Annotated in this window: 111 protein-coding genes, 1 pseudogene and 1 riboswitch (2 of these 113 only partly in view); of the genes and pseudogenes, 43 read left to right on the top strand and 69 right to left on the bottom strand. The window is 73.6% G+C overall.

Annotated features, from left to right (window positions below; genetic code table 11):
• Nucleotides 1–226, top strand: the 3' portion of a protein-coding gene (locus ACIG47_RS07940; protein WP_397430340.1) for a UTP--glucose-1-phosphate uridylyltransferase. The gene continues 1,202 nt to the left of window position 1, outside the view; the window shows 226 of its 1,428 coding nt (coding positions 1,203–1,428); its start codon lies beyond the left edge, outside the window; the stop codon is at nt 224–226.
• A gap of 37 nt (nt 227–263) precedes the next feature.
• Here the strand turns inward: ACIG47_RS07940 and ACIG47_RS07935 are convergent, their stop codons facing one another.
• From ACIG47_RS07935 to ACIG47_RS07910, 6 genes are all read right to left on the bottom strand, one after another.
• Nucleotides 264–2,774, bottom strand: coding sequence for an alpha-N-acetylglucosaminidase TIM-barrel domain-containing protein (locus tag ACIG47_RS07935; protein WP_397430339.1), 2,511 nt, complete (start codon nt 2,772–2,774; stop codon nt 264–266).
• Entirely contained in the window at nt 2,771–4,177 is a 1,407-nt protein-coding gene (locus tag ACIG47_RS07930) for a Gfo/Idh/MocA family protein (protein ID WP_397430338.1), read from the bottom strand. The genes ACIG47_RS07935 and ACIG47_RS07930 overlap by 4 nt, the downstream gene beginning before the upstream one ends.
• Nucleotides 4,174–5,022 carry a carbohydrate ABC transporter permease gene (locus tag ACIG47_RS07925; protein WP_397430337.1) on the bottom strand — a complete coding sequence of 283 codons (849 nt, stop codon included), beginning with the start codon at nt 5,020–5,022 and terminating at the stop codon, nt 4,174–4,176. The genes ACIG47_RS07930 and ACIG47_RS07925 overlap by 4 nt, the downstream gene beginning before the upstream one ends.
• A gap of 34 nt (nt 5,023–5,056) precedes the next feature.
• Entirely contained in the window at nt 5,057–5,977 is a 921-nt protein-coding gene (locus ACIG47_RS07920) for a carbohydrate ABC transporter permease (RefSeq protein WP_397417513.1), read from the bottom strand.
• Entirely contained in the window at nt 5,974–7,368 is a 1,395-nt protein-coding gene (locus tag ACIG47_RS07915) for an ABC transporter substrate-binding protein (protein WP_397430336.1), read from the bottom strand. Before ACIG47_RS07915 ends, ACIG47_RS07920 begins: the two co-directional genes overlap by 4 nt.
• 67 nt (nt 7,369–7,435) lie before the next feature.
• The gene (locus ACIG47_RS07910; RefSeq protein ID WP_397430335.1) at nt 7,436–8,116 is read right to left on the bottom strand and encodes an IMPACT family protein; all 681 of its coding nucleotides are present in this window, start codon (nt 8,114–8,116) and stop codon (nt 7,436–7,438) included.
• Between the two features lie 59 nt (nt 8,117–8,175).
• On the opposite strand from ACIG47_RS07910, the gene ACIG47_RS07905 reads away from it, so the two are divergent.
• Complete coding sequence (locus ACIG47_RS07905; protein WP_397430334.1) at nt 8,176–8,784, top strand: tyrosine-type recombinase/integrase; 609 nt, start codon at nt 8,176–8,178, stop codon at nt 8,782–8,784.
• A gap of 48 nt (nt 8,785–8,832) precedes the next feature.
• Here the strand turns inward: ACIG47_RS07905 and ACIG47_RS07900 are convergent, their stop codons facing one another.
• A complete protein-coding gene (locus tag ACIG47_RS07900; RefSeq protein WP_397430333.1) occupies nt 8,833–9,465 on the bottom strand; it encodes a GNAT family N-acetyltransferase in 633 nt (210 codons plus the stop codon).
• 225 nt (nt 9,466–9,690) lie between these two features.
• Here ACIG47_RS07900 and ectA point away from each other — a divergent pair, with 225 nt between their 5' ends.
• From ectA to thpD, 4 genes are all read left to right on the top strand, one after another.
• Complete coding sequence (gene ectA / locus ACIG47_RS07895; RefSeq protein ID WP_397417503.1) at nt 9,691–10,209, top strand: diaminobutyrate acetyltransferase; 519 nt, start codon at nt 9,691–9,693, stop codon at nt 10,207–10,209.
• Between the two features lie 137 nt (nt 10,210–10,346).
• Nucleotides 10,347–11,732: a diaminobutyrate--2-oxoglutarate transaminase gene (ectB, locus tag ACIG47_RS07890; protein WP_397430359.1), complete on the top strand. Its 1,386-nt coding sequence runs from the start codon at nt 10,347–10,349 to the stop codon at nt 11,730–11,732.
• A complete protein-coding gene (locus ACIG47_RS07885; protein ID WP_397417501.1) occupies nt 11,729–12,148 on the top strand; it encodes an ectoine synthase in 420 nt (139 codons plus the stop codon). The genes ectB and ACIG47_RS07885 overlap by 4 nt, the downstream gene beginning before the upstream one ends.
• Entirely contained in the window at nt 12,145–13,047 is a 903-nt protein-coding gene (thpD, locus tag ACIG47_RS07880) for an ectoine hydroxylase (RefSeq protein ID WP_397430332.1), read from the top strand. Before ACIG47_RS07885 ends, thpD begins: the two co-directional genes overlap by 4 nt.
• A 66-nt stretch (nt 13,048–13,113) precedes the next feature.
• On the opposite strand, the gene ACIG47_RS07875 is transcribed toward thpD, so the two are convergent.
• Genes ACIG47_RS07875 through ACIG47_RS07845 form a run of 7 tightly spaced genes read right to left on the bottom strand, consistent with a single transcriptional unit; the run spans nt 13,114 to nt 19,144 of the window.
• Nucleotides 13,114–13,623 carry a Dps family protein gene (locus ACIG47_RS07875; protein WP_397417497.1) on the bottom strand — a complete coding sequence of 170 codons (510 nt, stop codon included), beginning with the start codon at nt 13,621–13,623 and terminating at the stop codon, nt 13,114–13,116.
• A gap of 19 nt (nt 13,624–13,642) precedes the next feature.
• Nucleotides 13,643–14,263, bottom strand: coding sequence for a hypothetical protein (locus ACIG47_RS07870; RefSeq protein WP_397430331.1), 621 nt, complete (start codon nt 14,261–14,263; stop codon nt 13,643–13,645).
• Nucleotides 14,260–15,654, bottom strand: a complete 1,395-nt coding sequence (locus ACIG47_RS07865; protein WP_397430330.1) for a DUF58 domain-containing protein — start codon at nt 15,652–15,654, stop codon at nt 14,260–14,262. Before ACIG47_RS07865 ends, ACIG47_RS07870 begins: the two co-directional genes overlap by 4 nt.
• On the bottom strand, nt 15,651–16,667 hold the full coding sequence (locus tag ACIG47_RS07860; protein WP_397430329.1) for an AAA family ATPase: 1,017 nt from the start codon (nt 16,665–16,667) through the stop codon (nt 15,651–15,653). Before ACIG47_RS07860 ends, ACIG47_RS07865 begins: the two co-directional genes overlap by 4 nt.
• Nucleotides 16,660–17,214 carry a hypothetical protein gene (locus ACIG47_RS07855; RefSeq protein ID WP_397430328.1) on the bottom strand — a complete coding sequence of 185 codons (555 nt, stop codon included), beginning with the start codon at nt 17,212–17,214 and terminating at the stop codon, nt 16,660–16,662. The genes ACIG47_RS07860 and ACIG47_RS07855 overlap by 8 nt, the downstream gene beginning before the upstream one ends.
• The gene (locus ACIG47_RS07850) at nt 17,211–17,966 is read right to left on the bottom strand and encodes a DUF4129 domain-containing protein (RefSeq protein WP_397430327.1); all 756 of its coding nucleotides are present in this window, start codon (nt 17,964–17,966) and stop codon (nt 17,211–17,213) included. The genes ACIG47_RS07855 and ACIG47_RS07850 overlap by 4 nt, the downstream gene beginning before the upstream one ends.
• The gene (locus ACIG47_RS07845; protein ID WP_397430326.1) at nt 17,963–19,144 is read right to left on the bottom strand and encodes a DUF3866 family protein; all 1,182 of its coding nucleotides are present in this window, start codon (nt 19,142–19,144) and stop codon (nt 17,963–17,965) included. The genes ACIG47_RS07850 and ACIG47_RS07845 overlap by 4 nt, the downstream gene beginning before the upstream one ends.
• A 24-nt stretch (nt 19,145–19,168) precedes the next feature.
• Between ACIG47_RS07845 and ACIG47_RS07840 the strand changes: the two genes are divergently transcribed.
• The 8 genes from ACIG47_RS07840 (at nt 19,169) to lnt (ending at nt 29,332) form a co-directional block, all read left to right on the top strand.
• Nucleotides 19,169–20,251 (top strand): helix-turn-helix transcriptional regulator, encoded by a 1,083-nt coding sequence (locus ACIG47_RS07840; protein ID WP_397430325.1) that lies wholly within the window; start codon nt 19,169–19,171, stop codon nt 20,249–20,251.
• Complete coding sequence (locus ACIG47_RS07835) at nt 20,244–21,230, top strand: helix-turn-helix transcriptional regulator (RefSeq protein WP_397430324.1); 987 nt, start codon at nt 20,244–20,246, stop codon at nt 21,228–21,230. The genes ACIG47_RS07840 and ACIG47_RS07835 overlap by 8 nt, the downstream gene beginning before the upstream one ends.
• A gap of 11 nt (nt 21,231–21,241) precedes the next feature.
• On the top strand, nt 21,242–21,574 hold the full coding sequence (locus ACIG47_RS07830; RefSeq protein WP_397417477.1) for a hypothetical protein: 333 nt from the start codon (nt 21,242–21,244) through the stop codon (nt 21,572–21,574).
• A 111-nt stretch (nt 21,575–21,685) separates the two neighbouring features.
• Complete coding sequence (gene tatA, locus ACIG47_RS07825) at nt 21,686–21,982, top strand: Sec-independent protein translocase subunit TatA (protein WP_397430323.1); 297 nt, start codon at nt 21,686–21,688, stop codon at nt 21,980–21,982.
• Nucleotides 21,983–22,018: 36 nt separating this feature from the next.
• Nucleotides 22,019–22,759: a twin-arginine translocase subunit TatC gene (tatC, locus tag ACIG47_RS07820; RefSeq protein WP_397417473.1), complete on the top strand. Its 741-nt coding sequence runs from the start codon at nt 22,019–22,021 to the stop codon at nt 22,757–22,759.
• Between the two features lie 81 nt (nt 22,760–22,840).
• On the top strand, nt 22,841–25,762 hold the full coding sequence (locus ACIG47_RS07815) for a DEAD/DEAH box helicase (RefSeq protein WP_397430322.1): 2,922 nt from the start codon (nt 22,841–22,843) through the stop codon (nt 25,760–25,762).
• A gap of 64 nt (nt 25,763–25,826) precedes the next feature.
• On the top strand, nt 25,827–27,608 hold the full coding sequence (locus tag ACIG47_RS07810; RefSeq protein ID WP_397430321.1) for an amidohydrolase: 1,782 nt from the start codon (nt 25,827–25,829) through the stop codon (nt 27,606–27,608).
• A 35-nt stretch (nt 27,609–27,643) separates the two neighbouring features.
• Complete coding sequence (gene lnt / locus ACIG47_RS07805; RefSeq protein WP_397430320.1) at nt 27,644–29,332, top strand: apolipoprotein N-acyltransferase; 1,689 nt, start codon at nt 27,644–27,646, stop codon at nt 29,330–29,332.
• A gap of 89 nt (nt 29,333–29,421) precedes the next feature.
• Here lnt and ACIG47_RS07800 read toward each other — a convergent pair whose 3' ends face one another.
• Nucleotides 29,422–29,766, bottom strand: coding sequence for an RNA polymerase-binding protein RbpA (locus ACIG47_RS07800; RefSeq protein WP_397417464.1), 345 nt, complete (start codon nt 29,764–29,766; stop codon nt 29,422–29,424).
• Nucleotides 29,767–30,095: 329 nt separating this feature from the next.
• Between ACIG47_RS07800 and ACIG47_RS07795 the strand changes: the two genes are divergently transcribed.
• The 6 genes from ACIG47_RS07795 (at nt 30,096) to ACIG47_RS07770 (ending at nt 35,708) form a co-directional block, all read left to right on the top strand.
• On the top strand, nt 30,096–31,253 hold the full coding sequence (locus ACIG47_RS07795) for an LLM class flavin-dependent oxidoreductase (protein ID WP_397430319.1): 1,158 nt from the start codon (nt 30,096–30,098) through the stop codon (nt 31,251–31,253).
• On the top strand, nt 31,250–31,915 hold the full coding sequence (locus ACIG47_RS07790; protein WP_397430318.1) for an FMN reductase: 666 nt from the start codon (nt 31,250–31,252) through the stop codon (nt 31,913–31,915). Before ACIG47_RS07795 ends, ACIG47_RS07790 begins: the two co-directional genes overlap by 4 nt.
• 93 nt (nt 31,916–32,008) lie before the next feature.
• Nucleotides 32,009–32,626, top strand: a complete 618-nt coding sequence (locus ACIG47_RS07785; RefSeq protein WP_397430317.1) for a hypothetical protein — start codon at nt 32,009–32,011, stop codon at nt 32,624–32,626.
• A gap of 283 nt (nt 32,627–32,909) precedes the next feature.
• A complete protein-coding gene (locus ACIG47_RS07780) occupies nt 32,910–33,467 on the top strand; it encodes a hypothetical protein (RefSeq protein WP_397417456.1) in 558 nt (185 codons plus the stop codon).
• 34 nt (nt 33,468–33,501) lie between these two features.
• Nucleotides 33,502–34,332 (top strand): ChbG/HpnK family deacetylase, encoded by an 831-nt coding sequence (locus tag ACIG47_RS07775; RefSeq protein WP_397430316.1) that lies wholly within the window; start codon nt 33,502–33,504, stop codon nt 34,330–34,332.
• Between the two features lie 14 nt (nt 34,333–34,346).
• Nucleotides 34,347–35,708 carry an MFS transporter gene (locus ACIG47_RS07770; RefSeq protein WP_397430315.1) on the top strand — a complete coding sequence of 454 codons (1,362 nt, stop codon included), beginning with the start codon at nt 34,347–34,349 and terminating at the stop codon, nt 35,706–35,708.
• Here the strand turns inward: ACIG47_RS07770 and ACIG47_RS07765 are convergent.
• On the bottom strand, nt 35,698–37,008 hold the full coding sequence (locus ACIG47_RS07765; RefSeq protein WP_397430314.1) for a CehA/McbA family metallohydrolase: 1,311 nt from the start codon (nt 37,006–37,008) through the stop codon (nt 35,698–35,700). The genes ACIG47_RS07770 and ACIG47_RS07765 overlap by 11 nt on opposite strands.
• 171 nt (nt 37,009–37,179) lie before the next feature.
• On the opposite strand from ACIG47_RS07765, the gene ACIG47_RS07760 reads away from it, so the two are divergent.
• Nucleotides 37,180–38,073: a virginiamycin B lyase gene (locus ACIG47_RS07760; protein ID WP_397430313.1), complete on the top strand. Its 894-nt coding sequence runs from the start codon at nt 37,180–37,182 to the stop codon at nt 38,071–38,073.
• On the opposite strand, the gene ACIG47_RS07755 is transcribed toward ACIG47_RS07760, so the two are convergent.
• Complete coding sequence (locus ACIG47_RS07755; protein WP_397430312.1) at nt 38,074–38,988, bottom strand: DNA-binding protein; 915 nt, start codon at nt 38,986–38,988, stop codon at nt 38,074–38,076.
• Between the two features lie 305 nt (nt 38,989–39,293).
• The gene (locus tag ACIG47_RS07750; protein WP_397430311.1) at nt 39,294–40,514 is read right to left on the bottom strand and encodes an erythromycin esterase family protein; all 1,221 of its coding nucleotides are present in this window, start codon (nt 40,512–40,514) and stop codon (nt 39,294–39,296) included.
• A gap of 58 nt (nt 40,515–40,572) precedes the next feature.
• Here ACIG47_RS07750 and ACIG47_RS07745 point away from each other — a divergent pair, with 58 nt between their 5' ends.
• Nucleotides 40,573–41,346: a MerR family transcriptional regulator gene (locus ACIG47_RS07745; protein WP_397430310.1), complete on the top strand. Its 774-nt coding sequence runs from the start codon at nt 40,573–40,575 to the stop codon at nt 41,344–41,346.
• On the opposite strand, the gene ACIG47_RS07740 is transcribed toward ACIG47_RS07745, so the two are convergent.
• The 4 genes from ACIG47_RS07740 to ACIG47_RS07725 form a co-directional block, all read right to left on the bottom strand.
• Nucleotides 41,312–42,481 (bottom strand): RNA polymerase sigma factor, encoded by a 1,170-nt coding sequence (locus tag ACIG47_RS07740; RefSeq protein ID WP_397430309.1) that lies wholly within the window; start codon nt 42,479–42,481, stop codon nt 41,312–41,314. The genes ACIG47_RS07745 and ACIG47_RS07740 overlap by 35 nt on opposite strands.
• A 39-nt stretch (nt 42,482–42,520) precedes the next feature.
• Complete coding sequence (locus ACIG47_RS07735; RefSeq protein WP_119145476.1) at nt 42,521–42,937, bottom strand: YciI family protein; 417 nt, start codon at nt 42,935–42,937, stop codon at nt 42,521–42,523.
• A gap of 166 nt (nt 42,938–43,103) precedes the next feature.
• Nucleotides 43,104–44,555 (bottom strand): tyrosine-type recombinase/integrase, encoded by a 1,452-nt coding sequence (locus ACIG47_RS07730; RefSeq protein ID WP_397430308.1) that lies wholly within the window; start codon nt 44,553–44,555, stop codon nt 43,104–43,106.
• 90 nt (nt 44,556–44,645) lie between these two features.
• Complete coding sequence (locus ACIG47_RS07725) at nt 44,646–45,068, bottom strand: LysE family translocator (RefSeq protein ID WP_397430307.1); 423 nt, start codon at nt 45,066–45,068, stop codon at nt 44,646–44,648.
• On the opposite strand from ACIG47_RS07725, the gene galE reads away from it, so the two are divergent.
• Complete coding sequence (gene galE / locus ACIG47_RS07720; RefSeq protein ID WP_397430306.1) at nt 45,067–46,089, top strand: UDP-glucose 4-epimerase GalE; 1,023 nt, start codon at nt 45,067–45,069, stop codon at nt 46,087–46,089. The genes ACIG47_RS07725 and galE overlap by 2 nt on opposite strands.
• 24 nt (nt 46,090–46,113) lie before the next feature.
• Here the strand turns inward: galE and ACIG47_RS07715 are convergent, their stop codons facing one another.
• Nucleotides 46,114–47,403, bottom strand: a complete 1,290-nt coding sequence (locus ACIG47_RS07715) for a hypothetical protein (RefSeq protein ID WP_397430305.1) — start codon at nt 47,401–47,403, stop codon at nt 46,114–46,116.
• Between the two features lie 205 nt (nt 47,404–47,608).
• Here ACIG47_RS07715 and ACIG47_RS07710 point away from each other — a divergent pair, with 205 nt between their 5' ends.
• Nucleotides 47,609–47,947, top strand: coding sequence for a hypothetical protein (locus ACIG47_RS07710; RefSeq protein WP_397417427.1), 339 nt, complete (start codon nt 47,609–47,611; stop codon nt 47,945–47,947).
• Nucleotides 47,948–48,025: 78 nt separating this feature from the next.
• Nucleotides 48,026–48,982, top strand: coding sequence for a ribonuclease Z (locus tag ACIG47_RS07705; protein WP_397430304.1), 957 nt, complete (start codon nt 48,026–48,028; stop codon nt 48,980–48,982).
• 125 nt (nt 48,983–49,107) lie between these two features.
• Here ACIG47_RS07705 and ACIG47_RS07700 read toward each other — a convergent pair whose 3' ends face one another.
• Nucleotides 49,108–49,866 carry a hypothetical protein gene (locus ACIG47_RS07700; protein WP_397430303.1) on the bottom strand — a complete coding sequence of 253 codons (759 nt, stop codon included), beginning with the start codon at nt 49,864–49,866 and terminating at the stop codon, nt 49,108–49,110.
• A gap of 193 nt (nt 49,867–50,059) precedes the next feature.
• Here ACIG47_RS07700 and ACIG47_RS07695 point away from each other — a divergent pair, with 193 nt between their 5' ends.
• Nucleotides 50,060–50,812, top strand: coding sequence for a tyrosine-protein phosphatase (locus ACIG47_RS07695; RefSeq protein ID WP_397430302.1), 753 nt, complete (start codon nt 50,060–50,062; stop codon nt 50,810–50,812).
• Here the strand turns inward: ACIG47_RS07695 and ACIG47_RS07690 are convergent.
• A complete protein-coding gene (locus ACIG47_RS07690; RefSeq protein ID WP_397430301.1) occupies nt 50,784–51,296 on the bottom strand; it encodes a GNAT family N-acetyltransferase in 513 nt (170 codons plus the stop codon). The two genes, ACIG47_RS07695 and ACIG47_RS07690, sit on opposite strands and share 29 nt — an antisense overlap.
• Before the next feature lie 151 nt (nt 51,297–51,447).
• Here ACIG47_RS07690 and ACIG47_RS07685 point away from each other — a divergent pair, with 151 nt between their 5' ends.
• Entirely contained in the window at nt 51,448–52,854 is a 1,407-nt protein-coding gene (locus ACIG47_RS07685; RefSeq protein WP_397430300.1) for an NAD-dependent malic enzyme, read from the top strand.
• A 9-nt stretch (nt 52,855–52,863) separates the two neighbouring features.
• Here ACIG47_RS07685 and ACIG47_RS07680 read toward each other — a convergent pair whose 3' ends face one another.
• Nucleotides 52,864–53,061: a hypothetical protein gene (locus ACIG47_RS07680; protein WP_397430299.1), complete on the bottom strand. Its 198-nt coding sequence runs from the start codon at nt 53,059–53,061 to the stop codon at nt 52,864–52,866.
• A gap of 111 nt (nt 53,062–53,172) precedes the next feature.
• On the opposite strand from ACIG47_RS07680, the gene ACIG47_RS07675 reads away from it, so the two are divergent.
• Nucleotides 53,173–54,195, top strand: a complete 1,023-nt coding sequence (locus ACIG47_RS07675) for an LLM class flavin-dependent oxidoreductase (RefSeq protein WP_397430358.1) — start codon at nt 53,173–53,175, stop codon at nt 54,193–54,195.
• 95 nt (nt 54,196–54,290) lie between these two features.
• Nucleotides 54,291–54,875 carry a carboxymuconolactone decarboxylase family protein gene (locus ACIG47_RS07670; RefSeq protein WP_397430298.1) on the top strand — a complete coding sequence of 195 codons (585 nt, stop codon included), beginning with the start codon at nt 54,291–54,293 and terminating at the stop codon, nt 54,873–54,875.
• Here the strand turns inward: ACIG47_RS07670 and ACIG47_RS07665 are convergent.
• Nucleotides 54,872–55,582 (bottom strand): AAA family ATPase, encoded by a 711-nt coding sequence (locus ACIG47_RS07665; protein ID WP_397430297.1) that lies wholly within the window; start codon nt 55,580–55,582, stop codon nt 54,872–54,874. The genes ACIG47_RS07670 and ACIG47_RS07665 overlap by 4 nt on opposite strands.
• A gap of 324 nt (nt 55,583–55,906) precedes the next feature.
• Here ACIG47_RS07665 and ACIG47_RS07660 point away from each other — a divergent pair, with 324 nt between their 5' ends.
• Genes ACIG47_RS07660 through ACIG47_RS07650 form a run of 3 tightly spaced genes read left to right on the top strand, consistent with a single transcriptional unit; the run spans nt 55,907 to nt 59,212 of the window.
• Complete coding sequence (locus ACIG47_RS07660) at nt 55,907–56,287, top strand: helix-turn-helix transcriptional regulator (RefSeq protein ID WP_397417544.1); 381 nt, start codon at nt 55,907–55,909, stop codon at nt 56,285–56,287.
• 20 nt (nt 56,288–56,307) lie between these two features.
• Complete coding sequence (locus tag ACIG47_RS07655) at nt 56,308–56,724, top strand: VOC family protein (protein WP_397430296.1); 417 nt, start codon at nt 56,308–56,310, stop codon at nt 56,722–56,724.
• A gap of 52 nt (nt 56,725–56,776) precedes the next feature.
• A complete protein-coding gene (locus ACIG47_RS07650) occupies nt 56,777–59,212 on the top strand; it encodes an ATP-binding cassette domain-containing protein (RefSeq protein ID WP_397430295.1) in 2,436 nt (811 codons plus the stop codon).
• Nucleotides 59,213–59,220: 8 nt separating this feature from the next.
• Here the strand turns inward: ACIG47_RS07650 and ACIG47_RS07645 are convergent, their stop codons facing one another.
• Complete coding sequence (locus tag ACIG47_RS07645; protein WP_397417402.1) at nt 59,221–59,901, bottom strand: response regulator; 681 nt, start codon at nt 59,899–59,901, stop codon at nt 59,221–59,223.
• Between the two features lie 80 nt (nt 59,902–59,981).
• On the opposite strand from ACIG47_RS07645, the gene ACIG47_RS07640 reads away from it, so the two are divergent.
• Together ACIG47_RS07640 and ACIG47_RS07635 are read left to right on the top strand one after the other, a co-directional pair.
• Nucleotides 59,982–61,292: a sensor histidine kinase gene (locus ACIG47_RS07640; protein ID WP_397417399.1), complete on the top strand. Its 1,311-nt coding sequence runs from the start codon at nt 59,982–59,984 to the stop codon at nt 61,290–61,292.
• 61 nt (nt 61,293–61,353) lie between these two features.
• Nucleotides 61,354–62,439 carry a fatty acid desaturase family protein gene (locus tag ACIG47_RS07635; protein ID WP_397430294.1) on the top strand — a complete coding sequence of 362 codons (1,086 nt, stop codon included), beginning with the start codon at nt 61,354–61,356 and terminating at the stop codon, nt 62,437–62,439.
• 106 nt (nt 62,440–62,545) lie between these two features.
• Here ACIG47_RS07635 and ACIG47_RS07630 read toward each other — a convergent pair whose 3' ends face one another.
• Complete coding sequence (locus ACIG47_RS07630; RefSeq protein WP_397417394.1) at nt 62,546–63,505, bottom strand: oxidoreductase; 960 nt, start codon at nt 63,503–63,505, stop codon at nt 62,546–62,548.
• Between the two features lie 96 nt (nt 63,506–63,601).
• Here ACIG47_RS07630 and ACIG47_RS07625 point away from each other — a divergent pair, with 96 nt between their 5' ends.
• From ACIG47_RS07625 to ACIG47_RS07610, 4 genes and pseudogenes are all read left to right on the top strand, one after another.
• Nucleotides 63,602–64,261, top strand: a complete 660-nt coding sequence (locus ACIG47_RS07625) for a DNA-binding response regulator (protein WP_397417391.1) — start codon at nt 63,602–63,604, stop codon at nt 64,259–64,261.
• 111 nt (nt 64,262–64,372) lie between these two features.
• Entirely contained in the window at nt 64,373–64,756 is a 384-nt protein-coding gene (locus ACIG47_RS07620; protein WP_397430293.1) for an MmcQ/YjbR family DNA-binding protein, read from the top strand.
• A gap of 13 nt (nt 64,757–64,769) precedes the next feature.
• Nucleotides 64,770–65,165, top strand: coding sequence for a YybH family protein (locus ACIG47_RS07615; RefSeq protein ID WP_397430292.1), 396 nt, complete (start codon nt 64,770–64,772; stop codon nt 65,163–65,165).
• Between the two features lie 740 nt (nt 65,166–65,905).
• A pseudogene (locus ACIG47_RS07610) lies at nt 65,906–66,076 on the top strand (TOPRIM nucleotidyl transferase/hydrolase domain-containing protein); the annotation flags it as partial.
• Nucleotides 66,077–66,678: 602 nt separating this feature from the next.
• On the opposite strand, the gene ACIG47_RS07605 reads toward ACIG47_RS07610, so the two are convergent.
• A complete protein-coding gene (locus ACIG47_RS07605) occupies nt 66,679–67,725 on the bottom strand; it encodes an alcohol dehydrogenase catalytic domain-containing protein (protein WP_397430291.1) in 1,047 nt (348 codons plus the stop codon).
• Between the two features lie 245 nt (nt 67,726–67,970).
• On the opposite strand from ACIG47_RS07605, the gene ACIG47_RS07600 reads away from it, so the two are divergent.
• Entirely contained in the window at nt 67,971–69,002 is a 1,032-nt protein-coding gene (locus ACIG47_RS07600) for a tyrosine-type recombinase/integrase (protein WP_397430290.1), read from the top strand.
• Between the two features lie 9 nt (nt 69,003–69,011).
• Here ACIG47_RS07600 and ACIG47_RS07595 read toward each other — a convergent pair whose 3' ends face one another.
• The 5 genes from ACIG47_RS07595 to ACIG47_RS07575 all read right to left on the bottom strand — a co-directional run bounded on the left by ACIG47_RS07595 (nt 69,012) and on the right by ACIG47_RS07575 (nt 74,907).
• Nucleotides 69,012–70,328, bottom strand: coding sequence for a sensor histidine kinase (locus ACIG47_RS07595; protein WP_397430289.1), 1,317 nt, complete (start codon nt 70,326–70,328; stop codon nt 69,012–69,014).
• Between the two features lie 121 nt (nt 70,329–70,449).
• Nucleotides 70,450–70,992, bottom strand: coding sequence for a hypothetical protein (locus ACIG47_RS07590; protein WP_397430288.1), 543 nt, complete (start codon nt 70,990–70,992; stop codon nt 70,450–70,452).
• Nucleotides 70,982–71,524, bottom strand: coding sequence for a pyruvoyl-dependent arginine decarboxylase (locus tag ACIG47_RS07585; RefSeq protein WP_397430287.1), 543 nt, complete (start codon nt 71,522–71,524; stop codon nt 70,982–70,984). The genes ACIG47_RS07590 and ACIG47_RS07585 overlap by 11 nt, the downstream gene beginning before the upstream one ends.
• The gene (locus tag ACIG47_RS07580) at nt 71,521–74,430 is read right to left on the bottom strand and encodes a response regulator (protein WP_397430286.1); all 2,910 of its coding nucleotides are present in this window, start codon (nt 74,428–74,430) and stop codon (nt 71,521–71,523) included. The genes ACIG47_RS07585 and ACIG47_RS07580 overlap by 4 nt, the downstream gene beginning before the upstream one ends.
• Before the next feature lie 102 nt (nt 74,431–74,532).
• Nucleotides 74,533–74,907 carry a response regulator gene (locus ACIG47_RS07575; RefSeq protein WP_397417370.1) on the bottom strand — a complete coding sequence of 125 codons (375 nt, stop codon included), beginning with the start codon at nt 74,905–74,907 and terminating at the stop codon, nt 74,533–74,535.
• A gap of 165 nt (nt 74,908–75,072) precedes the next feature.
• Between ACIG47_RS07575 and ACIG47_RS07570 the strand changes: the two genes are divergently transcribed.
• Nucleotides 75,073–76,362: a phosphatidylserine/phosphatidylglycerophosphate/cardiolipin synthase family protein gene (locus ACIG47_RS07570; protein ID WP_397430285.1), complete on the top strand. Its 1,290-nt coding sequence runs from the start codon at nt 75,073–75,075 to the stop codon at nt 76,360–76,362.
• Between the two features lie 42 nt (nt 76,363–76,404).
• Here the strand turns inward: ACIG47_RS07570 and ACIG47_RS07565 are convergent, their stop codons facing one another.
• From ACIG47_RS07565 to ACIG47_RS07525, 9 genes are all read right to left on the bottom strand, one after another.
• Nucleotides 76,405–77,079, bottom strand: a complete 675-nt coding sequence (locus tag ACIG47_RS07565; RefSeq protein ID WP_397430284.1) for an MBL fold metallo-hydrolase — start codon at nt 77,077–77,079, stop codon at nt 76,405–76,407.
• Between the two features lie 35 nt (nt 77,080–77,114).
• Entirely contained in the window at nt 77,115–77,702 is a 588-nt protein-coding gene (locus ACIG47_RS07560; RefSeq protein WP_119145523.1) for a MerR family transcriptional regulator, read from the bottom strand.
• 111 nt (nt 77,703–77,813) lie between these two features.
• Nucleotides 77,814–78,320 carry a bifunctional nuclease family protein gene (locus ACIG47_RS07555; protein WP_397417541.1) on the bottom strand — a complete coding sequence of 169 codons (507 nt, stop codon included), beginning with the start codon at nt 78,318–78,320 and terminating at the stop codon, nt 77,814–77,816.
• Nucleotides 78,321–78,443: 123 nt separating this feature from the next.
• The gene (locus tag ACIG47_RS07550) at nt 78,444–79,214 is read right to left on the bottom strand and encodes a MerR family transcriptional regulator (protein ID WP_397430283.1); all 771 of its coding nucleotides are present in this window, start codon (nt 79,212–79,214) and stop codon (nt 78,444–78,446) included.
• The gene (locus tag ACIG47_RS07545) at nt 79,211–79,684 is read right to left on the bottom strand and encodes an FHA domain-containing protein (RefSeq protein WP_397417362.1); all 474 of its coding nucleotides are present in this window, start codon (nt 79,682–79,684) and stop codon (nt 79,211–79,213) included. Before ACIG47_RS07545 ends, ACIG47_RS07550 begins: the two co-directional genes overlap by 4 nt.
• A gap of 223 nt (nt 79,685–79,907) precedes the next feature.
• On the bottom strand, nt 79,908–80,960 hold the full coding sequence (locus ACIG47_RS07540) for a DUF881 domain-containing protein (RefSeq protein ID WP_397430282.1): 1,053 nt from the start codon (nt 80,958–80,960) through the stop codon (nt 79,908–79,910).
• On the bottom strand, nt 80,957–81,289 hold the full coding sequence (locus ACIG47_RS07535) for a small basic family protein (RefSeq protein ID WP_397417357.1): 333 nt from the start codon (nt 81,287–81,289) through the stop codon (nt 80,957–80,959). The genes ACIG47_RS07540 and ACIG47_RS07535 overlap by 4 nt, the downstream gene beginning before the upstream one ends.
• A complete protein-coding gene (locus ACIG47_RS07530; RefSeq protein ID WP_397430281.1) occupies nt 81,286–82,221 on the bottom strand; it encodes a DUF881 domain-containing protein in 936 nt (311 codons plus the stop codon). The genes ACIG47_RS07535 and ACIG47_RS07530 overlap by 4 nt, the downstream gene beginning before the upstream one ends.
• On the bottom strand, nt 82,218–82,772 hold the full coding sequence (locus ACIG47_RS07525) for a CDP-alcohol phosphatidyltransferase family protein (protein WP_397417353.1): 555 nt from the start codon (nt 82,770–82,772) through the stop codon (nt 82,218–82,220). Before ACIG47_RS07525 ends, ACIG47_RS07530 begins: the two co-directional genes overlap by 4 nt.
• Nucleotides 82,773–83,127: 355 nt before the next feature.
• Here ACIG47_RS07525 and ACIG47_RS07520 point away from each other — a divergent pair, with 355 nt between their 5' ends.
• Nucleotides 83,128–85,068: a DEAD/DEAH box helicase gene (locus ACIG47_RS07520; protein ID WP_397430280.1), complete on the top strand. Its 1,941-nt coding sequence runs from the start codon at nt 83,128–83,130 to the stop codon at nt 85,066–85,068.
• Between the two features lie 85 nt (nt 85,069–85,153).
• Here ACIG47_RS07520 and ACIG47_RS07515 read toward each other — a convergent pair whose 3' ends face one another.
• The 9 genes from ACIG47_RS07515 to rpe form a co-directional block, all read right to left on the bottom strand.
• Complete coding sequence (locus tag ACIG47_RS07515; RefSeq protein WP_397430279.1) at nt 85,154–85,642, bottom strand: PH domain-containing protein; 489 nt, start codon at nt 85,640–85,642, stop codon at nt 85,154–85,156.
• Between the two features lie 5 nt (nt 85,643–85,647).
• Nucleotides 85,648–86,511, bottom strand: a complete 864-nt coding sequence (gene hisG, locus ACIG47_RS07510; protein ID WP_397417345.1) for an ATP phosphoribosyltransferase — start codon at nt 86,509–86,511, stop codon at nt 85,648–85,650.
• 92 nt (nt 86,512–86,603) lie between these two features.
• The gene (locus ACIG47_RS07505) at nt 86,604–86,867 is read right to left on the bottom strand and encodes a phosphoribosyl-ATP diphosphatase (RefSeq protein WP_397430278.1); all 264 of its coding nucleotides are present in this window, start codon (nt 86,865–86,867) and stop codon (nt 86,604–86,606) included.
• A 66-nt stretch (nt 86,868–86,933) separates the two neighbouring features.
• Entirely contained in the window at nt 86,934–87,416 is a 483-nt protein-coding gene (locus ACIG47_RS07500; protein ID WP_397430277.1) for a hypothetical protein, read from the bottom strand.
• A gap of 300 nt (nt 87,417–87,716) precedes the next feature.
• Nucleotides 87,717–88,199, bottom strand: a complete 483-nt coding sequence (ribH, locus tag ACIG47_RS07495; RefSeq protein ID WP_397430276.1) for a 6,7-dimethyl-8-ribityllumazine synthase — start codon at nt 88,197–88,199, stop codon at nt 87,717–87,719.
• Nucleotides 88,196–89,572: a 3,4-dihydroxy-2-butanone-4-phosphate synthase gene (gene ribB / locus ACIG47_RS07490; RefSeq protein ID WP_397430275.1), complete on the bottom strand. Its 1,377-nt coding sequence runs from the start codon at nt 89,570–89,572 to the stop codon at nt 88,196–88,198. Before ribB ends, ribH begins: the two co-directional genes overlap by 4 nt.
• Nucleotides 89,569–90,267 (bottom strand): riboflavin synthase, encoded by a 699-nt coding sequence (locus tag ACIG47_RS07485; protein ID WP_397418198.1) that lies wholly within the window; start codon nt 90,265–90,267, stop codon nt 89,569–89,571. Before ACIG47_RS07485 ends, ribB begins: the two co-directional genes overlap by 4 nt.
• Complete coding sequence (gene ribD, locus ACIG47_RS07480) at nt 90,267–91,439, bottom strand: bifunctional diaminohydroxyphosphoribosylaminopyrimidine deaminase/5-amino-6-(5-phosphoribosylamino)uracil reductase RibD (RefSeq protein ID WP_397430274.1); 1,173 nt, start codon at nt 91,437–91,439, stop codon at nt 90,267–90,269. Before ribD ends, ACIG47_RS07485 begins: the two co-directional genes overlap by 1 nt.
• A 121-nt stretch (nt 91,440–91,560) precedes the next feature.
• Nucleotides 91,561–91,698, bottom strand: a riboswitch (FMN riboswitch).
• A gap of 191 nt (nt 91,699–91,889) precedes the next feature.
• Nucleotides 91,890–92,552 carry a ribulose-phosphate 3-epimerase gene (gene rpe / locus ACIG47_RS07475; protein WP_397418202.1) on the bottom strand — a complete coding sequence of 221 codons (663 nt, stop codon included), beginning with the start codon at nt 92,550–92,552 and terminating at the stop codon, nt 91,890–91,892.
• A 67-nt stretch (nt 92,553–92,619) separates the two neighbouring features.
• Here rpe and ACIG47_RS07470 point away from each other — a divergent pair, with 67 nt between their 5' ends.
• Nucleotides 92,620–93,048, top strand: coding sequence for a DUF1761 domain-containing protein (locus tag ACIG47_RS07470; RefSeq protein WP_397418204.1), 429 nt, complete (start codon nt 92,620–92,622; stop codon nt 93,046–93,048).
• 47 nt (nt 93,049–93,095) lie between these two features.
• Here the strand turns inward: ACIG47_RS07470 and ACIG47_RS07465 are convergent, their stop codons facing one another.
• Entirely contained in the window at nt 93,096–94,685 is a 1,590-nt protein-coding gene (locus ACIG47_RS07465; RefSeq protein WP_397430273.1) for an RsmB/NOP family class I SAM-dependent RNA methyltransferase, read from the bottom strand.
• Nucleotides 94,682–95,695: a methionyl-tRNA formyltransferase gene (fmt, locus tag ACIG47_RS07460; RefSeq protein ID WP_397430272.1), complete on the bottom strand. Its 1,014-nt coding sequence runs from the start codon at nt 95,693–95,695 to the stop codon at nt 94,682–94,684. The genes ACIG47_RS07465 and fmt overlap by 4 nt, the downstream gene beginning before the upstream one ends.
• Nucleotides 95,696–95,909: 214 nt before the next feature.
• Between fmt and ACIG47_RS07455 the strand changes: the two genes are divergently transcribed.
• Nucleotides 95,910–96,638 carry a hypothetical protein gene (locus ACIG47_RS07455; protein ID WP_397430271.1) on the top strand — a complete coding sequence of 243 codons (729 nt, stop codon included), beginning with the start codon at nt 95,910–95,912 and terminating at the stop codon, nt 96,636–96,638.
• 6 nt (nt 96,639–96,644) lie between these two features.
• On the opposite strand, the gene ACIG47_RS07450 is transcribed toward ACIG47_RS07455, so the two are convergent.
• The 14 genes from ACIG47_RS07450 to pyrR all read right to left on the bottom strand — a co-directional run.
• Nucleotides 96,645–97,301 carry an HAD family hydrolase gene (locus tag ACIG47_RS07450; protein ID WP_397430270.1) on the bottom strand — a complete coding sequence of 219 codons (657 nt, stop codon included), beginning with the start codon at nt 97,299–97,301 and terminating at the stop codon, nt 96,645–96,647.
• Entirely contained in the window at nt 97,298–99,541 is a 2,244-nt protein-coding gene (locus ACIG47_RS07445) for a primosomal protein N' (RefSeq protein ID WP_397430269.1), read from the bottom strand. Before ACIG47_RS07445 ends, ACIG47_RS07450 begins: the two co-directional genes overlap by 4 nt.
• Before the next feature lie 99 nt (nt 99,542–99,640).
• A complete protein-coding gene (gene metK / locus ACIG47_RS07440) occupies nt 99,641–100,831 on the bottom strand; it encodes a methionine adenosyltransferase (RefSeq protein ID WP_397430268.1) in 1,191 nt (396 codons plus the stop codon).
• Nucleotides 100,832–100,939: 108 nt separating this feature from the next.
• Nucleotides 100,940–102,190, bottom strand: a complete 1,251-nt coding sequence (gene coaBC, locus ACIG47_RS07435) for a bifunctional phosphopantothenoylcysteine decarboxylase/phosphopantothenate--cysteine ligase CoaBC (protein ID WP_397430267.1) — start codon at nt 102,188–102,190, stop codon at nt 100,940–100,942.
• Between the two features lie 46 nt (nt 102,191–102,236).
• The gene (gene rpoZ, locus ACIG47_RS07430; protein ID WP_397418228.1) at nt 102,237–102,572 is read right to left on the bottom strand and encodes a DNA-directed RNA polymerase subunit omega; all 336 of its coding nucleotides are present in this window, start codon (nt 102,570–102,572) and stop codon (nt 102,237–102,239) included.
• 128 nt (nt 102,573–102,700) lie between these two features.
• On the bottom strand, nt 102,701–103,300 hold the full coding sequence (gmk, locus tag ACIG47_RS07425) for a guanylate kinase (protein ID WP_397430357.1): 600 nt from the start codon (nt 103,298–103,300) through the stop codon (nt 102,701–102,703).
• Between the two features lies 1 nt (nt 103,301).
• Entirely contained in the window at nt 103,302–103,613 is a 312-nt protein-coding gene (mihF, locus tag ACIG47_RS07420) for an integration host factor, actinobacterial type (protein ID WP_119145571.1), read from the bottom strand.
• A 364-nt stretch (nt 103,614–103,977) separates the two neighbouring features.
• A complete protein-coding gene (pyrF, locus tag ACIG47_RS07415) occupies nt 103,978–104,895 on the bottom strand; it encodes an orotidine-5'-phosphate decarboxylase (RefSeq protein ID WP_397430266.1) in 918 nt (305 codons plus the stop codon).
• Complete coding sequence (gene carB / locus ACIG47_RS07410) at nt 104,892–108,281, bottom strand: carbamoyl-phosphate synthase large subunit (RefSeq protein WP_397430265.1); 3,390 nt, start codon at nt 108,279–108,281, stop codon at nt 104,892–104,894. The genes pyrF and carB overlap by 4 nt, the downstream gene beginning before the upstream one ends.
• The gene (carA, locus tag ACIG47_RS07405; protein WP_397430264.1) at nt 108,281–109,591 is read right to left on the bottom strand and encodes a glutamine-hydrolyzing carbamoyl-phosphate synthase small subunit; all 1,311 of its coding nucleotides are present in this window, start codon (nt 109,589–109,591) and stop codon (nt 108,281–108,283) included. The genes carB and carA overlap by 1 nt, the downstream gene beginning before the upstream one ends.
• Complete coding sequence (locus ACIG47_RS07400) at nt 109,588–110,217, bottom strand: hypothetical protein (protein ID WP_397430263.1); 630 nt, start codon at nt 110,215–110,217, stop codon at nt 109,588–109,590. The genes carA and ACIG47_RS07400 overlap by 4 nt, the downstream gene beginning before the upstream one ends.
• Nucleotides 110,214–111,578 (bottom strand): dihydroorotase, encoded by a 1,365-nt coding sequence (locus ACIG47_RS07395; RefSeq protein WP_397430262.1) that lies wholly within the window; start codon nt 111,576–111,578, stop codon nt 110,214–110,216. Before ACIG47_RS07395 ends, ACIG47_RS07400 begins: the two co-directional genes overlap by 4 nt.
• Nucleotides 111,575–112,588 carry an aspartate carbamoyltransferase catalytic subunit gene (locus ACIG47_RS07390; RefSeq protein WP_397418249.1) on the bottom strand — a complete coding sequence of 338 codons (1,014 nt, stop codon included), beginning with the start codon at nt 112,586–112,588 and terminating at the stop codon, nt 111,575–111,577. The genes ACIG47_RS07395 and ACIG47_RS07390 overlap by 4 nt, the downstream gene beginning before the upstream one ends.
• Nucleotides 112,585–113,039: the 3' portion of a bifunctional pyr operon transcriptional regulator/uracil phosphoribosyltransferase PyrR gene (gene pyrR, locus ACIG47_RS07385; protein WP_397430261.1), read on the bottom strand. It continues 238 nt past the right edge of the window; 455 of the gene's 693 nt are visible here — the last part of the coding sequence; the start codon falls outside the window, past its right edge; the stop codon is at nt 112,585–112,587. The genes ACIG47_RS07390 and pyrR overlap by 4 nt, the downstream gene beginning before the upstream one ends.

Genomic DNA, 113,039 nt, shown 5'->3' with positions numbered 1-113,039 from the left:
GGCCCCCGCACCCCTGGTCGACCTGGACAAGGCCCACTACAAGCTGATCGACGGCTTCACCCGGCGGTTCGCCGCCGGGGCGCCCTCGCTGCGTGACGCCGACTCGCTCACCGTGCACGGGGACTGGACCTTCGGCGCTGGCGTGCGCGCCGAGGGGAAGGCGGCGCTGTCCGGCGCCGGCGGCACCGTGCCCGACGGGGCGACGATCGGTCCGGACGGGTTCTGACCGCGACGGCGCTGATCGCGACGGCTCTGACCGCGAGCTATCGTCCCGCCGCGCCTGGCCCGCCCGCTCGCCACGCCTCCTCGATCGCGACGATCCGGCGGCGCAGGGCCGCCGGATCGGCGTCCGGTGGCACCGGACCCGTTGCCGCGAGGCCGGCCAGCCAGTCGGCCCAGGCCTGCCAGCGTGGCAGGTAGAGGTCGCGGACCAGGCCGTGCCAGTGCCGGCCGGAGTAGTCGTGCAGGCCGTTGTGCTGCCCGCCCCAGACGCTGACCAGGCTCCGGGCCTCGCGCTCCATGGCCGCCCGCTCGGCGTCGGTGTCGCCCCAGGCGCGGGCGGCGTCGACCCAGGTCGCTACCCGCGTCTCGGGGCGGGCCGCGGCGAGGTCGTCGAGCTCCAGCAGGTCCGCGCGCAGTCGTGCCATGTGGGAGCGGACGCTGGCGGGGTCGCCCGCGCGGGCGGCGGCCAGGATGCCGCGTACGTGCGTCCGGGTGCCCTGGGCCAGGACGTGCGCCGTGACGTCGGCGAGGTCTGCGGCCAGCGTGTCCCGCCCCGGATCGTCGGCGGGCAGGGCGTCGAGCACCGTCCGGAGATCCCGGGCGGCCCGGGCAAGGCGGGGGAGCGCGACACCGACGGCGGGGTCGTTCTCGGCGTCCACGTCGGACGACGGCGTGGCGGGCGCCGGTGCCGCGAGGGACTCGCCCGCGCTGCGCTGAGCAGGAAAGGGGAGGCCGGCTGTCCAGGGCCGGGCGATCACGGGCGTCGGGACGGAACGCGTGCGGCCGGGGCCGTAGAGGGTCGAGAAAAAAGTGTGCCAAGCGCGGAGCGCCATACCCACCAGATCGTCTGAGCCGTCACCCGACACACCTCGGCCGGGCCGGGCCGGGCCGTCATCCGACCCGAGCCTGCCGAGGCCGTCACCGTCGAACCCGGCCCGGTCCGGCCCGTGACCGCCCAGCCCGTACCGCCGCAGCACGAACCGTTCCAGCCAGCCGTCGAGCTCCGCGGGGGAGCGGGGCCCGTCGTCCCAGGCGAGGTCCGTCGCCAGCTCGTAGAAGACCTCGTTGTTCTCGATCGCCTCGGGGGCGAGGCCGACGCCGCGCAGGTGAGGCACGCCGTCGGGCAGGTTCGTGACGTCGCGGACGAGGCCGGCCAGGTCGCCGAACAGGGCCGGCCGCCCGCCGAAGTTGTGCAGCGCGCACCAGACCCAGGGGCGTCCGGCGATCGGGGCGCCGTCGGCGAGGAGCGCCTCGTGCAGCGGCACGTGCTCGCCCCAGAGGTCGAGCACGAGGGAGCGGTCGGCGGGGACGTCGCGCAGGTACGCCGCCGTCCGGGCGGAGGTCCAGAACGCGCCCTTGTAGTGGAACGGCCAGCCCTGCAGTACCCAGACCGGCTCCGGCTCGCCCGCGGCCCGGGCCGCGGCGGCGAGCGCACGGTACGTCCCGCGGCCGGCCGCGCGCAGGTGCTCGGGGTCGCCCGACGGCGGCACCGACTCGATGTACGGGTCGACGGCGTAGTACCCGGTCCCTGGGCCGAGGAGCTCGCGCTGGACCTGCCCGAAGACGGCGTGCAGCTCCTGGAACCGCGGCGAGGCGGGGTGGAGCAGCGGGGTGCGCCAGCCCTGCCACTCGATCTCGCCCGGCGGGTACCGGTCTGGCGGCGCACCCGCACCTGCACCCGCGAGGGCGGGCGGCACGTGCCCGCCGAAGCCGGGGAGCACCGGTGTCATGCCCAGCTCGTGCATCCGGGCGAGGATCCGCCGCGCCAGGTCCACGCGGCGGTGGGGCCAGCGTGCGGGCAGCGGCCCGCCGAACGAGTGCATGCCGCCCATGAACGTCCACGGGAGGTGCGCGGCGCCGCCGATCCACTCGGCGACGACCGCCTCCGGCAGCCCGGACCGGCGGAACGTCTCGGCCAGCACCGCCTCGTGCGCGACGAGCGCGAGCGGGTGCGTGATGCCGTGCAGGGCCATCCAGTCGAGCTCGCGCTCCCACCGCTCCCAGCCCCAGAACGGGGTCGAGTAGCCGAAGGTCACGACGTTGAGGTGGTACCGGATGCCGTGTGGGGACGACAGCGCGGTACGGGGCGCGTCGGGCAGGGGGCCGGACGGGCGGCCCAGGGTCGGCCGCCGCCACGTGAACCGCACACCCAGGTACCGGCGTGCGTACCGGCCCAGCGCCACCGACGCCGCCACCGGGTCCGTCGCGCGGAGGGTGAGGTGGCCGTGCGCGGCGCCGTAGTCGGCGGCTCCGCCCGCGGGGGCGCGGTCCGGGACGGTCGCGTCCGGGACGGTCGCGTCCGGAGCGGTCGCGTCCGGGACGGCGACGGGCAGCGCCTCGACCGTGACCCGCCCCGGGTCGATCCCCGCACGTGCCGCGACACCACGCACGGCCTCGGCCCACGCCGCGCCCGCGCTGCCGCCACCGGAACCCGCGGTCCCCGCACCTCCGGTCCCCGCACCTCCGGTCCCCGCACCTCCGGTCCCCGCACCTCCGGTCCCCGCACCTCCGGTCCCCGCACCGTGCGACCCGAGCCCCTCGGCCCCCGTCATGCCACGTCCCGCCCCGCGTCCCCGAGCGCCGTACCTGCCCAGGCCGGGAAGTCCACCACGCCCCCGCCGGTACGTGACCGTTCCGCGGCGAACGCCATGAGGTGGCTGTCCAGCACGGTGGCGAACGACAGCTCGCCGCGTCCCACGGTCCCGTCGGTCACGGCACGGCAGAAGGCGTCCATGAGGCCGTCGTCGCCCCCGGCGTGGCCGCGGTGGTCGGCCGCCACCGACTCGGACCGCGCGACGAGCGTGTGGGTCGTATGCCGCAGCGGTCCGGCCGTCCCGGAGGCGACGACGTCGACACCGCCGGGGAGCAGCTCCTGCGGCAGCCGGCCCGACGGCGCGTACAGGTCCACCCGGATCTCGCCGGAGTCCATGTGCCCGTGGAGCTCTCCCCGCGTGCCGGTGATCGCGAGGTGCCGCGTGTTCTCCGCGGTGAACGCGCTGGCGGTGAGCGTCGCGGTGAGGCCGGAGGCGAACCGCAGGAGCGTCTGCTGGTGGTCGGCGACGTCGTTGTCGCACCGGTAGACGCACCGCCCGTACGGGCCGCGCCGCAGGGCCGCGAGCCGGCCGGCGGGGGACACGTCGTCGCCGAGCACGGTGACCGGGTGGCCGGTGCGGTCCCGCAGGGCGTCCACGTAGTAGCGCGGCGCGTAGAAGGGGCAGTCGGCCGCCGCCGGGCAGCCGTCGGTGCAGCGTGCCGGGGAGCCGTCGGGCGCGTTCTCCGGGCGGAAGTGCAGCAGCGACCCCTCGCTCGTCACCGTCAGCGGCGGGGCCCCGGCGAGCCAGCGGATCAGGTCGAGGTCGTGGCACGTCTTGGCGAGCACCATCGGGCTCGACCGTTCCGCGCTGCTCCAGCTGCCCCGCACGAACGAGTGCGCGAAGTGCCAGAACCCGATGTTCTCCCGGATCTCGATCGTCGCGAGATCGCCCAGCGTCCCGGATGCCGCGACCGCCCGCACAGCACGCCAGAACGGCGCGAACCGCAGCACGTGCCCGACGGCGACCCGGGCGTCCGTGCGGCGCACCACGCGGGCCAGGTCGGTGAGCCCGGTCAGGGTCGGGGCGGCGGGCTTCTCCAGGAGCATCGGCAGCCCGGCCTCGGCGACGGCGGCCGCGGCCGGGACGTGCAGGGCGTCCGGCAGGGCGATGACCACCGCGTCGGCCACGGCGTGCGGCGCGGCGTGCGGCGCGGCGTCGGGCCCGCCGAGATCGGCCACCAGCGCCCGCCAGTCCGGGTAGCGCGCCGCCGTCGTGCCCGCGAGGGCGTCCCGGCGCGCCGGGTCCGGGTCGGCGACGGCGACGATCTGCGCCCGGTCGGGGTGCGCGGCCACCCAGCGGCCGTAGGCGTCCGCCCCGCGACCACCCGCGCCGAGCACGGCGAGCCGCAGCGGCCCCGTCATCGTTCGGCTCCTTGCACGAGGCCCGAGACGATGTACCGCTGGGCGAGGAAGAAGACGATCACGACGGGCACGGTCACCGCGATGGAACCGGCCAGGAGCACCGTGACCGGCACCTGGAAGTCGCCGAGCTGCGCGATGCCGAGGGGCGCCGTCCACAGGTCGCGGTGCTGCACGAGGAACAGCAGCGCGTAGAAGTACTCGTTCCAGGCGATCATGAACACGTAGATCGCGGTGGCGACCACGCCGGGCACGGCGATCGGCAGCACCACCCGGACCAGGAGCTGGCCCAGCGAGCAGCCGTCCATGACGGCGGCCTCCTCGACGCTGGCCGGCAGTGCCAGGAAGAAGTTGCGCATCATGTACAGCGCCACGGGCACGGTCGCGGCGACGTAGACGATCAGCAGCCCGACCAGGGAGCTGGTCAGCCCCAGCCGGGACAGGATCACGAACTTCGGCACCGCGAGCACGATCCCCGGGAACAGGTAGACGGCCAGGATGATGCCGTTGGTCACGGCCCGGCCCCGGTACCGCAGGCGGGCGGCGGCGTAGGCGCCGAGCACGCACACGGCGACGCTCAGCACCACGGTCCCGGCGGCCACGCCCAGGGAGTTGAGCACGAACCGGCCGAGCCCGAACCCGCCGTCGGCCTCGTCGCGCATCGCCGTGGCGAACGCGGACAGGTCCAGGCCGGAGGGCAGGCCGAGCGGGTCGCGGGTGACCTCGCCGTACGGGCGCATCGACAGCACGACGCCGTAGGCGACCGGGCCCAGCGACCACAGCAGCGCGACGGCGACGACGACGGCTCGGCCGGCGCGCGAGGCACGGGTGGGACGCACACCGCTCATGGTTCCCCTCTCACCACTGGTCTCACCACTGGTCTCACGTCTCGCTCGTCCGGCGGGACAGCAGCACGTACCCGACCAGCAGCACACCGAGGATCAGGCTCATGAGGAGCCCGAACGCGGCGGCGCTGCCGATGTCGGCCTTCGTGACGAGCTCGGTGTAGACCTGGATGGCCATGACCTGGGTGCTGCCCGCGCCCTCGGTGAGCAGGTAGACGTCGTCGAACGTCTGGAACGACCAGATGAACCGGAGCAGCAGCAGGAGCAGCGCCACAGCGCGCAGCTGCGGCAGCAGCACGAACCGCAGGACCTGGCGGCGGTTCGCGCCGTCGAGCGCGGCGGCCTCCTCGATCTCGCCGGGCACCGACTGGAGGCGCGCGGTGAGGAAGAGGAAGGCGAGCGGCGCGGACTTCCAGATGTCGAACACCACCACCACGAGCAGCGCGACCGGCACGGGCACGCCCCAGACGTCGGCGCTGGTGGTGCTCAGGAAGCCGACCGGGGTGTCCCAGCCCAGGTAGGCCCGGCCGAACGCGTTCACCAGCCCGTACTGGGGGTTGAGCATGGTCTTCCAGATGGTGGCCGCGGCGACCACGGGCAGCACGTACGGCACCAGCAGCAGCGCCCGGACGACGCCGCGGCCGGGGAACGGCCGCCGCAGCGCCAGGGCGAGCACCAGGCCCACGGCCAGCGACCCGGCGGCCGTCAGCCCCGCGTACAGCACGGTGGTCCACAGCGCGCCCCAGAACGCCTGCGAGGCGACGGCCCGCCGGAAGTTGTCGAGCGACCACTCCACGGGCTCCGTGCCGAGGTAGGGGATGTCGACCAGGCGCGTCTCGGAGAACCCGAAGACCACCACGAGGGCGAACGGCAGCAGTACCACGAGCGCCACGACGGCCAGCGACGGCGAGACGAGGAGCCAGCCGGACCGGTGCTCCCGGGCGCGGGCGGACGTCACTGGTCCTGCTGCAGCGCCGTCACCTCTGCGGCCATCTGCCGCGTCACCTCGGCGGGCGCGGTGCCGCGGTACAGGGGGTCGAGCTGCTGCGCGAGCGTGCCCTGGGTGGCCACGAGGCCGGCGAGCGTCGCGTCGGGGGTGCCCTGGCCCCAGCGGGACACGGCCGTCATGCCCTCGCCCATGGCGGCCACGAGGTCGTCGCCGTACACCTCGGCGACCGAGGACTCGACCTTCGGCCCGAAGCCGAGCCCGCCCCACGCGTCGAGGAACGCGGTCGGTTCCTCGGGCGTGCCGGTGCGCAGCGGCAGGCGGCCTTCCGTCGCGACGGCGAGCGTGTCGGCGTATCCCTCGTCCATGACGTACTCGATGTACCGCCGGGCCTCCTCGGCGTGCGCTCGGGCGGGGACCGCGTAGGCGAGCGTGGCGCCGAACTGGGCCGTCTCGGCGCCTGCGGGTGGCTCCAGCGCGGTGATGAAGCCCGAGTTCTCCGCGAGGAACGCGGGGTCGTCGGCGCACTGCTCGCAGGTGGGCGGCACGGCCTCGTCGAGGTTGGCGAGCTCGTCGAGGACGTGGGTCGAGAAGAGCAGCATCGCGGCGTCGCCGGCCAGGTAGGCCGCGCGGGCGGACTCGACGTCGTAGTCACCCGCGACCGACGAGTCGCGCAGCTCCTTGAACCGGGCCGCGGCCTGCGTGCACTCGGGGGAGTCGATCGTCACGGCGCCGTCGGACACCAGCCGGCAGCCCGCCGACTGGAAGACGGACTCGATGCCCTCGGTGCCGGACGCCGTGCCCGGCTGGGTGCCGAGGGCGATGCCCGTGACGCCGAGCTCGCGCTCGATCGTGGTGGCGGCGTCGGCCAGCTCGGCGACCGTGGTGGGCACGTCCACGCCCGCCTGGTCGAGCAGGTCGGTGCGGTAGGCGATCAGGTGCACCCAGCCGTCGCTCGGGACGGCGGCGAGGGTGCTCTCGCCCGTGTCCCCGTCGCTCACGGTGACCGCCCCGAGCGCGTTCTCGTTGAACGTCGCGGGGTCGAGCGTCTCCATCGCGGCCTGGACGACGTCGGTGTCGAGCAGGCCCTGGGCCTGCCAGGAGGTCACCTGCGCGGCGCCGGCGAGGATCACGTCGGGCACCTCGCCGGAGGCGGCCCCGGTGACCAGGGCCTGGTCCTGGTCGGCAGCGGCGAGAGGGACGACGTCGACCTCGATGCCGGTCTCCTGCGTGAACTGCTCGGCGACCGCCTCCTGCGCGGCCACGCGGTCCGGCGTCGACTGCGGGGTCCAGAAGGTGATCGTGTCGGCAGGCTCCTGGCTGGGTGCGCCGCATCCGGCCAGGAGGGCTGCGGTGGCAGTCAGTGCGACGACGGTGGCGGTCGGGCGGATGCGACGGTGCATGGTCGGTCCCTCCACGGTGCAGGCGCAGACTGGGTGCCCCAGACAATTCACCCCCGCACGGCGGCAGTCAAGGCCGACGCGCCGGTACGGGCACGTCGACCACCCGGGCATCGCCGACGTCAGGCAGGAGAGCACCGGCCGAGGCGGCAGCGACGTCGGCGGTCAGCGCGTCCAGCTCGGCGCGCGGCACCAGCAGCCGCAGGTGCGCGACGGAGCCGTAGCTCGGCGGCTCCATCACCGCGCCGTGCCCGGACGCCCAGTCGCGCAGGAGGTTGTCGATGCGGCCGGCGTCGGCGTGGGGGACCGGTACCTCGACCTCGTACAGCAGCTCGCGGCGGAGCATCGCCCCGGAGGTCGCGGCGACGTCGAGCGCGGCGGCCACGGCGCCCGAGTAGGCGCGCACCAGTCCGCCGGCGCCGAGCTTCACGCCGCCGAAGTACCGGGTGACGACGGCGACGACGTCCGTGACCTCGCGGTGCCGGAGCACCTCCAGCATGGGCACGCCGGCGGTGCCGCTGGGCTCGCCGTCGTCGGAGGAGCGGACGGTCCGGGGCGCACCGGCCGCGTGCGTGCCGAGCACCAGGGCCACGCAGTGGTGGCGGGCGTCCCAGAGCTCCTTGCGCCGGCGGGCGATGACGGCGTCGGCCTCCGCCACGGTGGTGGCGGGTGCGAGGTGCGCGAGGAACCGGGACTTCTTGACGACGAGCTCGTGGTCGACGGGCCGGGCGATGGTGCTGGGGAGGTCCACCGCACGAGCCTACGGCGCGTCCTCTTCCATTAATAGTGTGCCAAGCGTACTTTGAGACCATGACCAGCGCCGATGCCACGTCACCACCAGCAGGGGCCGGGGAGCCGGGCCGGTACCCGCGGCCGCCCGTGAGCCTGGAGGAGGCCGAGTGGGTGTGGCGTGAGCTGTCGACCGAGGCGATGCGGCCCGGCGCCAAGCCGGAGACGGTGCGGCTCGCCGTGATCACGGGGCTGGTGCGGGCGACCGGTTCCCGGTACGGCGATCTGCTGCGGGTCCGCGTCGAGGACGTCGACCTGGGGCCGGCGCGGGCCCGGACGTCGGAGGGCAGCGTGCTGGTGCGGCACGGCAAGCACCGCACGCCCCGGCGGCACCTGCTGCCCGCCGAGGTCGTGGTGCTGCTCAAGCACTGGATGGTTGTCCGGGAGGAGCTGGCGGCCGAGCTGGAGGGTTCGGTGCCGCGCGCGCTGCTGCTCACGGTGCACCACACGCACGACAACGGCACGACGGTCGCGTCGGGGCTGCCCATCACGCGCCAGGGGCTGGTGCTGTCCTGGCGCCGGTTCGTGCACCGTACCAACGCCCGCTACGGCGCCCTCCGCCCGCCCCTCCCGACCCGCTTCGAACAGATCCGCCGGGCCTGGCAGGCCGCCGCCCAGGAGGACCGCTGAGTGCTGGACGTCCGTGCTCTCCCGGCGGGCCGGACGGACGTCCATCTCTCAACGGGTCGTGATGCCGAGGAGCGGGGACGTCGGCGTCGACGACGGGAGCTCCGTGAAGCCGTAGCGGTCGTAGAACTTCCGGGCGGCCGTGTTCTCCGCGGCGTAGCCGAGGTGCAGGCCCGGTACCCCGCGGTCGGCGAGCGCCGCGCGGAGCGTGTCGATGAGCCGGGAGCCGAGGCCGCGGCGCTGGAGCACGGGGAGCAGGTCGATGTGCAGGTGGGCGGGGTGGGTGGTGAGCTCGCCGTGGCGTAGTCCGCGGACCATGCGCTGGGGGTCGGTGCCGTCGTGCAGGAGCTGGGCCTCGGTGTAGCCGGGGTCGGCGCCGGTGGCAGGGCCGGGCGCGGGGTGGCGGGCGGTGAAGCCCGGGTTCCACTCGCGTGCCCACCAGTCGGCGAAGGCCTGCGTGTCGGCCACGCCGATGACGTACCCGGCGGCGCGGCCGTCGTGCTCGACGACCCAGGCGAGGTCGGGGGAGTGCTCGACGTAGGGCAGGGCGTAGACGTCGGGCATGAGCAGGTCGTCGGAGTAGAGGCCGCGTGCGTCGCCGCCGGCCGCGGCGGTGCGGACGCAGATGTCGGCGACGTCGGCGCGGTCGGTGGTGCGGTAGGGGCGGATGAAGGGCTCGGTCACGCGAGGCACATTAGCCTGCTGCGCGGAACTGTGACCGGTCTGTGACCTGGCGGCCGGATCCGGGAGTGCCGGATGTGGCGGGAGCGGTGTGCTGGTGCCGGTCAGGGCCGGGTGGGGGGGGTGTGGGTCGTGACCGTGAATTTGCCGCCGGAACACCCCGGTAACGGGAGTGTCATGGGACGGCAATGTGCATTCGTCGCCCAAGTTCGTTACGGTCGATTTGTCATGCAGAACCTCGAAGAGGAACTCAAGCACATCCATCCGACCGAGACCACGGTGGCGCTGAGGGAGCCCACCGTCGATGACGGAGCAGCGATGTGGCGCCTCGCGCGCGACAGCAAGACGCTGGACCTCAACTCGTCCTACGCGTATCTCCTCTGGGCCCGTGACTTCGCCCGGACGTCCGTGATCGTGACCGTCGACGGCGAGCCCGCCGGCTTCGTCACGGGGTACGTCCGGCCCGACGAGCCGACCACGCTGATGGTCTGGCAGGTCGCCGTGGACCACGCCTACCGCGGACAGCGGCTGGCCTCCCGGATGCTCGCGCACCTCGCGGACCGGCATCCGGGCTGCACCCACGTGGAGACCACCATCACCTCGGACAACACGGCGTCGATCGCCCTGTTCATGTCCTTCGCGTCGGCACAGGGTGCGCCCGTCGACGTGCGGACCGTCTTCCCTGCGGAGGCGTTCCCGGACGGCCACGACGCGGAGCTGGTGTTCCGCATCGGCCCGCTCGCCTGACGCCGTCCCCTTCCTGACCCGGGTCCGGGTCGAACCCCACCAGATCTCCGTACCAGACCCAGTACCACCACACGACCACAGCCGAGTCCGGTCACCAGGGCCGGACCGTGGAAGGAGCCATGCGCCCGAACACCGTGATGCCCATCGACCCGACGACCAGCAGCACCAGCAGCATCCCCGGCCCGGCCGGCGGGGGTGACATCTTCGACGAGCTCGAGTCCCAGGTCCGCAGCTACTGCCGTGGCTGGCCCGCGACCTTCACGACGGCGGCCGGCAGCACCATCCAGGCCGAGGACGGCCGCAGCTACCTCGACTTCTTCGCGGGGGCCGGGGCGCTCAACTACGGGCACAACCACCCGGTGCTGCTCGACGCGCTGGTGGACTACCTGCGCAGCGGCGGGATCGTGCACTCCCTCGACATGCACACCGTGCCCAAGCGGGCGTTCCTGACGGCGTTCCGGGACCGGGTCCTGGCGCCCCGCAACCTGGACTACAAGGTCATGTTCCCGGGGCCCACGGGAGCCAACTCCGTGGAGAGCGCCCTCAAGCTGGCCCGCAAGGTGACCGGCCGGCAGCACGTGCTGTCGTTCACCAACGCGTTCCACGGCATGACGCTGGGTGCGCTGTCGGTGACCGGGAACTCGATGAAGCGCAACGGCGCCGGCCTCCCGCTGACGAACACGTCCAAGATCCCGTACGACGACTACTTCTCCGGTGCCACGGAGGACTTCCTGTGGCTGGAGCGGGTGCTGGGCGACAGCGGCTCGGGCGTCGACAAGCCGGCCGCGATCATCGTGGAGTCCGTGCAGGGCGAGGGCGGCCTGAGCGCGGCGCGCCCCGAGTGGCTGCGCGCCCTGTCCGACCTCTGCCGGGAGCACGGCATCCTGCTCATCCTGGACGACGTGCAGGCCGGGTGCGGCCGCACGGGCGACTTCTTCAGCTTCGAGGAGGCGGGCATCACGCCCGACATCGTCTGCCTGTCGAAGTCGATCTCCGGCTTCGGCCTGTCGATGGCGCTGACCCTGATCCGGCCCGAGCTGGACCAGTGGGAGCCCGGTGAGCACAACGGGACGTTCCGCGGCCAGAACACGTCGTTCGTGACGGCGACCGCCGCCCTGGAGGAGTTCTGGTCCGACGGGACGTTCGCCGCCCAGGTCCAGGAGCGCGCCACCGAGCTGCACGACGGGCTGGCCCGGATCGCGCACGGCTACGAGGACGCCGTCGTCAAGGGTCGCGGGCTGCTGACCGGCATCCGCTTCCCGGACCCGACGGCGGCGGGCCGCATCGCGGCGGCGTCGTACGAGCGGGGCCTGCTCGTCGAGACGTCCGGGCCCGAGGACGAGGTGCTCAAGACCATGCCGGCCCTGACCATCACCGCCGACGAGCTGCGGTCCGGCATCGACGTCATCGCCGCGGCGACCGCCGAGGTGCTCGGTGCGCCGGCTGTCACGGACCAGGCCGGTCCCGGCCCCCACGAGACCCCAGCACAGCAGACCCGACCCCGAGGAGAGGACAACAAGTGATCGTCACGCGACTGACCGACCTGGAGGGCACCGACCGCGACGTGCGCTCCGAGACCTGGCGCAGCCGCCGGTTCGTGCTGGCCCAGGAGGGCGTGGGCTTCTCGTTCCACGAGACCACCATGTACGCCGGCACCGAGACCGAGATGTGGTACGCCAACCACATCGAGGCCGTCTACTGCGTGGGCGGCACCGGCGAGCTCGAGAACCGGGAGACCGGGGAGGTGCACCAGATCTCCGACGGCACCATGTACCTCCTGGACGGCAACGAGCGGCACACCATGCGCCCCACCACCGACCTGCGGCTGATCTGCACCTTCAACCCGCCCGTCACCGGACGGGAGGTGCACGACGCCGACGGCGTCTACCCGCTGATCACCGAGAGCACGGACGACACGAAGGAGGGGGCTGCCGTATGACGACGGGCACCACCGACAGGACCGAGGACCTCTACCCGACGCGCGTCGAGGGCGACGCCACCGAGATCCCCCGTGCGGACCGCGTGGTCTGGGGCACGGCCGCCGACGGCCCCCTGGACCAGGACCTCCTGGACGGCTTCGACCGCGACGGATACCTCGTGCTGGAGGACCTGGTCACACCCGCCGAGGTCGACGAGTTCCGGGCCGAGCTGCGCCGGCTGTCCACCGACCCCGCGGTGCGCGCCGACGAACGCACCATCATCGAGGGCACCTCCCAGGAGGTGCGGACCATCTTCGAGGTGCACCGCACCAGCGACGTGTTCGCGCGGATCGCCGCCGACCCGCGCGTCGTGGGCCGGGCACGGCAGCTCCTCGGGTCCGACGTCTACATCCACCAGAGCCGGGTCAACCTCAAGCCCGGCTTCGGCGGGGGCGACTTCGCGTGGCACTCCGACTTCGAGACCTGGCACGCCGAGGACGGCCTGCCCCGGATGCGCACCGTGAGCATCTCGATCTCGCTGACGGACAACTACTCGTTCAACGGCCCGCTGATGATCATGCCCGGCACGCACAAGACCTATGTCTCGTGCAGCGGCACCACGCCCGAGGACAACTACAAGCAGTCCCTGGTCATGCAGAACGCAGGCACCCCCAGCGAGGAGATCCTGACCCGCATGGCCGACGAGCACGGCATCGACGTGCTCGCGGGCCGCGCCGGCAGTGCCGTCATGTTCGACTGCAACTGCATGCACGGCTCCAACGGCAACATCTCGCCGTACCCGCGCTCGAACATCTTCCTGGTCTACAACAGCGTCGAGAACACGGCCGTCGCGCCGTTCTCGGCGGGGACGGCACGCCCCGCCTTCCTCGGCGCCCGGGAGTTCACCCCGGTCGGCTGAGAAACCCGCGCAGGAACGACCCGGGCGCCCGGACCATGCATGTGGTCCGGGCGCCCGGGTGGTGGATCAGTCAGGCAGAGCACCCGACGCCGACTCCAGGTGCGCCCGCACGAACCAGTGGAACTGCTCCAGGTCGTGCAGGTGCCCGATCAGCAGGTCGTTCGTCACGTCGTCCAGCCCGGCCGTCTCGTCCGCGGCCGCACGGTGGGACGTGATCACGCCGTCGTAGACCACGTCGAGCTCCGCCAGGTGCTCGATCGCCGGCGCCCGGCCCAGCTTGTAGTCGTCCCAGGTGCGGGCCTCGACCAGGGCACCCGGCGTCCCGACGGGCACCACGCCCAGCGTCGCGATGCGCTCGGCGATCTGGTCGACCATCGCCCGCACCGCTTCGACCTGCGGGTCCAGCATCTCGTGGACACCGATGAAGTGCGGCCCCACGACGTTCCAGTGCACGTGCTTGAGCGTGAGATGCAGGTCGTTCAGCGCGTGCAACCTGCGCTGGAGGATCTCCGCGACCTGGGCGCCCTGCTCGGGCGTGAGCGACGGGACGGTGTAGCGGGGCAGCTTCGGGGACATGACGGGACCTCTCTTCCGGTCAGGCTTCCGGTTCGCTGGATCCATCGTCACGCGAGGTGCGCCCGGTCGCCAGCGCGAGCGCCGCCGTGCCTGCCACGGCGAGCGCGGCGAGCAGGACGGCGCCGGGCAGTGTGGTGCCGGAGGCCAGGAGGGCGAGCGCGCCGAGCGCGGCGGTCGCGGCCAGGACGACGACGTCGCGGCGCCAGCCGGTCAGGAGGGCGGCGATCTCGACGCGGCCCCGGGCGGGCACGTGGCCGGCCCACCAGGTGAGGCGGGTCAGGAGGTAGGACTGCAGCGCGACGAGCAGGGCCCAGGGGTCGAACGGTCCGGGTTCGAGTCCCCACAGGAGCACGGCGGCCAGGACGACGACGCCGCCCGCGGTGGCCGGGGTCGGACGCAGGACGAGCAGCCCGGTGCCGAGCACCACGACGGTGGCGAGCAGCGCGGGTGCGAGACCGGGGGTGCGCGACGCCGCGGTCAGGACCAGGGCCGGTGTCAGGACCAGGAGGGCGAGCCGGAGCACCCAGCCGCGCAGGGTGGGGCCGGTGACGGTGGTGATCTCGGGCAAGGGCCGGCGGGCGGGGTCGGTGCGCCGGGAGCGGACCCGGTCGGTCCACGCGGCCAGGGCGGCGCGGATCACTGCTGTCGCCCCGGGACGTGCCGCCGGGCCGCGCGGGCCAGGGCCTCGAAGCGGGCGGCGGCACGGTCGCGCTCGGAGCCGGCCCAGCGCACGACGGGTACGCCCTCGCCCTCGAGCGCCGCGACGCGGTCGGTGCGTTCGAGCCGGGTGATGCGCCAGGCGATCCGCAGGTGGTTCTCGGTGACGGGGTGCACGTCGGGCAGGGTGTCGACGACGACGACGGGGTGGCCGGTGGCGTGCCAGGTGCGCACGAGGTGCAGGGGTGCGTCGTCGAGCAGGGTGGTGAAGAGGTAGACGACGGCGTCCGCGGGGACCTGGGGCGGCCGGACCCGGTGGCCGGCGGCGCGGCCGGTGGGGTGCGCCAGGGCGAGGCCGTGCACGACGCGGCGCAGGTGGCGCCGTCCGGCGGCGGGCGGCAGGGGGCGGCGGCGCCGGGCCAGGTCCTCCAGGCCGACGCGGTCGCCGGCGTCGACGAGTGCCTGGGCGACGGACGCGGCGGCGTGCCGGGCCAGGTCGAGGGAGGTCGGCTCGTCGACCCGGAGGGTGCCGTAGCCGCGCCAGGTGCGCAGGTCGGGGCCGACGTCGTCGCGGGAGTCGACGACGAGCACGGCGGTCGCCTCCGCGGTGGCGTAGGTGCGGCGCACGTAGAGGGTGTCGAGGTCGGGGGAGCGCCGGGCGGTGGTGCGCCAGTCGATGCGGCGCAGGCGGTCGCCGGGGGTGAAGGGGTGGATGTCGCGCAGCTCGGAGCCGTCGCCGAGCCGGCGGGAGGAGTGAGGGCCGGTGAGGCCGCGCAGCCGGCTCGGCAGGGGCAGGCGGCCGAGCGGGGCGGAGCCGGGCACGACGAGGCGGCGGGCCCCGCCGACGGTGGTCGGCTCCTCCTCCCAGGTGTGCTGCCGGGAGCCGCGCACGTCGACGGTGAAGGTGTCCTGGGGTCCCGTGCGGACCGAGGAGAGGCGGAGCGGCACGTGCCGTGCGCCGTCGTCGGCGAGACCGCCGGGCGGGCGGGCCGCGAGCGCCAGGTGGGTGGGGCGGTGGCCGGTGGCGGTGATGCGGAGGTGTGCGATGTCGGTGGTGTCGTGGGGGGTGGGGCCGGGGGTGAGGTGGAGGGTGGCGGCGAGCTCGCCGGGTGTGGTGGGGCCGGGTGGTTGGCGGAGGGTGGCGTGCAGGGGTGTGGTGGGGCGGGTGGTGGCGGCCCAGGTGGCGGCGAGGAGGCCGGGGATGCCGATGAGGGCGAGGTCGGGGCGTCCGGCGAGGACGGCGGTGGCCAGGAGGAGGACGCCGGTGACGGTGGCGGTGGTGTGGGCGGAGGTGAGGCGCCAGCCGCGGGTGGCGTCGGCGCGGGTGCCGCGGGAGGTGCGGCCGCGTTCGACGATGATGCCGCCGATGGTCATGGGGTGCGCACCGTGGTGGGGGTGGGGACGGTGTGCAGGAGGTCGGTGATGACGGTCTCGGGGCGGGTGGCGGATGCCCAGGCGGTGGGGGTGAGGGTGATGCGGTGGGCGAGGACGGGGACGGCGATGCGCTTGACGTCTTCGGGCAGGACGTAGTCGCGGCCGTCGAGGACGGCGACGGCGCGGGCGAGGAGGACGAGGTTCTGGGAGCCGCGGGGTGAGGCGCCGACCTCGAGGGCGTCGTGGTGGCGGGTGGCGGTGGTGAGGTCGACGCAGTAACGCACGACGTCGGGGTCGACGGGGACGGCTTCGGTGCCGGCTTGCATGGCGAGGACGGTGGTGGGGTCGACGACCTGGTGGACGGGTGCGGCTTCCTGGCGGCGGGTGAGGCGGCGGGTGAGGACCTCGGCTTCCTGGGTGGGGTCGGGGTAGCCGACGGCGAGGCGGACCATGAACCGGTCGAGCTGTGCCTCGGGCAGGGGGTAGGTGCCTTCGTACTCGACGGGGTTGGAGGTGGCCAGGACGTGGAAGGGGTGGGGCAGGGGGCGGCTGGTGCCTTCGATGGAGACCTGGCGTTCGGCCATGGCTTCGAGGAGTGCGGACTGGGTCTTGGGGGCGGTGCGGTTGATCTCGTCGGCGAGGAAGAGGCCGGTGAAGACGGGTCCGGGGCGGAACTCGAAGGTGCGGGTGGCGGGGTCGAACACGGAGGAGCCGGTGATGTCGGCGGGGAGCAGGTCGGGGGTGCACTGCAGGCGGGCGAAGTCGAGGCCGAGGGCGGTGGCCAGGGAGCGGGCGGCGAGGGTCTTGCCGAGGCCGGGGACGTCCTCGAACAGGACGTGGCCGCCGGCGAGGATGGTGGCCAGTGCGGTGCGCAGGGCGTCGTGCATGCCGACGACGGCGGTGCCGACCTCGGTGAGGACCTGTTCGCCCAGTGCGGCGACCTCGGCGACGGGCAGCGGCGTGGCCGTGGGGTGGGCGGGGCCGGGGGTGTCGGGCGTGCTGAGGTCAGGCACGGTGCTCCTCGGGGTCGGTGTCGGTGTCGGTGGGTGCGTCGGCGGGGGTGGTGCGGCGCGCGGGGTCGGGTGCGGGGCCGAGGCGTTCGATCGCGTCGAGCCAGCCCTGCACGGTGCGGGCGCGGGGTGGCATGCCGGAGGCGAGCTGGCGGACGACGGTGGTGCCGAGGAGGCGTTCGACCTCGGGGCGGGTGGCGGGGTCCTCGGCGTCGACGCCGTGGGCGCGGAGCCGGTCGACGGCCAGGGCGCGGATGCGGCGTACGACGCGGTCGGTGACGAGGCCGTCACGGCCGAACACGGACCAGCCGAGGTCGGAGACGTCGTGTCGTCCGCCGGGGCGGGCGTCGACGGCGGTGCGGGGCCACTCGGGGTCGGCGACCGTGGTCTCGGTGGCGGCCCAGACGATGCTGACGGCGCAGGCAAGGGCGGTGGCCGCGGCGGCGTGCCAGAGGTCGATGACGCTCCACCAGGCGAGACCGCCGGCGCCGAGCGCGACCAGGACGGTGGGCACGACGATCCGGCGCGCGTTCCATGGTGCGCCGGTCACGGGGTGTCCCTCGGGCCGGGTGCGCCGGGGCCGCCGTCGTGCGTGGCGTCCTGGGTGGCAGGCACGTCGGGTACCTCCAGGCTGCGGGCGATGTCCGCGAGCGCCTCGCGGGCCTGGTCGACGGCGGCGCGGTCGACGGGCCGGTCGGTGAAGCGGGCGCGCTGGTAGAGGGTGCGCAGGCGGGTGACGGCGGCGGGTGGTGCGGGGGTGGCGGCCAGGACGGTGCCGGCGAACTCGGTGGTGGTCTGGGCGGGGTCGCGGTGGGTGCCGGCGCGTTCGGCGGCCTCCTCGAGGGCGACCCAGGCGGCGACGACGGCGTCGCGGGGGCGGGTGTGGCCCTGGAGGTGGGCGAGGGCGCGGGTGACGGCGTCCTGGATCTCGGGGATGTCGACCTCGTGGTCGAGGGCGGCGGTGGTGGTGCCGCCGGGGAGGGTGTCGGGGTGGGTGGTGGTGCGGGCGCGGTAGGTGGCCAGGAGGTGGCGCACGAGGCGGGTGGCGCCGGCGAGCAGGAGGAGGCCGACGATGATGGCGGCGGTGAGGGCGAGCCAGGTGGTGTCGGGGGTGGTGTCGGGCAGGGGCTGGGCCGTGGGGGTGGGGCTGGCGTCGGGGGCGGTGGCGGGCGGTGGGGCCACGGTGAAGGCGGGGGTGGGCAGGTGGGGCGGGTCGAGGTCCCAGGAGGTGGCGGTGGCGGCGCCGAGGACGGCGGTGGTGACGAGCAGGAGGGTGATCGTCAGGCGGGTGGCGGGTCTCATGCGGTGGTGGGTGCGGTGGCGAGGTGGTGGGCGTGCAGTCCGGCGACGGCGGCGGTGACGAAGGAGGCGGGGTCGGCGTCCAGGCCGCGGCCCATGGTGCGCAGGCCGGCGGGGGAGGTGCGCAGGGTGTCCAGGAGGGGGGTGTCGGCGGGGACGTCGACGAGGGTGTGGCCGGCCGGGGTGGTGGTCAGGGCGGGTGCCTGGGTTCGGATGCGGTGGGTGAGGTCGTCTCCCCAGCCGGTGAGGCGTTCGACGGCGGGGGTGGGTGCGGCCACGGGGATGTCGGCGGGGGCGAGGGCGACGCGGGTGTAGGCGGTCAGGGAGTGGTGGGAGATGCCGAGGTGCCGGTCGCGGGGGTCGGCGCCGGAGACGCGCAGGGAGGCGACGGGGCGGCCGCCGAGGGTGGCGGCGGCGTTGACGGCCTCGCCGGCTGCGACGCCGGAGTAGCCCCACCGGGTGCCGGTGCCGAGGTTGCCGGGTCCCTGGGCGACGACGGCGACGTCGCACCCGGCGACGTGGCGGGCGGCCAGGAGCCCGGTGTGCACGGTGACGGCCTCCAGGTCGCCGCCGTAGGCCTGCCCGACGGTGACGCAGGTGGTCAGCCAGCCGGCGTCGCGCAGGGCGGCGACGGTGCGGGAGAACGCGGCGGGCAGGGCTCCGCCGTCGGTCATGACGTAGGCGACCTTGAGGTCGCTGCCGCCGGGGGCGTGCCGCAGGCCGGCGACGACGGCGGGCAGCGCGGAGTGCAGGTCGGCGACAACGACGGGCATGCCGTCCAGGGTGTCGGCATCGGCGAGGGTGGCGTGGTGGGGTGATTCCTGCTCGTCGACGCCGAGGACCATGCTCTGCAGGGGGGTGTACCGGGCCTTGACGAGGTGGCCGGGTCCGGGGTCGGGGTCGGGCGGCAGGGTGGTGCCGGCGGATGCGGGGCCCACGACGAGGGCGTACCCGCCGGTGCCGAGCCCGCGGGCCAGGGCGGACACGTTCAGCAGCAGGGCGTCCCCGGTGGCGGGGTCGCCGACGAGGTCGGTGTAGGCCAGGGCACGCACGGTGACGGGGCCGGTGGCGCCGTCGTCGCGCGCGCCGGGCAGGGGGCGGTCGAGGGTCACCTCGAGCTCGCGTGCCCCGCGCCAGGCCTTGCCTGTGGAAATCACCGTACCGATCCGCCACGTCATCACAGGTTGGAGGCTACCGTTGTCCTGATGTCCAGCGACCCGTCCTCCACAGCCGGCCCCGGTGCCGCCGCCGGCGCGGCCCTGAACCCGGCCGAACGCCTCCTGAACCTCGTCATCGCGCTCGTGAACACGAACGCGGCGATGACCAAGCAGCAGGTGCGCACCGCCGTGGCCGGGTACGCGGACGCGCCCAGCGACGAGGCGTTCGAGCGGATGTTCGAGCGGGACAAGGACATGCTGCGGGCCCTGGGCATCCCCGTGGTCACCGTGGGTACCGGCGGGCACACCGACGAGCTCGGGTACCGGATCGACCAGGACGCCTACGCGCTGCCGCCGATCGACCTGACCCCGGCGGAGCTGGGCGTGCTGTCGCTGGCCGCGCAGTTCTGGCAGGACAAGACCCTGCAGACCGACATCAACCGTGCCCTGGTCAAGCTCCGGGCCGCGGGGGCGGGCGACCCGTCGGCCGACGCGCTGGCGGGGCTGGCACCGTCGGTGCGGGCCGTGGGCGACGCGTACGGGCCGCTCATGGAGGCGATCGAGGCGCGCCGCACCGTCACGTTCAGCTACCGCGCCGCGTACGACGGCACCGTCCGCACCCGGCACGTCGAACCCTGGCGCATCGCGGCCCGCGACGGCGGCTGGTACCTCATGTCGTTCGACCGCGACCGGCAGGCACCCCGCGTGTTCCGGCTGTCCCGGATCGAGTCGCGCGTACGGATCACGGGCCCCGCGGGCGCCTACGACATCCCCGACTTCGAGACCGACGTGATGCTCGGCAAGGCGCACGGCGAGGTCCGCCAGGCCGTGGTCGCCGTCCGCCCCGAACGTGCGGGCGCGCTGCGCGCCCGCGCCAAGCCCGTGCCCGACGGCGACCGCCGGACCTGGCTGGACCGGCTGCCCGGCGCCGGCGACGGCGCGGACGCCACCGGGTGGGACGTCCTGGAGGTGCCGTTCCGGTCCCTGAGCGGCATGGCGTCCGAGGCGGCCGGGTACGGGGCGGCACTGATCGTCCTGGAACCGGAACCCGTCCGGGAGGAGACCCTGCGACGGCTGGCCGCGGCAGCGGCCCTCGCCCCCGCCGGGAGCACGGAGGTGCCCCGTGGCTGAGCGCGCCGACGACCGCCTCCTGCGGCTGCTGGGCATCGTCGCCTACCTCGACGGCGCCGGACCCGTCCCCGTCGAGGACCTCGCCCGCCGGTTCGGCACCACCCCCGCCCAGATCCAGAAGGACGTCGACGCCCTGTGGGTGTCCGGCACCCCCGGGTACTGGCCCGACGACCTCATCGACTTCGACGCCGCGTCCATCGACCGTGGCGTGGTGCACCTGACCGAAGCACGCGGCATGACCCGGCCCCTGCGGCTCGGCACCCGCGAGGCCGTCGCACTGGTCGCCGCCCTGCGCGCCATGAAGGCCACCGGAGCCGTGCAGGCCGACCCCGCCCGGTCCGCCGTCGTGGAGTCCGCGCTGCGCAAGCTGACCGACGCCACCGGTGAGGCCGCGAGCGCCGTGGACGTGCGCCTCGCGCCGGGTGGGGACCGGCAGGTGGTGGCGGTGATCTCGGCGGCGCTGGCGGCCGGGCACCGGCTGCGGATCCGGTACGTGACGTCGTCCGACGTGGTCAGCGAGCGGGAGGTGGACCCGGTGCGGCTGCACACGCAGGACGAGTTCGCCTACCTGGCGGCGTGGTGCTACCGCGCCGGGGCGCCGCGCACGTTCCGGGTGGACCGGATCCTGGACGCGGTCGAGCTGGACGTGCCCGTGCAGGAGCACCCGGGGGTGGGCGCCGAGATCGACTTCGCGGCCCTGTTCGCGGGTGGTTCCTCACCGCTGGCGACGATCCGGTTCGCGCCGCGGGCCCGGTGGTTCGCGGAGGAGGTCCCGGTGGAGTCGGTGCGCAACCTGCCCGACGGGGACTTCGAGGTGACGTTGCGGGTGACCAACCCGGGCTGGCTGCGCAGCACGCTGATCCAGCTGGGGCCGTACGTGCGGTCGGTGTCGCCGCCGGAGCTGGCGCGCGACGTGGCAGGGGCGGCCCGCGAGGCGCTGGAGGCGTACAGGGCAGCCTTCTCGCCCGATCCGCACTAGGCTGGGCGACCATGTGGTTCTGGGTGTGGGCCCTGCTGATCGCGGGCAGCCTCGTCGGAGCATTCTTCCTGGCGCGCTCTCTGTGGCGGTCGGCGAAGGGTCTGCTGGAGGAGCTGGGCCGGGCCTCGGCCCGGTTCGCCGAGTCGGCGGACCGGTTGCAGGAGGCCGCGGACCAGGCACGGGAGGCGGCGAGCACGCAGCACGCGGGTCCGAGTCTGTTCGACGACGTGACGATCCACTACCAGCGGGTGAACGCGCAGCGGGCGGCTCGCGGAGAGCGCAGGGAGGCGCGGCGGGCGCGGCACGTGGCGACGTGGCAGAAGTGGAAACACTTCAACGACTGAGGGCGTTCACCGGGCCGTCATCCGCCGGTCGTCGGGGTCGGCTTACCATCACGCGGCCGATCACGCATAGGATCGGCCTGAACACCGCACTCAGCCGAACGGAGTCTCACCATGGGCGCCATGCAGCCGTGGCACTGGATCGTCCTGCTCGTCGTCGTCCTGCTGCTCTTCGGGTCGACCCGCCTGCCGGGTCTGGCCAAGAGCGTGGGCCAGTCGATGAAGATCTTCAGGAAGGAGATCAAGGACATGCGCGACGACGGTCGCCAGGACGGCAACGACGCCGCGACCCACGCCGTGGACGACAAGGTCGTGCGCAACTCGCCGGACGCGACCCCGGGTGGGAGCACGAGCTCCGGCTCGACTCCCGGGTTGATCGACAACAGGGACCGCGACATCCCCAAGGCCTGACCGGTGGCACGAACGAGGCGGGCGTCCGACGGTCGGATGCCACTGCTCGAGCACCTGCTCGAGCTGCGCAAGAGGTTCGTCCTGATCGCGCTCGGCCTGGTGGTCGGGGCGGTCGCCGGCTGGTTGCTGTACGACCCGTTGCTGGTGCTGCTCCAGCGTCCCCTGGTGGTGGCGGAGGAGATGCGCGGCAACGAGATGACGCTGAACTTCGCCGGGCCGATGGCGGCCCTGGACCTGAGGATCAAGTCGTCGCTGTTCCTGGCCGTGTTCCTGACCTGCCCGTGGTGGCTGTACCAGGTGTGGGCGTTCATCACGCCGGGCCTGAACAAGAACGAGCGCAAGTACGCCTACGCGTTCGTCGGGGCGGCCTTCCCGCTGTTCCTCGGTGGCGCCTACATGGCCTGGCTCGTGTTCCCGCACGCGATCCAGATCCTGTCGGGGTTCCTGCCGGACGGCGCGACCGCGTTCACCAACGCGCAGGAGTACCTGTCGCTGGTGATGCGGCTGCTCATCGCGTTCGGGCTGGCGTTCCTGTCGCCGGTGCTGCTGGTGGGCCTGAACTTCGCCGGGCTCATGTCCGGCAAGGGGCTGCTGGGCGGCTGGCGGTGGGCGATCCTCGTGGCGTTCACGTTCGCGGCGATCATCACGCCGACGCCGGACGCCCTGACGATGATCCTGGTCGCGCTGCCGATCTGCGTGCTGTACTTCGGTGCGGTCGGCGTCGCGCTGCTGCACGACAGGCGCGTCCAGCGGCGCCTGGAGGCGGCGGAGGTCTGACCAAACCTGTGCGACTAACCCGTGTGACCACCCGTGTGGTGTCACACGGGTTTGTCATACAGGGACCGTAGGCTGTGCCCCATGAACGACCTGAGCCCTGCCGAGCGGTACACGGCCTTCCGGTCCCAGCGCCGTTCAGCGGCCGACCACCCCGAGCTGACCGCGTTCCGGGAGGTCGTCGGGTTCGACCTCGACGAGTTCCAGGTCGTGGCGTGCGAGGCGCTCGAACAGGGGCGGGGTGTCCTGGTGGCCGCCCCGACCGGTGCGGGCAAGACGGTCGTGGGCGAGTTCGCCGTCCACCTGGCGCTGGCCTCGGGCCGCAAGGCGTTCTACACCACGCCCATCAAGGCCCTGTCCAACCAGAAGTACGCCGACCTGGTGCGCCGGCACGGGCCCGAGAACGTGGGCCTGCTCACCGGGGACACCACGATCAACGGCGAGGCACCCGTGGTGGTCATGACCACCGAGGTGCTGCGCAACATGCTCTACGCCGGGTCCTCGACGCTGGACGGGCTCGCGTACGTCGTCATGGACGAGGTGCACTACCTCGCCGACCGGTTCCGTGGCCCGGTCTGGGAAGAGGTCATCATCCACCTCTCCGACGACGTGCAGCTCGTCTCCCTGTCCGCGACCGTGTCCAACGCGGAGGAGTTCGGCGACTGGCTGGAGATGGTGCGCGGCGACACCGCCGTCGTCGTCTCCGAGCGCCGGCCCGTGCCGCTGTGGCAGCACGTCCTGATGTCCTCGCCCGAGCCGCGCGGCAAGCCGCGCCTGCTGGACCTGTACGCGGGGCACGTGGACCCGACCGACCCCGGCACCAGCCCGCCCATCAACCCCGACCTGTCCGCGGCGTTCCGGTCCGGCCGGGGCGGCACCCGCCCCGGGGAGCACGGTGGTCGCGGGCGCGGGTACCGCGGCCGGGGCGACCGCGGCTACCGCGGCCCCGGCGGACGCCGCACCGGCGGCCACGGCAGCGACCTGGGGCCCGCCCGGCGCACCCCGCCACGCTTCGTCGTCATCGACGGCCTCGACGCCGACGGGCTGCTGCCCGCCATCTACTTCGTGTTCTCCCGGGCCGGCTGCGAGGCCGCCGTCGAGCAGTGCCTCAAGGCCGGGCTGCGGCTGACCAGCCCGCAGGAGGAGGCCACGATCCGGGCCGTCGTCGAGGAGCGCACCGCCGCGATCCCGCCCGAGGACCTCGACGTGCTCGGGTACTGGTCCTGGTCGCAGGCCCTGGCCCGCGGCGTGGCCGCGCACCACGCCGGCATGCTGCCCGTGTTCAAGGAGACCGTCGAGGACCTGTTCTCCCGCGGCCTGGTCAAGGTCGTGTTCGCCACCGAGACTCTCGCCCTGGGCATCAACATGCCCGCCCGGTCCGTGGTGCTGGACAAGCTCGTCAAGTGGGACGGCACCAGCCACGTCCCCGTCACACCCGGCGAGTTCACGCAGCTCACCGGGCGGGCCGGCCGGCGCGGCATCGACATCGAGGGACACGCCGTCGTCGTCGACCACCCCGCCCTGGACCCCGTGGCCCTCGCGGGCCTGGCGTCCAAGCGCCTGTACCCGCTCAGGTCCAGCTTCCGGCCCACCTACAACATGGCCGTCAACCTCGTCGCCCAGGTCGGCCGCGACCGGGCCCGCGAGGTCCTGGAGACGTCGTTCGCGCAGTTCCAGGCCGACCGCGGCGTCGTCGGCCTCGCCAAGCAGGCCCAGGCGCACGCCGAGGCCCTCGACGGGTACGCCAAGGCGATGGCCTGCGACGTCGGCGACTTCGCGCAGTACATGGACCTGCGCCGCGCCATCAAGGACCGCGAGCGCGAGCTGTCCCGGGCCGCCACCGGCGCCCGGCGGGCCGAGGTCGTCGCGTCCCTGGAGAAGCTGCGGCGCGGCGACGTGGTGGAGGTGCCCTCCGGGCGGCGGCGCGGCTACGTCCTGGTGCTCGACCCGGGCGAGCCCGGCGGGTTCGACGGGCCCCGCCCCACCGTGCTCACCCAGGAACGGCAGGTCAAGAAGCTGACGCTGGCCGACGCGCCCGACGGCCTGGAGACCGTCACCACCGTGAAGATCCCCAAGTCGTTCAACCCGCGCAAGCCGGACGCGCGCCGCGACCTGGTCTCCACGATGCGCAACGCGCTGGGCGCCATGGCGGACGACGTGCCCTCCGCGCACAGCACCAGCAGCCCGATCGGGTCCGGGCGGGCCGCCCGCGGCGGCACCCAGGCCCGGCGCCGCTCGGACGCCGCGACCGACGCCGAGCTCGCCCGGCTGCGCAAGGCCCTCAAGGCGCACCCCTGCCACGCCTGCCCCGACCGTGACGACCACGCCCGGTGGGCCGAGCGGTGGAACAAGCTCAAGCGGGAGCACGACCAGCTCGTGCGGCGCGTCGAGGGTCGCACCGGGTCGATCGCGCGCACCTTCGACCGCACCCTCGACGTGCTGCTCACCCTCGGGTACCTGGAGCGGACCGCGAGCGACGGGGCCGGGCGCGTCCGGGTGACCGACGACGGCCGGTGGCTGCGGCGCCTGTACGCGGAGAACGACCTGCTGCTGGCCGAGTGCCTGCGCCGCGGCGTGTGGGACGGGCTCGACCCGGCAGGACTGGCCGCCGTCGTGTCCACCGTCGTGTACCAGGGGCGGCGTGACGACGCCCCCGACCCGTACATCCCCGGCGGCCCCACCGGCCGGCTGGCAGGTGTCCTGGACGACACCCAGCGGGTGTGGTCCGAGGTGGACGACCTGGAGGAGGCGCACGGCATCGACGCCACCGGCCCGCTCGACCTCGGGCTGGTCGGCGCGATGTACCGGTGGGCGTCGGGCAAGGGGCTCGACAGCGTGCTGCGCGGCTCCGACCTGGCCGCCGGCGACTTCGTCCGCTGGTGCAAGCAGGTCGTGGACGTGCTGGACCAGCTCGGCGGCGCGGCGCCGTCGGAGAAGCTGCGCACCGCGGCCCGCAAGGCACAGGACGCGGTCCTGCGGGGGGTCGTGGCCTACTCGAGCCTGTGAGCAGTCCTCCGGATCACCCGCCTGACCAGGGCGCCGGAGGGTCGGATCGCATACAGTTCCGACCGTGAGCCAGCCTGTCCGATCCATCCTGTACCGCAACGGTGTCGTCCACTCCGCCGCCGACCCGTTCGCCGAGGCGATCCTCGTCGACGACGGCGTGGTGGCCTGGGTGGGGGCCGACGACACCGCAGCAGGCCTGGCCGCCCGCGCCGACCGCGTCATCGACCTGGACGGCGCCCTGGTCACCCCCGGGTTCGTGGACGCGCACGCGCACGTGCTGGAGACCGGCCTGGCCGCCGACTCGGTGGACCTGAGCGCGGGCGCGGGAGTGCGGTCCCTCGGGGAGGCGCTGGCCGTGCTGCACGGGCGGGCGCGACGGCTGGAGGCGTCCGACCCGTCGGGCGAGCAGGTGCTGCTCGCGTTCGGCTGGGACGAGCAGGCCTGGCCCGAACGACGCGCGTTCACCCGGTCCGAGCTCGACGCCGCCTGCGGCACACGCGCCGTGTACGCGGCCCGTGTCGACGTGCACTCCGCGGTGGTCTCGACCGCGATGGCCGCCCGCGCGGGCATCGAGCACGACCCGGCGTGGACGGGCGCCGGCATGTCCGGCTCCGGCTGGTCCGACGCCCCCGCCGACACCGGCCTGGTCACCGCGGACCTGCACCACACCGTGCGCGCCGTCGCGCACACGCTCACGGCCGAGCACCGCACCCGCCTGTACCGCGAGACGCTCGCCGCCTGGGCCGCGCGCGGCGTCGTGTCCGTGCACGAGATGAGCGGCGAGCACCTCGACACCCGCGCCGGCCTCGCCGAGCTGCACGCTCTGACCAGCGACGAGACCCTCGCCGCGGCCCTGACGGACCCCGGCGTCACCGCCCTGCCGCACCTGGCCGCCTACCGCGGCGAGCTGTGCCGCACCGCCGACGACGCACGCGCCCTGCTCGCCGAGCTGCCGTTCCTGGCGGGCATCGGCGGGGACCTCAACGTGGACGGCTCCATCGGGTCACGCACCGCCGCGCTGCGCAGCCCGTACTCCGACCTGCCCGCCGACCCGGCGTCGGCCGCGTTCAGCGGGGTGCTGACCAACCCCGACGGCACGCCCTGGACCGGGAACCTGTACCTCAACGCCGACCAGATCGCCCACCACCTGGCGGCCGTCCAGGAGGCGGGCGTGCAGGGCGCGTTCCACGTCATCGGCGACCGGGCCATGGACGAGATGGTCCTCGGGCTGCAGGTCGCTGCGCAGATCACCGGCGACAGCGCCGTGCGCGCCGGGCACCACCGCATCGAGCACGCCCTGTTCGTCGATGCGACCACGCTCGCCGCGCTCCTGGTCCGCGGCGTGGGCCTGTCCGTGCAGCCCGCCTTCGATTCCGCGTTCGGCGGCAGCAAGGGCGTCTACGCCACCCGGCTGGGCGCCAGCCGCGCCGGGTCGCTCATGCCGTTCGCCGACCTCGCCCAGGCCGGGGTGCCGCTCGCCTTCGGCTCGGACACCCCCGTCACGCCCGTGGACCCGTGGCAGGGCGTGCGGGCCGCCACCGGTCACGAGGACCCCGAGCAGCGGATCTCGGCAGGCGCCGCGTTCCGCGCCCACACCCGCGGCGGATGGCGCCTGGCCGGCCTCGACCACACCGGCGCCGGGCAGCTGCGCGTCGGCGCACCCGCGCACCTGGCCGTCTGGCGCGCCGAACAGCTCGGCGTCCAGGCAGCGCCCGGCCGCCTGTCCTCCTGGAGCGAGGAGGCCCGCGCGGGCACACCCCTGCTGCCCGACCTGTCGCCCGACGCCCCGGAACCGGAGTGCCTGCACACGCTGCGCGCCGGCGTCGTGCTCCACGACACCTTCTAGGCGGCCCGGCCCCGCGCCGCGGGTAGGCTGCCGTCGTGCGCCTGCGTGAGCCCTCCCGGCTGCTCTCCCTGTTCCTCGCGGTGACCGGAGGCCTCGTCCTGTGGGCCGCGTTCCCCGACGCCGGGGCGTGGCCCGCCGCGTTCGTCGCCGTCGCCGTCCTGTACTGGGCCCTCGGGCGGGACCACGCCTGGTGGAACGCCCTGATGGGCCTCCTGTTCGGGCTCGCGTTCTTCCTGCCGCACCTGTGGTGGGCGCACGAGTCCACCGAGACCGTCCCCTGGATCGCGGTGGCAGGCGTCGAGGCCCTGTTCCTGGCCGGGTTCGGCGCCCTGTGGACCTGGGTGCGACGCGCCCGGTTCCTGCGCCGGCGCGGCTGGCGGCTAGCCGCCGCGTTCGCCGTGCTCTACGTCGCCGTCGAGCAGTGGCGCGCCGAGATCCCGTTCGGCGGGTTCCCCTGGGGGCGCCTCGCCTGGGCGATGGCCCCCGCCCCGACCGGCCGCGCCGCCTGGCTGGGTGGCACCGTCGCCGTGAGCCTCCTGGTCGCGTTCGCCGGCGTGCTGCTCGCCCTCGCGGTCGCGGCCCTGGTCCGCGCGGCCGGGCGAACCTCCCGCGCCGGGACCACACCCGGGGCACGCACCGCACCCCGCGAGGTGGGGCACGCCGTCGGCGTCCTGACCCTGGGCGCCATGGTCGCGCTCGCCCCCCTGCTGCTGCCGCTGCCCACGTCCGCGAGCGCCGGCCCCGTCCGCACGCCCGAGGGGCAGGAGGTGTACGACGCGGGCAGCGACGTGGCCGAGCAGGGCACCCTGTGGGTGGGGGCGGTGCAGGGGAATGTGGGGGAGCCGGGTCTGGGGGCGTTCGCGAACCGGGCCGAGGTGCTGAACAACCACCTGGAGGGCACGTACACGCTGGCCGGTGACTTCGCGGGCGAGCTGGACGTGGTGCTGTGGCCGGAGAACGGCAGCGACCTGGACCCGCAGACGGCGCCGGACGTGGCGCGCGGGCTCGACGCGGCGGCCACGGCGGTGGGCGCGCCGATCCTGGTGGGGGCGCAGGAGTTCCCCGAGACGGGCGGCCGGTACAACGTGTCGCTGCTGTGGCAGGCGGGTCAGGGGGTGATCGGCCGGTACGCGAAGCAGCACCCGGCGCCGTTCGGTGAGTACATCCCGATGCGGTCGGTCCTGCGGTTGCTGTCGGACCAGGTGGACCGGGTGACGACGGACATGATCGCCGGGGTGAATCCGCCGTACGTGGACGTGCCGAGCCGGCTGGGGCAGGGGGACTACCGCCTGGGCACCGTGATCTGCTTCGAGGTGGCGTACGACGAGATCGTCCGGGACGCGGTGCGTCAGGGCGCGCAGGTGCTGGTGGTGCCGACGAACAACGCGTCGTTCGGGTTCACGGCGGAGTCGACGCAGCAGCTCGCGATGTCGCGGGTGCAGGCGATCACGACGGGGCGGGCCACGGTGCAGATCTCGACGGTGGGTGTCTCGGGCGTGATCACGCCGGACGGCACGGTGGTGCGCCGGTCCGGTCTGTTCACGGCGGACGAGTTCGTGGCGAACCTGCCGTTGCGGTCCACGGTCACGCCGGCGGTGGCGGCCGGGTACTGGCCGGGCTGGGTGGTCGGCGGCCTCGCGTGCGTGCTGGTCGTGGCGGGTGTGGTCGGGGGGATCGGGGCGCGGCGCCGGGACCGCGGGGTGCGCGAGGCCGCGCAGCGGTAGCCGGACATGAGACGACCGCCGGCCCGGACCTCGTGGGTCCGGGCCGGCGGTCGTGTCGTCCGTGCCGTGGCGCCGGGGGCGCCGCGGCGTCAGGCCGAGCGGCGCAGCTTGCCGGCGCGCAGCAGCTCGAGACGCTCGTCGAGCAGGTCCTCGAGCTCCTTGACGGTGCGGCGCTCCAGCAGCATGTCCCAGTGGGTGCGCTGGGGCTTGGCAGCCTTGGGCTCCGGCTTCTCCGCGTCGCGCAGGAGAGCCTCCTCGCCGCAGCGGCACTCCCAGATCGGGGGGACGTCCGCGTCGGTGGCGAAGGGCAGGATGATGGTGTGGCCGTTGGGGCAGTCGTAGTAGGCCTGGAACCGAGGGGCGAAGTCCACGCCCTCGTCGGACTCCATGCTCTTACTACCGATGCTCATACCGCGCAGGGACCGGTCGGGCACGTTGTCCTCCAGAGGGTTGTCGGGATGGGTGGCGGGAAAAGGTCCGTATAGCCAACGCAGGGACCCTCGGTGATGTTCCGGCTCCCGGCCGGGCATCGACAGCGGCCGTCGACGCCGTGGGACGTCGACGATCTTCGCGCCGCCTGATCAGGCTACGCGTCGCAGGTGCGCTCGCAAGCGCACTCCGGGCAAACTGGGCGTTGATGTGCGCGATCTCACGTACGTCGCGGCAGGGGCGGGGGAGTGGGGCGGGAACAATCGACGCGACCACCCGGTTGAGGCGGATGTTCATGCAGATGCATGAAACAACCTGAGGGGAGCACGACATCATGCAGTTCGGGATCTTCAGTGTCAGCGACGTGACGACGGACCCGACCACGGGCCGCACGCCGGACGACACGGAGCGCGTCAAGGCGATGCTCACCATCGCCAAGCACGCCGACGAGGCAGGTCTGGACGTGTTCGCCACCGGTGAGCACCACAACCCGCCGTTCGTGGCCTCCAGCCCGACGACGATGCTCGGCTACCTGGCCGGCGTGACCAAGAACATCACGCTGTCCACGGCGACCACGCTGATCACCACCAACGACCCGGTCCGCATCGCCGAGGAGTACGCGATGCTCCAGGTCATCTCCGACGGCCGGATGGACCTCATGATGGGCCGCGGCAACACCGGCCCCGTCTACCCGTGGTTCGGGCAGGACATCCGCCAGGGCATCCCGCTCGCCATCGAGAACTACGCCCTGGTGCGCAAGCTGTGGACCGAGGACGTCGTGGACTGGGAGGGCAAGTTCCGCACCCCGCTGCAGGGCTTCACCTCGACCCCGCGCCCCCTGGACGGCGTGCCGCCGTTCGTGTGGCACGGCTCGATCCGCAGCCCCGAGATCGCCGAGCAGGCCGCCTACTACGGTGACGGGTTCCTGCACAACAACATCTTCTGGCCCATGAGCCACACCAAGCAGATGGTGCAGTTCTACCGCCAGCGGTTCGAGCACTACGGTCACGGCCGCGCCGACCAGGCGATCGTGGGCCTCGGCGGGCAGGCGTTCATCCGCAAGAACAGCCAGGACGCCTGGACCGAGTTCCGCCCCTACTTCGACAACGCGCCCGTCTACGGGCACGGCCCCTCCATGGAGGACTTCACGCGCGAGACGCCGCTGACGGTCGGCTCCCCGCAGCAGGTCGTGGACCGGTACGGGACGTTCATCGACGAGGTCGGCTACTACCAGCGCCAGCTCTTCCTGGTGGACCACGCCGGGCTGCCCCTGAAGACCGTCCTGGAGCAGATCGACCTGCTGGCCTCCGACGTCGTGCCCGAGCTGCGCAAGATCGCCGCCGCCAAGCTCCCCGCCGACGTGCCGGCCAACCCGCCCACGCACGCCGAGCGCGTCGCGGCCGCCCGGGCCAAGGGCGAGACCGCCGCCACCCACGTGGGCGAGGGCGGGGACGAGTTCACCGGCCGTCGCGCGGAAGAGGTCGTCTCGTGACCACCCCTGACGTCAAGGCGGGCCGCCCCGAGTCCGGCCGCACGATCGCCGTCGTGCACGCCGGGCTGGGCCAGCCCTCCTCCACCCGCCTGCTGGCGGACCGCCTGGCCGACGCCACGGTCCGCGAGCTGGCCGCCCTCGGCCACGACGGGCACGTGGAGATGGTGGAGCTGCGCGACCACGGCCACGCGATCATCGACGCGATGCTCACCGGGTTCCCCACCGGGGACCTGGCCCGCGACATCGAGACGATCACCGGGGCCGACGGCGTCATCGCCGTCACCCCGCTGTTCACCACCACCTACTCGGGGCTGTTCAAGTCGTTCGTCGACATCCTCGACAAGGACGCCCTCACCGGGATGCCCGTGCTGCTCGGCGCGACCGGCGGCACACCACGGCACTCGCTCGCGCTCGAGTACTCGATGCGCCCCCTGTTCACCTACCTGCGGGCCGACGTCGTCACCACCTCGGTCTTCGCGGCCACGGACGACTGGGCGCAGGCCGGCGGCGAGAAGCACGACGGCGGCAGCTCCCTGCCCGAGCGCATCGAACGGGCCGGCCGGGCCCTGGCCGGCCTGCTCGCCGCACGCGGCGAGCACGCCAAGCCCGCCGACCCGTTCGCCGGCACGCCCAGCTTCCTGGACATGCTTGGCGGGGACTGAGCCCCGGGGCTTGCACGCCCCGGACCAGGCAGGGAACATAAGGGACATCGGTCTCGGCGGTCGGGACCGCGGCGAGGGTGAGGGAGCGCGGCCATGGCAGACGGTACGGAGAACCCGGTCCCCGACGGTGCGCCGTACCAGGAGGCCGGCACCGACCGCGTCGCCCGGATCGTCGCGGCCCTGCGCGCGGCGCACGCCGAGCAGGCCGAGAAAGCCCGGTCGGCGGCCGCCGTCGCCGGCGACGCCGTCGCGGACGACGTGACGGTCACCGCCGCCGCCGCTGCCGTCGACGACGAGGCCAGCGAGACCCCCGCCCCACGCCGCGCGGCCACGGGCGTCCGGCCGACGGCACGCACCCTGCCCACCCTCCGCTGGGACCCGGGCGCCCGCTACCGGGCCTCCCGTCTCGCGGCCCGGCCGGCCGGAACCGCACCGGCACCTGCCGCACCGGTGCCACCGGTGCCCGCACCGTTCCAGCCGTCCCTCCAGCCGTCCTTCCAGGCACCCCCGCCGCTCGCCGGCCGCCTGTTCCGCGGCCCCGCCCGGCGCACCGCAGTGTTCGAGCGGGAGATCTGGCACCCCGCCACCCGGTCCGCGCGCGTGCCGCGAGACGTCGGCGACGCTCTCCTGCGCGCCGTGGAGCGGTACCGCACCGGTTCGATCTCCACCTCGGGCCTGGTCCGCGCGATCGCGGAGACGCACGCCGCCTGACCCACCTGTCACCGCTCCGCGTGGCAGACACCAGGAGGGCCCTACCACCCCGGACCCCGGGCGGCGTCACCCGATTCCCCACGTCTTTTCACATCGTGGCAAAGTAGCGCCGCCGCGCGGGCTCGTTCGCCCCTGCAAACCCTTGTCCCGCCTTCCCGCAACACGGAAGCATTCGTTGCACGGCGGTGCGTGGCACAGCGCCGGGTGCACCACGCACCGGGGTCGGCCGCTCCCTCATACCGAGGGGGCACCGCGGGCGCCGGACGACGGGACGGGACGAACGATGCGACGGCAGGCAGCAGCTCTGGTCGGCGCGCTCGTCGCGTCCCTGCTCCTGGTCGGCTGCGTCGCCGCGGTGCGCCCGGCGGACATCCCCGCCGCCGAGCACTACGACACGGTCGAGCAGCTCGTCGCCGACGCCGACGTCGTCGCGCTGGTGCAGGCCGGTGAGGCGCAGGTCGACGTCGTGGACCGCGTGCCGTACACCCGGACCGAGCTGCGGCTGCGCAAGGTGCTGCTGGGCGCCGTCGCCCGGAACGCGAGCATCGCCGTCACGCAGATGGGATCACGGACCGTGCCACCCGGTGAGGGCCGGCCCGCCGTGCTGCGCGACGGACAGGAGTACGTGCTGGTGCTGCACCGCACCGGGCCGGGTGAGTTCGAGATCGTCGGTCCCGGCGTGTGGCACGCCGACACGCTGGGTGCCAGCCTGACCCTGTACACCGCCGCGGCCACGTGCGTCCCGGCGGGAATCCCGCAGGTGACGACCCCGTGGGAGCTCGAGGTGAAGCTCGGCGAGGTCGGCGGGGTGCTCGGCACGGGCGTGATCGGCCGCGCCTGACTGTGCGCCCCGTGACCTGGGCCAGACTGGGCGCATGACGCGCAGTCTCGTCCTCACCGCCGACGACGCCGGCACCGACCCCGACGCCGACCGGGAGATCGCGGCCCTGCTGGCCGGCTCACCGCTCACGGCGGTGGGCGTCATCGCCACCGGCACCACCGAGGAGCCGCCGGGCGTCCCGGACGGGCAGCCCCGGGACGCCGTGGTCGGCGTGGACCGGATCACCCGGCTGCTCGCCCGCGCCGGGACCGGCGTGGCCCCCGGTGTCCACGTGACGCTGCCGGAACCGGAACCCGACGGCGGGTTCGACGACGTCACCGACCGGATCACGACCCAGGCCGACACCGTGGCGCGCGCCGCCGCGGCGGCCGGCCTGCCGGCCCCCGACCGACTCGACTCCCACCGCGGCACGCTGTACGGCCTGCTGGGCCGGTCCTACCTCCCGGAGGCCATCGGGGTGTGCGCGCGGCGGGGGCTGGCGTTCCGGCTGCCCCGCGGACTGGAGCTGTACGGCGACGGCGACCCCCTGCTGGCCCGCGACGACGTCCGCGCACGGCACGCGGGCGCCGTCGCAGCCGCCGACGCCGCCGGTGTGCGTCTGCCCCGGGTGATCGCCACCCACCGCGGCGGGGACGCCGAGGCGGGGGACTACCCGGCGCTGCGTGACCACTACCTGCGTCTGCTGGGCCGGCTGCCCGAGGGGACCAGCGAGATCTTCCTGCACCCCGCGCCGGACACGCCGCGGCTGCGGGCGGCGGCTGCCGGCTGGTGGCGCAAGCGGACGTGGGAGCTGCGGCTGCTCGGGGACCCGGTCTTCACCCGCGAGATCGAGCGGCAGGGCATCGACCTGGTCGGACGGTGGTGAGTAGGCTCACGAGCGTGGAGGCCCAGGACGCGGGGGAGACGCCGCGGGGAGCGGGTACGTCCCCGCTGCGCTACGGGCTGGGCATGTTCGGCACGTCGTTGCCGATCAACCTGGTCAAGGGCTCGATGTTCTACGTGTACGTGGAGCTGCTCGGCCTGGACGCGGCCGTCTACGCGACGGTCTACGCGGTCTACGGGGTCCTGGACGCGTTGGACAACCCGGTGTTCGGGTACCTGTCGGACCGCACCCGGTCCCGGTGGGGGCGGCGTCGGCCGTACCTGGTGGTGGGCGCACTGGTGCTGGCGTGCACGACGATCGCCCTGTTCACGGTGCCGGGGCCGGTGGCCGACTCCGCGGTCGGGCTGGTGGTGTGGTTCGCGGTGTTCGCGATCACCACCGAGATGGCGGACTCGCTGATCAACGCCAGCTACGGCGCGCTGCTGCCGGAGCTGTTCACGCAGGAGCGGCGCCGGGCCACGGCCAACGCGGTGCGGCAGGGCGCCCAGCTCGTGGCGCTGGTGGTCGCGCTCGCCCTGACACCCGTGCTGGCCCGGGGCGTGCTGGGACCGGAGGGCTCGGCCGTCGGGTACGGGCGGCTGGCGGTGGTGTTCGGGGTCGTGGCGGCGGCCGTGATCCTGTGGACGGCGTTCGGCGTGCGGGAGGACCCGGCGCTGGACGCGGAGCCGCGCCCGCAGTTCTTCCGGTCGATCGGGCAGGTCCTGTCGACGCCGCAGTTCTGGACGGTCGGGGTGGTCAACGCCTGCTATGGCGCGGCGATGGCGCTGGTGCTGGGCGGGTTGCAGCTCTACGTGGACCACACGCTGGGCGGCTCGGCGCTGGACGCCAGCATCCTGCAGCTCGTCGTGATCGTGGTGGCGATCGGGATGCTGGGCGTGTGGGCCGGCGTCGTGCGGCGCAAGGGCGCGGCCTGGACGTGGCGGCTCGCGCTGCCGGTGGCCGCGGTGGGGTTCGTGCCGCTCTACTTCGCCACGAACCTGCTCACCGGGATCCTCGCCGGGCTCGCGGTGGCGGTCGGGTACTCCGGGGTGCTCGCCACCAACGACCTCGTGATCGCTCGGGTGCTCGACGCGGACGCCGCCCGGCACGGGGTGCACCGCAGCGGCCTGTTCCTGGCGGCGTTCGGTGTGCTGGGCCGGCTCAACGCGCTGGTGACGGCGGGAGCGGTACTGTCCCTGGCGGTGTTCTTCGGGTACCGGTCGGGTGCCGACCCCGGGCCGGACCCGGGGCAGGCGTTCCGCGTGTACCTGTCGGTGTACCCGTTCGCGCTGCTGCTGCTCGGCACGGTGGTCTCGCGGTTCATCCGGCTGCCCGCCGCACCGGACGCCGCACCGGACGCCGGGCCGGTCACGCGCTGATCGCGAGCAGCGTCCGGTCCGGCGCCTCCAGGCGGTAGGGGCCGCGATGAGGCGGTGCGGAGATGGACACCCGGTCCCCGCGCACCCGGCGACGCCGGTCCTGCCCGCCGGCGGGCAGCCCCTCCACGAGGACGGTGCCGTCCGCGTCGATCGCCACCAGGTCCTCGCCCACCCGCACGAGCACCGGCTCGCCCGGCCCGGGGAACCGGCTGACGGCGGTGCGCCCGTGGCGGATGCCGTCGAGGATCGCCTCGGGCGTGCGGTCCTCGGCCGCGACCCAGGTGGTGGGCGTGCCGGGCGGGAATCCCTGGTCGGGGGTGTGGAAGTCGCTGCCGCCCAGGAGCACGGGTCGTTCACGGCGTGGGAGTTCAAGTCCCCCTCCGGACACGGAGGCCGGGTCGGTGGCGCCGCCGAGCGCTCGCAGGTACGCCCAGGGACCCGTGGCGGTCAGGTCCAGGAACCACGAGATGTGCCACAGCTCGAGGTACCCGGTCCGCACCGGGTACAGCCAGCCGCAGTCGTCCTGGACCGGGTGGTTCACCGACAGCAGCCCGCCGCGCCTCTCGACGTCGGCCGGCCACTGCGCCGCCGGACGGCGGAAGTCGACCCAGCCGATGTCGCCGAACGCGTTGGCGTGACCCGCGTGCGTGGTCACCTCCTGGCCGGGCAGGAGGCACATGTCGTAGGTCGCGGCCACGGCGGGCAGGTGCAGGTGGTGGGAGACGGTGTTGTGGTCCGTCACGGCGAGGAAGTCCAGGCCCCGGCCCGCTGCCGCAGCGGTGAGCTGGGCGATGCTCAGCGTGCCGTCGGAGTGGGTGGTGTGCGCGTGCAGGTCGCCCGCGTACCAGGTCAGCCCGGCGGGTGCGGGCAGGTCGCGCCCGAGCCGGGTCCCGCCACGGTCGCCGCGTCCGGCGGCCGTGGCCGGCGCCGGGGGTTCGGCCTCGACCCTGCCCGCGTCGACGCCGGTCGCGATCGTGACGGTGACGTCGACCGGCTCGGCCGGCATCCGGTGCAGGCCGAGCACTACCGCCCACCGCCCGGCGACCAGCTCGCCGGGCTCGTACCCGGGCGTCGCCGCGCCGGGGGTGATCGCGAACCGGGACCGGGCCCCGCCCGACCAGCCGCGCCAGCGTTCCGGGTCGCGGCAGCCGAGGTCGATCACCGCGGCGTCCCGGTCGTGGTCGAGCGTCACCTCCAGGCGCGTGACGCCGCCGGACGGCAGCTCGAAGGGGACCTCCAGGTAGCGGTTCTCGATCTGGTCGTCGACCGAGAGCCTCAGGCGGCGTTGCTCGCGGGTCACGCCCCCGAGGCTATCCCCGGTGCCGGGCAGGGCACGTGTCCGGCGGGTGCGGTTGCGCCGCCGTCGTCCGCCAGGCAGGGTGCGGTGACCGCCCGGGGCGGACGACGACGCGCGGGCGCTCCAGCCTCGGGCCTGTCCCTGCCCCGTCCGCCTCGTCCGCAGGGAGTAGCAGTGCACCGTTCCGAAGCCCCGGCCGTCACCGAGATCGCCGTGGCGGATGCGAAGGCCGGCCCGTACGGCATCGCCTCCGGGCCGGACGGCGCCCTCTGGGTCACCCTGGCCCGGACCGGCCGGATCGCGCGTCTGACCCCCGACGGGGCGGTCACCGAGCACGCGCTGGACTCCGCGGGGTGCATGCCGCTCGTGATCACGGCGGGGACCGACGGCGCGCTGTGGTTCACCCGGTCCCAGGACCACCGGATCGGCCGCATCACGACCGACGGCACGGCACGGTCCGTGGCCGTCCCTACGCCCGGTGCCGGCCCGTACGGGATCACGCCCGGCCCGGACGGGGCCGTGTGGTTCACCGAGATGAACGCCGACCGGATCGGCCGGGTCACCGCCGACGGCCGTGTCTCGGAGGTCGAGGTGCCGGTCGCGGGCGGCATGCCGTCGGCGATCACCACGGGCCCGGACGGCGCGCTGTGGTTCACGCTCAACCAGGCCAACGCGGTGGGCCGGGTCACGGTGGGCGGCGAGATGACGATCCACCCCCTGCCCACGCCGGCCTCCGGACCCGTGGGTATCGCCAGCGACGGGTCCGCCCTGTGGTTCGCGCAGATCGCGGCGGGGCAGATCGGCCGGATCACGCCCGACGGCGCGGTCCAGGAGTTCCCGCTGCCGGACCGCGATGCCAAGCCGCACGCCGTCGTCGCGACCGGGCCGGGGGAGTGCTGGTTCACGGAGTGGGGCGGCAACCGGATCGGCCGGATCACCGCGGACGGCGAGGTCAGCGAGCACGACCTGCCCACGCCGTCCTCCGAACCGCACGGCATCACCGTGGGGCCCGACGGCGCGGTGTGGGCGGCGCTGGAATCCGGCGGGGTCGCCCGGCTCGGGCGCTAGCTAGTCCCGTACGGCGGGCTGGTCCCGCACCGCCGCCGTCTCCACCGCCTGCAGGGCCTCCCGCAGGCCTGCCGCCGTGCCCTCCGCCTGGGCCTGACCCGCGAGCGCGGCCGCACGCGACCGCTCGGCCTCCGTCACCTGCTCCCGCAGCGCGCCCAGTGCGTCGCGGGCAGCGGCGAGCTCGCCCTCCAGACGGGCGGCTGCCGCCTCCGCGGCCGCCCGTGCGGTGTCGGCCGCGGCCCGGTCGTGCTGGGCACGCGTGACGTCGTCCCGGGCGGCCTCCAGCGCGGTGCGCACATCGGCGAGGGACTCGCGCAGCCCGACGGCGGCCCCGTCCGCCTGGGCCCGGGCTGCGTCGGCCGCCGCCCGGGCACGCTCGGCGGCGGTCACGGCGGCTCGTTCCTGGGTCAGCGCGGAGCGCGTGTCGGCGAGCTCGGCCTCCAGCCGGGCGACCGTCGCGTGGGTGGTGGCCCGCTCCCGCTCGGCCGCGGCGCGTTCCTCCTGCGCGGTCCCGACGGCCTCGCGTGCGGTCTCCAGCACCGCGCGGAGCTGTGCGAGCTCGGCGTCCGCCTCGTCCACACGGGCGGCCAGCGCGTCCGCCTCACCGACCACCGCCGTCAGCGCCTCGTCCGACGCCGCGGCCGCTGCCTCGTGCTCCGCGCGGGCCGCCTCGACGGCGGCCCGCCACAGCGCGTCCATGCCGCTCGACAGGAGGGCGCTGACGGTGGCGGGCAGGTCGGGGAGGGCCGACCGCGCCTCGTCCTGCGCAGCCCGCTCCTCGCGCCACTCGCGCAGGTACTTCGTCGCAGCCGCGTTGGAGCAGCCGGCGCGCTCGCGCACGCTCGTCACGGTGACCGTGGCGCCCTCGGCCACGAGGGTGTCGGCAGCCTGGAAGACCCGTTCCTTGTCCCGCACGTCGTTTCTCCGTCTCGATCGGTCCGCCGGCGCATCCCGCGGTTCTTTTCCGCAGAGGATCGTTCACCCGCGTAGTAGTAGGCGTAGTACGACAATACTACGCCTACTTTCGATCCCACACAGTGCGCACCCGCTTTCCTGAAGCGGGTGCGCACTGAAGTTGAGAGTGGCTATTTATCAACGATTGCTCGCGCTCCGGGGAGCGCTACTGCGCGCAGAGGGAGCAGATAGTGAGCAGCGGATCCACGTGCGATCCAGCGGGCCGCGCGGGGACGACCGCCCGGTCGCGCTCGGCGACGCTCTGCTCAGCCCTCGGCCACGTCGCGGAGGAACACGATGCCGTCCTGGTCCGCGAGCCGCGCCGGGTCCAGGGGCGCGTACCCGAACCAGGGAGACGTCCGGGCGGCGAGCGCCGGGCGCTCGGTGCCGGTCCCCGCGGTCTCGGCCCTGAGCGCGGCGGCGTCCACGAGCAGCCGGTCCCGGCCCAGCGCGTACAGCCGTCCTTCGACGGTGCCCGGCTCCGGGACGTCCACGCCCCGGTGGCGAAGCGTCCCGAGCGCCGTGGCCACGACCGTGTACCGGTCGCCCAGCCGGGCGTCGACGAGCGCGCCGGCACCCCACCACTCCAGCCGGGGGTGGTCCCACATGCGCAGGGTGCTGCGGCCCCGCCGGAGGTGGCTGTTGTGGGCGTTGACCAGCACGGGGCCACGTCCGGCCAGGGCGAGCAGGTTCTCGGCGATCATGGTGTCGCGGATCCCGAGCAGGCGGGTCATGCGCGCGGGTGACGGGTCGGCCATCCAGAAGTGGTAGCGCAGCAGGCCGGTCGCGGTGCGCGCGTACAGGTGGGCGCGATCCCGTTCCTGCGGTGTGGAGCCGGCCAGGAGCTGCGGGGCGTGGCTGTCGAGCAGGGTCGCCAGGTCGTCCGCGAGCAGGCGCAGCTCCCTGGCCTCGGCGGACTGCCCCACCGATCGGGTGGGGTCCGTCATAGCGGCGGGCTCGGTCCAGCGGTCGTCCGGGCCGATGATGCGGTCCAGCACGTCGGCGCCGCAGGGCAGCAGGTCGGCGTCCACCCGGGCGGCCTGGTAGTCGTGCAGTGCCGTGAGGGCCGCGCGCGGGCTGGCGGCCGCGGAGATCTCCAGGGGCCCGTCGACACCGGCGAAGCGGACCTGCTGCGCGGCGGGGCGTCCGTCGTTGTGGGCGCGCATCCAGCGCACGAGCTCGCGGTTGCCGGGGTACGCGCCCCAGTCGTGGCTCAGGCCGTGGGCCAGGACGTGGTCGAGGTCGCCCCGGCCGGTCGTGACGTAGTCGTCCACGAGCAGGCCCGCGAGGCAGTCGGTCTCCAGGGCGATGGTGCGGTAGCCGTGCTGTTCGACGAGCTCGCGGAACAGGGTGTTGCGCATCCTGAGCAGGTCCTGCGCGCCGTGCGTCGGCTCGCCCAGTGCCAGGACCTGTGGCGGGCCGGGGACAAGGCCCAGCAGGGAGGCGGCGTCGACGGGATGAACGGTGTGCTCGATGTCTCTCACCATTCCCTCAACGGTATCGTTGAAGGCTTGGTTGAGACCTTGTCACAGAACGGAGCCGAGCGTGGGGCAGAACCCTCAAACGGGCGTACGGCTGCGGCCCGTCGATCTGGCCCGCGGGCACGGGCTGTCCACGCAGGCGGTGCGCAACTACGAGGACGCCGGCATCCTGCCGGCCGCCGACCGGACACCCGCGGGGTACCGGGTGTACACCCCGCGGCACGCGCGGGCGCTGCGCGCCTTCCTTGCCCTGGTGCCCGGCCACGGCCACCAGGCCGCGGCCGCGATCCTGCGCGCGGTGCACGACGGCGCCCTCGGCGAGGCGTACCGGCTGATCGACGAGAGCCACGCGCTGCTCCTGGAGGACCGGCGGACCCTGCGGGCCGTCGAGGACGCCCTGCGCGACCTGGACGGCGCGCCGCCCGCCCGGCCGATCCGGCGAACCGAGCCGCAGGACACGTTCATCGGCCCGCTCGCGGCCCGGCTGCGGATCCGGCCCGCCACCCTGCGTACCTGGGAGCGCGCGGGCCTGGTCCGTCCGCGACGGGACCCGCAGACCGGGTACCGGGTCTACGACGCCGCCGCGGTGCGCGACGCACGGCTGACCCACCAGCTCCGCCGTGGCGGGTACCTGCTGGAGCAGATCGTCCCGCTCATCGAGCAGGTGCGGACCGCCGGGGGCCTGGAACCGCTGGCGGCGACCCTGGACGAGTGGCAGGGCCGCCTCACCGCTCGCGGCCGGGCACTGCTGGCCGGGGCCGCCGCCCTAGAGGCCTATCTCGCCTCGACCGACGGGGCAGCCGTCACCGGCCGGCCCGCAGCCGCGCCGCCTGCTTGATCAGGTGCGTACGCTCGGCGGCGCTGGTCGCCCGGTCCGCGGCGGCCGTGTAGTGCCTCACGGCCAGCTCGATGTCGTCGGCACGCTCGTACAGGTGCGCGGCCACGGCGTCCCACCGGGACAGCCCCGGGTCGACGTCGGCCAGCGCGGCCAGGCCGGCGCGCGGGCCGTCCACCTGCCCGACGGCGACCGCCCGGTTGAGCGCCACGACGGGGCTGGCCGTGAGCGCGGCGAGCTCGTCGTACCACTGCAGGATCTGCGGCCAGTCGGTCTCCGCGGCGCTGGGCGCGTCGTCGTGCAGGGCGGCGATCGCCGCCTGGGCCTGGTACTGGCCCAGGCGGTCGCGGGACAGGGCGGTCTGGAGCACGTCGACGCCCTCGGCGATCATCGCCGTGTCCCAGCGGCCCCGGTCCTGCTCGTCGAGCGCCACCAGCTCGCCCGAGGCGGTGTATCGGGCGTCCCGTCGTGCGTGGTGCAGCAGCATCAGGGCCAGGAGCCCGGCGATCTCGGGGTCCGCACCCTCCGGACGCACCGCCGAGGACACCGCGAGCTGCCGCGTGAGCCGGATCGCCTCGTCCGCCAGCGAGATCTCGCCCGTGAAGCCCTCGTTGAAGATCAGGTACAGCACGTGCAGCACCGCACGGACGTCGCCGGGTGTGTCGAACCGCTCGCCGGTGATGGTGCGCTTGGCCCGGGAGATCCGTTGCGCCATCGTGGCCTCGGGAACCAGGAACGCCCGCGCGATCTGGGCCGTGGTCAGCCCGCCCACGGCCCGCAGCGTCAGCGCGATCGCCGACGCCGGGCTGAGCGCCGGGTGGCAGCAGCGGCTCAGGAGCAGGAGCGTGTCGTCCGACTGCTCGGTGGGGCCCTGCGGCGGCTCGTCGTGCACCCGTTCCTCGCGGCGCCGCCGGGCCGCCTCGGACCGCTGCAGGTCGATCAGCTTGCGGCCGGCCACCCGCAGCAGCCACGCCTTCGGGTCGTCCGGCGGGTCCTCGGGCCAGTGCCGCACGGCCTCGATGAGGGCTTCCTGGACGGCGTCCTCGGCCGTCGCGAAGTCTGCTCCGCGGCGGACGAGGACGCCCAGGACCTGCGGCGCCAGCGTCCGCACCCGGTCGTTCACGGCGTCGTGGTCCACGTCCAGCCCTCCTCAGGTCGCCCGGCTCACTCAGCCGGCTCACTCAGAGATCGTCAGGTCCTCTCCGAGGAACGGCCGCACCTCGAGCCACTCGTAGATCGGCCGTCCGCCGACGCCGGGTGCGGCGGACAGCTCCGCCGCGGCCTCGTAGGCCCGCTCCTGGGACTCGACGTCGATGATCATCCAGCCCGCGATGAGGTCCTTCGTCTCCGCGAACGGCCCGTCCGTCACCGGCGGGCGGCCCTCGCCGTCGTACCGGACGAACGTGCCCTCCGGCGAGAGCGCGCCCTCGCTCACGAACTCTCCGCTCTGCGTCAGCTTCTCGGCGAAGCGGCGCATGTAGTCGATGTGGGCCGTGATCTCCTCGGGGCTCCACTGGTCCATCGGCACGTCGGTGCCGGGCACCCACTCCGGGCCGGACCGCCGGTAGTGCTTGAGCAGCAGGTACTTCGCCATGGTCGTCTCCCTGGTTCACGGGCCCCGCGGGCCCTGCGTCGTGGACGCGGTTCGTGCGCCCTCGACCCTAGGACGGAGCCGTCGCCGGGTTCTCGACATCAGGATCACCGATCCGGGTGCAGAAGTTCGCGATGCTCTGACGGCGCCGGCCAGGGGCGCGCCCCGGTCAGCCTGCCCGGCTCCGCACGGCCGTGATCGGCGTGACCGCCGCCGCCGTACCCGGTGTGTCGTCGGCCGGCCCCGGGAGGACGGCGGACGCCTGGAACGCCGCGCTCATGGTCTCGCCCAGGGCGTCGAGGTCGTCCTCGAACAGGCCCGCGTACGTGGACAGCGTCAGCACCGGCGACTCGTGCCCCAGCATGCGCTGCACGGCCTTGACCGTGGCGCCGCCGGAGATCGCCAGGGACGCCGCGGTGTGCCGCAGGTCGTGCAGGGTGAGCGTGTCGAAGTCCTCGGCACCCGGGGCGAGCGTGGTCCGCGACAGCGCCGTCAGCAGCCGGGTGCGGCTCACCTTCTCGCCGCGCGTCATCGTCTGCCGGGCCCGGTCGTCCGCCGCCACCAGGGCCCACGTCGCAGGGTCGGTCACACCCGTAGGCTGCTGCCCGCCCGCGGCCTGGAGACGGCGGACGGCGGCGACCACACCGTCGTCGTACAGGCCTGCGGCGGGCAGGCCCAGGGCCTGCCGGAGGGTGCGGACGGCGCTGCCCGCCGCGTCGACGGCCGGGCGGAAGGCGGACCGGTCGAAGCTCTCCCGGCGCAGCGGACCGCCGCGCGTCCCGGTGAACAGCAGGTCGCCGGCGCCCCGGCCCGCCGCCTGCGCGGCCACCGCCTCGACCAGCGACGCGGGCAGCGGCACCTCCCGCCGGGCGTGGGTCTTGGTGTCGCCGAGCAGCAGCGTGCCGTCGTCCAGCCGCGTGTAGGCCTTGTCCACGCGTACGCGGCGGCGCAGCGGATCGACGTCGGCCACCGTCAGGGCGCTGACCTCGCCCCAGCGCAGGCCCGTCAGGGCCGTGAGCAGCACGAGGGTGCGCGTCTGGGCCGACGTCGCGGCGTCCGCGACACGGCGCAGCTGCTCGTGGGACAGGTACCGGTGCGGCTTGGTCTTCGGCGCCCGCGGCAGGGCCGGCACCTTGCCCGACGGCGTCCGTGCGGGGTTGGTGCGCAGCCGGCGAGCGTCCACCGCGGCGTCGAGGAGGGCGACCAGGAGCCGGGCCGCGTCCCGCCGCCGCGCGGGCGAGGCGGTCCGGCCGGTGGTGGGGGACGTCATGGTCGCCGCCCAGCGAGCCACGTCCTCGTGGGTGACCTGCCGCAGCGGCCGGGCCCCGAACGTGGGCGCGACCAGCGACCGGAACCGCTCGTGCTCGGCCTCGAGCGTGCGGGGCGCGCGGTCCACGCGAGCCTCCTGCCAGGTCGCGAACCACTCGGCGACGGTGATGCGGCCGGCGGACGGGTCGATCCACTCGGCGTGCTTGCCCGCCTCCTCCTGACGCCGGGCCTCCGCGAGCGCCTCGCGCCGCACGGTGAAGCGGCGGGTGCTGCGCAGGCGCCCGTCGACGCGGTAGCGGCCGACGTAGCCGGTGCGGCCCGCGGAGTCGGTGCGCTGCTCGGTGTACGCCACGGGGGCAGCGTAGTGGGGGTGGCCGGTGGCGGTGCGGCGGCAGGTCGGTCCTGCGTGTCGCGCGGGCCGTGCGTCCTCGGCCGCGCGTCCTCAGAGGGCCCGGGCCTGGCCGGTCAGCGCGTTCCACCCGATGCGGCCGCCCAGCGCGAGGAGCACGGTGCCGGTGACGCGGTCGGTGGCGCGGGCGATCGCCCGCCCGGACAGCCAGCGCCGGGCCAGGCCCGCGGCATGGATGAGCAGGGCGAGCCAGGCCATCCCGATGATGTCGTGCTCCACGGCCAGCAGGAGGCCCATGAGCAGGTGGGGCACGTCGTCGGGCAGGAACTGCGGGATGGTCGCGAGGTAGAACACGCCGACCTTCGGGTTGAGCAGGTTGGTGGTGGCGCCGACGGCGAACGACCGCCAGGCGGACCGCTCCTCGTCCGCCGTGCCGGGCACGGGGAGCGGACGGCGGCGTCGGCCGTCGTCATGGGGTGTCGGGCGGGCGCATGCCACCGGGTAGTTTGGAGGCATGCGCGTTCTCGTCTCCGGTGGGGCCGGCTACATCGGCTCGCACACCGTCCTCGCCCTGATAGCCGCCGGTCACGACGTCGTGGTGGTCGACGACTTCTCCAACTCCAAGCCCACCGTGCAGGGTCGCCTGGAAGCGCTCGCCGGGCGCGCCGTCCCGTTCCACGCGTTCGACCTGACCGACGTCGACAAGACCGAGCGGCTGTTCGCGCACGAGCAGATCGACGCCGTCGTGCACTTCGCCGGGTACAAGGCGGTGGGGGAGTCGGTCACCAAGCCGCTGGAGTACTACCGCAACAACCTGGACTCGACGTTCGCCCTGGCGGCCGCGATGGCGAAGCACGGGGTGACGAAGCTGGTGTTCTCCTCGTCGGCCACGGTGTACGGCGAGAAGGCGCCCGTGCCCTACCAGGAGGACTACGAGCACCTGTCGTCCTCCTCCCCGTACGGGCAGACGAAGGTGATGATCGAGCGGGTCCTGTCGGACGTCGCGCACATCTCCGAGGGCTGGAAGGTGGCGCTGCTGCGGTACTTCAACCCGGTCGGGGCGCACGAGAGCGGGGATATCGGTGAGGACCCGCAGGGCGTGCCGAACAACCTGATGCCGTTCATCGCGCAGGTGGCGGTGGGCCGCCGGGACAAGCTGACCGTGTTCGGCGGCGACTACCCGACCGCCGACGGCACGGCCGAGCGGGACTACCTGCACGTCACCGACCTCGCGGCCGGGCACGTGGCAGCGCTGGAGCACCTCGACGACATGGCCGAGCCCGCGCGCGCGTTCAACCTCGGCACGGGCACCGGCACGTCGGTGCTGGCGCTGCTCAAGGCGTTCGAGCGGGCCGTCGGCCGGGAGCTGCCCTACGAGATCGGCCCGCGCCGCGCCGGCGACCTGCCCGCGTTTTGGGCGGACCCGACGCGCGCCAACACCGAGCTGGGCTGGCGCGCCACCAAGACGATCGACGACATGTGCGCCGACACCTGGCGGTGGCAGTCGAAGAACCCGGAGGGCTTCCCGGACGCCTGAGCGTGCTCCGCCGTCGCCGGCGGGTCAGACGACCGGGTTGCCGATCGGCGGGGTCTCCAGGCGGTCGAAGTCGAGCTGGGGGACGCCCTCGTCCGCGTCGGGCGCTCGGTGCCGGGCACCGGCGCCGGGCTCCTGCGGGGCTTGCTGCGGGGCTGGCGTCGGTGCCTGCTGCGGGGTTCGGTCCACGGGTTGGGCGTGCGCCTCCTCGAACGCGCGCACGATCGACCACGGCAGCCGGATGTAGCCCTCGACGTCGAACCCGTTGGCGATGGCCCAGGCCCGCATCTGGGCCGGGGTGGCGCGGTTGCGGCCGTCGGTGGGCTTCTTGGTGCCCGACTCGTCGACCAGCTTGGGGAACTCGACCGGCGTCGCCTCGACGATCGGCTCGATCACGGAGTCCCGCGAGCAGCCCAGGGTGTCGGCCACGCGCCACAGCTCCTGGCGTGCCTCCAGGTGGTACCGGTCCGCCTCGATCGCCTGGTGCACCAGGGCGTCGAAGAACTTCCGCCGGATGTCGGCCGCCGCCTCGGGGGTGAGCCGGTACAGCGGTTCGGCGTCGGCCAGGTGGGCGGCCGTGGCCGGGGTCAGGCGCCCGTCGTGCAGGGTCTCGGCCACCAGGGCCAGGTATCCGTGCGTGTGCACGTCGGCGACGGCGGCGATGGCGTCGGCGAGCGGCTGCCCAGCGAGCGTGGTCAGGATGCCGGGCCCCCGCCGTCCGGGCCACGGGCGGCGCGGCTCGGCGGCGCGGCTCGGCCCGTCCGGCCACGGGTAGACCCAGGCGCGCAGGGTGACCTGGAGCAGCTCGGGCAGGTCGGGCACCCCGCTCGCGCTCTGCACGAACCGGCCCAGCAGCCCCGCCACGGCGCGGGCCTCGTTGACCGGGTGCGAGTTGGGCGGTATGCCGCCGCCCTCCAGCGCCACGCCGGCGGCGGTGCAGCAGTCCGACAGCCGCCGGTGCTTCAGGGCCGGCAGGTAGTGGTAGCTCGCGTCGATGATCGTGAGCTGGGCGAAGGCCGGCAGGTCCCAGCCGAGGCGTGCCAGCTCCGCCCGCAGCACCTCGATGCCCAGGCGACCGTTGTGCGTCACGATCGCCATCTGCGACAGCCGCTCGCGGAGCGTGGCCGCGACGTCGGCGAGCGCTATCCATGCTCCGTCCGGGTGGAGCACCGCCGACCACTCGTCGACGACGGTTCCGCGCTCGTCGACGCGCACGACGGCGATCTCCCGCAGGCGCGCCGTCGCGACCTCGATGCCGGTGATGCGTGTGGACACCGCTGCGTACGCCGGCTTGCCTACGCGTTCATCCCTCGCCATGCGCGTCCTTTCTCGACAGCCGTGCCGCCGGCAGCGCTACGACGCGCCACAGGGTGCCATCAGTGCGAGAGTCCTGAAAGTGGAGATCGTACGAATATGTCGGATTCTGTGAAAATCACTACCAAAGATAGCGGACCGCCCCCCGATTATTAACACTAGTCATGGGTGTTTGGCCACTGTCTGGGGTAGGTCAAAAGGGGAGGTCATGGTGTTGTCGAAGCTCTCGGTCATGGACTGGCGCGCGATAGCCGCGCTGGTCTTCGCTCTTCCGTACGCCGCCCTGGTCCTGGTGGGAGAGCGGTTCGGGTGGCTCGAACCCTCGGCATCCGACGCTCTGACCAGCCCGATCACCATTGTGACACTGGGTTGCCTCCTGGCCGGCGCAGGCCTGGCGCTGACCCCGGTGCTGCAGGGCGGGAGCTACCCCGTCCTGAACATCCTCGTCGGTGGTGCGATGCTGCTCGGCTTCTGCTGGGCGGTGCTGGTGCTCGCGCAGGCGAAGTACGGGTGCGACCCGTTGAACGTGCTGCCCGGCTGCGGGTGATCTTGCGAAACTTTGCGCCTCAGCCCGCGGGGGCGTTTTCCCGTGCCGGTCGTCGCGCGGCCGGTACACAATGCGAGCGTGTTCCGCCGCCCCGACAGCCACCGCCTCGCCAGCCGTGAGCTGGTCACCCTCGGTACCGCCAGCCAGGTACCCACCAGGACCCGCAACCACAACGGCTATGTGTTGTTCTGGGACGACGAGGTCATCCTGTTCGATCCCGGCGAGGGCACCCAGCGCCAGATGCTGCACGCCGGCATCTCCGCCACGGCACTGACCCGCATCGCGATCACGCACCTGCACGGCGACCACAGCCTCGGCCTGGCCGGCGTGGTGCAGCGGATCAGCCTCGACGCCGTACCGCAGACCATCCCGGTCACCTTCCCGGCCTCGGGCCGGCGCTGGGTCGAGAACCTGTGCGACGCCACCGCCTACTACCACCAGGAACGCCTGGCGCTCCAGGGGCTGACGCGCGACGGCGAGGTGCACCGAGTACCGGGGGAGCTGCACGGCCCGGCGGTGCTCAGCGCCGCCCGCCTGGACCACTCGCTGGAGGCCTACGGGTACCGGCTCGACGAGCCCGACGGCCGCCGCATGGACCCGGCCCGCCTGGCCGCCGCCGGCATCACCGGGCCCGACGTCGGCCGGCTCGTCCGTGCAGGCACGCTGGACACCCCGCACGGCACGGTCCGGACGGAGGACGTCAGCGACCCGCGACCCGGGCAGTCGTTCGCCTTCGTGATGGACACCCGGATCTGTGACTCCGTGTGGCGCCTGGCCGACGGCGTGGACCTGCTCGTCATCGAGTCCACGTACCTGGACCGCGACCGGAACCTGGCACACGACCACGGGCACCTGACCGCCCTGGAGGCCGCGACCGTGGCCGCGCAGACCGGCGTGCGCAGCCTCGTGCTGACCCACTTCTCACAGCGGTATACCGACCCGGGCGAGTTCGAGCGCGAGGCCCGCACCGTGTTCGACGGCGAGCTCACCGTCGCGGCCGACCTCGGCCGGGTGCGGGTGCCGCCGCGACGGTGAGCCGGGCACGTCCACCGCGGGTGCGCCCGGGGCGGACTCTCGCGGTGGCGACGGTGCCGCAGGTGGTCTAGGCTTCTTGTGAAAGCCGGGGCAGGTCTCCCGGTTATAGATCGGCCGGGGCCCTTTCAGTTCTCACTGTGGGGGCCCTCAGGCATTTCTGGGACAGGTACGGGCATCTCCGTGATCACGGTCGAGACCGTCTGGTGGGACACCAGCCATTGCGCGGCCGCCGGATCGACAGCCGCCAGCACTCGTCGCGTCGCCCTGAGATGGCGCTTGACCACGGCGCCACCCGGCAGGAGCGGTTCCAGGTGAGCGATGCGGTTGCGCAGGCGATAGAGGCCGTCGATGTCGCGCACCAGGTCCGAGACGGGTCGGTCGAGGTGAGGGAACGCCCGCGAGATCGCGGAGCGCCAGAGAAACCTGCGCCCTGGGTCCTTGCTCGGCAGCATGAACCGCCACGTGCCGAACATCAGCTGCGCCAGGACGTCGTCGTGCGTCACCGGACGCGGACCGGTGCTGGAGTCCTTCACGGCGAGCGTCGCGCGGCGGAGCGCCTTGTCGATCTCCTCTCGACGGACGACCCGCTCGACCAGCCGTGACGGATCCATCAGCCAGTCGGCGTGGTGGGCGCGGCCGGTGCGCGGGTCGATCTGCGTCGCGTTCCAGACCCGCAGCTCGGCGTCGATGGCGTTGCGGAGGAAGACCTCGACCAGGTGCAGCATCTTGTAGACCGCCGAGGACATCTCGACGTTCCACTGGTAGAGCGCCAGTGCGGCGCGGACGTTGCCACCGGCGGCCCGCAGGTAGGGCGCGAGCCGTGGCGCGCTGAGCAGCACGGCGACCGCGCGGTGGTGGGTCGCGGTCAGGGTAGGGACGGCCATCGATGACTCCTCGGAACTGGGGCTGAACGCTCCCCAGGTTCCCAGAGAAGCACCCTCTTGGCCTGCGTTGACCCTTTTTGTTGCATATACGCAACGGCGGTCGTCCGTGGGCCCGGGCCGCTGACCAGGAACCGGTGTCCACGGGCAGTTCTCCCCGTTGACCTGCCGGTGGGCCCCCACCACGATGCGGGTCATGAGCAACCCGGCGAACCTGATGACCTGGGACGGTGCCGTCAACCTCCGCGACCTCGGCGGCCTCCCCCTGGAGGACGGCACGACCACCACGGCCGGGCAGGTCTGGCGCTCCGGGGCACCCGACCCGATCACCTCCACCGGCTGGGCGGAGGCCGTCGAGGCGGGACTCACGACGGTGGTCGACCTGCGCAACCCCGCCGAGGTCAAGCTGGCTCGCGACCTCCTGCCCGGTGCCGCCCGTCCCACCGGGATCATCACCCGCAACACCCCTACCGAGGATCCGGGCGACCCCCACTTCCAGGCCGCCTGCGGCCCCTGGCTGGACCACCCGCGCTCCTACGCACCCACCACGGCCATGTACCCGCACCTGGTCGGTGCGGCCTTCCGGGCGCTCGCGGACGCACCAGGGCCGGTCCTGGTGCACTGCTCGGCGGGCCGTGACCGGACGGGCATGATCACGGCGATGCTGCTGTCGCTGACGGGTGTCGAGCACGAGGCGATCGCCACGGACTACGAGCAGGCCTTCCGCGGGACGAGCCATCGCGGGGGCGGTGTCGCCTACGACGTCGAGCGGGGTGCGTGGGTGCAGCACCCGGGGGAGACGTGGACGGCCCGGCAGATGGACGGGCGGGTCCGCGAGCGCCGTGCGGCGCTGCTGGACTGGCTGGCGGAGCTGGACGTGGTGGCGTACCTGCGGTACGTGGGTCTGGACGAGGCGCGGGTCAGGCGGTTGCGGGAGCGTCTGCGGTGAGCGCGGCGGGCAGCTCGAGCGTCATGTAGGTGCTGTGCGGGTCGAGGGTGTAGTCGCCGAACGGGCCGCACTCGGTGAAACCGTGCCGGGCGTACAGGCGGCGGGCGGGGGCGAAGTAGTCCTGGGTGCCGGTCTCGAGGCTGACGCGCCGGTAGGTGCGGCGGTGTGCCTCGGCGAGGATCGTGGCCAGCACGGCGGAGGCGACGCCGCGGCCGCGGGCGGTGGTGGCGGTGCGCATCGACTTGATCTCGCCGTGGGTGGCGGGGGTGCCGGGGCGGGCGTCGAGCTCGTTGAGGGCGCCGCAGCCGAGCAGGGTGCCGTCGTCGTCGCGGGCGGTCCAGAAGGTGAGGGTGGGGGCGAGCAGCGCGGAGTGGTCCAGGGCGTGCACGCTCTCTGCGGGGGAGGTGGCGTACATGTCGGTGAGGTGCTCGTCCAGCAGCTGGCGGACGTCGTCGCGGGCGGGGGAGTCGGTCTCGATGTGCACGCCACCATCTTGCGGGTGGCGGCGGGGTGGTGACGTCCGTATGGCGGGCCCGTGTGGCGCACGTCACGCCCTGGGGGTAGGAATCTCCAGGTGCGCGCACGCCCGTGCGCCTGTGCCGGCCGACGAGGGCCGGGGACCGAGGAGAACGACGATGTCGCTGCCGAGCCCGAGCTACACGATCACCCTGCGCGTGGAGGTGGCCGCCTCGCAGCGCGCCACGAGCACGGTGGTAGCGGCGGTGGCCGACGCCGGGGCCGCGGTGATGGGCGTGGACATCGCGCACTCGACGTCGCACGGGCTGGTCGTGGACGTCACGTGCGACACGATCGACGCGGAGCACGGTGAGCGGGTGGTGGCGGCGGTCGACGCCGTCGAGGGCGCCCACGTGCTCAAGTGGAGCGACTCGACGTTCCTGATGCACCTGGGCGGCAAGATCGAGGTGACGACCAAGGTGCCGCTCAAGACGCGCCGGGACCTGTCGCGCGCGTACACGCCGGGGGTGGCGCGGGTGTGCCTGGCGATCGCGGAGAAGCCGGAGGACGCGCGCCGGCTGACGATCAAGCGCAACACGGTCGCCGTGGTCACGGACGGTACGGCGGTGCTGGGCCTGGGGGACATCGGGCCGGCGGCGGCGCTGCCCGTGATGGAGGGCAAGGCGGCGTTGTTCAAGGAGTTCGGCGGGGTGGACGCCTGGCCGGTGTGCCTGGACACGACGGACACGGACGAGATCGTCTCGATCGTCAAGGCGATCGCGCCCGTGTACGGGGGCGTGAACCTGGAGGACATCGCGGCGCCGCGATGTTTCGAGATCGAGGCGCGGCTGCGTGCGGAGCTGGACATCCCGGTGTTCCACGACGACCAGCACGGTACGGCGATCGTGGTGCTGGCGGCTCTGGTGAACGCCCTGAAGGTGGTGGGCAAGGACCTGGCCGAGGTGCGGATCGTGGTGTCCGGGGTGGGTGCGGCGGGCAACGCGATCATCCGGCTGCTCAAGGCGCAGGGCGCCCGGCACGTGGTGGCGTTCGGGCGGGACGGAGCGCTGCACCCGGGTGTGGTCACCGACGACCCGCACCGGCGCTGGATCGTGGAGAACACGAACGTGGACGGGTTCTCCGGCACGCTGCAGGAGGGCCTGAAGGGTGCCGACGTGTTCGTCGGGGTCTCTGCGGGCGGCATCCTGTCGGGTGCGGACGTGGCGCAGATGGCGCAGGACGCGATCGTGTTCGCGCTGGCCAACCCGACCCCGGAGGTGGACCCGCTGGAGGCGGCGCAGACCGCCGCGGTGGTGGCCACCGGGCGCAGCGACTATCCCAACCAGATCAACAACGTGCTGGCCTTCCCCGGCCTGTTCCGGGGGCTGCTGGACACCGGTGCCCGGGACATCACCACCGAGCTGCTGCGGGTGGCGGCCCTGGCGATCGCGGACGTCGTGGGTCCGCAGGAGCTGAACAGCGCCTACATCGTGCCGGGCGTGTTCGACCACCGGGTCGCCGAGGCCGTCGCGGACGCGGTGCGCGCTGGCGCGGAGGCGTCCGGGGCGGGCTCGGCGACCCGGTAGGTGGGCGGGTCAGCCCAGCAGGCCGCCGAGGGTGGCGTTGACGGCGCTGCTGACCAGCGCGGCCGCGCCGAAGACCATGGCGAGCAGGGCGCCGGTGGAGGCCACCAGCGGGATCCACCAGCGCACGGAGTCGCGCGGGGCGGAGGCGAGGACGGGACCGTCGGTCCGGTCGGACGAGGCGTAGTTCGGGTGCACACTGTTTCTCACACCCTGATAGACGTCCGGGAGGGCCGGATCGATGCCCGCCGACCGGTAACGGTTCGGGAACGGTCGTCCCGGACCGGGACGGCGGGCCGACGAGGGAGGGTTGAGGTGGGCGTGAAGAGCATCGGGTTCCTGTCCTTCGGTCACTGGACGCCGCACCCGCAGTCGGGGACGCGTTCGGCGTCCGACGCGCTGCTGCAGTCGATCGACCTGGCGGTGGCGGCCGAGGAGCTGGGCGCCGACGGCGCCTACTTCCGCGTGCACCACTTCGCCCGCCAGCTCGCCTCCCCGTTCCCGCTGCTGGCGGCGATCGGCGCCCGCACCAGCCGCATCGAGATCGGCACCGGCGTGATCGACATGCGCTACGAGAATCCCCTCTACATGGCCGAGGACGCCGGCGCGGCCGACCTGATCTCGGGCGGCCGCCTCCAGCTCGGCATCAGCCGTGGCTCACCCGAGCAGGTCGTGGAGGGCTACCGGTACTTCGGCTACGAACCCGCCCCGGACGACGCCGGCGCCGCCGACCTCGCTCGCGAGCACACCGCCCGGTTCCTGCAGGTGCTCGACGGCGAAGGGTTCGCCGAACCCAGCCCCCGGCCCATGTTCCCCAACCCGCCCGGGCTGCTGCGCGTCGAACCCCACTCCGAGGGCCTGCGCCGGCGCATCTGGTGGGGCGCCGGCTCCCGCGCGACCGCCGAGTGGACCGCGACCCAGGGCATGAACCTCATGTCCTCCACGCTGCTCACCGAGGACACCGGCATCCCCTTCCACCGGCTGCAGGCCGAGCAGATCCAGCGGTTCCGCGACGCCTGGGCCGCCGCCGGCCACGAGCACACGCCACGGGTCTCCGTCAGCCGCAGCATCTTCCCGATCACCGACCAGCGCGACCGCCAGTACTTCGGCATGGAGGTCCACAGCCAGGACCAGGTGGGCCGCCTCGAGACCGGGACCGCCCGATTCGGCAAGACCTACGCGGGCGAGCCCGACGCCCTGATCGAGGACCTGCGCGAGGACGAGGCGATCGCGGCGGCCGACACGCTGCTGCTGACGGTGCCCAACCAGCTCGGCGTGGACTACAACGCCCACGTCATCGAGAACATCGTCCGGCACGTGGCGCCCGCGCTCGGCTGGCGCTGAGGATCGACCGGAGCGGAGCCCGGACGGCGGGTGAGCGGGGATCTCACCCGCCCACCCGCTGTCGGCCCCGCCCCGGCGGTGGGACTCTGACGGACATGAGCATCATCCGCACGCCCGAGCCCGCCCAGGCGACCGGCGCCTGGGCGGAGCAGTACGCCGGGGACCTCGAAGCCCTCGGCTACGTGCCGAGCCACACCCGCGTCATGGCCACCAACCCCCAGGCGCACCAGGCGTTCGAGGACCTGACCGGCTCCGTCGCGCAGAGCATCGGCCTGCGCCTGTACGAGCTCGTCACCCTCGCCGCGGCCGGCGCCATCGGCTCGCAGGCGTGCCGCCTGGCCCACGGCCGCAGGTCCCGCAGCCTGTTCGACGACGCCCAGCTCGAACGCATCGCGCTGGACTACCACACCGCCGGCCTGAGCGACCTGGAGGTCGCGGCCATGGAGCTCGCCGAACGAGTCGGCGGCGACTCCAGCGCCATCACCGAGCGCGACACCCAGCGGCTGCGCGAGCTGGGCCTGGACGACCGGCAGATCGTCGACGTCGTGCTGGCCGCCGCCGCACGCAACTACTACAGCCGCGCCCTGCACGCCCTGGCCGTCGAGCCCGACGTGCCGCCCGACCTCCCCGACAGCCTCCGCGAGGCGCTCCTGAGGGGCATGCACCAGCCCGGCCGCTAGGCCGCGCAGGGGCTGACCGCGCGCGCAGCCTCCGGCACCGCCGGGACCGCACGGCCCGGGGCCACCACCAGCGACCGACGCCGCACCAGGTCACTCACCGTGCCGAGCGCTTCGCACCGCTCCACCAGGTAGACGCCGGACCACGGTCCCCGCGGACCGCCGCCCACCGCCGCGAGGACCGACCGCTGAGCCGTCCACCGCTCCCAGTGCCGCACGAACTGGTCCGGCTGGACCACACGGCCCCGGTCGAACTGCCCGTCCAGCGCGTCCGCCAGCGAGACGTCCACCGCGACCAGCACCGGGTCCCAGCCGAACCAGCGCGCCGCCAGACCCAGCAGCTCCCGCCGGCGCTCGCGGGTGGCGGTGTCGTGGACGAGCAGGGGCCTGCTCGCGCGCGGCCCGCGCACCAGGTGCAGCACCGTCGCCAGGAAGTGCAGGGTGTGCGCCGCCCACCGGTAGGCGCCGTACGGCACCCACGACGGCAGCCGCCGGGCCAGGCGGCGCCGGTGCCGGTCGGGGTCCAGCACCACGGCGCGCGGCACCTCCCTGGCCACCTGGGCCAGCAGAGTGCTCTTGCCCGCACCCGGCACACCGCCCACCACGACCAGCAGACCGTCAGGGACACGGGGAGAGCCGGCAGCAGAGCCGGACGGATCAGGGGAGCTCCGGACAGCGCGCGGCCGGGGGAGTGTGGCGGGTGTCGTCACGTGGTCCTCCATACGTAGGGGGCCGGGTGAGCAGCATCGCGCGTGCGGGTCCGCGCCTCCCGGGAACACCCTGGACGGGCGCTGGGCCAGGAACCGGACCACGACCGGACCGAGGGCGAAACCCCAGGTCACGGTCTCGAACAGATGCTCAGTTCCACTCCCAGGAACGAACAGAACCGTCCGTTTTGTTCCCCCTGGTTGTCAGGAGAGTGGGGAGGACGTGGGACGGACCCGCACACACCGTGGCACCATCACCGGGTGAGCACCGCACCCGACCCGCAGCACCTGCGCGACCTCGCCCTCCTGCGCCGTGTCCGCGACCGCATGGACCGCGAGTACACCCAGCCGCTGGACGTCGCGGCGCTCGCGGCCGGCGTGCACATGTCGGCGGGCCATCTCTCGCGCCGGTTCAAGGCGGCCTACGGGGAGTCGCCGTACAGCTACCTCATGACGCGGCGCATCGAGCGGGCCATGATGCTGCTGCGGCGCGGTGACATGAGCGTGACCGAGGTGTGCTTCGCGGTGGGTTGCTCGTCGCTGGGCACGTTCAGCACCCGGTTCACGGAGCTGGTGGGCGTACCGCCCAGCGTGTACCGCGAGGACCCGGTGCTGGCGGGTCAGGGCGTGGACACCGCCGGGCTGCCGGCGTGCATCGCCAAGCAGGTCACCCGGCCGGTCAGGAATCGAGAAGCGCGCACCGGCTGACCGGATCTAGCGTGGCTCTCATGAGCACGCAGCCGAGCATCACCATCCACCAGACCTTCCTGCCGCACACCGACCCCGAGGCGTCGCTGGCGTTCTATCGTGACGCCCTGGGCTTCGAGGTCCAGCTCGACGTGGGGCAGGGCACCATGCGCTGGATCACCGTGGGGCCCGCCGGGCAGGACACCTCGATCGTGCTGACTCCGCCCGGCGCGGACCCGGGCGTCACGGAGGCCGAGCGGCAGACGGTCGCGGAGATGATGGCCAAGGGCACCTACGCCGCGGTCATCCTCGGTACGCACGACCTGGACGCCACGTTCGAGCGGGTGCAGGCCAGCGGGGCCGAGGTCATGCAGGAGCCCGTCGACCAGCCCTACGGGTTCCGGGACTGCGCGTTCCGCGACCCGGCGGGCAACACCGTGCGCATCAAGCAGCTCTGAGGCCCGCACCGTGTGCATCCCCGGCCTGTCCGCACCTCCTGGAAGGTCCAGCATGAACGCAGCCAGCACCACCACCACGACTCCCGGCACGACGCCGGGCACCGCCTCCGCGACCGATACGCCCGACGCCGTCCACCCGGCCGACCGGCACGACACGATCGCCGTGCACGGCGCACGGGAGAACAACCTGCGCGACGTCAGCCTCCGGGTGCCCAAGCGCCGCCTGACGGTGTTCACCGGCGTGTCCGGCTCCGGCAAGAGCTCGCTGGTGTTCGCCACCATCGCCGCCGAGTCGCAGCGGATGATCAACGAGACCTACAGCGCGTTCGTGCAGGGCATGATGCCGTCGCTGTCCCGGCCCGACGTCGACCTGCTGGAGGGCCTGACCACGGCCATCGTCGTCGACCAGGAGCGGCTGGGGGCCAACCCGCGCTCCACCCTGGGCACCGTGACGGACACGAACGCGCTGCTGCGCCTGTTGTTCAGCCGTCTCGGCACACCGTCGGCGGGCCCCGCGGTCGCCTACTCGTTCAACGTGCCCGCCCGGACGGCCAGCGGCGTGATGACGTCGGCCACCGGTGAGAAGCAGATCGTGCGCGAGGCGCTCTACCACGGCGGGATGTGCCCGCGGTGCGAGGGTCGCGGCACCGTCTCCGACATCGATCTCGCCGAGCTGGTCGACGAGGACAAGTCGCTCAACGAGGGCGCCATCACCGTGCCCGGCTACAAGGCGGGCGGCTGGTCGGTGCGGTTCTTCACCGAGTCCGGGTACCTCGACGGCGACAAGCCGATCCGCGACTACACCGACACCGAACGGCACGACTTCCTCTACCGGGACGCGACCAAGCGCAAGATCGGCGGCGCCAACCTCACCTACGAGGGACTGGTGCCGCAGGTGCGCCGCTCGATGCTCACCAAGGACCGCGACGCCCTCCAGCCCCACCTGCGCGCGTTCGTGGACCGGGCCGTCACGTTCATCACCTGCCCGGAGTGCGACGGCACCCGCCTGGCCGCGAGCGCCCGCGCCTCGAAGATCCGCGGCATCAGCATCGCCGACGCGTGCGCCATGCAGATCAGCGACCTGGCCGCGTGGGTGCACGGCCTGGACGAGCCGTCCGTGGCGCCGCTGCTGAGCAACCTGGGCAACCTGCTGGACAAGTTCGTCGAGATCGGTCTGGGCTACCTGTCCCTGGACCGGCCGTCGGGCACGCTGTCCGGGGGAGAGGCGCAGCGCACCAAGCTGATCAGCCACCTCGGCTCCGCGCTGACGGACGTCACCTACGTGTTCGACGAGCCCACCATCGGCCTGCACCCCCACGACATCCGGCGCATGAACGACCTGCTGCTGCAGCTGCGCGACAAGGGCAACACCGTGCTCGTCGTCGAGCACAAGCCCGAGACCATCGCGATCGCCGACCACGTGGTCGACCTGGGGCCCGGCGCCGGCAGCGCCGGCGGCACCATCTGCTTCGAGGGCACCGTGGCCGACCTGCGCACCAGCGACACCCTCACCGGGCGGCACCTGGGCGACCGCGCCCGCCTCAAGGACGAGACCCGTACACCCACGGGCACGCTGGAGATCCGCGGCGCGAGCACCCACAACCTGCGCGACGTCGACGTCGACGTGCCCCTCGGCGTGCTGTGCGTCGTCACCGGTGTCGCAGGCTCCGGCAAGAGCTCCCTGATCCACGGCAGCCTCGCGGGCCGTGACGACGTCGTCATCGTCGACCAGTCCGCGATCAAGGGCTCCCGGCGCTCCAACCCCGCCACCTACACCGGGCTCCTGGATCCGGTCCGCAAGGCGTTCGCCAAGGCCAACGGCGTCAAGCCCGCCCTGTTCAGCGCCAACTCCGAGGGCGCCTGCCCCACCTGCAACGGCAACGGCGTCGTCTACACCCAGCTCGGCTTCATGGACACCGTCGCCACCACCTGCGAGGAGTGCGAGGGCAAGCGGTTCCAGGCCGCCGTCCTGGAGTACCGGCTCGGCGACGGCGAGACCGCCCGCAACATCGCCGAGGTCCTGGGCATGTCGGTCACCGAGGCCGAGGAGTTCTTCGGCAGCGGCCCCGCCCGCACCCCGGCCGCGCACAAGATCCTGCAGCGCCTGTCCGACGTCGGCCTCGGCTACCTCACGATCGGACAACCCCTGACCACCCTGTCCGGCGGCGAGCGGCAACGCCTCAAGCTCGCGACCTACCTCGGCGAACCCGGCGGCGTCTACGTCCTGGACGAGCCGACCGCAGGCCTCCACCTCGCCGACGTCGAGAACCTGCTCGCGCTGCTCGACCGGCTCGTCGAGCACGGCAAGTCCGTCGTCGTGATCGAGCACCACCAAGCGGTCATGGCCCACGCCGACTGGCTCATCGACCTCGGACCCGGCGCCGGCCACGACGGCGGGCAGGTCGTGTTCGAGGGCACGCCCGCCGTCCTGGTCGCCCAGCGGTCCACCGTCACGGGGGAGCACCTGGCACAGTACGTCCAGCAGTAGGCCGTCCGTCAGCCCCCGGCACGCACCAGACCCGACTCGTACGCGCACACCACCATCTGCGTCCGGTCCCGCAGCCCGAGCTTGCTCAGGATGCGGGACACGTGCGTCTTGACGGTCTGCTCCGCCAGGAACAGCTCCGTGGCGATCTCCGCGTTCGACCGCCCGCCCGCCACCAACCGCATCACGTCCAGCTCCCGGTCCGTCAACGCCCCCAGCGTGGCGTCCGGCGCGGAAGGCCGCGTCGGACGCGCCGCGTAGTCCGCGATCAGCGCCCGCGTGATCTTCGGCGACAGCAACGCCTCACCCGCGGCCACCACCCGCACCGCATGCGTCAGCTCCTCCGGCGGCGAGTCCTTCAGCAGGAACCCGCTCGCCCCCGCCCGCAACGCCGAGAACACGTACTCGTCCGCGTCGAACGTCGTCAGGATGATCACCTTGGGCCCCGTACCCGGCATCCCCATGATCGTGCGCGTCGCGTCCAGACCGTTCACCTTCGGCATCCGGACATCCATCAGCACCACGTCCGGCCGCGTGCGCCGCACCACCTCGGCGATCCCCACGCCGTCGTCCGCCGTCCCCACCACCGTGATGCCCTCGTGCGCCTCAAGGAGCGCCGCGAACCCCGCACGGATCATCGACTGGTCGTCGACCACCAGCACACGGATCGGTTCGGCGTCGGAGAGCGGCACCCACCCAACCTAGCCGACACCCCCAACTTCGCTCTCACGGGTGACGCGACACACCCACCCCAGCGCATAACCTGCCGGTGATGGACCACCCACACACCGCACCCGCGACAGCGGGCACCGCGCCGGGCACCGCACCCGCCCGCGGCGCTCGCCGACCCCGGCTGCGCTCCCTGCGCTCCCTGGCCCGGCTCGACCTGACCGCGTCCTCCATCGCCCGCCGAGAGGTGGTCTGGCTCTGGACCGTGGTCATCGTCGCCGCCGTCGCCCTCGCCGCCGTCGGCTGGCCCGTGACCGCCACCGGCTACGACACGCACCCCGCCGCGGCCATGAGCCTCACCCTGCTGCACTGCGCCGCCGCGATCCTCGCCGTCCGCTGGCCCTGGGCCGGCCTCGGCGCCTCCGTCGCAGCAGCCCTGCCGCTCATGATCGTCACCTCCCACGCCGGCCCCGCCTGGCCGTGGCCCTGGCCCGTGACCGTGCTGCTCACGCACTGCCTCACCGTGCTGGTGCTGGCCCTGCGCCACCCCTGGTACTGGGCCGCCTCCCTCTGGCTCGCCGGCGCCCTGCTCACCGTCCTGACGCCCGCGGCCCTGTCCCACCACCTCGCCCAGGGCGGCGTCGCCAACGGCGTCGTCCTGGTCTCCCTCAGCGGCGGTATCGCCCTGGTCGGCGTCCTCATGCGCCTGTGGATCCTCAGCATCGTCCGCATGGAACAGGCCGAACGCCTCAGCGCCGCCGAGACCAGCCGCCGCCGCGAGCTCGAGGAACGCAACCGCATCGCCCGCGAGCTGCACGACGTCGTGGCCCACAGCATGTCCGTCATCACCGTCCAGGCCACCACCGCCCGCTACCGCCAACCCGGCCTCGAACCCGCCGTCCAGCAGGAGTTCGAGGAGATCGCCACCTCCTCCCGCCGCGCCCTGGCCGAGATGCGCGGCCTCCTCGGCATCCTCCGCGGCCACGACACCGCCCCCACCGCACCCCTGCCCGGACTCGCCGACGTCGCCGACCTCATCGAGTCCACCCGCGCCTCCGGCATCGAGATCACCTACACCGGCACCACCGCAGAAGTCCCGGAAGCCGTCGGCCTCACCGCCTTCCGCGCCGTCCAGGAAGCCCTCAGCAACGCCCTGCGCCACGCCCCCGGATCCACCGCCGCCGTCACCATCACCCTCTCCGACGACGCCCACGACCTCCTCGTCAACGTCACCAACACCGCCCCCGCCCGCAACGACGAACCCACCCCCGGCGCCCGCCTCGGCCTGGCCGGCATCCGCGAACGCGCCGCCGCCCTCGGCGGCACCGTCACCACCGGCCCCACGCCCGACGGCGGCTTCGAGCTCACCGCCACCCTCCCCGTCACCCAGGACGACGACCCACTACTCACGTAGGGGGTCCGAATGGCTCCCACGGGGGACGCCACACCCACGACCCCGTTCCTAGGTTGACGCCATGACGACGACCGAGGCCCCGCCGCGGGCGGCCCGACAACGCCGCACCGCCCGCAACGCGCAGACCAACGACTACTTCGACCTCGTCGAACGAGCCAACGCCGCAGGCCTCATGGGCCGCCGCGTCGGCTGGTACGTCGGCCGCACCACACTCGTCGCTGCCGCACTGGCACTCGCGTTCACCCTGCTGCTCACCCTGGGCCACACCTGGTGGCAGCTCGCCGTGGCCGCCCTGTTCGGCATCGTGTTCACCCAGGGCGCGTTCCTCGCCCACGACGGCGGGCACATGCAGATCTTCGCCTCCGGCCGCCGCAACGAGTGGTTCTCCCGCATCGTCGGCAACCTCGTCGTCGGCCTCTCCATCGGCTGGTGGAACCGCAAGCACAACCGCCACCACGGCCACCCCAACGTGATCGGCAAGGACGGCGACATCGCCACCGGCGCACTCGTGTTCGTACCGGGCCAGGAGCAGGGCCGCACCGGCATCCTCGGCTGGGTCACCCGCCGCCAGGGCTGGCTGTTCTTCCCCATGCTGACCCTGTTCGGCCCCGTGCTGCACGCCAACTCGGTCCAGACCCTCGCCACCGTCCCCGGGATCAAGCACCGCGGCGCCGAGGCGGTCCTGCTCGGCATCCGCCTCATCGGGTTCCCCGCCCTCGTGCTCCTCACGCTCGGCCCCGCCCTCGGCACCGCGTTCCTCGCCGTCCAGCTCGCCGTGTTCGGCACCTACATGGGCGCCACCTTCGCCCCCAACCACAAGGGCATGCCCCTGCTGCCCAAGGACCTCAAGATCGACTTCCTGCGCCGCCAGGTCCTCACCTCACGCAACATCCGCGGCGGCCGGTTCGTCGAGTGGGCCATGGGCGGCCTCAACTACCAGGTCGAGCACCACGTCTTCCCCCGCATGCCCAGCGTCAACCTGCGCCACGCACGCCCCATCGTCCAGGACTTCTGCGCCGAGCACGACATCCCCTACACCGAGACCGGACTGCTCGAGTCCTACGGGATCATCGTCGACTACCTCAACCGCGTCGGCCTCGGGCACGCCGACCCCATGGACTGCCCCATCGTCGCGCAGTACCGCTGACCCCACCCCCAGCACCCGGACGACGGCGCTCGCGGTGAGCGCCGGGACGCCGTCGGCGGCGTCGCACCCCGGAACCACCGAGGCGCGACGCCGCCGACGTGCGTCGTCACGCGGCCGGTACGACCGCGTCCAGGAGGGCGAGCTCGTCCTGCGTGAGGCGCAGGGCGCCCGCGGCGACGTTCTGCTCCAGGTGGGCGACGCTGCCGGTCCCGGGGATGGCCAGCACGTGCGGGCCGCGGTGCAGGGTCCAGGCGAGGCGGACCTGCGCCGGGGTGACGCCGTGGGCCTTCGCCACCGTGGCCAGCTCGGCGTCGCCTGTCGGGGCGCTGTCGGACGGCGCGCCGTCTGCCGGTGCGGAGCCGGACGGGCTGGGCGCCGCACCCGCGACCGCGAAGAACGGCACGAACGCGATGCCGTGCTCCCCGCAGAGCGCGAGCAGCTCGTCGGCGGACCGGTTGGTCAGGCCGTACTGGTTCTGCACGCACACGACAGGCGCCACCGTCAGTGCCTCGGTGAGCTGCTCCGGCAGCACGTTCGAGATGCCGAGGTGCCTGATCAGGCCGGCGTCGCGCAGCTCGGCGAGGGCGCCGAAGTGCTCGGCCACCGACTCCCGGTCCTGCTCGTGCCCGGTGCCCCAGCGCAGGTTGACCACGTCGAGGTGGTCACGCCCGAGCTGGCGCAGGTTCTCCTCGACCTGGCCGCGCAGCTGGTCGGGGCGGGCCATCGGCTCGAACCCGCCGTCCCGGGACCGGGCCGGGCCCACCTTGGTGGTGATGACCAGGTCGTCGCCGTAGGGCTGCAGGGCGGTGCTGATCAGCTCGTTGGCGGAGCGGCCGGGCGTGAAGTAGAACGCGGCGGTGTCGATGTGGTTCACGCCGAGCTCCACGGCCCGGCGCAGGACGGCGATCGAGTCCGCGCGCGGCCGCGGCGGGTCCCAGGGCATGCCCATGAGCCGCATGGCGCCGAGGCCGATGCGGTGGACCGTCCGGTCGCCGAGCTGCCAGGTGCCGGCTGCGGCGGCGTCGGGGGTCGTGGTGGTGGTCGGGTCGGTGGGTGTTGTCGTCATGCGTCCAGCGTCACGCCGTCTGCCGCCGGTCCCGGCACGATGGCAGGTTGTTGCCGTCCTTGGCACGGGGGAGCGGCAGGAGGGAGGATCGTGGTCATGCAGACGGGCCAGGCCGTGACCATCGTGCGCGGGGAGCAGGAGCTCATGGAGCGCACCATGCACCTGTTCGCGACGGCCACCGAGGTGTCGTGTGCCGCCAACGACCTCGCGACGTGGGCGGCCGCCCAGACGTCGGAGGAGCTCGCCCACCTGGTCCGGCACCGCCGGCCCGGCGACGTGAAGATCCGCAAGGTCTACCGTTCCGCCCTGCTGCTGGACGCCTTCGCGGCCCGGGGTCTGGCCCGCGACCGGGACCGGCACGGTGCGCAGATCCGGATCACCACCGAGGAGATCAACGAGACGATCATCCTCGACCGCCGGCTGGTGATCATCGCCGGCGACCTCACCGCAGGGCAGCGCAGCTACAGCGTGATCACCCAGCCCGAGACCGTGCAGGGCGTCACCTCGCTGTTCGAGGCGGCGTGGCGCTCGGCCACCGACCTGGCCGTCTACGACGCGCGGATCGCCGACATCCGCCGGATCGCGCCCCAGGTGCTGGACCTGCTCGGTCAGGGCGTCAAGGACGAGACGGCCGCTCGCATGCTCGGGCTGGGGGTGCGCACCTACCGCCGTCGGGTCGCGGAGCTGATGGAGGCGCTCGGTGCCGGCTCCAGGTTCCAGGCGGGCGTGCGGGCTCGGGAGCTTGGGCTGGTCTGACGTCGGGGCTGGTCTGACGTCGGGGCGGGGCGGGCGTCGGTAGGGCCCGGGCGTCGGTAGGGCCCGGGCGGGGGAGGGGGGCGTGTCAGTGGCGGGTGCGAGACTCCTGCCGTGACCGAACGCGCCCCCGTACCGACCGACACCGTCCTCCGGCTCGCCGCGATCCTCGAACACCTGCCGGAGTGCAAGGAGCACGACGCCTGGACGGGTGTCGCATGGAAGACGCGGGGAGCGACGGTCGCACACGTGTTCGGGGGAGAGGACGGCCTGGTCCGGATCACGTTCCGCGCCGAACCCGACGAGGTCGAGGCGTTCCAGCACCTGGGCCCGCAGTACTTCAAGGCGGACTGGGGAAGCAACGTCGTCGGACTGGTGCTGGACGAGGCCACGGACTGGGAGGAGCTGACCGAGCTGCTCACCGATTCGTACTGCATCCAGGCACCGCAGCACCTGGCGGAGCAGGTCGACCGGCCGGGCATCCGGGATGCCGGATGAGTAGTGTCGTGTCATGACGCACTCAGGTGGAACGGTGGATCGCACCCTGGTGCAGAACTGGGTGCGCGACTACGAGCGGCTGTGGCGCACGCCCGACACGGAGCGTCTGGCCGACCTGTTCAGCGCCGACGCCTCGTACCTGACGTCGCCGTGGGCGGAACCGATCGTGGGGCTGCCGGCGCTGCGGGAGTTCTGGGACGCGCACCGCGACGGCCCGGACGAGGCGTTCACGATGACCAGCGAGGTGGTCGCGGTCGACGGTCCGACGGCGGTGGTACGGGTCGCCGTGGAGTACGAGGCTCCTGACGGGAGCTGGCGCGATCTGTGGCTGCTCACGTTCGACGGCGCCGGACGCTGCGCGGCGTTCGAGGAATGGCCGATCGCGCCGTCCCGTGATTCTGCCGTGTGACTGCGTCCGCGTAGCTGCGTCGTGGCAAGTGTGCACCTGGTGCTTGTGTTTCCGGTCTTCAGCAGCAGAACCGATAATGCACATTATGTCATTTCGGCGGCGATGCAGGGGTGTCTTGCCTCTGCCCCGCGGTGCAGGCGGCCGGGTTCATACCTTCGCGTTCAGAGTCCCCGCGCACCGCTTCGCGCCGAGCTCTCTCGCAGCCCTGAGATCGCTGCGCAAGTTAGCTGACCGCAACGTGGCGGGTTGCCGCGTGAGCCTGCACGTTGCCCGCAGCGCCACGGGCCGCCGAAGAGCCTTTCGGCCGTTCGGTCCATTGCACGACGCCGGAGCCTGTGTTCGGTCCGATGCCCTGAGATCGGCCCATCGCACGACCGATCTCAGGGCATCGGACCGAACGCGCTGTCGCCACTGGTGCATTCGACCGAGCTCGCCGTTGCTACCGGTGCGGATGGCCGAAACCCCTCCGGCGCCACCGTGCGGATGACCGAATCAGCTCGCCGTGGCGGTGTGGATCGCCGAACGGGACTGGCGCGTCTTCGTGGTTGGCCCCGGTTGCACGCCGGGCCGTTCTGGATTGATCACCCTTCCCCGCCCTCTTCCGCATCGGGACGTGACCACTGCTCTAAAGGATTGTGTATAGCGCAACACAAACCTATGCAAACCTCAGCATATTGGGGCGGCAGCGCACCGAAAACGAGCGGCGATCGGCGGCGTCCGGGACATACGATCCGGAGACGATGAACCTCGACGGCATGCTCGCGGCGTCCACGCGCACCGTGGTGCTCGTGGAGGGCGACAGCGACCGTGCGGCGATCGACGCTCTCGCCGCACGCCGGGCGCTCCCCCTGCCGGACCTCGGCGTGCAGATCATCGCCATGGGTGGCATCACGAACATCGGCCACTACCTCGCGGCCCTGGCAGAGGTCGCCGATCCGGAGGTCGCCGATCCGGAGATCACCGATCCGCACAGCAGCACCCGGCTCCGCGCACCCGGCACCGACCTCGCAGAAGGACACCGGTCCCCCGGCGAGCGACTGCCCGCTGTCGAGCGACCCCCCGCCAGCGAGCACACAACCCCGCCCCCCACCGGCCCGGCCCGGACGGTACGCCTGTGCGGCCTGTACGACGCCGCCGAGGAGCGCTTCGTCGTCAACGGCCTCGACCGCGCCGGCCTGCGTCCGTCCGCGAGCGCCGCTCCCCTGGCGAGCGCCGGTTTCTTCCGGTGCGAGCGTGACCTGGAGGACGAGCTGCTCCGGGCCGTGGGCACCGAGCGGTTCCTGGCGCTGATCGGGTCGGAGGGTGAGCTGGGCAGCTTCGAGCGGCTGCGGCGTCAGCCGGCCCAGCAGGGGTGGTCCACCACGCGGGTGCTGCACCGCTTCCTCGGGAGCCGGAGCGGCCGCAAGGAGCGGTATGCGCGCCGCCTGGTGGAGGTGCTCCCCCTGGACCGGGTGCCGGAGCCGCTGGACGCGGTCCTGCGGCGGGCGGTGGGTGACGGCGACGCTCAGGGGCTTCAGGGGCGTCGCGGGTCCAGCACGACCATCCCGGCGCGCGGGGCGGAGTCCATGGTCGGGACCAGCTCGGCGGCCTCGGCCATGCCGACCACCCGGTCCAGCAGGTCCTGCGGGCGCAGCGCCCCGGACGACACGAGGCCGAGCATCTCGGGGTAGTCGGCGGCGGCCATGCCGTGGCTGCCGAGCACGTCGAGCTCCCAGGCGATGACGCGGCCGATCGGAACGCGCGGGCCGCCGTCGACCGGGGCGAAGAGCCCTACCTGGACGTGGCGGCCGCGGCGGCGCAGGCTCGTGATCGCGTCGGCGCAGGTCTGCTCGCTGCCTACGGCGTCGACGGCGACGTGCGCACCCCCGCCGGTGAGCTGGTGCACCACGGTGGGTACGTCGAGCCCGTCGGCGAGGACGGTGTGCGTGGCGCCGGCGCGGCGTGCGGCGTCCAGGGCGGCCGGGGTGCGGTCGACGGCCACGACGTGGGCGCCGCGGGCCACGGCGATCATGACGGCGCTGAGCCCGACGCCACCGGCGCCCACCACGACTGCCCACTCCCCTGCCCGGACCTGGGCGCGTCCGGCCACGGCGCGGTAGGCGGTGGCGAACCGGCACCCGAGGCTCGCGGCGGTCTCGAGCGTGATGTCGTCCGGGACGGCGACGAGGTTGGCGTCGGCGGCGTGCAGGACGACGAGCTCGGCGTAGGAGCCCCAGTGGGTGAAGCCGGGCTGGGTCTGGTCGGGGCAGACCTGGGCCTGCCCCGTGCGGCACCAGTGGCAGGTGCCGCAGCCGCTGACGAACGGCACGGTGACCCGGTCCCCCACGTGCCAGCGCGTGACGCCCGCGCCCACCTGCGCGACGGTGCCGGCGAGCTCGTGCCCGGGGACGTGCGGCAGGGTGGTGATGTCGGCGTCGTGCCCGGACCAGGCGTGCCAGTCGCTGAGGCACAGGCCGGTGGCGTGCACTCGGACCACGACACCGCCGTCGGGCGCGACGGGGTCAGGGACCTCGCGGACCTGGACGGGACCGTGGAACTCGTCGAACTGGATGGCGCGCACCCGCGGATTCAACCACGGGCACCCGCACCGTGTCCGGCAGGTGCCCCTACTCCCCTGCCAGGATCCGCCGCACCGGGTCGAACGCCTCCATCAGCTCCTGCCCCACCACCACGTACGAGATGCCCAGGCGCTCGCGGCGTTCGCGGGTGTGCCGGGGCCTATGTGGTGGGGGTGGGTCTTGTCGCAGGTCAGGGGCGCATTCCGGCATATCGGGAGTGTCAGTGGTGGCGCTTAGGGTGGCGGTCATGGTCGCTCCTCCGCGCCTTGAGCGCATCACTGTCGACGAAGCCGTGCGCCGTTATCTGGCGGCGGTGGAGGTCGAGACGATCCGTGGTGTCCTGTCTCCTGCGACGGCGCGCAGCTATACGCGTGACGTGACGGAGTTCGGGCGGTTGGCGGGCCGGGAGCGGGTCCTGGACGACGTGACGGGTGCTGACGTGGACACGGTGCTGGTGCGGTACCAGTCGGCGCCCGACGCCCGGTACACGGATCCGGGCCGTAAGCCGGGTCCGGGGCGCAGCACGGCGACGGTGAACCGGTTCCGGCAGTCGGTGACCCGGTTCTTCGCGTACGCGGCACGGGAGTGCTGGGTGCAGGCGGACCCGATGCAGTGGGCGGCTCCCCCGGCGAAGGTGCGGGGCACGTTGCGCACGGCGCGGACGGCGTTGTCGGCGGGGGCGGCGCGGAGCCTGCTGGCGGTCGCGCCGACGGAGGCGCCGGCGCGGACGGACCAGGATCTGGTGCTGCGGGACCGGCTGGTGGTGGCGCTGCTGCTGGTGCTGGGTCCGCGGGTCTCGGAGCTGGCGCGCGCTGACCTGGACGACGTGGCGCGGGAGCCGGGGCGGGCGACGTGGCGGATCCGCGGCAAGGGTGGCAGTACCCGCACGGTGACGCTGTCGCCCCCGCTGTCCAGGGCGTTGGAGGACTACCTGTCGGGTCTGCGCCCGTCGCTGGCGGCCAAGCGCCCGCAGGACGAGGACGCGCAGCGTGCCCTGCTGCTGTCGTGGCGTGGCCGCCGGATCGACACCCAGGCGATCCGGGCGCTGCTGGCGCGGGCGGTGCGCCGCATGCCTGCGCCGTACCAGCGCGAGGCGACGCCGCACGCGCTGCGGCACACCACGGCGACGCTGCTGGTGGCCGACGGGTGGGACGTGAAGGTGGTGGCGGAGCTGCTGGGGCATGCGTCGATCGCCACGACCGGTGTGTACCTGGACCGGATCGAGGGTGAGCTGGCGGCGGCGATCCGGTCGCACCCGCTGGCGGGCGCGATGGAGTGAGGGGCGCGCTCAGCGGGGTGCGGACGAGGGCAGGGTCACCGTGACCCTGGTCCCCTCCCCCGCAGTGCTCTGTACGTCGAGGGTGCCGCCGTGGGCGTCGACGATGGCCTGGGCGACGGGAAGCCCGAGGGCGATCTCACGGGGCCGGCAGGGGGCGCCGTCGGCCCCGTGAGGGCGGGTGGTGAGTCCTGCGAGCTCGTCGGGGTGCAGGCCGGTGCCGGTGTCGGACACCTCGAGCAGGACCCGGCGGCCCGCCGGGCCGTCCGTGGCCCCGGTCGGTGGCCTGGGCCCGCCGGGACCGTGGTCGTCGTGGACGTCGACGCGCAGCGTGACGGCGCCGCCGCGTGGTGTGTGCCGGAGGGCGTGACTCACCAGGGTGTCGACCATCTGCGCCAGGAGCTCCGGGTCGCCCGGCACCGTGGCCGGGTCCGTGCCTGGGTGCGCGTCCGGGCCCGTGCGCAGATCCGTGGTGGTGTCCGGTGCCGTCACGGTGAGCGTCAGCCCGGCGGCGTCGACCGCGGGGCCGAGCTCCTCGGCGCGGGCCCGTACGACCCGGGCCAGGTCCACGTCCCTGGGGTGCACGTCGAGCTGCCCTGCCGCGAAGCGGGCGCTGACCATGAGCTCGTCGGTCAGGTGCAGCAACCGCCGCCCGTTGCGCTCGATCACGCCCACGTACCGGTGCTGCTCGGGCGTGAGCGTGTCCGTGTCCATGAGCTGTGCGTACCCGAGCACCGAGGTCAGGGGCGAGCGCAGCTCGTGACTGAGCATCGCGATCAGGTCGTACTGCGACTGCCCGGCGGGTTGTGCCTGGCGGTCCCGTACCAGCCGTGCCACTCCCGCACTGCCGAGGGCCACCACGAGGGCGACCAGAGGCATCACCACGGTCCGGGGCACGAGCAGGTCGACGGCGGCCTCGGGTGCCGCGAGCGCCGTGGCGACCTGGACGCCGGTCGCGGCGGCGACGGCCAGCACCACGGCGGACCATGACCCGCGCAGTCCCAGGGTGGCTGCGGGCAGTACGAGCAGCGCGTCCGCGGCGGTGACGGCGGCGCCGGAGCCGTCCTGCAGGGCCACCAGGGCGCCCATCTGCGCCAGTGGCAGCACGGACTGCCACGTGTCGGCGACACGGGCCCAGGGGATCAGCACGCCGGCGTTCTGCACGGCCAGGACGAGCAGCAGGCCGAGCCACATGCCGAACCAGGTGGCGGCTCCCGCCTGGACCGGTCCGCCCGGCACGAGGAAGGTGAGCAGCCATGTGATCGCGTACAGGACCGTGAACGGCACCTGCCGCAGTCCTACCGCCTCGGGTGCCAGGAACCGGTCCACGAGCCCTCCTCCGCTCGGTGACGGCCCCTGCCCCAGGCCGCCCCGCCTAGTTCCGACGGTAGGCAGGAACCCCGTGCCGCGCCCGTCGTCGTACGGGTGCTATACGGGTGTCATACGGGTGTCAGTGGAACGTGGAGGCGTAGTACGTCTGCTGGTCCACGTTCTCCACGGTCACGTCTCCGGTGCGTTCCAGGTGGCGGCGCAGGTGGTCGGCGAACCGCAGCGACTCGTCGTTGAACCGGGACACGTCGTAGGCGCACACCACGCGGTGCTCGGCGAGGTGGGCGACCAGGGTGTCGATCATGTCCATGAAGGTGCGGGTGGACCGGCGGTGCGGGTGCACGAGCGTGAACCCGACGTACCAGACCGCGCCGCGGGCGGCGTGCTCGGGGTAGCGGGCGGCGAAGAACTCCGGGCTCACCCAGGGCACGGCGGCGAGGTCGGTCGCGAGCGTCGTCAGCCCCACCGCCTCGCCGTGCTCGTCCCGGGCCAGCAGCTTGGTCACGCGCGGGTCGGTCATCTCGGCGTCGAACTCCTGGCGGTGCAGCACGTGCCGGGCAGCGGCGCGGGTGCGCAGCGGCTCGAAGGCCTCCAGGTACAGGGCCCAGAACCGGTCCGCGACCGCGCCGGAGACCGTCTCGCGCAGGACGACGTCAGCGTCCATGGCCCGGCACCCCCCAGCCGACGCTGCGGTAGGTCGCGACCACCACGGCGCACACGGGCAGCGTCCGGCACGTGATGCCCACGATGCGCCGCCCCTGGGGCCGGTAGGTGCCGCCGCGGGTGGCGGACAGGTCCTCCAGGCTGTGCGTGAGGTCTGCGGAGACCTGCTCGCGCGAGGGGCCCTCGTGCTCGACGAACAGGCCGGCCCCGTCGCCGTCGTCGTGCCGGGACCAGGCGATGCCCGCCCAGGCGTCGTGCCCGGGCAAAGAGGCGTGCGCCCGGGCGTACACGCAGTACAGGGCGTCCCCGTGCGCGCCGCGCAGCTGTCCCGGCCCGTGCACCTCCTGGACGCGGCTGCCTGGCGGGATGATCGAGCTGAGCCGGATGAGGTTGAAGTCGCTGACGCCAGCGCTCGCCAGGGCGGCGTCGAACGCGGCCAGGGTGGTGCGCCCGGTGCCGGTCCCGGCACTGACACGGATGACCAGTGGGTCGGGCCGCGGATCGGTCAGTCGGTCAGTCAGTGGGTCAGTCATGGTGTCCTCGAGGACGGGAGATCGCCGGACTCGCCGAGCCCACCGGTGCGCCCGGCCGCGGCGTCCAGCAGGTCCAGCACGGAACGCAGCACGGCGTCGGGCGCCGCCTGCCCCTTGGTCAGGAACACGGTACGGCCCAGCTGGAGGTCCTCCCGTTCCTGCGTGCCGACCTCGGCACCCGAGTAGACGACCAGCGGCACCCGGCGCAGCCGCCCGTCACGCCGCAGGTCGGCCACCAGCTCCCGCCCGCCCCCGCCGGACACGGTGAGGTCCAGGACCACGAGGTCCGGGTCGGCGCCGTGCGCCAGCGCTCCCCTGGCCTCCTCCACCGAGCGCGCCTGCCGGACGGCGAGACCCCCGTTCTCCAGGACGGTCGCCACCACGCTGCGCAGGTCGTCGTCGTCCTCGACCACGAGGATCCGGCTGTGGTGCGGCTGGCGGCGGATGACGTCCCGGACGGTCTCGATCAGGCGTGCGGGGTCCACGGGCTTGACGAGCCAGTCGTCCGCGAGCGCCGCGGTCTCCAGCACGTCGCCCGGCCGCGTCCCGGACACCACCACGACCGGCACCCCGGCCGTGGCCGCGGACCGTCGCAGCTGGCTGAGCACCTCGGCGCCGCTCGTGCCCGGCATCGCGAGGTCCAGGACGAGCACGTCGGGATGCTCGTCGTCGATGACGTCGAGCACGGCCTGCCCGTCGGTGACGCCCACGACGTCGTACCCGCGTGCCTCCAGGACCGCGCGGAGCACCTCCACGACGTCCGGGTCGTCGTCGGCGACCAGCACCCGGGTCGGTGCCTGGACGCCCTGCTGCCGGGGCTCAGGGGCCCGGCCCGTCTCCGGTGCGGCGCGGCGCAGCGTGAACCGGAAGCTGGATCCGTGCCCCTCGCCCTCGCTGACGGCCCACAACCGTCCGCCGTGCAGCTCCACGATGCTGCGCGCGATCGGCAGCCCGAGCCCGGAGCCACCCCGCTCACGCGTCGTCGAGGCGTCGATCTGCTCGAACCGCCGGAAGACGGCCTCCAGCTTGTCGGGCGGGATGCCGCGTCCCTCGTCCTCGACACGCAGCTCGACGAAGTCCCCCACGGGCACGCTCGTGACGCGCACGGTGCTGCCCGGCGGGGAGAACTTCACCGCGTTGCCCAGCAGGTTGGTCAAGGTCTGCACGATGCGCTCGGCGTCCGCACGGACGACCTCCGTGCTGTGCTGCGGTGCCAGGGTGACGCCGGCCTCGTCGGCCAGGACCGAGACCTGGTCCACCGCGGCGGCCACCAGCTCGCTGACCGGGTGGTCGGCCAGCTCGAGCTGTGTCGTGCCGGCGTCCAGGCGCTCCACGTCCAGGATGTCGTCCACGAGCCGCGCGAGGCGCTCGCTGCTGCCCAGGGCGATGTGGACCATGCGTGCGGCCTGTTCGGGCGCGTCGTGGAACGCTCCACCGTCCAGGAGGCCGAGCGCACCGCGGATGGCGGTCAGCGGGGTGCGCAGCTCGTGGCTCACCACGGACACGAACTCGTCCTTGATGTTCTCCATCTCGCGTCGTTCGGTCACGTCACGGAACGCGACGACCGCGCCGCGGATCCGGCCGTCGTCGCGCAACGGGCTGGCCGTCACCTCGACGGGCACCTCCTTGCCGTCCAGGCGCAGGTAGACGTCCTGCTCGGCCGTGACCGTGATGCCGTCGCGCACCGCCTCGGTGATGTAGCAGTTCTCCGCGGGCAGCCGGGTGCCGTCCTGCGCCGGGGCGTGGAAGGTGGCGTGCGCGTCGCGGCCCACCAGCTCACCGGCGGGCGCACCGAGCGTGTGCGCCGCGGCCGCGTTCACGAACGTCACCCTGCCCTGCAGGTCCACCCCGTAGATCCCGTCGGCCACGGACTCCAGCGTCCGCTCCCGCTCGCTGGCCAGCGAGCGCAGCTGCGCGGTGCGTTCCCGCACCCGCCGCTCCAGCCCGTGCCGCAGGGACTCGTTGTCCACCACCACCAGGATCTGCCGCACCACGACCGCCACGAGCACCGCGACCCACAGCGCGTTCGCCACCCACGGCAGGCCCGCACCACCCTGCGCCTGGGTCACGCGGGTCAGCGCAGCGGCCAGGAACAGGCAGAACGTGACCACCGTGCCCAGCACGGGAGTCCCCTCCCCGGACCGGGTCACGACCGGGGCACCGGAGGCCGCCGGATGGCGCGCGGCCAGGGCGATGGCGAGGTAGCCGCCCACCCACCCGGCATCGACCGGGCTGCCGAACGTGAACCCGTCCGTCGCCGACAGCAGAGCGAACGCCACGTCCGCCACCGTGTACAGCACGAACCCGCCACCCACCAGCACCAGCGGCACCCGTTCGGCGGCACTGGACCGAGTCAGCACCTGCACCGCGAGCGTGGCCAGCAGCGCGTCCACCACGGGCAGCGCGTACGCCGTGAACGCCGGCTGCGTGGCCTGCGCGACCGGGTCGAGCGCCACGGCGAACAGTGCGATGTACAGCACCGAGCCGCCCACCACCACGCTGTCCAGGAGCATCCGCACCAGGTCCTGGCCGCGCGGCCGCACCGCAGGGAACAGCGACAGCCCCACCACGCCGAACAGCAGCGCCGCGATGTAGACGGCGTCACCCGTCTCCGGGTCGCCCGCCAGCCCGGAGTACACGTTCCCGGCCAGCCCCACCACACCGCCCAGGGACAGCGCACCCCAGGCCCGACGTCGGCGACCCCTGGACTGCACCGCACGCCACCCGCAGCTCACCGCCGTGACGACACCGGCGGCCGCGAGCGCCACCATCGAGATCTGCTGGCGGACGGACTGCTCCAGCGGCCCGGCCAGCGCCACGACGAACAGCAGGAGCGCCGTGCCGCCGACCCAGCACCAGCGGACGAAGCTCTCCCGTGACCCCTGCGCGGAGCGCGGCGACCCCATACGGCGAGAGTAGGTCAGCCGTGTGGGCCCTGCATTTCACCTTCCGCTTTTCACCTTCCGCTTCTCACTCTGCCCGCGCACCGCGCCCTGACCAGGGACGTGTCAGGTCCACCCGAGCAGGTCCGCGATCTGATCGGGCAGCGTCAACGGGTCGAACGGCTTGGCCAGCACCCCGGCGACCCCGAGCTCCTCGTACCGGCGCCGCTCGGCGGGCTGCACCTTCGCCGTCAGGAAGATGACCGGCACGTCCTGGGTGCGCGGGTTCTCCTGGAGACGGGAGAACGTGGCCGGCCCGTCCATCGCCGGCATCATGACGTCCAGCAGCACCGCGTCCGGGGGGTCAGCCTCGCACGACGCGACCGCCTGGGCACCGTCCGCGGCCACGTCCACGTCCCACCCGGCAACCACCTCCAGGCCGGTCCGGACGACCTCCCGGATCGCCTCCTCGTCGTCGACCACCAGGATCCGTCGGCTCATCGGGCCTCCTCCAGGGCACGCACGTCGGACAGCTTCGGCTTCCGCCCCCTGGACCTGCAGCCAATCCTCCCACCGACCGGGCGCTCGCGGCGGAGGAACACCGGGTGCAGGCCGACGCGCCGGTCATTCCGAGATCCCCGAGGTGGGAGCGGGTACCGTGAGTGCGTGCCGTCCCGCAAGTTTCCCAGCCTGCCGAAGCTCACCCTCGACCTGCCCCCGGACTTCGTCCGGCAGGTGCGCACGTTCGCCACGCGCGCGGCGATCGTGGCGGCCGCCGTGCCCGTCACCGCCGCGGTCGCGCTGACCGTCACGGACAAGATCCGGCGGCGCATGCACCCGCTCACGGAGAAGTTCCCCACCGAGAAGCCCCTCACCGAGTACATCGACGAGACCGCCACCACCGTCTACACCTACGGCGCCGACCTGTACGACGCGATGCTGGAAGCCATCCGCGGCGCCCGCACCTCGGTGATGCTGGAGTCCTACATCTGGAAGGACGACGAGGTCGGGCGGCAGTTCAAGCAGGCCGTCATCGACGCCGCCGACCGTGGTGTCGACGTCTACGTCATCGTGGACGGCTTCGCCAACCTCGTCGTGCCCTACTCGTTCTTCCGCTTCCCGCCGTCCGTGCACGTGCTGCGGTTCCCCGTGCTGCGCCGCGGCATGGCCTACCTGAACGTCCGCACCTCCGGGCGCGACCACCGCAAGATCCTCGTGGTCGACGACGAGATCGGGTTCGTCGGCGGGTACAACATCGGCTCCCTGTACGCCACCCAGTGGCGCGACACCCACGTACGCCTTGCCGGACCGTCCGTGTGGGAGCTGCGCAACGCGTTCGTCGACTTCTGGAACCGGCACCGCAAGCCACGCCACCCCGTGCTGACCGACATCGGGTCGAACACGTGGATGCCGCACCTCAAGGCGGCCCGCAACGCCCCCTCCGAGCTCGTCTTCCCGATCCGCGGCATCTACCTCGACGCCATCGACCGCGCCACCAGCCACGTCTACATCACCCAGGCGTACTTCATCCCCGACCACGACATCCACGCCGCGCTGCTGGCGGCCGCCGCCCGCGGCGTCGACGTCCGCGTCCTGGTACCGCACCGCTCCAACCACGTCGTGGCCGACTGGCTCGCCCGCGGCCAGTACGCCTCCCTGCTGCGCGGCGGCGTCCGCATCTTCCTGTACCAGGGCGCCATGGTGCACGCCAAGACCGCGACCATCGACCGCCGCTGGACCACCATCGGCACCGCCAACATCGACCGGCTCAGCCTCACCGGCAACTACGAGGTCAACCTCGAGATCGTCGACCCCGGCCTGGCCGCCCGCATGGAGGACGTGTTCGCCATGGACCTGTCCAACGCCACCGAGCTCACCCTCGCCCAGTGGGAGGAGCGCGGCACCGTCGCCAAGATCGGCGAGTACCTCCTCATCCCGCTGCGCCCCCTGCTGTAGCACGGGAGCACAGCGGGACCAGGCCGCCGGTTCAGGCCGTCCTCAGGCCGCCAGCGACTCCCCCGCCGTCAGCCGCGCATAGACGTACTGCCCACCGAGCCGCGCCGTGTCCAGCCACCGGCCCGTCAGCATGTGCCCGATGTCGGACAACAGCCCGTCGTGCACCGGGACCACCGTGACCGCCGGAACCGAACGCGCGAAGTCGATCGCCTCCCGCAGCTTCATCCACGGCCCCGACACCGGCACCAGCAGCACGCCGACCCGGCCACCGGGCACCTGCGCGGGCGGCACGAAGGAGTCACCCGGGTGGTACACGCTGTGTCCGTCGGCCTCGACCAGGTAGGTCACGTTCACCGGCAGACCAGGCACCTCCGGGTGGATCTCGGCATGCGCACCCCCGCCCACCGTGACCCGCGCACCGCCGACCTCCAGCACGTCACCGGGCGTCACTGCGTGCAGGCGCTCGCGGGCGGCGCCCGCGGTGGCGAGGTTCTCGATGGCGGACGCCGGCCCCCAGACCTGGGCCGCTGGGGTGGTGCGGAGGTGTTCTGCGACGGCGGCCGGGTCCAGGTGGTCGGCGTGGTCGTGGGTGACAAGCACGGCCGTGGCGCCCGTGAGCGCGCCGGTGTCGCTGAAGGTGCCGGGATCGATGACGACGCGTGCGCCGTCGGGCAGAGCGACCGAGACGCACGCGTGCCCGTGGAAGGTGAGCTGCATGGTGGCAGGCTACGCCCGCCGGGCGGGTGGTGCGGTCAGACGGCGGACCGCGCGGCCCGCCGCTGCGCCAGCTCGTCGCCCTCGACGGCGGGGACGCCGGGCTCGCCCTGCTCGATGGTCTCGGTCGGCATCTGGGACAGGGTGCCCTCGATCTCGCGCCAGACCCGCCCGACGGCGATCCCGAACACGCCCTGACCGCCGGCCACGAGGTCGACGACCTCGTCGGGCGAGGTGCACTCGTACACGCTCGCGCCGTCGGACATGAGGGTGATCTGGGCCAGGTCCTCGACGCCGCGTTCCCGCAGCGCGGTGACGGCGGTGCGGATCTGCTGCAGGGAGACGCCGGTGTCCAGGAGTCTCTTGACGACCTTGAGCACAAGGATGTCGCGGAAGCTGTACAACCGGTGGGTGCCGGACCCGGTGGCGGGCTTGATGCTCGGCTCGACCAGGCCTGTGCGGGCCCAGTAGTCGAGCTGACGGTAGGTGATGCCGGCGATGTGGCACGCCGTGGTGCCGCGGTAGCCGGTCGTGGCGTCCTGCTCCGTCAGGTCCTCACCGAAGAGGAGACCCTGCGCGCCGTGCGGGACCGTAGCGCGTGTGGCTCTCTCACCGCTGGTGTTCACTGTGCCTCCTGGGGTGTCGTGGCCACGCTATGGCGCGTCGTAGGTGATTTCAAAGATGCGCGCCGTGAAACGCCCGGCGTGTCGCGAGTTGTTCCCCGGGCGGGGTGGCGGTCAGCCGTTGCGTCCGGGTCCGGGGCTCCCTCCGCCGGGTGGTCCGAGGAAGTCCTCGGGGGTGACGTGGTCCAGGAAGTCGCGGAAGCGCTCGACCTCGGCCTGCTGGTCGACGTCGACGATCTCGACGCCGGCGAGAGCCACGATCTCGGCCGAGCACAGGACGGGGCTGCCGGTGCGCACGGCCAGCGCGATCGCGTCGGAGGCGCGCGAGTCGAGGTGCACGCCGTTGCTCAGCACGAGCTCGGCGAAATAGATGCCGCCCTCCAGGGCGACGATCTCGACGCGTTCGAGCACGACGCCCACGGCGCCCAGCACGTCCCGCAGCAGGTCGTGGGTCATGGGCCGCGGGGTGGCCAGGCCGGCCTGCGCCATCGCGATCGCGCTGGCCTCACGGGCGCCGATGACGATCGGGACGGCGAGGTCGGCGGCACTGTCGAGCAGCAGCACGACGATCTCCTGATCGCGTTGCTGCTGTCGCACACCGAGGATCTCCACGGGAACCATCGGTACGTCGTCCGGCCTCACTCTTTCACCGTACGGCGTCCGGCGGTCGCGCGTCGCGCGCTCGGAGCAATTTTCTGGTCACGTGGTGGTCGACCACATGCCAAAGAAGGGTGAAATCCCGTCTCAGCCGAGGTCGTCGATGCCCTGCCGGATCCAGGCGGCGTGCAGCCGGGTGAACAGCTCGCCCATCTCACCGGCCATGCTGGCCGCGCGGCCCCGCGCGGCGGTGGCCTGCTGGCTGCGCAGCGGGGCCACGACCTGGTCCACGAGCGTGACCTGCCGGTCGGCGGCGGTGCGGAAGGAGCGCAGGTGGCGGGGTTCGATGCCGAACTGGGCCAGGGCCGCGGCGATGCGGACGACGTCGACGGCGCTGGAGCCGAAGGTGCCGCCGGAGGCGGGCAGCAGCCCGGACCGGGCCAGGTCCTGCACGAACTCCTCGGTGACGCCGGCGGCGTCGGCCACGGACCGTGCGGTCCAGCGGCGCCGGGCGGGCGCGCCGACGCCGGCCAGGCGCGGTGCGGGGTGCTCTGCCGAGTCGGGGTCGGCGTCCATCGCGGCCAGGCGTTCCTTGATGGCCTTCAGCGGCATGTAGCTGTCGCGCTGCTCGGTCAGGACGAAGCGCAGGCGTTCGACGTCGGCCTGGCTGTACTGCCGGTAGCCCGACGGCGTCCGCACGGGCTCGATGAGGCCCTGCTCCTCCAGGAAGCGCAGCTTGGAGTGCGACACGGAGGGGAACTCCTGGCCCAGGGCGCGCAGCACGTCGCTGATGCGCATGGTGGGCTGCCGGGAGATGCCCCGGGGCCAGGGCGCGTCGGCGTCGCCCGGGTCCCGGCCCGACGCGGGGTCGGGACCGGGCTCGGGGTCGCGGTGGACGCGTGCGGCGCCGGCCGTCACGGGGCGGGCGTCCCCGCGCCCCACTGCGTCGGCGCCTGCGGGCTGGCGTGGAAGGTGAGGCGGAACTTGCCGATCTGCACCTCGTCGCCCGTGACCAGGGTCGCGGCGTCGATGCGACCGCGGTTGACGTAGGTGCCGTTCAGTGAGCCGATGTCGCGGACGACGAACGAGTCGCCCTCGCGGACGAACTCGGCGTGCTTGCGGGACACGGTGACATCGTCGAGGAAGATGTCGGCCTGCTCGCTGCGCCCCGCGACCGCACGGCCGGTGTCCAGGAGGAAGCGTGCGCCGAATCCCGGGCCGCGCTGCACGATGAGCAGGGCGGAGTGGCGCGGGAGCGCGGCGACGGCTGCGGCTTCTTCCGGGCTCAGCGCCGTGCGGGGCGCCTGCTCGTCGGAGGTCGGGAACGCGATGCGACCCAGGTTGGCCGTGGTATCGGGCCCGACCGGATGGGCGCTGGGGTCCGTCATCAGGTCTCCTCGGGTGCGGGGGTGGGGTGCTGGGATGGGTCCGTCGTACTGCCGTGTACTGCTGTTTCGGGGTCAACGCGCGGGGCGCCGCCCAGGTTCCACTCAACCTACCCCGATCGAGATGGAAGCGGGAACCAGGCGGAGGAACCAACCCGGATAAAACTACCCACGTCACGGCGGTTCCGCATGCCAGTTCCGCAAGGTCGTTCCCGGTGCGCCCCGGTCACTGCCCGTCGTCGGGTTCGGCGTGCTCCGGTTCGCCCGGGATGCGTACCGCGTCCACGGTGACCTGGTCGGACGGTGTGGTGGTCGCCTCGCCGCCCTCCTCCCGGATCCGGGGCAGTGCGCCCCCGGGGATCTCCAGGGCGCGGTCGATCGTCTTCGGGTCGCCGATGGCGGTCCACTCGTACGGGGAGGCCACGGCTGCGCCGTCGAGCACGACGCCGCCGCCCGAGTCCACGAAGTAGCTCGTGGTGACCAGCCGGACCCCGTTGACCTCGATCGCCTCGGCGCCGGCGTTGCGCAGCTCCTCCAGCAGGTTGAACAGCACCTGGGCCTCGAGCGGCTTGTCGCCGTCGGCCACGTGGATGTGCACCCCCGGACCCTGCGCGGGCAGCCGGCCCGACAGGATGCCCTCCTGCTGCGCGCGCTGCTGCGCGAGGTCGCGGGCCGCCTGGTCGCGGCCGTCCTCGGACTGCAGGTCGTCGCGGATCTCCTCCAGGTCCGAGACCTCAGCGTCGAGCTGGTCGGCGCGCTGCGTCACCTCGTCCAGGAGCCGCACGAGCTCGTCCTGGCGCAGTCCGCTGAGCTGGTCGCCCGTGGACTGCCCCACCTGGACCGCCAGCGCGAAGCCCAGCAGCAGGCACAGCAGGCCCGCCAGCAGCTCCGAGCGCGTACCGCGAGGGCGCAGGAGATGGGCCGCGCGCCGCCAGCCGGACGCCGCCGGGGCGGCGCCGGGACGGGCGCCGTCCGGATCGGCGGACTCGGCAGGCTGGGCGGCCTCTCCAGGCTCGTCCGTCGGGTCCGCCCGGTCCGCCCGGTCCGTCGGGTCCGTCGGGTCAGGCTGATTCGGCTGATCGGCGGTGGGCGTCTCCTCGGGGTCGCCGCTCTCCGTCGCCTGGACCGGGTCCACCGGGTCCTCAGCGGCGTCGTGCGCTCTCGGCGGCCGGCCCGAGGACGCGTCGGACGACGCCGCGTCCGGCGCGTCCGGGGTCTCGTCCGGTGCGCCCGCCGCCTGGTCGGGGGTCTCCCGGTCCTTGCCCGTGCTCACGCTCACGCCTTGAAGATGTGCCGGCGGATGGACGCCGCGTTGGAGAAGATCCGGATGCCCAGCACCACCACGACCGCGGTGGAGAGCTGCCCGCCGACACCGAGCTGGTCGCCCAGGAACACGATGAACGCGGCCACCACGACGTTCGACAGGAACGAGACCAGGAACACCTTGTCGTCGAACATCCCGTCGAGCATGGCCCGGAAGCCACCGAACAGGGCGTCCAGCGCCGCCACCACCGCGATGGGCAGATAAGGCTGCAGCATCAGCGGCACGGTCGGCTGCAGCACCAGACCGGCGACCACCCCGATCACGAGCCCGATGATCGCGATCATCCGTTGTCCTCCTCGGATCCGTCCTGAGCACTGTCCTGGGCACCGTTCCGGGTGCTGTCCTGAGCACGAGGCACGTGCGCGTACCGCAGCGTGGGCGACCCCGCACCGGGCAGGTACATCCCCTCGCTGGTGGTCACCTCGTTCTTGATGTCGTACTCCGCGCTCAGCAGCTGCAGGAACCCCAGCCCCGCCGACCGCGCGAACTCCACCTGCATGTCCTCCGGGTCACCGACAGCCTCGATCGTGTACGTCGGCCCGTTCAGCGGCTGCAGGTCCACCAGGATCGCGTCACCCGCGTTCCGGATCGCCGACAGCGACGTCAGCCGCTGGTCGTTGACCGCCACGGCCTCCGCACCCGCGGCCCAGAGCTCGTTGACCACGAACTGCACGTCCGCGTCCCGCACCCGCGACTCCGCCGGCGCATCACCCGGCTCCACCAGCCCGCCACCCGACCCGTCGGTCAGCCGCACCACCAGGCCCGGACCCCGTACCGCCACCGCACCGTTGACCCACCGGTCCAGCGCGTTGATCTCCAGCAGCGCAGACGGCAGCAGACCATCCACCTGCAGGCCGTCCACCTGGGCACTCAGAGCCGCCGCCCGGTCCGACAACGACTCCACCTGCACGCTGCGCTCGCGGATCTGCTCGATCAGCACCGCACGCCCCCGCGACACCTCCGGCTGCGGCGCTCGCAGGTCCAGCACGGCCACCGTGGTCGCGGCCCCGAGCACGGCGGCCACGAGCGTCATCGACAGCAGGCTCGGCAGGCTGCGCCGCGGGGCTCCCGCCGTCGTCCCGGCCTGCCGGGCGCGCCGCTGCGCCATCTCCGCGTACCCGGGGTCCAGGGGGCGCTCGGTGACCTCGCGCAGGAGCGTCATCGACTCGTCCGGACGGCGGCCCGGGGAACGGCCCGGTGCCGCCGGTCCGCTCATGCCCCCGCCGCCAGCCTGCGCACCTGCGCGACGTACTGCAGGCCCGCCAGCCAGTACAGGCCCACGCCCCACCACGTGAACGCCCAGCCCACCACGTGCGCGACCGCACCCAGCCAGCCCGGCACCTCGGCGAGCAGCAGCAGCGGGAACGCGTACAGCAGCGCGAACGTCGCCACCTTGCCCACCATGCTCACGTTCAGCGTGCCGTACCCGAGCCGGGCCAGCACCGGCACCGTCAGGGCCAGCAGCACGTCCCGCGCCACGATCGCCACCACCAGCCACAGCGGCACCACCTCGCGCCACGCCAGACCGATCAGGGTCACGAAGATGAACAGCCGGTCCGCCAGCGGGTCGAGCATCTGCCCGAGCCGGGTCACCTGGTTCAGCCGCCGGGCCAGCACACCGTCGAGCCAGTCCGTCACACCGGAGACCGCGAGCACCAGCAACGCCCAACCGTCCTCGCCCACCACGATCAGCCAGGCGAAGACCGGCACGAGCGCCAGCCGCACCAGGCTGATCACGTTGGGTACGGTCAGGACCCGGGAGCTCATCTCCGCCCCAGTGGACACGCAAAACCGCCCTTGCTCACGCCGGTTCGTCTCGGCCGCCATCCTACGGGGCAGGCGTTGCGTATACGCACTGGCACGCCGCAGGCCCCCGGATCCGGCCTGACGTGCGGCTCCGCACCCGCGTGCCGCACGTCACGCCCCCTGCCTCTGTGCCGAAGCACCCCGCAACCGATAGGGTGGTGACACATCCCCTTGGAGTTCGTCGTCTTCCCGTGTGCGCACACACCGTGCGACAGGCCCGCAGCCCTGCTGCGGGGAAGGTGTTTTCGGGAGCGAGCGACGCGAGGGCCCTCACCTCGGCCCTGACTCCCTCCGACGACGAACGGTGCACCACTGCATGTCTCTCGACACCCATGACCTGATCGCGCCCACCGAGCACGCCCCGGCCCCCGACACGGCCCAGGACGCCGACCAGGCCACCGCCGCGACGACCGGCGACGACACGGCCCCCGAGGCCACCACCAGCACGCCCGCGACCACCGAGCCCACCGGCCCGACCTTCGCGAGCCTCGACCTGCCCGCGCCCCTCATGGCCGCCATCGACGAGCTCGGCTTCGTCACCCCCTCCGCCATCCAGGCCCGCGCCATCCCCGAGCTGCTCGCCGGCCGCGACATCACCGGCGTCGCCCAGACCGGAACCGGCAAGACCGCCGCCTTCGGCCTCCCGCTCCTCGCCGCCGTCGACCCCGCCCTGCGCAAGGTCCAGGCCCTCGTCCTGACCCCCACGCGCGAGCTCGCCATGCAGGTCGCCGACGCCATCGAGTCGTTCGCCAGCAAGATGAACGACGTCCGCGTCCTGCCCGTCTACGGCGGCGCCCCCTACGTACCCCAGCAGCGCGCCCTGCGCGACGGCGTCCACGTCGTCGTCGGCACCCCCGGCCGCATCAAGGACCACCTCGAGCGCGGCGCCCTGCGCCTGGAGGACATCCGCTTCCTCGTCCTCGACGAGGCCGACGAGATGCTCCGCATGGGCTTCGCCGAGGACGTCGAGGAGATCTTCGGCCAGGCACCCGCCGAGCGCCAGGTCGCCCTCTTCTCCGCCACCATGCCCCCGGCCATCCGCAAGGTCGCCGACCAGCACCTCACCGACCCGGTCCAGATCGCCGTCGCCCGGCAGTCGTCCACCGTCACCGCCGTGCGCCAGACCTACGCCGTCGTGCCCTTCCGCCACAAGGTCGGCTCGCTCGCCCGCGTCCTGGCCACCTCCGACGCCGACGCCGCCATCGTCTTCACCCGCACCCGCGGCGCCGCCGAGGACGTCGGCTCCGCCCTCATCGAGAAGGGCATCTCCGCCGCCACCATCTCCGGCGACGTCGCCCAGAAGGAGCGCGAGAAGATCGTCGAGCGCCTCCGCTCCGGCGCCCTCGACGTCCTCGTCGCCACCGACGTCGCCGCCCGCGGCCTCGACGTCGACCGCATCGGCCTGGTCGTCAACTTCGACGTCCCCGGCGAACCCGAGGCCTACGTCCACCGCATCGGCCGCACCGGCCGCGCCGGACGCACCGGCGAAGCCCTCACCTTCGTCACCCCCCACGAGCGCGGCAAGCTCCGCTCCATCGAGCGCACCATCCGCACCCAGCTCGAAGAAGTAGACATCCCCTCCCCCAAGGACGTCTCCGCCCACCAGGTCAAGCGCACCCTCGACAAGGTCGCCGCCCGCCGCGAGGCAGGCCGTCTCGACATGTACACCGAGATGATCCGCACCTACGTCCAGGACAACGACGTCGACCCCGTCGACGTCGCCGCCGCCATGGCGGCGCTCGCGGTCGGTGACGACGGGCCCCGGGCCCGCGCCGAGCAGGAGGAGTACGAGCGCGAGCGGGCCGAGGCCAAGGCCGCTGCCGCCCGGCGCAGCACCCGCGACGGCGACCGGCACGACCGCACCTCGCGGGGCCGGTCCGAGGGCGAGCGCGGCATCCGCCGTCCCGCCCGCGGCACGCGGTACCGCATCGCCGTCGGTCACACGCACGGCGTGCAGCCGGGCGGGATCGTCGGTGCGCTGACCGGCGAGGGCGGCATCACGGGCGCCGACGTCGGCAAGATCGACATCTTCGGCAGCTTCTCGCTGGTGGACATCACCGCACCGCTCGACAACGAGGCGCTCGACCGGCTGGCCCGTGCCCGCGTGGCCGGCAAGCCGCTGCGCATCACGCTCGACCGCGGCGCCCCGCGCGGTGGCGAGCGTGGCCCGCGCAGCGGCGGCGACCACCGCCGCCCGGACGGCGACCGCGGCCCGCGCGGCCGCTCCACCCACTGGGAGGCCCGCAGCACCCGCTGACCCCACTCACCGCGAGGTCGAACGCGAACGAGAGACGGCCGGCACATCCTCAGGATGTGCCGGCCGTCCTGTCTCGCCGCGGTTCTTACCTCGCGGAGTCGGGGCCGGGTTCCGGGGCCTCGCCGAGCTCCGCGATGAGGGCCACCAGCCGGCGGGCCTCCGCCATGGCGTGCTCGCCGTCGGCGCGCTGGATGCCCATGACGGCGAGCACGTCGCCGTCGGACAGGTCGAGGTGCACCCACGGATCGTTGGGACCGAACCGGACGGTCACGATCTCGGGCCAGGACAGGCGCCGGCTGGAGGCGTAGTTGACCACGGTCAGGCCGTCCGGGTCGGGCACCGCGCGCACCGCGCCGAACCGCCAGGCGATCACGGCGCCCAGCAGCCCGAACACGATGATCGCGATGCGGTTCGCGGTGTCCGCGCCCTGACCGGTCGCCGCCAGCGCGACGAACGTGCACCCGCCGGCCGACAGCAGCGCGAGCCCGTACGCCACGGGCGTGCCGAACCGGCCGCGGAACACGCGGAAGCGCTCGGCTCCCCCGTCCGCCCCGTCGCCGGCCCGCGCACCCATGACGCCTACAGCCGCGAGGCGTGGATGGACGTGACGATGATGGCCCGCGCACCCACGCCGTACAGGGCGTCCATGATCCGGTTCGTCTCCCGGCGCGGGACCATGACCCGGACCGCGCACGCGTCGCTGTGGTGCTGTGCCGACACCGTGGGCGACTCCTTGCCGGGCGTGATGGCCACGGCCTCCTCCAGCCGGGAGGCGGGCACCACGTAGTCCATGAGCACGTACTCCCGGGCGGTGATCACACCCTCCAGCCGGCGGGTCAGGATGTCCAGGCCGGCCGGGGGCTCGGTGTCCGACCGCCGGATCAGCACGGCCTCCGACCGCAGGATCGGCTCGCCGAAGACCTCCAGGCCCGCGGCCCGCAGCGTGGTGCCGGTCTCCACGACGTCGGCGATCACGTCCGCGACGCCGAGGCGCACGCTCGACTCCACGGCACCGTCCAGGTGCACGATCGCGGCGGGCTCCACGCCCTGCTTCGCCAGGTGCTGCGCCACGAGCGTCGTGTACGACGACGCCACGCGGCGCCCCGCGATCTGCGCGATCTCGGTCACGGGTTCGGTCTCGCCGGGCCCGGCGGGTGCCGCGTACCGGAACGTGGACCGCGCGAAGCCCAGGCCCAGGTGCTCGACGGCGTCGGCACCCGAGTCGAGCATCAGGTCACGACCGGTGATGCCGACGTCGACCGTGCCCGTGCCCACGTAGACCGCGACGTCGCGCGGGCGCAGGAAGAAGAACTCGACGTCGTTCTCGGGGTCGGCGAGCACCAGCTCGCGGGTGTCGCGGCGCTGGCGGTAGCCCGCCTCGCGCAGCATCTCGGAGGCGGGGCCCGACAGGGCGCCCTTGTTGGGGACTGCGATGCGCAGCATGTGGTGTTCCTCTCTGGGTGTACGTCGGACCTGCGGACCCGGGTCTCCCGGCGCCGGCCCGACCGGTGGGGTCGAGCGGCGCCGAGGCCGGGTCACAGATGCGTGTACACGTCCTCGAGGGTCAGGCCCTTGGCCACCATCAGGACCTGCAGGTGGTACAGGAGCTGCGAGATCTCCTCGGCGGTCTCCGTGTCCGACTGGTACTCGGCGGCCATCCACACCTCGGCGGCCTCCTCCACGACCTTCTTGCCGATCGCATGGACGCCCGCGTCCAGCTGGGCCACGGTGCCCGAACCCGCGGGGCGGGTCTGGGCCTTCTCGGTCAGCTCGGCGAACAGGGTCTCGAAGGTCTTCACGACCCCAGCCTAGTCGGGCGACGGGGGCGCCACCGGCCGCCGTCCCACGTTCTGGCCATGTCGCGACTATGGCGAGGGCCACTCCACGGGCAGCGTGCCGTCGTCCGCGGGCGTCAGCACCCCCTGGTACGGGGTGATCAGGTGGAGGCCGACGTCGTCGCCCGGCTCCTCGCCCGAGGCGGCGGACAGGAGCACGAGGACCGTGCCGTCCTCGTCCGCGAGACCGGACGCCGGGTCCAGCGGGTCACCGCCCGGGTGAGCGTCGCCGCTGCAGGTCTCCGGCGTCGAGACCACGGCGATCCGCTCGCCGGCCGTGACGTCGAGCTCCGGCTGCGGCTCGCCCCGGCCAGGCGGCGGGTCGGGCCGCTCCAGCACCTGCACCACGTCGACGAGCCAGCGCTGGGACTCCACGCCGTACATCAGCACCGTGTCGTCCCGCGCCACGACCGTCCCGCGCAGCACAGCGCCCGCGTCGGCCGCGGCCTCCTCCGGGGTGCCGAACCGCACCCAGTCCACGCAGGCCACGGCCGGCGGCTCCGGGCTGGTCACGGGACGCCCGTCGCCTCCCCCGGTCGCACTCTCCGTCGCGGCCCGGGGCTGCGCTCCCCCGGCCGGCTGCGCCGCGGCGCAGCCGGCCAGTCCACCGGTCGTGACCAGAACGAGCGCAACGGTTGCGACCGTCGCCGTCCGCCGAGGTCGTGGAACCGCCCGCACCATGTGAGCCGCAGCAGGCGGCCCGCCCGAGATTCTCATGTCCCGTATGTGTGGCGAACCCCTGATTCTTTGCTCGTTGTGGTGATGTCTTCTGGACCTGGGGTTGGTTGTCGAGACGCTTGGCACACTATTTATTCAGGAGTGCACGACACGGCCCAGGTCCCGCAGCACGACCGCCGTGGCGAGCGCCGCCTCCGCCGCCTCCGCCCCCTTGTCCTCGTGCGAGCCCTCGAGGCCTGCCCGGTCCAGCGCCTGCGCCTCGTCGTCGCACGTCAGCACACCGAAGCCCACCGGGACCCCCGTGCGGACGCTCACGTCCGTCAGGCCCGACGTCGCGGCCGAGCAGACGTACTCGAAGTGCGGCGTGCCACCGCGGATCACCACGCCGAGCGCGACCACCGCGTCCGCTCCCCCGGCCGCCGCACGGGACGCCGCCACCGGCAGCTCGAACGAACCCGGTACCCGCACCTCGGTCCAGTCCGCGCCTGCTGCGCCCAGTGCCCGGCGGGCCCCGGCCAGCAGCCCGTCCATGACCTGCTCGTGCCAGCTCGCCGCCACCACCACGACCCGCAGGCCCGTCCCGTCAACTGTCACGCTCGGTGCTCCGACGCCGCTCATGCGCATGCTCCTTCGTCCTGGTTGTCGATCTCGTCGTACTGGTTCTGGTCCAGGCGGTCGATGCGGTGGCCCAGCACCGTCCGCTTGGTCTCCAGGTACCGGTGGTTGTGCACGCCCCGGCCGACCACCAGGCTGCGGCGCCCGGCCACGGTCGTACCCGCGGCGCGCAGCCCGGTCACCTTCTCCGGGTTGTTCGTCAGCAGGGTCACGTCGTCGAGCCCGAGGTCGGCCAGGATCGCCGACGCCGCCCCGTACTCGCGTGCGTCGACCGGCAGCCCCAGGTCCACGTTGGCCTCCACGGTGTCCCGGCCGGTGTCCTGGAGGGCGTAGGCCTGGATCTTCGCGGCCAGGCCGATCCCCCGGCCCTCGTGGCCCCGCAGGTACACCACGGCACCGCCCTCGGCAGCCACCGCCGCCAGCGACGCCTCCAGCTGCGGGCCGCAGTCGCACCGCAGCGATCCCAGCCCGTCGCCGGTCAGGCACTCGGAGTGCACGCGCACCAGGCGCCCGTGCGTGCCGGGCGCCGTACCCGTCGTCGCCGGGCCGGGCAGGCGGGCCGGCGTCAGGGCCAGGTGCTCCGCGCCCGAGTGCAGGTCGTGGTAGGCCACGACCCGGAAGTCCCCGAACCGCGTGGGCAGCGCTGCCTGCGCGACCCGCCGGACCCGGCCGGCCGGCGCAGGCGGAGACGACGGGGCGACGTCGGCGGCGGGGTCGTGGGCCAGACGCCACGCGACCAGGTCCGCCACCGTGAGCACCACGAGGCCCGTCTGCCGGGCGAGCTCCTCGGCCTCGGGCAGACGCATCACCGCGCCGTCGTCCCGGACGAGCTCGGCGATCGCGCCCACCTCGCCGAGGCTCGCCTGCGGTCCGCCGGCGAGCCGCACCAGGTCCACGGCGGCCTCCGTGTGCCCCGTACGCTCCAGCACGCCGCCGGGCCGCGCCCGCAACGGCAGCACGTGACCGGGCCGGATCAGGTCCCGGGGGCCGGTGGCGGGGTCGCCCAGCACCCGCAGGGTCCGCGCGCGGTCCGCGGCGGAGATCCCCGTGGTCACGCCCGTCGCGGCGTCCACCGACACCGTGTACGCCGTCGTCCTCGGGTCCTCGCTGCGCTCGACCATCAGCGGCAGACCCAGCGCGTCCGCCCGGTCCGCGGGCATCGGGGCGCACAGGTAGCCGGACGAGTGCCGCACCGTCCAGGCCACCCACTCGGGCGTGGCCGTGCTCGCAGCGAGCACCACGTCGACCTCGTTCTCCCGCCCGGCGTCGTCGGCCACCAGCACCGGGCGGCCCGCGGCCAGCTCGGCGAGAGCCTCCTCCACCGGCCCCCGTGCGACGTCCACCGCCCCTGCCGTGGGCCGCAGCGCCCCGCTCATCGCCCGGCTCCGGTCGTCGCACCGGCCGGCGTCCCGGTCCCGGCGGCCACGTCCGCCGCCCCACCCGGGACACCGCCGACCGCACCAGCCGCCAGGAGCCGCTCCACGTACTTGGCGAGCACGTCGACCTCCACGTTCACGACGTCGCCCGGGGCCAGCCCGCCGAGCGTGGTCGCGGCGAGCGTGGTGGGGATGAGCGACACCCCGAAGCCCTCGTCGGACACCCACGTGACCGTCAGCGAGACCCCGGACAGGGCGATCGAGCCCTTCTCGGCGACGTAGCGGGTCAGCGCCGCCGGCGCGGTGAACGCCAGGTCGTCCCAGCGCGGCCCGGGCGTGCGCCGGGCGAGCGTCGCCACGCCGTCCACATGGCCCTGGACCACGTGACCACCCAGGCGGCCGTGGGCCAGCAGGGCCCGCTCCAGGTTCACCCGGTCCCCGGGGGCGAGGGCGCCGAGGGACGTACGGCGCAGCGTCTCGGGCATCACCTCGGCCACGAAAGCGCCGTCGGCCACCGACGTGACGGTCAGGCACACGCCGTCGACGGCGATCGAGTCACCCGGGCGGGCGTCCGACGTGGCGAGCGGGCCGGCGACGGTCAGGACGGCGTCCGGCGCCGGCCCGCCGCCGGGGTCGCCGTCGGGCCGGACCAGCGAGACGACGGAGCCGAGCTCCTCGACGATTCCGGTGAACATCAGATCTCCTCCTCGGTGTGCCCGCCGGGGCGGCCGGCCGTACCGGGCCGGGCCCCTGCGGGGTCGGTACGACGGGCGACGAGCAGCATGTCGTCGCCCAGCCGCGTGACGTCGTGGGTGGTGAAGCGTGCGGCCTCGCCGATCGTGGTGACCCCCAGGTCGTTGACGGCCGGGGAACCCGCACCGAGCAGCACAGGGGCCACGTACGCGTGCAGCTCGTCGACGGCGTCCGCGGCCAGGAGGGCGGTCGCCAGGGCGGGGCCGCCCTCCACGAGCAGGTGCCGCACCTCGCGCCCGCCCAGCTCCCGGAGCGCGGCGTCGAGGTCGTGGGTCGCCAGGTGCAGCAGGAGGCCGCCCGGACCGCGCAGGCGGGCTCCGTCGGGCACCGTGCGGTGGCCGACGACGACCCGGAGGGGCTGGTGCTCGAAGAGGCTCCCGTCCACGGTGCGGGCCGTGAGAGCCGGGTCGTCGACGGCCACCGTCCCCGTGCCGACGGCGATCGCGTCCACCTGGGCACGGACCGCGTGCGCGTGGGCGCGGGCAGTCGCTCCGGTGATCCAGCGGCTGGTGCCGTCGGCCGCGGCGACGCGTCCGTCGAGCGACGTCGCGAGTTTGAGCGTCACGTACGGCCGCCCCGTGCGCACGGCGCGCAGCCACGGGCGCAGCAACTCCTCCCCCGCCGCGGCGAGCAGGCCCGTGGTGACCGGGATGCCCGCGGCCCGCAGGCGTCCGGCGCCGCCCATGGCCACGGGGTTGGGGTCCTCGACCGCCACGTGCACGGCGGCCACGCCGGCCTCGATCAGGGCGTCCGCGCAGGGTCCGGTGCGGCCGTGGTGGGCGCAGGGTTCCAGCGTCACGACCGCCGTCGTGCCCCGGGGGTCGACGCCGCCCGCCCGGGCGGCCGCCAGCGCGGCGGCCTCGGCGTGGGGCGTCCCGGCTCCGCGGTGGAAGCCCTCGGCGACGGTGCGGCCCGCGGCGTCCAGGAGCACGCAGCCGACGCGCGGGTTGGGGCCGTGGGCGGGGCCCTGCGCGGCGAGGTCGAGGGCCCGGCGCATCGCGGCTTCCAGGACGCGGGCGTCCGGCCCGGCCGGGCCCCGGTCCGGTGCGGAGGCCACGGGCGGCGCGGCACGTGGGCCGGTGGGCGCGGTCGAGCTGTTCTGCGACTGGGTCATGCCGTCCTTCCCGAGCGTCGGTGCTCCGGGGTCGGACGACGGGTACGCGGACGAGGACCGGACCGGTCCCGCCCGCGCGTACGGCGTCACGGCGCCGCACGTCCGCAGGACGGCCGACGCCGCACGTGCTTCCTCCCATCCGGACTTTCACCGTCGGTCCTGGAGTTCCACCAGGTCAACCGGATCCCTCCCGAAGGAACGACCCGGGTCGCGGACTGTCACCGCCGGCTCGGAATTTCACCGACCCCGGAGCACGTGTGTGCGTACTGCTGATCGCCAGCATGCCACACCTCGCGCGGCACGCGACCATGGCCTGCGTCACAGGGACGCCGGTCCCCTCGTCACCGGGGCTTCTTCCCTGGGCCCGCCCGGCCGTCGAGGTGGGCACGGCGCGCTTGGCACACTATTTTCGCGGTCAGGCACGACAGCGCGTGCCAGCCTCGTCACGCGTCAGTGGACGTGCTTGCTCGCGAGCTCGCGCAGCGTCGCGATCTCCGCCGGGATGTCCTGGGCCCCGTACACCGCCGAGCCCGCCACGAAGACGTTCGCGCCGGCGTCGGCCGCGCGCTCGATCGTGTCGCGCGACACTCCCCCGTCCACCTGGATCCACACGTCCAGCCCGGACTCGCTCACGGCCTCGCGTGCCCGCCGGATCTTGGGCAGGGTGCCCTCGATGAACGACTGGCCGCCGAAGCCGGGCTCCACGGTCATCACCAGGATCATGTCGATCTCGGCCAGCAGGTCCAGGAACGGCTCCACCGGGGTGGCCGGCCGCAGCGCGACGCCCGCACGCGACCCCAGCCGCCGCAGCTCGCGCGCCAGGCGCACGGGCGCCTGCGCGGCCTCCGCGTGGAACGTGACCGACGCCGCCCCCGCCTCGGCGAACGCCGGCGCCCACCGGTCGGGGTTCTCGATCATGAGGTGGGCGTCGAGCGGCACCGGCGACACCTTCGCGAGCCGCTCGAAGACCGGCAGCCCCAGCGTCAGGTTGGGCACGAAGTGGTTGTCCATGACGTCGACGTGGGCGTAGTCGGCGTCGGCGATCCGGCCGAGGTCGCGCTCCAGGTTCGCGAAGTCGGCGGACAGGATGCTGGGGGCGATGAGGGCTGCCATGATGCCAAGCCTAGGGCGCGCACCCCGCTGCCACGCGCCGCGCGCCACCGACGGACCGGGAGCGACGATGATCCCCGAGGTGAACTACTGGGCTGTTGTGGCGGCCACCCTGTCCACGCTGGTCGTGGGCTCGGTCTGGTACACGCCGAAGGTGTTCGGCACCCGCTGGATGCGGCTCGCCCGGGTCGACCCGAAGGCGGCGCAGGCCGCGGGCATCTGGCCCATCGTCGTGACGGTGCTGGTCAGCTTCCTGACCGCCTGGGTGCTGGCCGGTGCGGTCTACATCTCGTGGGAGTTCTACCAGGGCGGCTTCCTCTCCGCGGCCGTGGTGACCGGCGTGCTGCTCTGGATCGGGTTCACGGCGGCGCGGATGATCACGCACGACGCCTTCGAGGGCCGCCCGCCGGCCCTGACCACCCTGAACCTCGCGCACGAGCTGGTCACGGTGCTGGTCATGGCCGTGATCATCGGGGTGTGGCCGCCGGCGGGCGTCTGACCACCACGGCCTGGCCACGGCCGGGGCGGGCGGGACCGCCCCGGCCGTCACGCGGTCCGGCGCAGCAGCGTCAGGTGCATCGCGTCCGTACCGTGCACGTGCGGCCACAGCTGCACGTCGTCCCGGTCGCCCAGCGGGATCTCGGCGTCCGGGCGCACCACCGACCGCACCACGGCGGGCGCGTCCAGGCGTTCGACGTCGTCCCGGCGGCGCAGCACGTCCGCCACGACGAGCTGCGTCTCGGCCAGGTGCGGCGAGCACGTCACGTACGCCACCACTCCCCCGGGCCGGACGGCGTCCAGGGCGCTCGTCAGCAGCTCGCGCTGCAGCCCCGTCAGGGCGGCGAGGTCCGACGGCGTGCGGCGCCACCGGCTCTCCGGCCGACGGCGCAACGCGCCCAGGCCCGTGCAGGGCGCGTCGACCAGGACCCGGTCGTAGGCACCGGGCTCGTCGACGCCGACCTCGCGGCCGTCACCGGTGCGCACCTCCTCGACGGCGCCGTCCGGCAGGGCGGCCAGCGCGCCGGCGACCAGGCGGGCGCGGTGCGGGGCCACCTCGTTGGCCACGAGCCGGGCACCGCGCTGCGCGGCCAGGGCCGCCAGGAGAGCCGCCTTGCCGCCCGGGCCGGCGCACAGGTCCAGCCAGCGCGCGTCCGAGCCCTCCAGAGGGGCCGCGGCCAGGGCCAGGGCGACGAGCTGGGACCCTTCGTCCTGCACGCCCGCCAGACCCTCGCGGACTGCCGGGACGCCGGACGGGTCGGAACCCTCCAGCCGCAGCGCGGTGGGCGCCCAGCGGCCGGCGACGAGGTCGACGTCGCCCCAGGCGTTCTCGTCGGCGGCGTCCACCAGACCGGGCCGCGCCACCAGGGTGACCCGGGGTGCGGCGTTGTCGGCGGCGAGGAGGTCGCCGATCTCGTCCGCCGCGCGGCCGTTGCCGGCCAGCGCCTCGCGCAGCGCCCGGACGACCCACAGCGGGTGGGACTGGGTGGCGGCGAGGCCCGCGAGGGCGTCGGGCGCCTCCTTCTCGAGCACCGACAGCCACTCGTCCGGCGTGCGTTCCGAGACCCGGCGCAGCACCGCGTTGACCATCTGCGCCGGGCCGGCGCCGACCCGGTTGCGGGCGAGCCCCACGGTCTCCGAGACGGCGGCGTGCACGGGCACGCGCATGCCGAGGAGCTGGTGCGTCCCGAGCCGCAGCACGTCGAGCAGCGCCGGGTCCAGGCCCGGCAGCGGTCGGTCCACGCAGGTGGCCAGGATCGCGTCGTACCGCCCGCGCAGCCGTAGCGTGCCGTAGGTCAGCTCGGTGGCGAACCCGGCGTCGCGGCCGCGGATGCGCCGCTCGCGCAGCAGCGGCGGCAGCACCAGGTTGGCGTACGCGTCGGACTCGTCGACCTCGCGCAGCACGTCGAACGCCGCCGTCCGGGCGGGGTCGGTGCGCTTGCGCCGTTCGGAGGGCGCCTGGGAGGTCCGTGACCGGTCGTCGCCGCGGAACCGTGCCGCGGAGCGCTGCCGCCCCGACGCGTTGCGCCGCTCGTCACCGGCCGCGCGGCCGCCGCCGCGCGAACCGTCGCGCGAACCGCCGTGTGAACCGCCGTGCGACCCACCCCGGGAGCCGCGGCCGCCGTCGTACCCGCTCATGCGACCACGTCCGTGGCACCCGCCGTGGCGCCCTGCGCGCCGGGCGTCCCGCCCGGCGCCGCGTGCTCTGCCCGAGCGTCCAGCACGAGGCCCGCCTCGACGAGCGCCCGTCCCCCGCCGCGCGCCCAGTCGGGTGCCGGCATGGCCTTCTTGCCCACGGGCCGCACCTCGCCCAGCGCGACCGCGTGCGTGGCCGTGCCCACCAGCACCTCGCGCTTGAGCGCGCGCACCTCGCCGGCACGCAGGTCCACGACGTCGGGCCGCGGCGAGACCGGGCCGATCCCGAGGCGCGAGCCGTCGGGCAGGAGGGTCCACGCGCCGGGTGCGGGCGTGCAGCCGCGCACGAGCCGGTCGACCGCGAGCGCCGGGTCGGTCCAGGTCACCCGGGCGTCCTCCGTGGTGAGCTTGGGCGCGACGGTGATGCCGTCGGCGGGCTGGGGCTGCGGCTGGAGGGTGCCGTCCTCGAGGGCGTCGAGGCTGGCCACGAGGAGCTCGGCGCCGGAGACGGCGAGGCGGGCGAGGAGGTCGCCGGAGGTGTCGGTGGGCCGGATGGTCTCGGTGGTGGTGCCGAGCACGGGGCCGGTGTCCATGCCCTCGTCGAGCAGGAAGGTGGTGGCTCCGGTGATCTCGTCGCCGGCGATGACGGCGCGCTGCACGGGGGCGGCGCCGCGCCAGGCGGGCAGCACGGAGAAGTGCAGGTTGACCCAGCCGAGGCGGGGTACGGCCAGGACGGCGGGGCGCAGGATGTGGCCGTAGGCGACCACGGGCGCGGCGTCGATGTCCAGGTCGCGCAGGCGGGCGACGAACTCGTCGCCGCGGGGGGTGTCGGTGATGACCGGGATCCCGGCCTCCTCGGCCCGGGCGCGCACGGGGCTCGGGGTGAGCTTGCGCCCGCGGCCCGACGGCGCGTCGGCGCGGGTCAGGACGGCGACCACCTCGTGGCGGGAGCGCAGGAGGGCGTCGAGCGAGGCGACTGCGGGTTCGGGGGTTCCGGCGAAGAGAAGACGCACCGGGTCAGTCTAGGTGTGCGGGGTGACCGGGGCGGCGCGACCGGGCACGGGCCGGGGTGTCCGTGCCCGGTCGCGGCGCGGGTACGCGGGCCCGGTGCGGCGGGTGCGGTGCGGCGGGTGCGGGTGATTCGCCCGTCGCGACACCGGTGCGCGCAAGGACGGTCCCTGCCGGGACACAGTCGGGTACCACGTTCCCGGTCACAGGAGGGCCCGCATGCGCCGTCACGAGGATCCGACCGGTCGCCGGGCTGCTGCCCGGGCCGGGTACCGCGCGCTGCTCGGCGTGCCCCTGGTGGCGCTCTGCGCCGTCCTGCCGGCGGGCTGCGGGGCGGACGCCCCGGCGCCGCCGGGCCAGGACATCGGCGGAGCGGGTTTCGCCGAGGTGCTCGCCCTGCCCGCGCCGACGGCCGACTACGCCTGGTACCCGGAGTCGGTCACGGCCGCCCTCCCGTCGGTCCGGTACGTCGACGTGGGCGAGGCGCACGCCTCCGAGCTGGCGGCCATGGGCCGATTCACGGACTGGGCGCAGGGCACGCCGGAGGACCCGAGCCGGGCGATGATCGACCTGCGGTTCGAGGTGGACGAGGTCGTCGACTCGCTGGGTGACCTGGGGCTGGAGGGCCGAGCCGTCACCGTGCACGTGGGCGTGGACGGCCGGGCCGACGTCGAGCGGGTGGCCGAGGAGCTGGTCGCGCTCGACGACGTGGTGCTGTTCCTGACGCACGTCGGCCCCGAACCGTGGCCGCCACCGGAGTGGGTCATCGTGTTCGACGGCGCGTTCCTGGGCGACGTGCACGACGACGGCACGCTGACCTGGCCGGTCGCGGACGCCATCGCGGCTGCCGGGCCGGGTGACTCCCGCCCGGAGGCTGATGTGGCCACCCTCGACGACCTGCGGGCCGCGGCGCCGTCCGACCTCGTCGTCGACGTCGCCGGGGGCTGATCCGTCCTAGCCGGCCACCGGGAGCCCGAGGGCGCGCAGGTCGCGCCGCAGGGCGCCCGTGTGCGTGAACACGATCCCGTGGAACCCGACGCCGCGGGCTGCGTCCACGTTGACCACCTTGTCGTCCACGAAGACCGCACGCGCCGGGTCGACGCCGAACCGCTCGACGACCAGCTCGAAGATGCGCCGGTCGGGCTTGGCCATGCCCTCGCGGCCGGACACGATCACGTCGTCCATCAGCCCGATGGCGGGCGCCGCGGGCTCGGCGCTGTGGAACGTCTCGGCCTGCCAGTTGGTCAGCCCGTAGAGCCGGAGCCCGAGCTGCTTCAGCTCGGAGACCAGCTCCGCCGACCCGTCGATCGGCCCGGTCAGGGAGAGCTCGTAGTGCTCCACGTACCGGCGCAGATCGTCCACCAGGTCCGGGTGGGTCCGGGCGACGCGTTCGAGCAGCACCGCGTACGGCGTGCCGGCGTCGGCGGCGTGGTTGATCGCCCCGAAGTCCACGGCCTCGAAGAACGCCTCGACCTCGCTCCGCGGCCGGCCCTCGTACGGCCCGAACGGGTCCCAGCCGACCAGCACGTTGCCGAAGTCGTAGACGACGGTGTCGATAGCCGTGCCGACGCCAGGGCGGGTCGCGGGGTGGGTCTCAGGGCTCGTGCTCACAGCATCTCCTTCGGGTCGAGCTGGACGCGGACGGTACCGCCCTCGCGTCGCGCGGAACGGACCGCGAGGCTCGTCCTGAGCCTACGGGCCAGCTCGTCGCCCTGGGCCAGAGGCACCCGCAGCACGGTGCGGACGGGCAGGTCGAGCGCCTGCACCCCGCCCCCGCGCGAGCCGCCCGACGGCGCCGCGCCGCCCCGGCCGCCGGGGCCGCGTCCGCCGTCGGGGCCGATCTCGACCGGTCCCAGCACGCCCGACCCGGAGCCCAGGTCCTCGCGGAGACCCACCCGGGCCACGACCGCGTCCACCGCCGCGCGGTCCCCCGTCACCGCGGCGACCCGCACGGCCGGCGGCAGGTGCAGCTCGGCCCGCTCGTCGAGCTCGCGCGCCGCGAAGCCCGCCGGGTCCCAGCGCACCAGGGCCTGCGTGGGACCGGGCGCGCCGTCGCCCACGAGCAGCACCTGCCCGTGCGGTCCCGGGCGGACCAGCGACGCGGCGGCCAGCCAGCGGTGCAGCGCCTCCGTGCCCGCGGCGAGCCCCGTGCCGCCGGTCATCACGGCGGCATCCAGCAGGAGCGCGGTCGCGTACCCGGACGCCGCGACCGGCTCGGCGCCCGGGGTCGCCACGACGAGCGCGGGCGTGGCGGGCACGGAGTCGATCACCCCGCCCGGGGCGGACGCCGACGACAGCCGGACCGGCACCCCCGTGAACGCCCGGCCGAGCTCCTCGGCGGTGCGGGCCGAGCCCACCCGGACCGACCGCAGACCCGTCCACCCGCACTCCGCGCAGCGCCAGCCGCCCGCCAGGCGCCCGCACCACGTGCACTGGGGCGCGCCGTCGGCGTGCGGCAGGCCCAGCGGGCCGTGGCAGTGGGCGCAGCGGGCCGCGACCCGGCACCGCGAGCACGCGACGACGGGCAGGTATCCCGACCGCGGCACCTGGACCAGCACGGGGCCGCTCTCCAGGGCGTCCCGCGCGGCCCGCCACGCCACGGACGGCAGGCGGGCGGCCGCCGCGGCGCCGTCCCGGGCCAGCTCCACCGACGTCAGCGCCCGGACGCGCGGAGCCCGGGCGCGCACGACGTCGCGGGCCGCGGCGAGCTCGCGCGCCCAGCCGGACACGAGCAGCGCCTGTGCCTGCGCCGTCCGCCCCGGGGAACCCAGCAGGAACGCGGCCCCCTCCCGCTCCGCGCGCAGCGCCAGCACGTCGCGCGCGTGCGGGTACGGTGCGTGGGGCTCGGCCAGGGTCTCCTCGCCGTCGCCCCACAGGACCACGAGGCCGAGGTCGGCGACCGGCGCGAACATCGTGGCGCGCGTGCCCACCACCACCCGTGCGGCGCCGCGCAGCGACCGCAGGAACGCGCGGTACCGGGGTGCGGGCCCGTCGTCCGCCAGCAGCCGCACGACGTCGTCCTCGGCCAGGCCCGCGCCCTCCAGCGCCGCGCCCACGCGCGCGGCGTCCCGCGCGTCGGGCACCACGACGAGGGCCCCTCGCCCGCCCGCCACGCACGCGCGGACCGCCTGCGCGACGGCAGCCGCCCAGTGCGGGGTCGCGGCGTCATCGGTGTCCGTGCCCACGCCGGGCAGCGCCGACCACACCGCCCGCGGGGCCTCGCCCGCCAGGATCCGGCGGAGGTACGCCTCCCCGCCGCGGTAGGGTGCCCACGCGGAGACCGGACGCGCGCCGTCGCCGTGCGGGGGTTCCTGGCGGCCGGGCACCGGACCGGACGGTTCCTCGGCCGCCGCCTCCTTCTCGACGCGCGCGTGGCGCGGCGGCACCGCCAGCCGGAGCACGTCGGCCAGGGTGCCCGCGTAGCGGTCCGCGACCGCACGGCAGAGCTCCAGCACCTGGGGCGTCAGCACCCGCTCGCCGGACACCACCTTGCGCAGCGGCACGAGCCGCCCGTCGTGATCGGACGTGGCCAGGCGCGCCACGACGTACCCGGCGACCTCCTGCCGCCCGAACCGGGCCTTGATCCGGACACCGGGCTGCGCGTCCTGGTCCATGGTGGCCGGGACCAGGTAGTCGTACGGCTGGTCGAGGTGCGCCGGCTGCAGGTCGAGCACCACCCGTGCCACCGGGAGCGTCGCGGCGATCGGGATGCCGTTGGTCTCGGCGTTGCCCAGCGGGTCCCTGGCCCGCGGCACGCCGGGCCCGGCGTCCTCGCCCCCGACCTCGTCGAGCCCGAGCAGCGCCTCCTGCTGCGCCGCGACCCTCCCGGCCTGGCTCGTTGCCCCGTTCACGCCCCTATCCCATCACGCGCCACCCACACTCCGCCTCGCCCGCCCCGGACCCCTGGGACCGGTGGGCACGGACCGCGGGGGCGGCGTGGGCGCCAGGGCTCAGAACAGGCTCTGCAGGTCGGCCACGCGGTCGGTGCGCTCCCACGTGAAGTCCGGCAGCTCGCGGCCGAAGTGCCCGTAGGTGGAGGTGGCCCGGTAGATGGGGCGCAGCAGGTCCAGGTCGCGGACGATCGCCGCCGGGCGCAGGTCGAACACCTCGGCGATCGCCGCCGTGATCCGGCCCACGGGCACCGTCTCCGTGCCGAACGTCTCGACGTACAGCCCCACCGGGTGCGCCTTGCCGATCGCGTAGGCCACCTGCACCTCGCAGCGTCGCGCGAGGCCTGCGGCGACCACGTTCTTGGCCACCCAGCGCATGGCGTACGCACCCGACCGGTCCACCTTCGACGGGTCCTTGCCGGAGAACGCGCCCCCGCCGTGCCGTGCCATGCCGCCGTAGGTGTCGACGATGATCTTGCGCCCCGTCAGGCCCGCGTCGCCCTGCGGCCCGCCGATCACGAACTTGCCGGTCGGGTTCACGAACTGCTTGGCACCCGACCATTCCAGGCCCGCGGCGTCCAGCACGGGCGCGATCACGGTCTCGGCGACCTCGACGTGCAGCTTCTCCTGGAGCACGTCCGCGTCGTGCTGCGTGGAGAGCACCACGGTGTCCACCACCACGGGGCGGTCGCCGTCGTAGCCGACCGTCACCTGCGTCTTGCCGTCCGGGCGCAGGCCCAGCAGCTCGCCCGACTTGCGGACCGCGGCCAGCCGCTCGGACAGCCGGTGCGCCAGCCAGCCCGCCACCGGCATCAGCGACGGCGTCTCGTCCGACGCGTACCCGAACATCAGGCCCTGGTCGCCCGCGCCCTGCGCGTCCAGCGGGTCGAGGTCGCCGGAGTCGTCCCGCAGCTCCAGCGCCTTGTCCACGCCCTGGGCGATGTCGGGCGACTGCTGCCCGATCGACACCGAGACGCCGCAGGAGTCGCCGTCGAACCCGATGGCGGACGACGTATACCCGATGCCCCGCACCACGTCCCGCACGATCTGCGGGATCTCGACGTAGGCCTCGGTGGTGACCTCACCCGCGACGTGCACCAGCCCCGTGGTGACCATGGTCTCGACCGCGACGCGGGAGGTCGGGTCCTGCTCCAGCAGCGCGTCCAGGATCGCGTCGCTGATCTGATCACAGACCTTGTCCGGATGACCCTCGGTCACGGACTCGGACGTGAAAAGGCGCAGCTCGCTCATGGGCACCAGCCTACGGTCTCGCACAGCGAACAGTCGATCCTGAAAGGTGAGACGGCGGTCACGGCAGCCGCTTGACCTTCACGAGGGCCGGATCCACACGGTTCGTGCTCATGGCAGCAGCTTGGCGACGGCGTCCCACAGGGCGTCAGCCACCTCGCGCTTGGTCCCGGAGGCCTGCCCGACGACGTCGCCCGCGCCGTCCAGGATGGTCACCTCGTTGCCGTCGGTGCCGAACCCACGGCCGGAACCGACGGCGTTCACCGCGATCAGGTCGGCGCCCTTGCGCCGGGCCTTGGTACGCCCGTGGTCCAGGACGCTGCCGGAGGCGTCGCCGGTCTCCGCGGCGAAGCCCACGACCACCTGGCCGGGACGCAGCCGCTGGTGCGCGATCTCCGCGAGGATGTCGGGGTTCTCCACCAGCTCGATCGGCGCGGGCCCCTGGCCCGGCACCTTCTTGATCTTCGCGTCGGGCGCGGTCGCGGGCCGGAAGTCCGCCACGGCGGCGGCCATCACCACGACGTCGGCGTCCGCGCCGGCCGCCCGCACCGCGTCACGCAGCTCGGCGGTCGACTCGACGCGCACCACCGAGCAGGACGCCGGACCGGCCCCGGCCTGCCCGGCCGACACCTGGTCGGTCACGTCCTGCGCGAGGTTGGCGGCCACGAGCGTGACCGTGGCACCCCGGTCCAGGGCGGCCTGCGCGAGGGCGACGCCCTGGCGGCCGCTCGACCGGTTGCCGATGAACCGCACGGGATCGATGGGCTCGCGGGTACCACCCGCCGAGACGACGACCCGGCGGCCGGACAGGTCCTGCGGGCCGGTTCGCGCGGCGCCCGTCTCCACGAGGGAGAGCGCCTCCCGCGCGATGTCCTCGGGCTCGGGCAGCCGGCCGGGACCGGTGTCCACGCCGGTCAGCCGGCCGGACGCGGGCTCGATCACGTGCACGCCACGCTCCCGGAGCGTGGCCACGTTCGCCCGCGTGGCGGGGTGCTCCCACATCTCGGTGTGCATCGCCGGAGCGAGGACCACCGGGCAGCTCGCGGCGAGCAGCGTCGTGGTCAGCAGGTCGTCGGCCCGCCCGGTGGCGGCACGTGCCATGAAGTCGGCGGTCGCGGGGGCCACGATCACCAGGTCGGCGCTCTTGCCCAGCGCAACGTGCTGCACGCCGGGCACGTCGTCGAACACCTCGGTGCTGACGGGCTCGCCCGACAGCGCCTCGAAGGTGGGCGCACCCACGAACTCCAGGGCGGCACGGGTGGGGATCACGCGCACGGCGTGCCCCTGCTCACGCAGCAGGCGCAGCAGCAGGACGGCCTTGTAGGCCGCGATCCCCCCGGACACACCGAGCAGGATCCTCATCGGGACACGTCCATCGCGGGGCCGGACGACCGTGCGACGTGGCCGGTCAGGCCGGGAACTCGGGCAGGGCCTGCTCGGCCTTGGCCGCGGCTGCCGCGTCGGCCTGCGCCTGCACCTCGGCCGGGTCGACCTCCTCGATCGTGAGGAGGCCCTGGTTGATCTCGCGCATCGCGATGGAGAGGGGCTTCTCCTGGTTGCGGGTCTCGACGAGCGGGCCCACGTTCTCCAGGAGGCCCTCGTTGAGCTGCGAGTAGTACGCGTTGATCTGACGGGCGCGCATGGAGGCGTACAGCACCAGGCCGTACTTCGAGTCGATGCGCTCGAGCAGCTCGTCGATCGGCGGGTCGGTGATGCCCTCGGGCGTGGCGACGGTTCCGGCCATGATGAAGCTCCAGAAGTCTCAGTGGTGGGTGGTGACAGAAGAAGTCCGAGGAGTGAGTCTACCCGCTCCCGCGCACGAAGGCGCCGCTCAGGGGGCACCTCCGCCGCGCCGGGTACGCTCGCCCGCCGCTACCCGGCGACCGGTGTGGTGGACCCCACACCCATCACGGACACCAGCGCGTCCGTGGCCCGGTGCACGTCGTCGTTGACGATCGTGACGTCGAACTCCTTCTCGGCGGCGAGCTCGACGCGCGCCGTGGCGAGCCGGCGTTCCCGCTCCTCGGAGTCCTCCGTACCCCGGCCCACGAGCCGGCGGACCAGCTCGTCGAAGCTCGGCGGGGCGAGGAAGACGAACCGGGCCTGAAGGCCCGAGGCCGTCACCGCGTCACGCACCTGGCGCGCGCCCTGGAGGTCGATCTCCAGGAGGACGGGGACCCCGGCCGCGAGCTTCTGCTCGACCGGCCTGCGCGGCGTCCCGTACCGGTTACGACCGTGCACCACGGCCCACTCGAGCATCTCGCCGGCCTCGACCATGCGGTCGAACTCCTCCGGCGACACGAACAGGTAGTGCACTCCGTCCACCTCGCCCGGGCGCGGCGACCGGGTGGTCGCCGACACGGAGAGCCAGACCTGCGGATAGCGGTCCCGCACGTCGGCGGAGACCGTGCCCTTGCCCACCGCGGTGGGACCTGCGAGCACGGTCAGCCGTGCGGGTTGTGTCGTACTGATCTCAGCCAAACCTCTCGATGAGCGCCGCCGTCTGGTGCGGTCCGAGGCCTCGGACGCGGCGGGTCTCGGCGATCCCGATCTCTTCCATGATCGCCCTGGCCTTAACCTTACCGACCCCGGGGAGCGACTCGAGCAACGAGACGACCTTGAGCTTGCCCACGACGTCGTCCTGCCGGCCCTGCTCGATGACCTCCTTGAGGGAGCCCTGCGAGTACTTGAGCTTGTTCTTGATCTCGGCCCGTGCGCGTCGCGCCTCGGCGGCCTTCTCGAGTGCTGCCGCACGCTGCTCGGGTGTGAGGGGAGGTAGTGCCACGCAAGTCACCTACTCGTGTCTCGACCGGTCTCCTGGCTCGGACGCCGGTCCTCGCTCGGGCCGGATGCCCAAGTCCGTGACCTGGTCCGCAACCGGTCTGGTGTGAACTGCTGCATCGAAAGTAGCCACCGCCTCAGTGGTCGGCAATCGCAGAACGGCACTTCGTGAAAACTCATGCACCCCGGCTTTGCGGCAATTAGTACATTCCATGTGAAAACGCCCTCGATCCAGATGGATCGAGGGCGTTTTGTCCTGCGGTCGAATGCGGTGCGTGAACCACCGTCACGACGTCTCGCGGACCCCTCACCAGCGCCTCCGGCACCTCGGGGACGCCGCGACGCGTGTCACCTCGGTGCCGGAGGCGCTACCGCAGCGCGGCCCGGGCCTCACCGGCCGCCGCCGCGGCGGCGGCCACCAGGGCGTCCGGGTCCGGCCCCGCGGCGAGCACCGCACGCGAGGACGACGCGAGCACGGCACGCCGAGCGGCACCGAACGTCGTGGCGAGCTCATGCTCCCCCGCGCCCTGCGCGCCCACACCGGGCGCCAGCAGCGGGCCGTTGACCGCCACCAGGTCGGTGCCGGTGGCTGCCACGGCGTCGCCGATCGTGGCGCCCACCACGAGGCCCACCGACCCCAGCGGCTCGGCACCCGCGTTGAGCACGGCCGCCCGCGCCGCCGTCAGGGCCGCGACGGTGGCACCCTGCGGGGAACCGTCCGTACCGCCCGCCCCGCCGTCGGCGCCGGGAGAGACCGACGTGCGTGCGTGCTGGACCTCGAAGCCCTCCTTGTTGGAGGTGAGGCACAGGACGAACAGCCCGCGGCCCGTCGCGGCCGCCAGCTCGACGGCCGGGTCGAGCGAGCCGAACCCGAGGTAGGGCGACACCGTCAGGGCGTCGCCGGCCAGGGGCGAGCCGTCCGCGAGGAACGCCTCGGCGTACGCGCTCATGGTCGAGCCGATGTCGCCCCGCTTCGCGTCCACGATCGTCAGCGTGCCGGCACCGGGGCCCGCCGCACGCGCCGCGGCGATCACCTCCTCCAGGACCGCGACCCCGCGCGACCCGTGCCGCTCGAAGAACGCGGCCTGCGGCTTGAACGCCGCGACCCGCCCGCCGAGCGCGTCCACGACCCGCAGCGAGAACTCCCGCAGGCCCGTCACGTCGTCCGGCAGGCCCCACGCGCGCAGGAGCGACGCGTGAGGGTCGATGCCGACGCACAGGGGCCCGTGGTCGTCCATCGCCGCGGCGAGCCGGGCGCCGAACGGCACCACCGCGCTCGCCGTCACGCGCCCACCGCCACGCGCTCCGCGCCGGCAGCGCCCGCGAGCCGGGCCGCCGTCGCCGCCGTGTGCTCCTGGAGGCTGGCCACCTCGAACGGGCCCGCGAGCACCGCCTCGATGCCCTGCACCGCCGCGGCGAGCTGGTCCACCGTGGTGGCGATCGGCTTGTCGGCCGCCGTCGTGGCCGCCCGGATCTCGTAGCCGTCCGCCCGGGCGCCCTGGCCCGACGGCGAGTTCACCACGAGGTCGATCTGCCCCTCGGTGATCAGTCCCACGACGGTCAGCTCGCCGTCCGGCCCGCGGCCCTCGGTGTGCTTGCGCACCACCGTGGCCTCGATGCCGTTGCGGCGCAGCACGGTGGCCGTGCCCTCCGTGGCCAGCACCTTGAAGCCGAGCTCCACCAGGCGCTTGACCGGGAAGACCACGTGCCGCTTGTCGCTGTCGGCCACCGACACGAACACGGTGCCCGACGTCGGCAGGCCGCCGAACGCCGCGGCCTGCGACTTGGCGAACGCGTGCGGGAAGTCCTTGTCGAAGCCCATGACCTCGCCCGTGGAACGCATCTCCGGGCCGAGCACGGAGTCCACGACCAGGCCCTCGCGGGTGCGGAACCGCTTGAACGGCAGCACGGCCTCCTTGACCGCGAGCGGCGCACCCAGGTCGAGGGTGGCGCCGTCGTGCTCCGGGAGCAGGCCCTCGGCGCGCAGGTCGGCGATGGACTCCCCCACCATGACGCGTGCGGCCGCCTTGGCCAGCGGGGTGCCCGTGGCCTTGGACACGAACGGCACCGTGCGCGACGCGCGGGGGTTGGCCTCCAGCACGTACAGCACGTCGCTCACCAGCGCGTACTGGACGTTGAGCAGACCCTTGACGCCCACGCCGCGCGCGATGGCCTCGGTGGAGCGGCGGATGCGCGCGATCTCGGTCTCGCTCAGCGACACCGGGGGCAGCACGCACGCCGAGTCACCGGAGTGGATGCCGGCCTCCTCGATGTGCTCCATGACGCCGCCGAGGAACATCTCCTCGCCGTCGAACAGCGCGTCGACGTCGATCTCCATCGCGTCGTCGAGGAAGCGGTCGATGAGCAGCGGCGCGGCCAGGGTGCCGGTCGCCCCGGAGTCCGCGTGCGTGGCCGCCGCGGCCTCGAGCGCTCGCTCGACGTACCCGGTGAGCTGCTCCTCGCTGTACACGATCTCCATGCCGCGGCCGCCGAGCACGTAGGAGGGGCGCACGAGCACCGGGTAGCCGATGCTGTCGGCGACCTCGCAGGCCTGGCCCAGCGAGCGGGCGGTGCCGAACGCGGGAGCCGGCAGGCCGGCGTCGAGCAGGACCTGGCCGAAGATGCCGCGGTCCTCCGCGGCGTCGATCGCCTCCGGGCTGGTGCCGAGGATCGGCAGGCCGGCCTCCGCCAGGCGGCGGGCCAGGCCCAGCGGCGTCTGGCCGCCGAGCTGCACGATGATGCCCTTGACCGGTCCGGCGGCGAGCTCGGCCTGGTAGACCTCCAGGACGTCCTCGAAGGTCAGCGGCTCGAAGTACAGGCGGTCGGACGTGTCGTAGTCCGTGGAGACCGTCTCCGGGTTGCAGTTGACCATGACGGTCTCGTACTTCTCCGCGAGCGCGAGGGTGGCGTGCACGCAGGAGTAGTCGAACTCGATGCCCTGGCCGATGCGGTTGGGCCCGGAACCGAGGATGATCACGGCCTCGCGCTCGCGCGGGGCGACCTCGGTCTCCGCGTCGTAGCTGGAGTAGTGGTACGGGGTCTTGGCGGCGAACTCCGCGGCGCAGGTGTCGACCGTCTTGTAGACGGGGCGCACGCCCAGCGCGTGACGGATCTCGCGGACCGTGGCCTCACCGGCGGGTCCCATGCCGCGCAGGCGTGCGACCTGGGCGTCGGACAGCCCGTGCCGCTTGGCGAGCCGCAGCACGTCCTCGGTCAGGGTGGGGGACGCCGCGACCTCGGCCGCGACCTCGTTCATGAGCTGGATCTGGTCGAGGAACCAGGGGTCGATCTTGGTCGCCTCGAACACGGCCTCCAGCGTGGTGCCGCCGGGCTGCCCGACCGAGCGCAGCGCCTGCTGCACCTGGACCATGCGCTGCTCCGTGGGCCGCTCGATCTCCGTCAGCAGCGTGGCGAGCTCGTCGCCCGTGGGGGCGTCGCCGTCCCAGTGGAACGTCACGCCGCCCTTGTCGATGGAGCGCAGGGCCTTGCCGAGGGCCTCGGTGAAGTTGCGGCCCAGCGCCATGGCCTCGCCCACCGACTTCATGGTGGTGGTCAGGGTGTCGTCGGCGGCGGGGAACTTCTCGAACGCGAAGCGCGGCACCTTGACCACGACGTAGTCGAGCGTGGGCTCGAAGCTCGCGGGGGTCACCTTGGTGATGTCGTTCGGGATCTCGTCGAGCGTGTAGCCGACGGCGAGCTTCGCGGCGATCTTGGCGATCGGGAAGCCGGTCGCCTTGGAGGCCAGCGCCGAGGAGCGCGAGACGCGCGGGTTCATCTCGATGACGATGACGCGCCCGGTGGCCGGGTCGACGGCGAACTGGATGTTGCAGCCGCCGGTGTCGACGCCGACCTCGCGGATGACGGCGATGCCGATGTCGCGCAGCTTCTGGTACTCGCGGTCGGTGAGCGTCATGGCGGGGGCCACGGTGACGGAGTCGCCGGTGTGCACGCCGACGGGGTCGACGTTCTCGATGGAGCAGACGACCACGACGTTGTCGTCCTTGTCGCGCATGAGCTCCAGCTCGTACTCCTTCCAGCCGAGGATGGACTCCTCCAGGAGCACCTCGGTGGTCGGCGAGTAGTGCAGGCCCTGGCCCACGATGCGGCGCAGGTCCTCCTCGTCGTAGGCGAGGCCGGAGCCGAGACCGCCCATGGTGAAGGAGGGGCGCACGACCATCGGGTAGCCGAGCACGCCGGCGGCCGCCAGGGCCTCGTCGATCGTGTGCACGATCTCGGAGCGGGCGGACTCGCCGCCGCACTTCTCGACGACGTCCTTGAACTGCTGGCGGTCCTCGCCCTTCTGGATGGCGGGGATGTTGGCGCCGATGAGCTCGACGTCGTACTTGGCGAGCACGCCGGCCTCGTCCAGGGCGATGGCCGCGTTGAGCGCGGTCTGCCCGCCGAGGGTGGGCAGCAGCGCGTCGGGGCGCTCCTTGGCGATGATCGTGGTGAGGACCTCGGTCGTGATGGGCTCCACGTAGGTGGCGTCCGCGAACTCGGGGTCGGTCATGATCGTTGCCGGGTTGGAGTTGACCAGGATGACCCGCAGGCCCTCCTCCTTCAGCACGCGGCAGGCCTGGGTGCCGGAGTAGTCGAACTCGCAGGCCTGGCCGATGACGATCGGGCCGGACCCGATCACCAGGACCGAGGAGATGTCGTTACGGCGAGGCATCAGTGGTTCTCCTCGGTGTCGTGCGCGGTGGCGGTGGTGGTCGTGAGGGCGGGCGGCCAGGCGGAGGGGTCCGTCATCAGGCCGACGAAGCGGTCGAACAGGTAGGCGGCGTCGTGGGGGCCCGCGGCGGCCTCGGGGTGGTACTGCACGGAGAAGGCCGGCAGGTCGAGGCAGGTCAGCCCCTCCACGACCTGGTCGTTCAGCCCGACGTGGGAGACGACGACGCGGCCGTAACGGCCGCCGTCGTCCCTGCTGTCGTCGTACGGGGCCTGCGAGACGGCGGGGGCGCCGGACTCGTCGAGCACGGGTGCGTCGACGGCGAAGCCGTGGTTGTGCGCGGTGACCTCCACCTTGGCGGTGGTGCGGTCCAGCACCGGCTGGTTGATGCCGCGGTGGCCGTAGCCGAGCTTGTAGGTGCCGTAGCCCAGGGCGCGGCCCAGGATCTGGTTGCCGAAGCAGATGCCGAAGAACGGGATGCGGCGGTCCAGCACCGCGCGCAGCAGCTCGACCTCGTGGCCGGCGGCACCCGGGTCCCCGGGACCGTTGGAGAAGAAGACGCCGCGGGGTGCGCCGTCGGGCAGGTCGGCGAGGACGGCCTCGATGTCGGCGATGGTCACCGACTGCGGCACGACGACGACGCGCACGCCGCGCTCGGCCAGCCGCACCGGCGTCATCGTCTTGATGCCGAGGTCGACGGCCACGACGGTGGCCAGCGGCGTCTGCCCGGCGTGCACGCCGCGGGGCTCCACCGTGTAGGCCTGGGTGGTGGAGACCTCCCGGGCCAGGTCGGCGCCCGCCATCTGCGGGGCGGACCGCACCTCGGCGACGAGCTCCTCGACGGGGCGCGGGTACCCGCCCCGGACCAGGTCCTCGCCCGAGAAGATCCCGGCGCGCATCACGCCCTCCTCGCGCAGGCGGCGCGTCAGGGCGCGCGTGTCGACGTCGGAGATGCCGACCACGCCCTGCCCGGCGAGCTCGTCGCCGAGGGACCGCTGGGCGCGCCAGCTCGAGACGCGGCGCGCGGGGTCGCGCACCACGTAGCCGGAGACCCAGACGCGGTGCGACTCCGGGTCCTCGTCGTTCACGCCGGTGTTCCCGACGTGGGGCGCCGTCATGACGACGATCTGCCGGTGGTAGGACGGGTCGGTGAGCGTCTCCTGGTAACCGGTCATGCCGGTGGAGAACACGATCTCGCCGAACGTGGTGCCGGTGGCGCCGTACGCACGGCCGCGGTAGGTCGTGCCGTCCTCGAGGACGAGCGCTGCCGAGGTGGCTGCGTGCTGAGCTGCGGGTGTCGTCGGGGTGGTCACCGGGCCTCCTGCTGGTACGGGTCGTGCTGAGAGTGCTGGGTCTGGTTCTGCGGGGCGTGCTGGCCCGTGGGTTGCTGGGCCGGCGACTGCTGGGCCGCGAGCAGGTGCCGGACGGCGTCCACGAGGCCGCCGCGGTCGGTGGCGCGGCGCGTGCGCAGGCCGGTGTCGACCAGGGCCGGCGCGACGCCGTCCGCCTCGGGGACCGCCCAGGTCACCACGACCAGGCCGTCCGCGCCGACGTACTTGCCCGCCATGCCGGGAGCCAGGGTCGCGCTGCGGATCGCGTTCACGGGGACCCACAGGTCGCGAGCCCCGTCGCGCTCGATGAGGATGCCGCCGTCGTGCACCGACACCAGGGCGTTCGAGCGGTCGCCCAGGCCGTGCGCGCCCACCCGTGCGAGCCAGTCGCCGTGCAGCGTCGTGGAGACGTAGACCGCCTCCAGCGGGCCGAGGCGCGCAGGTCCCACGCCCGCGGTGCCCGTGGCGCCGTCGGCGCCGGGCACCGGCGGCGGCACCGGGACGACGGCGGTGGTGCGCTGCGCAAGCCGTCGTCGGCCGATCAGGGTCACGTACAGGACCAGGAACACCGCCAGGGCGACCAGGAGGAGGACGGCCAGGATCTTCATCGGGTGGCTCCTTCGAGGGTCTGGGTGGCGCCGTCCGTGGCCGGCTGGTCGACGACCGCGCCGTCCAGGACGGTCGCGCGGCCCCGCAGGAACGTCGCGACCACGCGGCCCGGCAGCTCGGACCCGGCGAACGGGGTGTTGCTGCTGGCGGTGACCTGGGCGTGGCCGTCGATCACCCGCGTCGCGGCCGGGTCGACGAGGGTCAGGTTGGCGGGCTCCCCGACGGCGATCCGGCGGCCCTGCGTCGCGTCGACCCGGCCGATGCGGGCCGGGTTCTCCGAGAGCACGCGGGCGACGTCGGCCCAGGTCATCCGGCCGGTGTCGACCATGGTCTGCTGGACCACGGACAGCGCGGTCTCCAGGCCCGTCATACCGAAGGCGGCCGAGGCCCACTCACAGTCCTTGTCCTCGACCGGGTGCGGGGCGTGGTCGGTGGCGACGATGTCGATCGTGCCGTCGGCCAGGCCCTGGCGCACCGCCTCGACGTCGGCGGCCGTGCGCAGCGGCGGGTTGACCTTGTACACCGGGTCGTACTCGCGGGCGAGCTCGTCGGTCAGCACCAGGTGGTGCGGCGTCACCTCGGCGGTGACGTCGATGCCGCGGCCCTTGGCCCAGCGGATGATCTCCACCGAGCCGGCCGTCGACAGGTGGCAGACGTGCAGGCGCGAGCCCACGTGCTCGGCCAGCAGCACGTCGCGGGCGATGATCGACTCCTCGGCCACCGCGGGCCAGCCCGTCAGGCCGATCTGCGCGGAGACGACGCCCTCGTTCATCTGCGCGCCCTCTGTCAGGCGCGGCTCCTGCGCGTGCTGGGCCACGACGCCGTCGAACGCCTTGACGTACTCCAGCGCGCGGCGCATGAGGACCGGGTCGTGCACGCACTTGCCGTCGTCCGAGAAGACCCGCACGCGGGCCGCGGAGTCGGCCATGGCGCCCAGCTCGGCCAGCTTCTCGCCGCCCAGGCCCACCGTGACAGCGCCCACGGGGTGCACGTCGACCCAGCCGGCCTCCTGGCCGAGCCGGTAGACCTGCTCGACGACGCCCGCGGTGTCCTGCGTGGGCGTCGTGTTGGCCATGGCGTGCACCGCGGTGAACCCGCCCGCCGCGGCGGCCCTGGTACCGGAGAACACCGTCTCGGCGTCCTCCCGGCCCGGCTCGCGCAGGTGGGTGTGCAGGTCGACGAGGCCGGGCAGGAGCACCTGGTCCTGGGCGGCGACCTCGTGCGCGCCCTCGGGCACCTCGACCGTTCCCGGCGCGCCCAGCGCGGCGACCACGCCGTCCGCGAGCACGACGTCGACCGGGTCCGTGCCGTAGGGGCGCACCCCACGCAGGACGTAGGTCGTGGTTGAAGGGGTGCTCACAGGGCGTTCCTCTCGTCGGTGCTGGAAGCTGGGTCGCTGCCAGACAGCAGCAGGTACAGGGCCGCCATCCGCACGGCGACGCCGTTGGCCACCTGCTCCACGATCACGGAGCGGGGGTGGTCGGCGGCGGCCGCCGAGATCTCCAGGCCGCGGTTCATCGGCCCGGGGTGCATCACGATCGCGTGGTCCGGCAGGACGGCGAGCCGCCGGGCGTCGAACCCGAACTTGCGGCTGTACTCCATGGGGCTCGGGAAAAACGACCCCGACCCGCCGGACATCCGCTCACGCTGCACCCGCAGCATCATGACCGCATCCGGCTGCCACTGCTCGAGCGTCTCGTCCAGGTGGTACGAGACCCGGCACGGCCAGGTCTCCACGCCCACCGGCACCAGCGTGGGCGGCGCCACCAGCGTGACCTCGGCGCCGAGCGTGTGCAGCAGGTACACGTTCGAGCGGGCCACGCGCGAGTGCAGCACGTCGCCGACGATCGCGACGCGCAGGCCGGCCAGGTCCGCGCCCACCGAGGTGTCGGTGCCGCGCCCGTCGGGTCCCACGTTGCCCACCAGGTGACGGCGGATCGTGAACGCGTCCAGCAGCGCCTGCGTGGGGTGCTGGTGCATGCCGTCGCCCGCGTTGAGCACCCCGGCGTCGAGCCAGCCCGCGTGGGCGAGCTGGTGCGCCGCGCCCGAGGCCGAGTGGCGCACCACCACGGCGTCGGCGCCCATGGCGTGCAGCGTCAGCGCGGTGTCCTTGAGCGACTCGCCCTTGGACACGCTGGAGCCCTTGGCCGAGAAGTTGATGACGTCCGCCGACAGGCGCTTGGCCGCCGTCTCGAACGAGATCCGCGTGCGCGTGGAGTCCTCGTAGAACAGGTTGACCACGGTGCGCCCGCGCAGCGTGGGCAGCTTCTTGTTCTCGCGCGACTGCGTGGCCGCCATCTGCGCGGAGGTGTCCAGGAGCAGGATCGCGTCGTCCTTGGCCAGGCCCTGGGTGGTCAGCAGGTGCTTCACCGCGCGCCCCCGTTCTCGGTCGTGTCGTCCGCCGGGCTGATCAGCACCGAGTCCGTGCCGCCGTCGACGTCGGACAGGCGCACCCGCACCCGCTCGCTGCGGGAGGTGGGCAGGTTCTTGCCCACGTAGTCCGCGCGGATCGGGAGCTCGCGGTGGCCGCGGTCCACCAAGGCGGCGAGCTGCACCACGCGGGGGCGGCCCAGGTCGTTCAGGGCGTCGAGCGCGGCACGGATGGTGCGGCCGGAGAACAGCACGTCGTCGACCAGGACCACCACCTTGTCGTCGATCGTGCCGCCCAGCCGGCCCGGCAGCACCGTCTGCCCGACGGCACGCGTGGGCTGGCGGCGCAGGTCGTCGCGGTACATCGTCACGTCGAGGGTGCCGTGGTCGCCGTCGAAGCTCGGCTCGATCTGCGCCAGTCGCTCCGCGAGGCGGCGCGCGAGCTGCACGC

Origin of the sequence: Promicromonospora sp. NPDC052451, assembly GCF_044547525.1 — a bacterium.
Classification (GTDB): domain Bacteria; phylum Actinomycetota; class Actinomycetes; order Actinomycetales; family Cellulomonadaceae; genus Promicromonospora.
The sequence above is the reverse complement of the archived record's forward strand: the minus strand, read 5'-3'. Positions and strand labels throughout refer to the sequence as shown.

Coding starts and splice junctions, on each gene's coding strand:
- ACIG47_RS07935 (WP_397430339.1), bottom strand. CDS start 2,774: ATGACGGGGGCCGAGGGGCTCGGGTCGCACGGTGCGGGGACCGGAGGT.
- ACIG47_RS07930 (WP_397430338.1), bottom strand. CDS start 4,177: ATGACGGGGCCGCTGCGGCTCGCCGTGCTCGGCGCGGGTGGTCGCGGG.
- ACIG47_RS07925 (WP_397430337.1), bottom strand. CDS start 5,022: ATGAGCGGTGTGCGTCCCACCCGTGCCTCGCGCGCCGGCCGAGCCGTC.
- ACIG47_RS07915 (WP_397430336.1), bottom strand. CDS start 7,368: ATGCACCGTCGCATCCGCCCGACCGCCACCGTCGTCGCACTGACTGCC.
- ACIG47_RS07905 (WP_397430334.1), top strand. CDS start 8,176: ATGACCAGCGCCGATGCCACGTCACCACCAGCAGGGGCCGGGGAGCCG.
- ectA (WP_397417503.1), top strand. CDS start 9,691: ATGCAGAACCTCGAAGAGGAACTCAAGCACATCCATCCGACCGAGACC.
- ectB (WP_397430359.1), top strand. CDS start 10,347: ATGCCCATCGACCCGACGACCAGCAGCACCAGCAGCATCCCCGGCCCG.
- thpD (WP_397430332.1), top strand. CDS start 12,145: ATGACGACGGGCACCACCGACAGGACCGAGGACCTCTACCCGACGCGC.
- ACIG47_RS07875 (WP_397417497.1), bottom strand. CDS start 13,623: ATGTCCCCGAAGCTGCCCCGCTACACCGTCCCGTCGCTCACGCCCGAG.
- ACIG47_RS07865 (WP_397430330.1), bottom strand. CDS start 15,654: ATGACCATCGGCGGCATCATCGTCGAACGCGGCCGCACCTCCCGCGGC.
- ACIG47_RS07850 (WP_397430327.1), bottom strand. CDS start 17,966: ATGAGACCCGCCACCCGCCTGACGATCACCCTCCTGCTCGTCACCACC.
- ACIG47_RS07840 (WP_397430325.1), top strand. CDS start 19,169: ATGTCCAGCGACCCGTCCTCCACAGCCGGCCCCGGTGCCGCCGCCGGC.
- ACIG47_RS07830 (WP_397417477.1), top strand. CDS start 21,242: ATGTGGTTCTGGGTGTGGGCCCTGCTGATCGCGGGCAGCCTCGTCGGA.
- tatA (WP_397430323.1), top strand. CDS start 21,686: ATGGGCGCCATGCAGCCGTGGCACTGGATCGTCCTGCTCGTCGTCGTC.
- tatC (WP_397417473.1), top strand. CDS start 22,019: ATGCCACTGCTCGAGCACCTGCTCGAGCTGCGCAAGAGGTTCGTCCTG.
- ACIG47_RS07815 (WP_397430322.1), top strand. CDS start 22,841: ATGAACGACCTGAGCCCTGCCGAGCGGTACACGGCCTTCCGGTCCCAG.
- ACIG47_RS07795 (WP_397430319.1), top strand. CDS start 30,096: ATGCAGTTCGGGATCTTCAGTGTCAGCGACGTGACGACGGACCCGACC.
- ACIG47_RS07785 (WP_397430317.1), top strand. CDS start 32,009: ATGGCAGACGGTACGGAGAACCCGGTCCCCGACGGTGCGCCGTACCAG.
- ACIG47_RS07780 (WP_397417456.1), top strand. CDS start 32,910: ATGCGACGGCAGGCAGCAGCTCTGGTCGGCGCGCTCGTCGCGTCCCTG.
- ACIG47_RS07775 (WP_397430316.1), top strand. CDS start 33,502: ATGACGCGCAGTCTCGTCCTCACCGCCGACGACGCCGGCACCGACCCC.
- ACIG47_RS07750 (WP_397430311.1), bottom strand. CDS start 40,514: ATGGTGAGAGACATCGAGCACACCGTTCATCCCGTCGACGCCGCCTCC.
- ACIG47_RS07735 (WP_119145476.1), bottom strand. CDS start 42,937: ATGGCGAAGTACCTGCTGCTCAAGCACTACCGGCGGTCCGGCCCGGAG.
- galE (WP_397430306.1), top strand. CDS start 45,067: ATGCGCGTTCTCGTCTCCGGTGGGGCCGGCTACATCGGCTCGCACACC.
- ACIG47_RS07725 (WP_397430307.1), bottom strand. CDS start 45,068: ATGCCTCCAAACTACCCGGTGGCATGCGCCCGCCCGACACCCCATGAC.
- ACIG47_RS07715 (WP_397430305.1), bottom strand. CDS start 47,403: ATGGCGAGGGATGAACGCGTAGGCAAGCCGGCGTACGCAGCGGTGTCC.
- ACIG47_RS07710 (WP_397417427.1), top strand. CDS start 47,609: ATGGTGTTGTCGAAGCTCTCGGTCATGGACTGGCGCGCGATAGCCGCG.
- ACIG47_RS07700 (WP_397430303.1), bottom strand. CDS start 49,866: ATGGCCGTCCCTACCCTGACCGCGACCCACCACCGCGCGGTCGCCGTG.
- ACIG47_RS07695 (WP_397430302.1), top strand. CDS start 50,060: ATGAGCAACCCGGCGAACCTGATGACCTGGGACGGTGCCGTCAACCTC.
- ACIG47_RS07685 (WP_397430300.1), top strand. CDS start 51,448: ATGTCGCTGCCGAGCCCGAGCTACACGATCACCCTGCGCGTGGAGGTG.
- ACIG47_RS07670 (WP_397430298.1), top strand. CDS start 54,291: ATGAGCATCATCCGCACGCCCGAGCCCGCCCAGGCGACCGGCGCCTGG.
- ACIG47_RS07660 (WP_397417544.1), top strand. CDS start 55,907: ATGGACCGCGAGTACACCCAGCCGCTGGACGTCGCGGCGCTCGCGGCC.
- ACIG47_RS07655 (WP_397430296.1), top strand. CDS start 56,308: ATGAGCACGCAGCCGAGCATCACCATCCACCAGACCTTCCTGCCGCAC.
- ACIG47_RS07650 (WP_397430295.1), top strand. CDS start 56,777: ATGAACGCAGCCAGCACCACCACCACGACTCCCGGCACGACGCCGGGC.
- ACIG47_RS07640 (WP_397417399.1), top strand. CDS start 59,982: ATGGACCACCCACACACCGCACCCGCGACAGCGGGCACCGCGCCGGGC.
- ACIG47_RS07635 (WP_397430294.1), top strand. CDS start 61,354: ATGACGACGACCGAGGCCCCGCCGCGGGCGGCCCGACAACGCCGCACC.
- ACIG47_RS07630 (WP_397417394.1), bottom strand. CDS start 63,505: ATGACGACAACACCCACCGACCCGACCACCACCACGACCCCCGACGCC.
- ACIG47_RS07625 (WP_397417391.1), top strand. CDS start 63,602: ATGCAGACGGGCCAGGCCGTGACCATCGTGCGCGGGGAGCAGGAGCTC.
- ACIG47_RS07615 (WP_397430292.1), top strand. CDS start 64,770: ATGACGCACTCAGGTGGAACGGTGGATCGCACCCTGGTGCAGAACTGG.
- ACIG47_RS07600 (WP_397430290.1), top strand. CDS start 67,971: ATGGTCGCTCCTCCGCGCCTTGAGCGCATCACTGTCGACGAAGCCGTG.
- ACIG47_RS07590 (WP_397430288.1), bottom strand. CDS start 70,992: ATGGACGCTGACGTCGTCCTGCGCGAGACGGTCTCCGGCGCGGTCGCG.
- ACIG47_RS07585 (WP_397430287.1), bottom strand. CDS start 71,524: ATGACTGACCCACTGACTGACCGACTGACCGATCCGCGGCCCGACCCA.
- ACIG47_RS07580 (WP_397430286.1), bottom strand. CDS start 74,430: ATGGGGTCGCCGCGCTCCGCGCAGGGGTCACGGGAGAGCTTCGTCCGC.
- ACIG47_RS07575 (WP_397417370.1), bottom strand. CDS start 74,907: ATGAGCCGACGGATCCTGGTGGTCGACGACGAGGAGGCGATCCGGGAG.
- ACIG47_RS07565 (WP_397430284.1), bottom strand. CDS start 77,079: ATGCAGCTCACCTTCCACGGGCACGCGTGCGTCTCGGTCGCTCTGCCC.
- ACIG47_RS07555 (WP_397417541.1), bottom strand. CDS start 78,320: ATGGTTCCCGTGGAGATCCTCGGTGTGCGACAGCAGCAACGCGATCAG.
- ACIG47_RS07545 (WP_397417362.1), bottom strand. CDS start 79,684: ATGACGGACCCCAGCGCCCATCCGGTCGGGCCCGATACCACGGCCAAC.
- ACIG47_RS07535 (WP_397417357.1), bottom strand. CDS start 81,289: ATGATCGCGATCATCGGGCTCGTGATCGGGGTGGTCGCCGGTCTGGTG.
- ACIG47_RS07530 (WP_397430281.1), bottom strand. CDS start 82,221: ATGAGCGGACCGGCGGCACCGGGCCGTTCCCCGGGCCGCCGTCCGGAC.
- ACIG47_RS07525 (WP_397417353.1), bottom strand. CDS start 82,772: ATGAGCTCCCGGGTCCTGACCGTACCCAACGTGATCAGCCTGGTGCGG.
- ACIG47_RS07520 (WP_397430280.1), top strand. CDS start 83,128: ATGTCTCTCGACACCCATGACCTGATCGCGCCCACCGAGCACGCCCCG.
- ACIG47_RS07515 (WP_397430279.1), bottom strand. CDS start 85,642: ATGGGTGCGCGGGCCGGCGACGGGGCGGACGGGGGAGCCGAGCGCTTC.
- hisG (WP_397417345.1), bottom strand. CDS start 86,511: ATGCTGCGCATCGCAGTCCCCAACAAGGGCGCCCTGTCGGGCCCCGCC.
- ribH (WP_397430276.1), bottom strand. CDS start 88,199: ATGAGCGGCGTCGGAGCACCGAGCGTGACAGTTGACGGGACGGGCCTG.
- ribB (WP_397430275.1), bottom strand. CDS start 89,572: ATGAGCGGGGCGCTGCGGCCCACGGCAGGGGCGGTGGACGTCGCACGG.
- ACIG47_RS07485 (WP_397418198.1), bottom strand. CDS start 90,267: ATGTTCACCGGAATCGTCGAGGAGCTCGGCTCCGTCGTCTCGCTGGTC.
- ribD (WP_397430274.1), bottom strand. CDS start 91,439: ATGACCCAGTCGCAGAACAGCTCGACCGCGCCCACCGGCCCACGTGCC.
- rpe (WP_397418202.1), bottom strand. CDS start 92,552: ATGGCAGCCCTCATCGCCCCCAGCATCCTGTCCGCCGACTTCGCGAAC.
- ACIG47_RS07470 (WP_397418204.1), top strand. CDS start 92,620: ATGATCCCCGAGGTGAACTACTGGGCTGTTGTGGCGGCCACCCTGTCC.
- ACIG47_RS07465 (WP_397430273.1), bottom strand. CDS start 94,685: ATGAGCGGGTACGACGGCGGCCGCGGCTCCCGGGGTGGGTCGCACGGC.
- ACIG47_RS07455 (WP_397430271.1), top strand. CDS start 95,910: ATGCGCCGTCACGAGGATCCGACCGGTCGCCGGGCTGCTGCCCGGGCC.
- metK (WP_397430268.1), bottom strand. CDS start 100,831: ATGAGCGAGCTGCGCCTTTTCACGTCCGAGTCCGTGACCGAGGGTCAT.
- coaBC (WP_397430267.1), bottom strand. CDS start 102,190: ATGAGGATCCTGCTCGGTGTGTCCGGGGGGATCGCGGCCTACAAGGCC.
- rpoZ (WP_397418228.1), bottom strand. CDS start 102,572: ATGGCCGGAACCGTCGCCACGCCCGAGGGCATCACCGACCCGCCGATC.
- carB (WP_397430265.1), bottom strand. CDS start 108,281: ATGCCTCGCCGTAACGACATCTCCTCGGTCCTGGTGATCGGGTCCGGC.
- ACIG47_RS07400 (WP_397430263.1), bottom strand. CDS start 110,217: ATGAAGATCCTGGCCGTCCTCCTCCTGGTCGCCCTGGCGGTGTTCCTG.